We start from the raw sequence: 115343 nt of genomic DNA, 5'->3' as shown, positions 1-115343 counted from the left end.
CAGTCGGCCCCGGCGTCACCGCCGTCGAGCCGGGTGATTTCGTGGTGCTGAATTGGCGTGCGGTATGCGGCCAGTGCCGGGCTTGCAAGCGCGGGCGGCCGCACCTGTGCTTCGACACGTTCAACGCCGAGCAGAAGATGACGCTCACCGACGGCACCGAGCTGACCCCCGCGCTCGGCATCGGGGCGTTCGCCGACAAGACGTTGGTGGCCGCCGGCCAGTGCACCAAGGTCGACTCCGCCGCCGATCCTGCCGTGGCCGGCCTGTTGGGCTGCGGGGTGATGGCCGGCATCGGCGCGGCGATCAACACCGGCGGGGTGACCCGCGACGACACCGTCGCGGTGATCGGCTGCGGCGGTGTGGGAGACGCGGCAATCGCCGGCGCCGCGCTGGTCGGTGCACGAACGATCATCGCGGTGGACACCGACAGCACCAAATTGGATTGGGCGCGCGAGTTCGGTGCCACCCACACCGTGAACGCCCGCGAGGTGGACGTGGTGGAGACGATTCAAGACCTGACCGACGGATTCGGTGTCAATGTAGTGATTGACGCTGTCGGCCGGCCCGAGACGTGGAAGCAGGCTTTCTACGCGCGCGATCTGGCCGGCACGGTCGTGCTGGTGGGGGTGCCGACGCCCGACATGCGTCTGGAGATGCCGCTGGTGGACTTCTTCTCCCGCGGCGGGTCGCTGAAGTCGTCGTGGTACGGCGACTGCCTGCCCGAGCGCGACTTTCCCACCCTGATCGATCTGTTCCTGCAGGGCCGGCTGCCGCTGGACAAGTTTGTCTCCGAACGAATCGGGTTAGAAGACATCGAGGAGGCTTTCGACAAGATGCATGGTGGCAAGGTTCTGCGCTCGGTGGTGGTGCTGTAGTGGTTTCCATCGATCGCGTGGTCACCCACGGCACCTTCGAACTCGACGGCGGCAGCTGGGAAGTCGACAACAACATCTGGCTCGTCGGCGACAACTCCAATGTCATCGTGTTCGACGCCGCGCACGATGCAGCGCCGATCGTGGAGGCGGTCGACGGCCGGCATGTGATCGCGGTGGTGTGCACGCACGGACACAACGACCACGTGACTGTGGCGCCAGAGCTCGGCGAAGCACTCGACGCACCGGTGCTGCTGCATCCAGCCGATGCAGTGCTGTGGCGAATGACGCACCCCGACAAAGCATTTCGGGACATCTCCGATGACGAAACGTTGACCGTGAGCGGAACGGAACTGCGGGCCCTGCACACCCCCGGCCACTCCCCCGGGTCGGTGTGCTGGTACGCCCACGATCTGGGCGTGGTGTTCAGCGGCGACACGCTGTTCTCCGGCGGACCGGGCGCAACCGGGCGTTCCTACTCGAGTTTTCCCACCATCCTGCAGTCGATTTCCGAGCAGCTCGGCACACTACCCGGCGAGACCGTGGTGCACACCGGTCACGGTGACGACACGACGATCGGCGACGAGATCGTCAATTACGAGGAGTGGGTCGCCCGCGGACATTGATGTTTCTCCGCCCAGAACTCGGGTTCGGTCAGTGCCCACGGATCTCGCAGTGCCGCAAGTGTTTTCGGCCTTTCGACCCGGACACCGTCGGCGCTCGGCCGCGAAGGCGCCGGCGGGAGGAAATTGGCGGGGGCGGGACCGAATAGCGGCGACTCGGGGCGACAGCCGTCGGCAGCGCGCCAGCCACCCGATCGACACCGCGAGGCCAGCAGAGCCAGGGTCCCCGCGCGGGATCGGCACCACGAAGGGGACACTGGTGGCACGCGAAACCCACCAGCGGGAAGGAGCCGCGCCCATGGTTCATGAGCTGATAGCCACCGTGCCCGATCTGTCCGGCAAGTTAGCGGTCGTCACCGGCGCCAACAGCGGCCTGGGGTTCGGCCTCACCAAGCGCCTGTCGGCGGCCGGCGCCGAGGTGCTGATGGCCATCCGCAACCAGGCCAAGGGCGAGGCGGCAATCAAGGAGATCCGCGCAGTCGTGCCCGATGCCAAGCTGACCATCAAGTCGCTGGACCTGTCGTCGCTCGGGTCGGTCGCGGCGTTAGGTGAGCACCTCAACGCACTGGGCCGGCCCATCGACATCCTGATCAACAACGCCGGGGTGATGACGCCGCCGGACCGCGACACCACCTCGGACGGGTTCGAATTACAGTTCGGCAGTAATCATCTGGGGCACTTCGCGCTGACCGGACATCTTCTGCCGCTGCTGCGCGCAGCGTCGGGCGCGCGGGTGGTCTCGTTGAGCAGCATCGCCGCTCGCCGCGGTCGCATCCACTTCGACGACCTGCAGTTCGAGAAGTCCTACGCCTCGATGGCCGCATACAGCCAGTCGAAGCTGGCGGTTCTGATGTTCGCCCGCGAGTTGGACAAGCGCAGTCGCGCAGCCGGCTGGGGCATCGTCTCCAACGCGGCACACCCGGGTTTGACCAAAACCAATTTGCAGATCAGCGGCCCCTCCCATGGCCGCGACAAGCCGACGTTGATGGGACGTCTGTATACGACGTCATGGCGCTTTGCGCCGTTCTTGTGGCAGGAGATCGACGAAGGGATACTGCCGGCGTTGTACGCGGCCGCCAATCCGGCGGCCGAAGGTGGCGCGTTCTACGGGCCGCGCGGCCTTTACGAGGCCGCCGGCGGCGGTGTCGCCGAGGCGAAGATCCCCAGCCGCGCAGCCAATGACGATGATTGCCAACGCCTTTGGGAGACCTCCGAGCGTCTCACGGGTGTCAGCTATCCCGCGTAGCAGCGATGCACGCTGTTGCTATTAGCTGATCTAGGCACGGCGTTTTTGCGGGAGCAGCCGATCGTCACGATCGTGCTGGTCAGAGGCGCGCGCCGGAAGCGCGCGTTTCGTCGCGATGCCCAAGTGGGTAACCTCCCCCACAGCATGGGTCGCATCAGCAACTTCTAAGGGGTATCAGCATGAGCGAACACGACGACGAATCGGCGGACAAGGCCACCAAGGACACCACCGATAGGGGCGGCGTGGACACTGCCGAGGCCTCCAACGAGGAAAGAGACCAGGACAGCGAGGCCAAGGGCGAGACCGACAAGGACAGCGACGGCGACGAAGTCGAGACCGACGAAGACGGGAAGCCCAAGCCCGACGACGAGGCAAAAGAGAAGGCCGCGGAGATGCGGTCGGCCTACAAATACCAGCCCACCCTCGTACTGCCAGGCTCCGGCGGGACCATCACCGGCACCGCCGTCAACGAGTGGCTGGACGACGACGGTAACGCCAAGTATGCCGACGACGACGATTCGCCGGCCGCCAAGGCTGAGGCCGAGCGGGACAAATCGAAGTCGGACTCCGACTCAGATTCAGATTCCGACGAAGGACAGCGCCAAGACGACTCCGCGAAATCCGAGAGCGACAAAGCCACAAAGTCCGACAGCGGCGACTCAAAGGATTCCGGTGGCGACGACGGTTCCAAAGAGAAGGACCTGAACGCCACCAGCGACCGGGGTGCCAACGCCGATCAAACGGCCGAGCTGGCGGACAAGTCCGACGACGAGCTGTACGAGGACGCCAAGAAGACCGCCGAAGAAAATATCGAGCGGGACAAGAAATTCAACGAAGAGATCATCAAGACGGCCAAGGAAGAAGGCCAGTTCGACAATCAGAATGACGACGACGACTCGTCGGCGGAAGCCAAGGACGAGCGGGCCTCCGATGAGGATTCCCAGGCTGACCAAGACGCGAAAGACAAGCAGGAGCAGGACGACAAGCAGGACAAAGGCGAAAAGGAACCGGCGAAGACCTGACCCGGTTCAGCCGATTCGGATCCCCGGCGCGGGCAAAGCGCCGGGGATTCCTGGTATCTGCGGAAGGCCGGGAATCTGCGGCAGCTGCGGCAGCGGCGGCGGGCTGGGCGGGGTGACCGTAGGCTGCTGGGGCGCAGGCGGCTGGGTGGCCGGGGGCTGGGTGGTTTGCGGCGGCTGTGTGGGTGCCGGCGGTTGCGTGGTCGGCGGTGGTGGGGGCGGCGCTTCGGTGGTGGGGGCCGGCGGCCGAGTCGACGGCGGTGGGGCCTGGCGCGTCTGCGGAGGTGGCTCGGCTGTCGGCGACGGCGGCGGCGTTGTCTCCGGCGGGGGGCTTTCAGTGCTGGATGGGGGCGGTGCTGACGACGGTGCGGAGGTGACGGGAGCCGTGCTGACCGACGGCTGCGTACCGCCCTGCTTGTGTGAACTCAGCCCGATCGCCACGGCGGTACCCACCAGCAGCAGCGCCACCGTGGTGCTGACGATGATCACCGCCGGCAGCCGGTACCACGGGATCGGTGGTTTCTTGGGCTCGGCGGCCGGTCGACTTTCCTGCTCGAATGCCAACTGCGGGCGAGCCGACGTCAGCCCCGAGCCCTGCCGATCGCCGGCGGCCGGCATCACGCTCGACGCGTCGTCGGCCGCCTCCGACCAGGCCAGCGCCGGTTGCATCAGCGAGACCGGCGCGTCGGAGTTGAGCTCCGCGCCGCCGTCGAGAGCCTCCTGCTGCGTCAACGGTCGTATGGCCGGTGCCGCTGCCGGGGCCGCGGCAACAGCCGCAGCCGGAGTCAGCACCGTCGCGCTGGTGTCTGCAGGACCACGCGCGGCGCGCAGCGCGCCACCGATCGCGGCGGTCAGTTGCGGGCGCGGTGTGGTGACCACCGGGACGCCGAACCGCCCGGACAGCGTCGTGGTCACTGCCGGGATGTTGGCGCCACCGCCGACCGTCGCGATCGCGACCACACTCGACTCGTGAATAGCGTTGCGGCTCAACGTTTGTTCGACCGCACGGACGAATCCGTCGAGCGGCCCGCGGATGGTCTCCTCCAGTTCGTTGCGGGTCAGCCGGACCTCACCGCGCATCCCCGGCGCGTCCTGGGCAAGGGTGGTCACTGTAGTGGCCGACAGGCGCTCCTTGGCGTTGCGGCACTCGCCGCGCAACCGGCTCAGCGAGCCGATCGCCGCGGTGGCGGTCGGATCGAACGAACCGGTGGCAGGCAGTTCAGACATCACGTAGGTCAGCAGCGACTGGTCGATCAGATCACCGGAGAAATCGTCGTGGCGCACCGTCGGGGCAACGGGCTGGTAGTCGCCGGCGGCGTCGACCAGCGTGATGCTGGTACCGCTGCCGCCGAGGTCGCAGATTGCGACGATGCCACGCGCCGGGATGCCGGGATTTGCGCGCACGGCGAATAAGGCTGCGGCGGCGTCGGGGATCAACGTCAGCGGCTTGCCGGAGTGCGACCATTCCGAGACCCGGCTCAACGCGGCTCCCAGCGCGTCCACCGCGGGCGCGCCCCAGTGCGCCGGGTAGGTGACCGCCACATTGTCGGGCAACGGCCGTCCGCCGGTGACCGAGTAGGCCAGCGCACGCAGCCCGTCGGCCACCAGCGCTTCGCTGCGGTGTATCGAACCGTCGGCCGCCACGATCCCGACCCGGTCGCCGACCCGGTCCACGAAGTCGGTGATGACCAGCCCCGGCTGGTCCAGTCTGGGATTCTCTGACGGCACCCCGACTTCGGGTGCACGCTGCCGAAACAGGGTCAGCACGGGTTTCCGGGTGATGGCGTGGTCCGGTGTCACGGCGGCAAAGTTCGTGGCACCGATCGACAGGCCCAACGCAGGCCTAACTCCGTCTGCCATCTAGTCCAATCCCCGTGTCCGGTGGAACGCTTTGCATTCTCACCTAACCGCAACCTTTGCGCTAAGACTTATAGCCAATCTGTGTGTCGGCTATGCGCAGGCTGTACGACCACCGCACCGGTCAGCGGATGGTGCCGGCCCCGGGGATCAGCGGCAGATCGAGCGCGGTCACCCAGCCCGGAGACAGAGTGTTGACCGCGGGCACCGCGTTCAGCGCCCGCAGGCCGGTGGCCAGGCAGCCGGCTGCGGCGGCGTCGCGGCCGGAGCCGTCGGTGAACCGGAAGGCCGTCTCCTGGAAGATGCTCGGGGTGCCTTCGATGTCCACCCGATAGACGTCGTTGTCGTGGCCCGTCGGCCAGTCCGGGGCCGCGTCGAGACCGATGCGGTTGACGTGCTCGAGCTGGATGCGCGTCTCGCCCTGGTACAGCCCGTTGATGGTGAACCGGACGGCCGCGACGTGTCCTGCCTTGATGACGCCCTTGGCGGACTTGCGGTCGGTGGGCGTCACCCACTTGTCCCAGGTGGTGGTCATCTCGTCGAGCATGATTCCGGCGGCGTGGGCGATCATCGGCACGGTCGCTCCCCACGCGAAGATCAGCACGTCGCTGTTCTCCAGCATGGGGCTGTATTCGGGCTCGCGCCCGATGCCCATCTCGCGTTCGTAGTCGCCCTCGTAGTTGGTGTAGTCCAGCAACTCGGACGCGCGGACCTTGCGTACCTCAGAACACAGACCCATCAGCGTCATCGGGAACAGGTCGTTGGCGAACCCGGGGTCGATACCGGTGGTGAAGCAGGACGACTCCCCCAACTCGCACGCCTCGGTGATGGGCGTGATCCAGTTCGGCGGGTTCTGCGGCATCGTCGGCCAGATCCACGGCGTCATCGCCGTCGAGCACACGTCGATGCCCGCCCGCAAGAAGCGGGTGATCAACGAGATGTTGTCCTTGGCGTGCATCGCGGTGGGTCCGTAGTGCACCAGCGCGTCGGGCTGGAGCGCGATCAACGCCTCGACGTCGTCGGTGGCGATGACGCCGACCGGTTCGGCCGATCCGCAGATGTCGCCGACGTCGCGGCCGACCTTGTCCGGGCTGCTCACTCCGACACCCACCAATTCGAACAGCGGGTGCTTGACGATCTCGGGGATCACCATTCGACCGACGAACCCGGTGCCCCACACCACGACCCGCTTAGGAACGCGTAACGCGCCCACTTCCGACATCAGCACCTCCAAGTCAGCCAGCCCCGGGTTCACCATAATTTCTGAGTCAAAAGGGTCTCGTAATCACCCCTCGGTGATGACAACATGAACAACCATGAGCAGTCGTCGTGCAGCTTCGATCGTCTTCGCCGTCGGGACCGCCTTCGCGGTCTCCTGTGGCGTAGCCAGCGCCACCCCCAAACCCGGCGAGTTCCCCCAAGTCCGCTACGAGGTGAGCGGCCCCGGTGTCGCCGAATACATTTCGTGGCAATCCGAGGCGGGCCAGCAGCGCGCGACGAATGTGCCGTTGCCGTGGTCGACCCAGTTCCAGGCGTTCGGCGGCCAGGTCTTCGTGCTCAGCGCGCAGGGCCAGGGCACCATCGCCTGCAAGATCGTGGTCGCGGGCAACGTGGTCAACGACGCGCATTCGACCGGCACGCCCGGTCGGGCCATCTGCTCGCACTGACACCGCGGCTTGAAACAGACGCTGGATCAGTCCGGAGGTCTAGGCTCGCGGGAGTGGCCCCTTCAACGGCGAAGCGGGACAGAGGAGGATCGAATGGACCTCAAGACCAGGCCGGCAGCGGCGGCGAAGCCGGCTTCCAGGAGTTTGGCGCCCCGGGTCAACGGGGCGCGGCCACCGGAGATTCCCCTCTGCGATATCGAGTTGGGGTCACTGGATTTCTGGGCGCGCAATGACGACTATCGCGACGGCGCCTTCGCCACGCTGCGCCGCGAGGCACCGATCTCGTTCTGGCCCGCGGTCGAGATGGAAGGATTCGATGCCGGTGCGGGGCACTGGGCGCTGACCAGGCTGGACGATGTCTTCTTCGCCAGCCGCCACCCGGAGGTGTTCAGCTCGAGTCCGAGTATCACCATCAACGATCAGACCCCGGAGTTGGCGGAGTACTTCGGTTCGATGATCGTGCTGGACGACCCCCGCCATCAGCGGCTGCGTTCAATCGTGAGCCGGGCGTTCACGCCGAAGGTGGTGGCCCGCATCGAGGCGTCGGTGCGCGACCGCGCGCACCGGCTGGTGACCTCCATGATCACCGCCCATCCCGACGGGCGGGCCGACTTGGTCAGCGAACTCGCCGGGCCGCTGCCCCTGCAGATCATCTGCGACATGATGGGCATTCCCGAAGAAGACCATCAACGCGTATTCCACTGGACCAACGTCATTCTGGGCTTCGGCGACCCGGACCTCACCACGGACTACGACGAGTTCATCCGGGTGTCAATGGAAATCGGCAACTACGCGACCCAGCTGGCCGACGATCACCGCCGTGCCAGCGCCGATCACCACGACGATCTGACCACCGCGCTGGTCGAAGCCGAGGTGGGCGGCGAGCGATTGTCGTCGTCGGAGATCGCCATGTTTTTCATCCTGTTGGTGGTCGCCGGTAATGAGACGACCCGTAACGCGATCAGCCACGGCGTGCTGGCGTTGTCCCGCTACCCCGACCAGCGGGAGAAGTGGTGGGCGAATTATGCGGCGTTGGAGCACACCGCGGTCGAGGAAATTGTGCGCTGGGCCTCGCCAGTGGTCTACATGCGCCGCACCCTGACCCAGGATTTCGAGCTCAGCGGTACCAAAATGGCTGCGGGCGACAAGGTTTCGTTGTGGTACTGCTCGGCGAACCGGGACGAGTCGAAATTCGCCGACCCGTGGGCGTTCGACGTCGCACGCAACCCCAATCCGCACGTCGGCTTCGGCGGCGGCGGCGCTCACTTCTGTCTGGGAGCCAATCTGGCGCGTCGCGAAATCCGGGTGGTGTTCGACGAATTGCGCCGCGAGATACCGGACATCGTCGCAGTCGAAGAACCGGCGCGACTGCTGTCCCAGTTCATTCACGGCATCAAATCGCTGCCAGTCGCCTGGACTTAGCCCGCCGAGCGCGGTTGCACCTGTTCGCCGTTGACTGTCAACCCATTTGCCGGTAGGGCTGTGAGGATGACCGACGTCGACGTCTGCGTTGTAGGTGCGGGTTTCGCGGGCTTGACCGCTGCGTTGCGACTCAAGCAGGCGGGCTGTTCGGTGAGATTGCTCGAGGCACGCGATCGGGTCGGGGGCCGCACCTTCACCGTCTCGCGCGACGACGGATCCTGGATCGACAGGGGCGGGGCGTGGGTGGGCCCCACCCAGGACCGGATCCTCGCACTGCTGGATGAGTTCGGCGTCAAGACTTTCAAGCAGTATCACGACGGGGCCGCGATGATGTTCGTCGACGGCAAGCAGTACCGCTACGAGGGCACCATCCCGTGGAGCATGAGCCCATGGGCCGCGCTGAATCTCGGGGCGAGTTTCCTCGAACTCGGCCACATGTGCAAGACGATTCCCTTGGATGCGCCGTGGGAGGCCAAGAAGGCCGCCACGTGGGACCGCATGACGCTCGCTCAGTGGTTGGACCGCAACGTCAAGTCCAAGGCTGCGCACGACCTGCTCGACGCCGCGATCTCGGGCTGCTACACCTCGGCGGCCTCGGAGGTGTCGATGCTGTTCATGCTGTACCAGATGGGCTCGGCCGGCGGCCCCGGTTTCGTGCTCGGCGGCCCCGGCGCCTCCCAGGACTCCCGGGTGGTCGGCGGGATGGGCGCCCTCTATGGGTCGATGTCCGCCGAGCTGGGTGACGCGATCGCGCTGTCTCAACCAGTGCGGTCCATTACCCAGGATCTCGAGGGCGTCACCGTGCGCTCCGACCACGGCAGTATCCGCGCCCGGCATGCAGTCGTTGCGGTCCCGATCGCCATCGCCAGCCAAATCGCTTACGAGCCAATGCTTCCCACCGACCGCTCGTTTCTGCATCAACGGATGCCGAGCGGTGCCGTCGTCAAGGTCTCCATCGTCTACGACGAGCCGTTCTGGCGGGCCGACGGCCTGTGCGGACAGTCCGCAGCGCCGGGCTCGGTGGCGACCATCACCATCGATGCGTGTACCGACTCCGCTACACCTGGAATCCTGTGCGTGATCATCGAAGGGCCGATCGCACGCCGATACGAACGCCTCGACCAGGACGAACGCCGGCAGGCGGTCCTCGACGCACTGGCGGAACGGTTCGGGCCGAAAGCGGCCAGGCCGGTCGACTACGTCGAGCAGAATTGGAGTCGCGAACGGTATTCGGGCGGTGGGATGCTCAGCCACGCTCCGCCCGGTGTGCTGACTGAATTCGGTCACGCGCTGCGCCGACCGTGTGGTCGCATCCACTGGGCCGGCACCGAGAGTTCGGCGGTGATGTGCGGCTGGATCGACGGCGCCGTGCGTTCCGGCGAACGGGCCGCGAACGAAGTCCTGGTCGACCACGCCCTGCCTGGCACCTGATCGCCTCAGTTGCAGTCCAGTTCGTAGACGAACAACACCCGCGGGTACACCGTTAACCATTCCGGTGGCTGCGGAATGCGCGTGACGCTCGTCGCGGTCGTCCCCAGCCACGCCAGCGCCTCCCGGTACTCGTCAAAACCCGCTGGCGCGAAGGGATATCGGTGGTAGCGCGCGAACGCGTGCACGTGTGCGTAGAGGGCGAGCTTGCCGATGGGCCCGTCGGGCATGTCTTCGAATACGATGATGCGCCGGCGCGCCACTCGCCGGCATTGCGTGATCAGTCTGACCGGGTCGTGGCTGTGGTGCAGTACCTCACTGAGGATCACGTTGTCAAATGCTTTGTCCGGGAATGAAATTGACGTGCCATCGAACTCGGCGAACGGGATGTCGACGGAGCGGGAGTCCTTGACGTCGATGCCGGTGGGCACCGCCCCATACATCTCGCGCAGGTACACCGAGAGGTGTCCGCTGCCGCACCCGACGTCGAGCACACTGTCCCCGTGACCAACGTACTCAGCCAGCGCCTCCGCCTGCTCGCGCAGCCGCACGGCGGGTTGCAGGACATGCTGGACTTCAGAAAGTTTGCGACGAAACATCTGGGCCAGAACGTAGCACGCTCAACTCGTGGTTCTCCCAGTCGGTGAACCGTCTCGGACTGAACTAGGGAGTTGCGTCCCGGTGTCGGAGTTGCTGGGACAGCGCGTCGATCTCGCTGCGCAGTTCCTCGATCTGGGCGGCCGTTGCCACCTGGTTCGCGGTGTCGGTTTCTTCGACGCGCTGCACGATCCACGAGGCCAGCGACGCCGTCACCACCCCCACCAGACCGATGCCGCCCATCATCAGCACGACGGCGATGCCGCGTCCGGTGACCGTCACCGGATACAGGTGGCCGTAGCCGACGGTGGTCACCGTGGTGATCGACCAGAACACCGCGTCGCCGAATGAGGCGATGGTGGCGCCCGGCTGACCACGTTCGGCGTCGAGCATGGCCAACGACGCCACATAGACCAGCAGCGTGACACCGGACAGCGTATAGAGCAGGATGCGGCCGCGGATGACGTCGCCGACCGCCCGCTGCAAAGCGCCGACCAACACCAGCAGGCGCAGCACGCGCAGCGGGCGCAGTATCGGTAGCGCAACCACCAGCAGGTCGATCAGGTGCTGGAAGAACCACCGGCGGCGGTCGGTGGCCAGGATCAGGCGCGCGATGTAGTCCACGACGAACAGGCTCCACGCCAGCCATGTCGCCAGCCAGAGGAGTCGGGCCTCCTCACCAGCGGGCCGGGTGAGGACCTGCACCGAGTACATGACCAGAAAGGCCAGGGCGATCAGTGCCAAGGGCCATTCGGTGCGGCGCACCCACAGCTCTTCCTTGCTCGGCTCGGTCATGCGGCACAGCGTATCCCGGCGAATATCAAAGACTTTCGACCAGATCATGGTCCGGGCGAGGCCGCCGGGTCACAGCCTCACCAGAGGTAGACCACGGCGTCCTTGCCCCCGGTGCACCTGATCCACGGGTTCGCGCCGTCGCCGGCGCACTGCATCAGGAAGTTCGCGGCGTTCTTCGGATCGCAGTTCGCGCCCGGGACGGTGAAGCAGTCGACCGCTCCCGGCGCCGATACCGTTCGCTGCCCATTGGTGGCGTTGCCGTAGGTATTCCAGTACGTGCGCAGGACGGTGTTGGCGAAATAGCACGACGTCTGGGGTGAGCCACGCCCCCCGTGTGACCCGAACCCGGTGGTGTTGCTCAGCTGGAAGCCCTGGTCGCAACTCTGGCGACTGGCGCTCTGGTCCGGTCCCGTGACCAGCGGAGGTGTGGCATCGGCCGGGCGCGGCGGGATCGATTCCTGCGGAATAGACGTTGGGGCGCTTTCGCCGGCGTAGGGCGGAATGGTCGGCGGCACCGTCGCTGACGACGGGGCGTGCGGCGGGTCCGGTTGCGCCAGCAGGCCGACAACCATGCCGACTGCGCCGAGAATCAGCACCACCGATGCGCCGACCACCGCGGGAACGACCCAGCGCCGCCGCGGCGGCTGCTGAGGTTCCGGCACCGACACCGGCTGCGGACCCGACGGCGGCACAGTTTGCGGATAGACATACTGACGCGGCGGCGGAGGCACGGGCGACCATGCCGCAGCGCGGGTCGGCATCTCTTCGGTGCGATCGACGGGGTCGACCGCGGTGCGCGCGCCGCTGCGCAACGCCCGTTCGGCAGCGCGACCGAATGCCCCGGCGCTGCCGTAGCGATCGTCAGGTTCTTTGGCCATGCCGCGCGCGATGACCTCGTCCAGCGCCGGCGGGACCCGCGGGTTGGCCAGGCTGGGTCGAGGCGGCGGCGACGACATGTGGGCCGCGACGAGGCCACCCTGGGTCTGCGCTGGAAAAGGTAGCTGGCCGGTCAGCGACTCGTACAACACGCAGGCCAGCGAGTAGATGTCGGCGGCAGGCGTGATCTCGGTGCCGGTGAAACGTTCGGGCGCCATATAGGCCCACGAGCCGACGCGCATATCGGTGGCGGTCAGCCGGGTGTGCTCGCCCACCACTTCGGCGATTCCGAAGTCGACCAGGTACGCGAAATCGGCTGGGGTGACAAGAATGTTCTGCGGCTTGATGTCACGATGGACGAGGCCGTCGGCATGCGCGGCATCGAGGGCCGCGGCGATCTGGTTGATGATCATCACTGCCCGGTTCGCATCCAGCGGGCCGTTGGCCAGCAAGGTCTCCAGGTCTCTGCCGCGAACCAGGCGCATGTCGATGAACAGCGAACCGTCGATCTCGCCGAATCCGTGTATCGGGATGACATGCGGTTCCTGCAATGTCGCCGCGGCATGCGATTCCCGCTCGAAGCGGGTGCGGTACTTGCGGTCGTTGGCGTACTGACTCTTGATGATCTTGAGGGCGACGGTCCTGCCGATCTGGTTGTCGTAGGCCTCGTAGACCTCCCCCATGCCGCCTTTGCCAAGGACACCGGTGATCGTGTATTTGCCGAAGGTAGTCCCGACACGCTGATCCACCGCTGACACCGTCATCGCCCTCCCGTAGGAATTATGCGGCACAACACGTGGATGTCTAGCTGTCGGCCTTGCACTGGGCGGCGGGAAGCTGGGCTAGGTGACTGGTCAGCCAGCTGGCGGCGGCGTCGAGTGCGCGTTTGCCGTCGTCGAACAGGCCGGACTCGGGCTCCGCGGCGATCGCGACGGCGACCTTGCCGGTCGGGGTGTCAAGGACACCCAGTTGACGCGCAAGGTATTTGCCAGCTGGCGACGGACCCCAACCGCCTTTGAACTGAGCACCGGGGAGTTGGCCGATGCCCCAGCGTTGCTGCGGGCTTATGTCGCCCATCAGAGCGAAAATCGGCGCGTTTGCCTTGTTGCAGAATGCGTGGCCGATGAACCGCACCTGATTGGTCAGCGACCAATTCGTCTGTCCAAATATGGTGAATTCCCTTCGCAGCCTTCGTGATTCGACGGTCGTCGGGTCACCGGTCTCCTGCAGGACCTGCTGCACTGCGGCGGCGGCGGTGGCTGGATCGCCCAGTTGCTGCCAAAGCGCTTCGGCTGCGGCGTTGTCGGATTCGATGATCGCGGCCTTCATCTGGTCGGTGACTTTTCCCTGCGCGCGGTAGGCAGCGATCACCAGCGGTACTTTGATCGTCGACCAGGCCGGCCCCTGCTGCCAGTCGCCGTATGTCAATGGCGGTTCTGCACTGCCGACGGCGACCACCGCCAGGCCCATCGCGGCGTTCAGCCGGTGGGTCAGCTGGGTGAAATCGCCGGCCAGGTCGGCCGCGTGCGGGGTGGGTGCGCTGGGCGGCACCGGTGGCACTGAAGGGTCCGAGCGTGGCGGCGACGGTCCGTGCCGGTAGGTGTAGACGGCGGTGAGCGTGACAATCGCGGCCGCCGCAACCAGCGTTGCGGCCACCGTCATCACCCGTCGGGCGCTACCCCGCTTTGGCTTGGAGATAAGAAACTATTCCTTGCGTGACCGCGGTGGCGTATCGGGCCCGACCGTCGGCGGTTTCCATCTGGGCGGCGTCCTCGGCGTTCTTCATGTTGCCGAGTTCGACGAGGACGGCCGGGTATTCCGCGAAGTTCAAGCCGGCCAGGTCCGCACGGCCATACAGACCGTCGGAGCCGATGTAGTTGGCCGGGCGGAAGCCGGCGGCGATCAGGGCGCTGCGCATCGCGTTGGCAAGCTGCATCGACGGTCCCTCTTGAGAAGGTCGCAGCGGCGGGCTGGAGTAGTTGACGTGGAAGCCGTGTCCGGACGCGGGGCCGCCGTCGGCGTGGATGCTGACGATCGCGTCGGGGTGCGCGGCGTTGGCACGCGCGGCGCGGTCGTCGATGCAGGGCCCGGCCGAGTTGTCGTCACTTCGGGACAATTGGGTGTTGACGCCCAAACCGCTCAGATTCGCCGCCACCATGTTGGTGACATCCCAGGTGAACGCATGTTCGGGATATCCGTTGCCCGCCGCGGTGCCCGAGGTGTTGCACGGTTTGGTGCCGCCGCGGCCGTTCGGCACCTGCTGATTGATCGACGCGTCGGCGACACCGTTGTGACCGGGGTCGAGGAACACGCTCATGCCGGCGATCCCGGCGGCCGCGGCGCGTGGACCGGTGACCGTGGCGGCGAGGACAAGCGGTGCTGCGGCGGCGCATTTCAGCACGTCGCGCCTGGATACTCGGCTCACCGCGCGATGGTAACAACCGGGCGCCTGCTCACGCCCCTCACCTGAACCGTCGCAGCTGTGAACCGCGGGGGCTAAGCTCTGAAAAATGCGGATCGTGATGCTCGGTTCCATTGCAACGGTGTCGGCGGTGACGGCGCTCGCCCTACCGGCCACTGCACACGCGGACTCGAAGAACTTCAAATCCCCGTCCGGCAACATCACCTGCATTCTGGACAGCACGCTGGTCCAGTGTGACATCAGCGACTACACATTCACTCCGCCGCCACCCCCCGAGTGCGCCCAACACATCAAGTGGGGCAACCGATTCACGTTGTCGCCGGGCAAACCCGGAGCGGTCACCTGTCACGGTGACACCACAGAAGTGCCGGGTGAACCGACTCTCGACTACGGCAAAACCATCAGCGCCGGGACATTGACGTGCCTCAGCGAGCAGTCGGGGGTGCGCTGCACCGACACCGCCAGCAAGCACTTCTTCCGAGTGTCGCGGGACTCCTTCGAACTCGGGTAGCCCATTCCCATTGGCGCTCAGCAAATTTCAGCTGTCAAGCGCCTCGCGCAGGTGTTGCTCCGGGTCGGTCCGGGAACCACGGGAACGGCCGAGGTCGCTCTCGACGTCCAAAGGATAGCGGCGACGTCCAGCACTATGGGCACGATGAGCTCCGTGCACGGTCTGCGGGGACCGAACCGGTGCGCTTACCGATCCCAGTTGCGCGCTCAGCGCACGGGTGAGCGATGACGTTGCCTTGCATCATCTTCGGGTCCGATTCACGAGCTGTGTTGTGAATCAACCTTATTGGCGGACCCGGAGGATCAAGGGGTGATGAGCGCGCGCGACCCGGCCCGGACTTGATGCAGCTAAATAGGGGCAGCCTAGCGGTCGACCATGGAAAAGGAGCATTATGGTTTGGCTGGGTTGCTGGCAAAATTGATGGAGGGCTTGTTGGAGGGCACGTCGTTCGGGAAATACCAGCTCATCGAGTTGCTGGGCCGTGGCGGCATGGGCGAGGTGTGGCGGGCGTACGACTCCGCCACCGAACGAGTCGTCGCGCTTAAAATCCTGCCCGCCGAGATCTCCAACGACGCGATTTTCCAGCAACGCTTTCGACGCGAAGCGCACTCGACCGCACGGCTGAACAATCCCCATCTGATTCCCATTCACACCTACGGGGAAATCAACGGTCGATTGTTCGTCGACATGCGTTTGATCGAGGGGCGCGACCTGCAGGCCGAACTCAACACCGGGCCCATGGCGCCCGCGCGCGCTGTCGGCATCATCAACCAGGTCGCCAAAGCCCTCAACGCCGCCCACCGCGACGGGTTGCTGCACCGCGATGTCAAGCCGTCCAACATCCTGCTCGACCCCGACGACTTCGCATATCTGATCGACTTCGGAATCGCCCGCGCGGCAGGCGATCTGGCGTTGACCAAGGCGGGAGACTTTGTCGGAACATGGCATTACATGGCCCCGGAGCGCTTCAGCACGTCAACCGTCGACGCCCGTTCGGATGTCTACTCGTTGTCGTGTGTGCTCTATGAATGCCTGACGGCGCAACACCCTTTTCCGGGCACCACCCTGCAGCAACAGGTCACCAGTCACCTCACTGCGCCGCCGCCGCGGCCCACCAGCACCAATCCCGGGTTGCCGGGGGCGTTGGACGTCGTCATCGCCAAAGGCATGGCCAAACACCCCGACGACCGGTACGACACCGCGGTGGAGTTGGCCAAAGCCGCCAACGATGCGCTCGTCGCACCGCCACAAGCGGAACCCACGCTGATGCGGCCGGCTGTCCCGATCCACGACCATTTCGGCGCGCGCCCGGACCCGCGTCCGCCTCGATTCCCGCCACCGCAGCCCCCGCCGCCGCCGCCCCCGCGGATGCCGCCTCCGCGAACCCCGCCACCACAGCAGGATCCTGGCCCGCGGACCCCGCTGCCCCAACATGACCCTGGCCCGCCCACCATGGCGCGACCGGCGCAAACTCCACCTCCCACCCCTGCGCCGGTTGCCGCACGGCCGGCCACCACACCGCCGCAACCGTCGAAGCCGTGGTGGCGGCGCAAGGCCGTCGCAGCGGCGGTCCTGGTCACGGTGGCAGCGATCCTGACCGGGGTTGTCGCCTTCGGTAGTTCGGGTCCCGCCACCGAAGAGTTTCACCAGATCACGCTGCCGTTTCGCGGGCTGAGCGAACCGCAGGGGCTGTCGGTCGACGCGGCCGGCACGGTCTACGTCGCCGATAGCCCGCACAACCGGATTCTGGCGCTGTTCGCGGGCGCGGACGCGCCGCACCCGCTGCCCTTCGAGGGCCTCAACTATCCGACCGGGGTGACCGCCGACCCCGGCGGCTCGGTCTACGTCAACGACGCCCGTAACCGGCGCGTGCTGGTGCTCCGCGCGGGATCACAGAAACAAGAGGAGCTGCATTTCACCGACTTGCAAGACCCGACCGGCCTCTCGGTGGACGGCAGCCGCACCGTCTATGTCACCGACACCGCGCGCAACCGGGTGGTGATGCTGCGCGACGGGTCGATCGTGCAAGAAGAAGTGCCTTTTTCCGGGTTGAACAGTCCGACCGGTTTGGTGGTCAGCAGCGGTGGAACGGTGTACGTCGCTGACGGGGGAAACAATCGGGTGCTGATGTTGGCTCCCGGCAAGGACCAGCAAGAGGTGGGCTTCGAAAACCTGAAGAAACCCGGCGGCGTAACGCTGGACGGTCAGGGCGCGGTCTACGTCAACGACGCCGGGCACAATCGAACCCTCAAATTGCCCCCAGGATCCTCAGAACAAGTCGAGCTGCGCTTTACCGGACTCGACAATCCGTGGGGTTTGGCGGTCGACAGGAACGGCACCGTTTATGTCGGAGGACACAACAGCCAGATCGTGGCACTGAAGCCGAAGTAGTAATACTCACGACAGCGGTCATGCAGCAGTCGCTATTTGGCGATCTTTACCACGCGACTGCGGGCGCAGTCGCACTGCACCCGAACAGTCATGGCGGGCAATTACTTTCAGCGACAGACTTATCCGTTGCAGTGACGGCGAGTTGATACTTGACCGCGACGCCGAGGTAGATCTCAATGAACCGGCACGTGAACTGGCGATTGGTTGGCAGCCACTCGTCCGGGCCGGAGTCGGACTTGCGCCCGTTTTCCGCCGCCGACACCGCGAGCAGGTTTGCGGTGTCGTTGGCAAATTCGAGGCGCCGCGCAGCGGACCACTGCGCCGCGCCGGCATCCCACGCCCGTTTCAACGCGAACACATGGTCAATCTCGATGGCGTCGCGGGCGGGGCCGCCGAACACGAGGGTCGCGCCGGAATACGGGTCCTGGAGGATTCCGGCGGTTACCTTGCAATTCCTGGTCCCGGGTTTGAACACAACGTCGGTCAACTGCGCCCCCAACACCCGATTACGGGTATCGCATCCGGTGTGTTCGGTATCGGCCCACGCCGGCCCGAACACACAACCCTTGCCCGCCTTGCAACTTCGTTCATATCCCGGGACGTTCGCGAGCCGCGGGATGACGACGGCTGAGCTCAACAACTGAGCGATGTGTTGAGAAATGCCCGGGGCGAGGGTAGCGCTGGATGTGGTGGGCGAAGGCGCCGCCACGGGATTCTGCGGCACCGCTCTGGGTTGAGTGACCGGCGACGCGCAGCCGACCACGACGGCCAGCAAGACCCCGATGATCACCAACGCCTCGGCGACCCTCCGCCGCTTCACCCGGTCCCCGCACAATGTGACATATCGCAGTTCTACCGCGGGCCACCGACTACGACTAAATGCCCGGGTCATCCGGTGAACATACGGCAGCGCGCCGCTCGCACCGGCGTCACATGCGTGCGCCGCTCCGCAACGACCTGTGCGGGATTTCTAGATTTCCCGGAACAGTTGTCGCACCCACCGCAACCCGTCCTGAAGCATCCTTGTCATCCTCTCCGACTAAGTCTTTTCGAGGCAAGAGCTGCACAGCCACCGCACCTGCCGTTCACGCCAGCACCTGACGTTCGGCAAAAACCCACCGCACCGGGTCCATACAGCGAAACGGACAGATGCCACTGGCACTCACCTGTTGCCCGTGCGGAGCACCACCCAGCGCGGACACCGCGAAGAAACGGTGGTCATATTGTCGGCCGGTATGGGGGTTCACCATATTGCGCAGCATCGGACCGGCATCGAAACGTTGCAGCAGACTGTGTACCTCCGCGTGCAACAGCCACCCGTCGTCGTCGCTGTAGCGACCCGGGACCAAACCGGGATCGCGCGCAAACGCGGCACCGGCATTAGACATGATCTGTCCGAAGTAGCTCTTGCTCACCTTCCGAAGCTCCTGTAGCGCATCGAATTTCGAAAGAATCACGGCCAGGCGCGGGTTGCCGTCACCGATCAGTCGCATCACCGTACGCAATACTTCACGCGGATCGCCGCCGGTGGCAGCATCCGTGGGGATCAGGTCGCGCAGGTGGTCCCGGACCTCTTCCACCCGCATCGGGTCGAAGAGGAACAGCACCGCGTCGGCCGCGGCGAAGAACTCCCACGGACGTCCACCGACGTTATGGTTCTCCAGATCCTCGCCCGCCACGTCGCGAATGACCAGGAACTCACGAATGCCGTTCCACAATCCGAGGCTGAAGATCAGTGGCTCATGGTGGTTGCTGCCGGTTTCAGCCTTCGGCGTGGGCGGCAGGATGCCTCGCTCCTCGAAAAGCGGCTTCTCGTAGTTCTCCCGATATCGTTCGCGGGTATCGCCGTTGGCGAAATCCAATTCACGTTGGTCACGTTCGAGGTGGCGCTGCAACTGCTTGATCATCACGGCGATGAACACTGTCTTGCCTGTCGAACGTGCACCCGCCATGGCCAGGCAAGTGGCGTTACCGAAACGCCAGTACGGCGGCAAATGGTAATGACACACCGGGCAGATCTCGATCACAGATCCACCGAGCTCATTTTCTGCCTGCTGGCGCGGGCCTTCCGGCGGAGAACCGACCGGAAGTTGATACTCGACGATCTTGCCCATCGACACCGGACGTCCACGAAAGGCGCTTGCCACCTCGTCGTTCGAGGGGTCGCGGGGTTGGGCTTCAGCCCACACCGAGAGATGATCTGGAAGCACGTTGAAGCATCGCGGACATTTGGTCATCGGGTCATCCATGCCCTCGTAACGGCGCGACGATCGCTGCCACTGCCTGATCGATGAGGTGCGGATGAGCGTCGTAGAAGGAGCCGGCGCGGACACCGGGCGGTGGTGGCGGCAGGACGGCGCCCGAGAAGCCCGGATACCGTCGCGCCGACTCCGACAGCACCAACAGACTCACCGGAAACGGCTGCCGCACCGGCTGAATCGCCGCGTCGGTGATCACCACCGTCAACCCAGAACCGGCGATGCGTCCCACGGCAGCGTCGAGGTTCGCGCCGATGCCGTAACCGGACCGGCCGAGCGCCTCCCCCATCCGGGCTGCCAGCTCGCCGATCGAACCGGTGGGTATCTCGGTGAACTTGCCATCGGCCAGACACGCGCGCAACGGTTGCGCTCCCCCGACGACCGCCGCGATGCCGGCTACCAAATCGGTTGCCGCAGCCAAGGTTCCGTCAGCTACCAGGGGCGCGACCGACGCCGAGGCATCTATTACGCAACCGACGGTCAACTGACGCTCCGGCGGCAGCGAATCCATTCCGAGCGCACCGCGGCACGCCACCCGAGCGCGACTGGCCAAAGCCGGCAACGTGGCGTCGGCCGCTTTGAGCCGCGTAGTGACGGCCACCTGATCCGGGCTGGCCGGGGCGATGGTGGCCAACTCGATGGACGCCAGGCCGGACACTTCGCGCGGCGCGAGTTCGGCGTAGTCGGCGTCCAGATCCTGCGGGCTGTCGGGGCCGATGGTGACGTGCAGCACGGTGTCTTCGTCGAACTGCGGCCGCCCGGAGTCGGGGACGGCGGCGATGATGATCTCTTCATCGACGCGCGGCACGATGAGCATCCCGGCGGAATACGACCGTACCGGCGCCTCGGCCCCGTTGTTCAATCGCGCCACCAAACGTACGCCGGTATTGCGCGAGCCGACGACCGCCAGCGTCACCGATAACGGCCGCCGCGGCAGCCGGGCGGACGCGGCACCGTCGAGCAGGTAGGTTGCCATAGACGTGCCTCCTCTCAACTCGTCCAGCGACGTCCAGATCGCTGCTGGCTCTGGTCACCGATATTTCTGTCCTGCAACCACTCTCGTGCAACCCGGTGGTAACCGGAGAAGAATCTCTCGGCCTGATCGGCGCTCAGTCCGCGGACTGTGGGCCAGGCTGCGTCCCGAAGAGCCGCGACGTCGGCGGGTCCGGTGTAAACCCGGCGACGAACCACAGCGTTAACGATGGCATCCGCCCACGACGCGCGACCATCGGAATGGTCGGTGAAGTCGGTCAACAGCGTCGGCGGTTCGAGATCCCTACCGACACAGCGCAGTAAGGCGTGAGCGATGATCCATTCGACACCGATTAGCTGGGACTCGACCAGGTCGGCGAGCAAACCCACGACCTCGTCGGCGCGGGCGGAAAGACTCTGGCGAAGTTCCTGGGCGACAGGTTTGTCGACATCGCATATGGCGTCGCCGCGTGACTGCCCCAGCGTGAACAGAACCGCCACGGTTACCACGACCTCGTCGGCGAGGTCGCCGACATGTCCAAGCCGCAGATTGTCGAGGACAGTCGACGTGCAGTCCCGGAAAACCTGCTCGACGCGTCCGGCAGGCCAGGGGCGCGGTGCGCGGTGCAGCGCGCGCAGTTGTGCGCAGGCCACCGCACAGCGATCCCAATGATCAGGGTCGGACGGCAGCGTTGTGCCGGCGATAGATTCGATCAAATCCGTTGGGAGGGAGTCGTAATAAAGTGCGGTGAGCGCCGTGCCCGGTTGAACACGTTGGGGCCACCGGTAGAAGATATCGGCGAGCTCGCCTGCCAGTCGGGTGTGCACACTGAGTTGGGTCACCAGCTCCCGGCAATCGCCGTCTGCGAGTTCGTCAGCGTCCAAGGCGAGGTAGATCGCGTCCCTGGCTAGTTGCGACACAGCCTGCGTGGTGAGCGGCAAGCCGTGGGGGTTCTGGACCGCGCACAGGACATAGCGCGGCAGCAGCACTCGATCATAAGCCTGCGGGTTGGGCGGGATGACCGGCACTCCAGAGGGGTCGTCGAAGAGCCACCGCCACACCTCGGGGTCGAGGGTGTCCAGCACGTGAGCGGGTTGGCGGGCGACGAGCGGCCGCAGTATCAGCTCGCGTGTTGCAAGGCTGATCGCGGCATCATTGACCAGCGGGTGGACCACGGCTTCGGTCAGCGCGTTGAGCGCGTCAGGACTGATCAGGGCACTGACGTCCGCACCTTGACGCGACAGATCCGCCTCGGTGCGACCGAGCCGGTTGAGCAATTCGATGACCCGCAGTTGCGCGCGCAGCGAATGCACCTCATCGAGCGCTGCGACTAACCTGTCCCGAGCAGCGAGTATCTCCGGCCACAACGGCGCGATGTCTACGACCGGTTCGACGGGCAGGTCGGCGAGTTGACTGCCGAGAACCCAGTCGGGATCGTTCAGGATGTTCTGCAACAGGTGCTGCGCGGCCCCACCCACGCCACTGTCGCGCCGACGCGCCCGAATGAACCTGTCGTAGGCGTCGGCGACCGTCGTCGGGGCGGTAACCGCCACGGCTGCGACTACCGCGGCCCCGATCCACTCGACGTCGTAGGCGTGGCGGGGTGCGTTATCGGCGATCACACAGTCAGCGTCGGTGTGAAACTCGCTCAATTCCTGATCGTGACGGACCGCGACCGCGAGCGGCCACTCCGGCGCCAGGTCGTGATCGCCGAGTTCAGCTGCGATCGAATCCTGTTGCGCTATCAACCTTGTCGCCGATGACTCGTCTCCCAGCACCCCTTCGGCCAGGACCGACCATCCGGTGACGGTCACCGTTCCGGCCCGGGTGCGGTGGGACGATCCCAGCTGTCCGATACTGGGTTCCTCGTCTTCGTCGATGGCGATCCATCCGCCTGCAGGTGCGCCGACCGCGCCATTGCGCGCGACGACGACCAGGTGGATACCCTGTCCGAGATCGGTTCTGGCCAGCGCAGAGTCGTCGTGCGTGGACCAACTGAATCTGCGGGCGGTTCCCGGTGACATGAAGTGGCTCAGTGCGGCGATCCAACGCGGGCCACTGTCGAGCTCGCCCGTCATGAGCATGACGCCCGGGCCGCCTTCTAGGGCGGCATGAACGGCGTCCAGCAATACCCGGAAAACACTCTGCCGGTCGAAGGTCGTGCCGGTGAGGAAACTGACCACCGCTGCGGCGTTCATGTCCTCGTTGGGTTCGACAGCGGCTTCACCGGCCAGGGTGGCAGCCGCGACTTCGGCGGCACCGTATGGCCTCAACCACTGTGTGGAGCCCCAGAGCTGGATGGGTCGAAGGGCCGACGGGGCGGAAGTCTCGCGGTCGAGCAGCACGTGGGCGAAGACGTTGCCAGGCCGTCCTGTTGCGTCCTTGCCCGCATCGACGGTGTGCCAGTACCCGGCGGTACGGGCACTGAGCGGGGCATACACCAAACGCGCTGGCCGAGTCTTGATTTCAGCGGGGGTGGGATAGGTCGGCAATGGCTCGCCGACGTCGAAACTGGTGACGATCCGCGCCGTCAACTCCTGTCGTTCCGCGCGCGTCAGATCGCCTGTTTCGTCCTTGACCTGCCAACCTCCCCCGGTCCCGGAGCCGTCGTCGAACGAGGTGTAGATGAGTTGGGCGTAGCGCGGTGCACACCTGTCGAGGGTGAAGTACTCCGAAACATCCTGCGGCGACGGCGCGCTCATTGTGACGATCCCGGCAGCGGATCGAAGTACTGCAGATGTTGCAGCGATGGGTCAGCCAGCGCGTAGCGTCTGCTGCGATCGGCGACCGACGCGATGAAGAGCCGGAAAAACCCGCGGTGCCAAGCCCAGTCGACCTGCCACCCGGTGCGGTAATCGCCGCGCGGAATGGCCTCGAGCGAACACTGCGGCGTGGGCTCGCCACCGCGGGGTGGCCTGAAGTACACATGCTCACCGTCGGCGGGGCCGAGTGGGAAACGCTCGCGATTGTTGACCATCACAAAAGCCACCGGCGAGTCGACGGCGTGATCGCTGCGCAGCACGAGTTCCCTGACGTGCGGCGGCGCCTCCTCGCGGGATATCAGACCATAGTGCAAGCGATGCAGTCCCGGATACCGCAACACCGTGATTTGACCCCGCACCTGTTCACCGCGTGAGAACGCTACCGGGACAAGGCAAACGGTGCATCCCTTGGGCTCCAGCCGTCGCGGCAGGATGAGCGCCCCGTCACGCCGGTACTGGCTTTTGCTAATGTCGGTCAGCGGTTGGTTGCGGTCGCAGATCTCCTCGGGGCTGAGCGTGGCGCTACCCACGTAGATGAGCACCGCTGCTGCGTGCTCGGGCCAGCCGAAGGTAATGATTTCGGTGTCGAAGCGTTCGATGATCTCGGCGTCGGTGACGGGCGGCAGCGGCCGGGTCCTGACCTTAGTGGTACCGATGCGGGCTTTGCCACCCAACAGCGTGACAGGGGTGAGGTACGCGCGATCCCAGGCCGTGGGCCACGGCACCCCGGCAATGCGGGAACGGTTGTTGTCGGCCGCGACGACAGGATCTTTGATCAGGGCTTCGTCGTCGAAACCCTGCACCTGCAGCGCGGCCTCGGCCATCTCACTGCCCGCTAATCCCGGCGGCGGCGGGGCGCTGACCCGGTACACCCGGACCTGTCCGGCCGACGGGGTCGTCCACGTCAAGTCGAATCGTGAATTGTCCTCGCTGATAACAACTTCCATGTCGTCAACCCTGCCCAGCACCACCGAAACCAAGATCTCCTGCTGGCGCGGTCGCGACAACCGCACCGATGCACCGACAGTGACCTCGGCCAGTGCTCGGTACAGGTAACGCATGCCACGCGTCGCCTGGTTGTCGACGAATCCGGTCAGGTTGGTCTGGTCGGCGCAGATCTGGTTACGCGGGTCGTCCCGTACTGATGTGCTGCCTTCCAGCGGAATGCGGTATACCCGCACCGACCGGGTGCCGGGGTAGGTCGTCCATCGGCCGATCACCCGGCCTTCGTCTTCGGTGACGTTGAAATCGTCTACCGGGCTGACCTCTTGGCCTTCGGCGAGCAGGAAAGGCTGGTTGTGCCGGGCGTCTTCGTTGTCGACGCCGACGTGGCACCACACCTGGTAGTGGCGCACCGCACAGGTCAGGTAGCGGTTGTCGTGCACGTGCAGTGAGGTGGTGACTGCGACCAGATCGCCGGCTTCCGGTTTGAACGGCGCAGCCGCGTCGTCGGCGGAGACAACGCGATAGATGACCATCTTGCCGGCCTCGGGCAGGTACGGCTCATAGCTCAGCCGCAGCCCCTCCTGTGTGCTCTTGAGGGCCAGAGGTCCGGCCTTGACGTCGGTTTCGCCGTACTCGTAGTCACAGAAGTCCCGGTGCGTGAGGTTGCGCAGAATGCCCTCGACGCGTTCGTCGTGTCGCGGGGGCACGGCCCGGGGTTGCCGGGCGGGCTGGGGCGGTACAACGGCCCGTGGGGCGGGTGTCGTCGGCGCGTCCTGTACAGCTTTGGCGGGTTGCGTCGGTGCCGCGTCCGGGCCGGCGAATTCTGCTATCAAGGCGGCGATTTCACGACCGAGGTAGGCCGCTGGACCGGGTAGCTTCTTACCGATCTGTTCAGCGTCGGTGTGTCCGAACTTGACCAGATTTCTGAGCGTGACGTCCTTGATCAGGACCGCACCGTCGGCGCCCTCCGCGATCCGGCGCGCACGCCACTGCATCAGTGCCGCCACGACGGCGGCATTGGGGTCGGCGGGTGTCACTTCGGGTTCCGGCTTGGCCTGAGTGCCCGCCGATGGCGATTCGACTGATCCGCGAGTCGATTCCGAAGTGGGCAGCTCCGTGCTGGGACTCATGAGTTCGTCCGGCAACTGGTCGAAGGCAATGGTCGGGCTCACCCCGAATTTCACCTGCTGCAAGAGGAATTCGATCGTGGGTGACCATGCGGCACACAGCGGCGACGCCACCCGCGTGGACCAGTCGGCGGGATGGGCAGCGATGGTGGCCAATTCGTCGGGCCGCGGTGGATCGAGGCCGGCGGCCGTGAGCCGCTCGGCAAAAATGGTCAGCACCTCGAGGCGCCTGGTTTCCTTTGCGTCAGCCATCTCAGAACTTGAACCCTCTCCCGGGCTCGGGTGGGACGTAACCCTGGCTGGGCTCAGGCACGCCGGTACCCCGCCACGGCGCTGACGGGCCCGGCGGCGCGGGTATCGGTTCGTCCCAGCCGGCGTGCGCGACCGCATTCACCCCGAGTCTGATGTGGTCAACCGGAATGGCATCACTGAATTGTGTTGCCACGCAGACTTTTCCGATCCCCGCGAGGTTCGCGGCGCGTGAGTCCTCTACCACCGCACCCGAACCGTTCGTAATCGCGACGTCGGTGAGCATGGACGAGTCGAACCGGAAGGTGTTCGCCGGTGGCGCCGGCCGGTCGATCTCGGCGAGGAATTCCGCTCGGGGCACAGTCGGTCCACCGGGTTGCTCCACGCGACTGACCAGCGTGTCGATCAGTTGTCCCAGCGATCCGGTCAGATTGTGCAGGGCGCGGCGCCAGGTTACGTCGGCGCCGGTGGAGGTCACTGATCCGGTGAACAGCGCTGTCGACCAGTTGTCCAGCACCGAACCACTTCCCCGACCCGGGTACACCCACAGCGCTGAACTGTCCGCGGTCGCCTTCCGGTCTCCCGGCTGCGGCGGAAGGGCTGACAGAACAAGGTGTTCCCAGGCTCCGCTGAGCCAGCCGAGATTGAACAGGTCGCGACGTAGATAGCCGGCCGTCGTGGCGACATCGCCGTCGGCAGGCGTTGCGTATCCCACCGCGGTGGACAGCGGGAGTCCCCAGGACACCCGCAACGTCTCGCGACTGCGCTGTTGGTCGGGTCCGAGCGGTGCCGCCAGAAAGGTCCCCAACGCGCGACTCCACGCCAAGAATTCGCCGTACCCCTGGGAGAGCCGGTTGAGGTCTCGTAGGGCGGCGCGCATGTTCTCGTCGTCGACCGCCCGTTCGTTGAGCACGGCCCTGCGCTTGTTCAGCAGGTGGAACAGTTCCTGCTGGTTACGGACAAATGCCCGGACACACAGCATCAAGCTGATCAGGTAGGTGGCCAACGCGATTGCCAAGGCATACCACCATTTCAGATGGCCGGTCACCGTCAGGTAGGTGACGAGCGCAGTGACGACCAGCATCAAAATCAAGGTGAACTGGATCCACCGGGCCAGCTTCTTGTTGCTCGCGTCGGGCTCCGGCGGCAATTCGGTTGCATTGTTGAGCTTTTGCAGGAGCGCCTGAACCTCGCTGTAGACAGCGGCAAAGGCATCGGCCAAGCGGCGTCCGACGGCTACGCCGAAACTCCCGGCGTGTTGGCGCTGCCACGATTCCAGGTTGTTACGGGTTTCCCGGGCCTGCAGTCCCTGGTCGGGGGCCCGCTCGAGGTCATTGAGCTTGTGCCGCAGACTCATCAGGCCCAGCAGGTCCGTGGCGTCGATGCTGTCGACCTGAACACTGGCCGAGATGGCGCCGGGGAGGTCGTTGAATCTTTCGGCGGGGCCGGGGACGATTTCGGCTGCCTTGCCGATGATCGCCCTGTTCACGCCGATCTGTACCGGCGGCAGTTCGGCGCTGCGCGCGCCGGCATCGGCCAGCGTCATCGCGGCGCGGCTGTAGTCCTGCCAGACCGCTGACAGGTCGGCGCGCGCGCTGTGTTGCGCTCCGGCGGACTGCCCCGCCAGTACTCCGCTGAGTTGACTTGATGCAGCGGCGATGTCGGACCACTCGGCGCGTTGACCACGCGCGGTGCGGCCATTGACCACGACTTCGTAGGCGGAGTCAACGCCACCGAATACCGTGCGATTCACGGTGGCGGCGATACCGGCGGAAACACTGTTGATCATGGCCGCATACCAGGCTGCGGGCGCATTCTTGATTGCCGCCCACATGAATCCGAAGAACATCTTCAACGCGGCACCCAGCCCGATCTTCTCCGCAGCGGGAGCACGTTCGTAGCTGCGGCGCGGGCCTTTGAGTACGGCCGCATGTTTATGCCAGAACCTGTCGGCCATACTCGTCGCGGCCAGGGCGACGTCGGTCACGTAAATCACCTGCGCGCGTTGGTCGCTGGGTAGCGGCAAGGTCCCGTTGTGCGCCAATAGCTGATGACGCAACACCGATTCGGTCTGCCCGGTATCGATTTTCCGGTAGAAGGATCGTGTCAGACGCACCACCTCGCCGGGCATCACCGGCGCACGGTCCAGCGGCGCATGGTCGAGTTCGCGCCATAGTCCGAGGGCGCCTGCAAGAACGGGTGCGGCGTGACGTCCGATCTCGGCAGGGCTGTCGTCGGCGGGCAGCGGGATATGCCCAACGCCGGGACCGGGTCGGTCTTCCGGCGCGATCAGCAGGTTGTGCCAGCCGTCGACGGCAACCCGCACTCCGGAGGGCACCACTGCACCGGGACGCGCCAGCAGAATCCGCACCCGAACCGTTTGTGCGCCAACGACAGACGAGGCGAGCAGATCGGCAACATAGCGTTCCTGACCCAGCGTCAGCGGGGTTTGCGATCCCACCAGCGGCACGATCACACACACCCGGACCACGGAGATGTTGTGCGCGGTGACAACCTGCTGCAGGCTCACTTCGGTACTGCGGCCACCCTCGACCCAGGTCAACGACTGCGGCGGTGTGTTGTCGCTCGGGTTGGTGATCCAGAAGAACGGATCGATCAGCCCGGCTGCGGAAAGATCGGCAAGGACCGCGAGGACGCCGTCGGCAACGCCGGTCGGCGCGAGCACAACGGTAGCTGCAGGCATCTCAGAAATTACCTCCGGAAGGGATCTCATACACGTTGCCACCCGGTCCCGACGGCGGCTGGGTGGTACCGTAAGCCGGCGTCTCGGGTTTCGTTGCCGCAGCGGCGCATTCGGGGACGATGTCGATGAGTCGCTGGGTGGCGACGAAGACATCTGGCGCCAGGTCCCGGAAGATCGGTGTCGTCGCCGCCTGCTCGCGCACAGTGATCATCGAGAAGGAACCACCTCCCGCGGCACCGGGGCTGCCCGGCTCCAGGCACTGACCGGGCGCCATGTAGTGGTGGCCGGTGAATTCATGGAATTCCCGGAAATAGTCAGCGACGCGTTGCGCACGCTCATCGACGCTGACCTCCGGCCCGGTACCTAGAACCACTGACTCCACCCCGGTGCTGGTGACACCGGTCCGAAGAAACTGAGTCAGGTGTTTCTTGGCGGCCAGCGAATGAATACCGGCTACGGGATCTTCAGGGGACTCGTCATATATCCGCCGAAGGGCGACGTACGGCGCCAACGACGACATCACCGGCGGTTGATGGCATTGCGCGATTGCCAGCAGGAAAGACTCGAGGATGGCTGGCAGCCAGTCATATGGAGCCTTGAAGTCCGACGGCGGCGTCAGCAGCGGGTTAGGGAATTGCAGCCAGCGGCGCTCCTCGGTGCTCCACACCTGCGCCGGTTGGGTATAGGGCTCCCCGGGCACATGGATGAAGCCGATCGCGCGGCCCAGGGTCCACCCAGCGACGCAAGCCTGCCGCTCCGCGGGATGCATCGGCAGCGCCGCGGGCAGCGGCCGGGCACGCCGCATGGTCCAGAACGCCTTGCGCTGCGACGGCGAGGCGGCCAACCACTGCTTGGACGCCTCCTCGACCACCGCGGTGTAGGCCAGCGGGGAGTAGTTCGGGTACGACCCGAATATGTTGACGCGCTTGAGCTTTCCTTCGTCGTTGAGAACACGATCCAGCGCGTCGGAGCTGGACTTGTCGATACGCGGCTGTTCGCGCAGCGCAGCCGCCAAGTTATCGGCGACATGATTTCCCTTGAACGGGATCGCCGAGAACTTGTACTGGTATTCCATTTGAGCGGCACCATGGATTGCCTGCATCGCCTTCTCATTGACACTGGCCAACGGGCGGGCGAGCATGAGTGTTTCTACGAATTTGCCGACGATATCGCGCTGGCGGTCGGCCATCTCCGATTCCGGCGGGTTGTCGGCACCGAGTACGAACTCGCGCAATGACACCGAGCAGAAGCGGTCGAACGACTCGCCGGTGCGTGAGACGAATTTCCTTGCCCGGTCCAGTAATTCGTGCGGTCGGGTGTGAACGTCGTAGCGCGCACGCAGTGCGATCAGCGATTCACCCGTCTCGGGGTCGCGGGGAAACACACTCGAGCGCCAGGCCGCCATGCGTTCGACCGTTGGCTGGTCGTCGGCGGGCGCGCGGGTGCCGCCCACCGTCGTCCAGCTGCCGGTGATGACGTAGAAGACGGCGCGTCGAACGCCGTCGTCGAAACCGCGGCGGCCACCGACATCGGTGCCGACCGATTGTGGCAGATCGCTTTCGTATCGCTGCTTGAACTGCGCGGAGCTGGTCAGCATCACTTCGTTGTCGGCCTCGGAGAACCGGACGGCGACGGCATCGTCGGCCTCCGAGGGCCACGCCGCGTACTCGTCGGTCTGCAGGTAGGCCAGCCCGCGTTCGCGGGCCGGTTCGGCGACCGTGCGGCGCAGCAACGTCTGTGCTTCATCCATTGCGGACAGCAGCTGATCGATCACCTCGGGTGCCAGTGCAGCGGCCGCCCTGCCGATCTGGTCGGCAAGTTGCGCATAGATCTGCGTTTGCACTTGGTGCGCGGTGCCGCTCAGCACGCGCTCCAGTACCTCCGCGGTGTTCGCCACGGTTCCCTTCAAGGCCGCCAGGACGGGTTTGGCGTCTTCCGCGGGTTCACCGAGGCGGGCCCCCGGTGCGTGCCGCAGCAGATCGGCGCCGCTGGGGACGACGACATCTTGAAGGTGCCGGCGGACCCTTTTGACAAGGCCGGTTGCATACGGCAAGCCCTTGTCGCCCAGGGCCGCCACCGTCGCATGCTCCAACCGCGCCACGAACTGTCCCTGCCACCGAAATGCGGCAAGTTCGGCGACGTGCTGCGCGCCGTACAGCAGGTGGTCCCGACCCTCGGCGAGCGCTCGGCGCACCTGGTCGGTCCACTGCGTGGCAGGCACACCGCTGCTCGGGTCGATGTATCGACGCACTGATCCGTTGACGATGGAAGTCGCCTGTTGGCCGGCATCGTGGCGCTGCAACACTGTGCTCATCAGCCAGGCCGCGACAGTGCCTGCTCCAGCCGGGGGTAGCCCCAGCTGTGCGCAAATGTTGGGCCACTGGTTGTCTAATATCGCGTTGACCTGCTCCTCGTCGGAGGCCAAATTGTCGGGTTGTAAATGTCCGCGCAGCAACTGGTCCACGCTGCTGCGCGCCAGACGCTGAGCGGCGTACTCCTTATAGCGATCGCGGCCCATACTGAGGCTGGCGAAACCGAAAGCGCCCCAAGGCAAATTATCCCATTGCTGGTTGCCCCAACCGAGATAGTGCCGGTTGCCGGCTACCCCGGCCCCGTTGGTCAGGTCCCACTCGACGAATTGCTGGGTGGCCTGTCCGGACAGCATCAGTGCGGACAACCCGCGCCCCAACCCGCGATACACGGCATCGGGTGAGCCGTCACCGAATACGGTGCGTTGCGCACCGACATGCCGCCCGACCGGGAAGACCCGGGCGAACGGGATCAGTTCACCTTCGCCGTGCTCGAGTCCCAGCGCGCGCAGCAACGCGACGTCGTGCTCGCGGGCGGAGCCGATCTGACTGGCTACGATCTCACCGAGCATGGCCAGCGCGTTGGCCCGCACGCCGGTGACCGCCGCGTCGGGCAAACTACCGAAAATGTCTGGGGCGACCATGAATACGCCCATCAACCGGGGATCGAGCCCCGACACCATGGTTAGGACCCGACAGATGTCCAGCGCCATCGAGGCGCCGGCACCGCCAGCCATCGACGACACCACGAGCACGATGGGCTGATTGTTGGGATCGAACGCACCCGCACCGGGGACAGAAAGAGCCCGCATCTCGGAATCGGTCGAATTCAGAAACAATTTGTCCCAGGCACGTTGCAGTTCGTCACGAACCCGGCCAACCTGGCTGAGCGTGATGATCCGGCCCAGAGCGCGATACTGGCCGGCCCCGGTGCTCAGCGGCACATGCACCGCCTCGGGGTCGCGAGGTGCCCAGGTGGCGACGGTGTCCAGCGCCTGTTTGCCGACCAACTGCTGCGACAACGCACCGTCGAGAACCCGGTAGCTGTCGCTTTGCGGCCCAGTCCCGACGTAGGTGCCGCCCTGGTCACGCACGGTGCCGATATTGCGCACGGGTGTCGGGGCGGTGGGCACGTCGAGGTGGACGAACTGCCACCCCTGCGGGATACGCCCGATGCCGTATTCGGCGAGGTCGGAGTGCAGTTGATCCATCATGTAGGCCAGCGTGGCGCCACCGGAACCGCCGCATCCGACGACCAGGAACTTGCGCATTCGGTGCTAATCCTCCTACTGTCGCGCAGCCAGATTCTGGGTGCGCCGCCACAGGCGTTGTGGCCGGTTATCTGAACGGGTTGGTCGGGTCACCGCCGGAAGGCGGGGAAGCTGGCGGTGGGGTGCTGCTGGGACCGAACGGATCGGGAGAAGCACTGGGCCCGAACGGATTACTCGGCCCGGGGCCCCGCGACCCTGGGCCGAATGGGCTGCCGCGCCCTGGTTGCGAAGGGCCGGACGGAAACGGATTGCCGCGCGGGGAACCGCTCGGGCCGAAGGGCGCGCCGCCCGGTGTCGAGGAGGGCGGGCCGTACGGTGTCGCACCGCCGGAAGCGAAGGGATTGCTACCCGCCCCCACCGTCGGCGACCCGCTACCCCCGAAGGGATTGTCACCCGACGGCGAAGGGGGTGGCGCGGTGGCCGACTTGGTGCGGGCGACCAGGTCGGTCAGAACTCGCGGCAATGACGAGTTGACCTCGGTGATTAGCCGGTCGATCACTTGGGCACCCGCGTCACCACCGACCAGCAGGACCACGGTCGCCAGGTCCGGCGGACCGGCGGGATCACGTAGCACGAACCATGTGTTGTGCACGGCCAGCGGCAGTTTCGCATCCGGAGTCTTGCCGTGCGTGGCTCCCGATTTCCCGCCGGCGCCGGCACGTCCGGGCGCGGACGCTACGACGAATCCCGCACCGAACGGGGATAATCCGATCCGGGTACGCAAAGTGATGCCACCGAGGTCCAAACGGCGCGCCGGTGTGCCGAGTCCCTGAACTAGACTGACCAGCTCACCGTCGCGGACCGCGAGGGGACCACCGTCCCGCAGCACCGAACCGCCGGACACTCGAACTGGAATCTGCTGGGCGCGTAGCGCTTTGGCAGGAATTCGGGTAATGAGCCACTTCGACAGGTACAGCAGCAGCAGGGGTATTCCAGGGCCCAGTATCAGCGCCAGGACGAATGCCGTGCCGAAATGTGCCACGTTCAGCGGCTTGTGCAAGGACGCGGTGAACGGCACCTCGACGGCGACCGGTTCTCGACTGCCTTCGGCCGGGGCGACCATCACTTTGACGGTGCCGTTTACCACCCCGTTGGCCCTGGCCGGAATCGTGAGCTCGAGGGGTAGCGATTCTTGTTTGTTGTCACCGGGTCTCACGCAGTTGGCCGCGGAGTTCGCCGGCGACTGCAGGGTCACCTTCCCGACCCCGTCCGGGGCGGCGCGCACGGTGGTACCGTCGGCGGCCAGCCACGCGCACCCCGGTCCGGTTACGGCTAGTTTCCCCGCAAAGGTGCCGTCACCTTCCAGCGAACCGAAGTTGATACGGTCACCGATCTTGGGATACCCGACCGGGGGATCGACGGTGATGGACAGGTCGACCCGTTGCGTCGCCAGCTGCGTGCCGGGTTTGACCATCCCGTCAGGCAGGGTCGCATCGGCAGTGGTGACATCCAATTTCAGCTGCAGGCTCGCCGCGCCGGGCGGAACCTGCGAAAGGTCGACCGACACCGGCGAGTTGATCCGGTCCTTCGGAATATTCACCGCGACAGGGTGTTCGGCACCCTTCACATCCACCAGCACCGCAGACATGGTGGCCTTGCCGGGCAGGGTGGCGGGGTCCACGGATGTCTGGTGGCCGTCGACCAGACCGAACGTCAGGGGAACATTCTTGTCCCCGCTGTGCAGGGTCGTCTTGCCTGCGGCGGGCCACGCCGGGTAGAGGTCACCGGAGATGTGGATGCTGGACCGGGTGTTGCCCCCGCCATCACCATTCGGATCGACGAACACCAGCGCCCAGGCACCCTGCCATTGCGGCGCTTGGGAATTCGACATACGGAATGACACCGCCTTGCCGCTCTCGGGTCGGTAGTCGATTTTGACGCCACCGACGTCGACCGTGGCGGGCCCGCCCTTCAGTTCCGTCGGGGCGCCGTTCGGCGACACCAAGTAAGCAACGAGACCCTCGCGGGTCGCCGCGGCCAGCACGCTGACGCTGCGCACCGATCGGTCCAGCACGAACCAATGTTTGGCGTCCTCACAGATCGTCCGTGCGCAGACCCCGGTGTTGATCTCGATAGGCGGTTGCCCCGGGGTGCTGAGCTTGTCGAACACGAACAGCAGGTCGTCAATGTTCTGTACCGGATAGAAATCGCCGGGAACGGGGCTGCGAATCGCCCCGCAGGATGGCACCGTTTCCGTCGGCTGACCGGTCGCGATCGCCTCGAGCAGGTCGAAGTCCGATGCCTGTCCGCCATCGGCCGACAGGCCAATTGCGAGGGTGACGATGCCGGACGAGCGAAGTTGATCGGCCAGGCCGCCGTCGCGGCAGATGCTCTGTTGCGCGGCTCTGATCGTGGCGTCGATCCCGGCCTTGGAATTCAAATTCTCGTTGGGGGCGTAGGGTTTGCTGGCATTGCGCTGGCTGTAATCCAGCTTGCCGTCGGTGAACCAGGCCAACGCCTGGCACTTTTCGCCCTCGCCCGGTTTTGCAGCTTTTTCCAGCGCGGAACGGGCACCGTCGAGCGCCAGCCAGTAGTCGGTGTCCGGCCCCTTATTGCGGTCTTTGAACGCATCGATGCCGGCCTCCACGCCCGGCAGGCTCGCCGCATCCAGCTTGGCCCACCCCAGTGCCGGGTGGTAGTCATCGGAGAATCCGGCGACCGCAATCTCCAGACTGATCCCCGAATCGGCAGAGAACTGAGAGAGCTTGCGCGCCAGATACTTTGCAGCGGTGACACGGTTGTTCTGCGGGTCTGTCGCCGTCAAGCTGCCGGACTCGTCGATCATGAGCAGCAACTGCCCGGACTTCTGCGCCGCCAGGCAGCCCCCGAACCAGTCGGCCCCGGAACCGCCGTCCTTGGCCACGCTCGGTGCGGCGAGCAGTACCGGGAGCAGCACCAGCGCCAGCGCAAGCACGCAGTTGCGAATCCGACTCACAGCTGACCTGCCCAGTAGGCGACGCTCAGCGAGGACACCACGATGCCGATCACCACTAGCGCGGCCACTGCAGCGTAGGCCATCGACAGCCAGTCCGGACGCAGATATACCGGTTCAGCGCGCCGGGCCGTGTCGCGGGCGGCGTAGAACGCCAGCACACCGACAGCGACGGGCCCGGCCAGCAGCCACCCCAGCAACGCAACCTCGCTACCCCGGAACACCGCCGCCAGCACCACACCGAGCACAGCGATCCCAGCCCCGATCGCGAGCAGACCGGCCGGTGGCTTGGCGATGGGCAGCGGCGCTGCACTGCCGGAGGTTGCTGCGCCGAAGGCCCCGTATCCGCCCTGATTCGGCTGACCGCCCGGCCCCGGCCCACCGACATTGGTCGCGGCACCGGAATCGAACGGGTTATACGGTGAGCCCACAGCACACTCCCCCTGGCCTCCCTCGCAAGGTCTGGCGGCCCTCGATCCTGCGCCTATCCTGTCATAGGCGCAATCGCCTCGACAGTGATGCGGCAAATTGTCGTCCGATGGTCTGACAACTCTGGTTCGCAGTGCGTATATCGCACAGAACCGCTGGTCACGCCGGGTCAGCGCGCCTGTTCAGCCAGCCAGGTCAGAATCTCGACGGCTGCGCCGGCACCGCTGGACGCGGTCACCACCGTGCGCGGCGAATGCCAGTTGAGGGCGTGCAACTCGCCGTGCGCCGGGCGGATGGACTTGTCAGCGTAGCTAAGTAAATCGGCGTCCAATGCGCCGTCGCCGGCCGCCAGCACCGGTGCCGTTTCCGGCAGTGCGCCCTCCTCGACCAGGCGTCGGCGTACTTCCGCGACAGCATGCGACTTGCGCAAGCTCTCGGGCACCGCATAGATCTTGCGGCCCTGCCGGGACACCGCCCAGCCGCGGTCCCCGCACCAACCCGCCCAGTCGTCCAGGAAATTGGCCGGCATCGAGGCCTCGTCGACCACGAGGTAGCAGAAGAGATTCTCGGCCACGCGTAAATTGAGCACCCAGTCATCGCTGATGCGTGCCTTCAACGCGGCGACGATGTCCGTCAACGGCGGCCCGCCACCGCTGATCCGGGCGGCCATCTTCTTGCTCCATTCGGCGTCGGCCACCGAGTCAACCAGGATGTTGCCACCGTTGCTCGTCACCGCATAACGAAAAGGGCCGCCCGGCAGTTTTATTCGCTGGTATTGGACAACGGTGCGGGTGGTGGCGGGCAGCACCGTCACCCGAGCGGCCAGTGCCCGCAGCCCGGCCTCCGCCTCGGTAGTCATGAAAGACACCGGCGATCCGTTGTAGATCTCCACACAGGTGCGGTCCTCGCTACCGAAGTGGCGCTGCGAGTAGATCAGGGTGCGGTCCAGGTCGCAGGCGATCAGCGCGGTCATGCGGTGATGTCCTTGATCAAGCCGACGCACGCAAAGGCCAGGTCGGGATCGTGCACGGTCGGCACATTGCGGGCCTGCGCCAGCATCCGGATATGGCGATGGGCAGGATCGTCGTTGTCGCGCAGCACAATTCGCCACGGCACCCGCCGGAGCAGGACGCGCGTCGTCTCGCCGATGCCAGGCTTGACGAAGTTGGTGGTGGCGATGCCGTATTCGCGCTGTATCCGCTCGACTGTCGCCCACCCCGACCAGGTCGGCGCCCGGTCGCTGCCGCGGACCGCTGCCACGCCCTGCCGGACGTCCTCGGCGATGTCCTCGAAGTGCACCGACACTGCGTCGAGGAAGGTCGCGGACTGATCGTCGGCGGCCAGCTCACGATAGAACTTGGCGCCGTGAAACTCCCCCGGGGCCAGCAGGTGGGGGTTGAGCACGGTACGGGAGACCAGACCCGAGACGGTCGAATTCAGGCAGGCCGATGCGATCAGAAAATCGTCACGAGTTCCGTAGGTGCGCACACAGTGCCCGGGGTCGGCCAGCACGGCCAGGTCATCGTTGAACCTGATGCCGGTCACCCGGTGATACTCCGTCAAGGCGGCGCTGAGTTCGCGGGTGATGACACCTTTCCCAGTCCAACCGTCGACGAACACGACCGTCTCCGGAGCATGTTGAGCGGCAAGGTAATCCAATGCCACCGTGTCGATCCCCCGATCCCGGACGATCGAAATTGCATAGTGCGGAACGGCATTGGCGTGCCGGCGCAGCACCCAGCGCCGCATGAGGATTCCGATCGGCGTGCCGGCCCGGGCCAGCGATACGAGGACCACGTCGCGGCCGCGCTCGGCCAGTACCAACTCAGTGACCACGCCGACGGCGACGGCAAGCCGTCTCGCGCTCTCCGCCAAGACGGTGGTGAACAGCTCGCGGTAGTCGTGGTCGGGCTGGTACTCGATGGGCAGGGATTCGGCGTAATGCGCGCGGCCGCTTTGGATCTCCCGCTCCCGTTCGAGGGTGTCCGCCTCCAGCGCAACCTCGGACAGGTCGGTGAGCAGCCAGCTCACCTCTTCGGCGGTGTAGGACCCGAAAGCCGGCCCGCGCAGCGGCTTCACGAGTGCGCACCGCAACGCGCGACGGCCAGTCCGGCCACGTCCGGTCCGTGCACCGCTGCCACCAGCATGTCGTAGCCTGCTGTGGTCAAGACATCGACGATGCCGCCAGATTCGTTGAGGCGCAGCGTGTCGGCGCCAGAGTCCACCATCAGGACCAGCTGGGTTTCACCACCCGATTCCTCGGGAGCCCACCCGTTGTAGAGGAACCGGGGCGCGTCGTCGCCTGGCTCACACGCACTGAATTGGTATCCGCGGCGCAGCGGATAGCCCGGCACATCGCGCACGTAGGCCGGCGACCGCGTACTGGACTGGTAGCGCACGGCAAGCCCCGCACCCGCGAGCCCGTCTGCCACCCGCAGCGGCAGGTACATGAACTCCTCGTGACCCACCACCAACACCGGGCGACCGGCGTCCAACCCGTCAGCCACCTGGGCCACCGCATGCTCTAAGGCACGGTCCAGCCCCGGGCGGTCCGCCCGGGTGAAGCAGTGTCGGCCTCCTTCCGGGATCGAGTCGGGCCAGGCCACCTCGATCCGGCGGGCGGAGCCGGCGCGAGCACCGAACGCGGCATTGAGCGTTGGCGACGGCAACGCATTCACGTCGTCAACCATGCTGTCCGGCAGAGTGACCCGCCCTCTGGCGAGGCTCACGTGATCAATCTGCACACCGAGTTCCGCGGCGGTGCGCTGCACCGCGTGTTCGTGGTGCGGCTCGCGGACATCCACCAGGGAGGCCACCACGTAACGCGATCGGGGTGCTCGACGCTGCAGAGCGCAGATGGCGGCCAACGCCGTGCTACCGGTAGAGATTTCGTCGTCCACGATGACCAAGGTCCGTCGCTGTTCGAGCAGGTCGCCGGTGCTGGGTTGCAGCGTGTGATCCGTGGCGTGGGAGTGCCCCTCCTGGAACCCGGCATAGATCAGCTCCGGCGCCGCGGGTCGCCGGGTCGTGTGGATATAGACGGCGGCGTCGACGCGATCGGCGACGCAATGCCCTAATCCTGTCGCGGTTTCCGCCATTCCGAGCACGTCGAGTTCACCGTCGATGCCATCACGGATGCGGTCGCCGAGCCGGTGCCCCGCCCCGATCACCGAGGCCGGCGACGCAGCGATGTGCTTACCCAGCACGGTCGAGACCAGCAAGTGGGCACGGCGTGGGTTGCGGCGCAGTCCGGGCAACACCAGATCAGTCACCGAGACCGGATCGGTCCCATCGCTGTCCAGGACCGCGAAACCGAACGAGTTTGTTGCCCAATGCGATCGGGTCATCGTCCAGCAAGCACCGTGAGCAGGTCGACGAAGGACACGCCCTGCCGCGTGACACCAAAGACGCGAGCACGGCGTAGCACTTGGTCGGCCCAAATACGGTGCGGCCGTGGCTCATTCATCTTGTTCCGGTATTCCGAGCGGCGCACTCCACTCACCTCGGCCTCGGCAACGTCCAGGGCGTCGCGGTATTCCTCGTGAGTCACCACGGCCAGTGCGTGCACAGCAGGCACATGCGAGGGGTGGATGACGGTCTTGCCGTGCAGGCCGTTGGCTCGGTCGAGGCTCAATTCGCGCAGCAGGGCATCAAAGTCGCGGCTCACCAACTGATCACGGAACCGCACCGCGTCGTGCTCAGCAAACGGCGTCGTCCGCAGCATCGGCCGGAACAATCGCTCGTGATCGGCGAAGTACTCCCATACCGGACCGGTGATCACGTATCCGGTACCGTCCGCACGACCGAAGTAGTTCACGATGTCACTGATCGCGTCCGCGATCACCCGCACGTCATAAATCGTGAGGTCGCGGTCGCGCCTGATCCCGAACAGCCCGCACATGTCGGTCGCACCGATGCGCAGAGCCAACACTGAATCCCGGTGCCCGGCAAGGACCTCGGCTATAGCCGTCAACTCACTGCCGCGGGTTTCGCGGAAAGCCAACTCCGCCGACTCCAGCACCGGCATGCCATACAGGTGTCTGCCGAGGGTTCGGCCGGCGTTGGTGATCTCTTGCAGAAACCGCTCGCCAGTTGCCGCGCAGAACTTCGGGATCACGAATCCGGTCAACACATCCCGTCCGTCGGCCAATGCCTCTGCGATGCGGGAAATGCATTCCACGCTACGGACCCGCACGAAAAGCATTGCCTGCGTCGCATCTGCGGTCACGGCAAGCTCATCAAGGACGCCGACGACGTTGCTCAGTGCACCACTTGCCGCACCCTCGTCGACGGCGTCCTCGAGGTCGAAGACCATCGAGCACACCCCCTCGGCGGCACGCCTGGCGACGGTCGCCGCGAGTTCGGCCCGGTCAGCGGGGATGTACAGGGTGGCTCCCAACCCGACGGCAAGCAGCTCACGGTCGCCGTCGACGGCCAGCACCTCCGGAGGGCGGATGAACAGCCGTTCCTGTTCGGCTGGCGCCAGATGGTGGAAATGTCGAATCGCCGTCGCCGACGACGGGTGCCTCACTTCGCCGCTCCCTGCCGGATCCGGTTGACGATCGTGGTGATGAACTTCGATACGTCCTCCATCCCGCGGTAATAGCCCCAGTAGTCCGGGTGCGGGACACCGAGACCCTCGACCAGCAGGTCGATGCGGGTGGCCTGGGCGTCCAACGCCGTACCCCATTCCTTGGCGGCGCCGCGGTCGACCGCTAACCGTTGGGCGTCCCGCAGCCGGAAACGCACCTCTTTTTCTTTGCTAGCCGGATCCTTGCGCAGCTCGCGGAGCATGACAAGCCGGTCGGCGACGGCATCGATGCGTTCTTCGGCTGCGGACAGCTCGGCGCGCGCCTGGGTTGCCAGGTCCAGCACCGCTTCCGGTTGGCGCTCGCGCTGAACGGCGACGGCGCGCGCCAGCAGTTCGTCGGCGCGTTCGAGATGCTTCTGACTCGCCGGGCCGTTGTCGAGCAGATCCTTCGAACTGTTGGCGTGAAATTCCCGCAGCAGCGCTGACCGGTTGGCGTCGACACTGTCCACCCGGTTGCGCAACGCATCCAGCCGGGTGCGCAACGAGGCGACCGTCTGTTGTGCCCGTTCGTCGAGCTGGGGCGCCGCGTCGAGAGCCTCAGAAACCGCCCGGACGGCGGCCCTGAGTCGGCGGCTGGCACCGGCCAGCGACGCCACGTTGCGCTGCGCACGGACCGACTGCAGGTTGTCGTATGCCGCGGTCAATTCCTCACCCGCGCGGTGCACGGACGGGTAGGCCCGTAATGCAGGCGCGGTCTGCGCCAACCGCTGCGCGACACCATCGGCTTCGGTGGTCGCCGCAGCAGCCTCGGCTTGCGCAGCAACGCCGCGAGCGGCCACCGCGTCCATCGTCGCGCGGTGTCGTTCATGGAACTGATCCAGGCCGTGCCGCGCCGAATCGATAAGTTGCTGCGCCCATTCGGTAGCCCCGGTCAGCTGGTACGGCTTCCGGGAGGCGCCAAGCCCGTCGCTGTCCGATCCGGTTGCGGACAGGTAGGCAGCGGTAGCGTCGTAACACGCCGCGCGGACGGCGTCGAACTGCGGTTCGAGGGAGGGCTGCGGCTCGACCGCCGCGGCGGCCTCAAACAGGGATTCCACCACGTTCCGGCGGTTTTCCAGGTCCAGAAACGATGCTGTCAGAGCCGCTTGCGCCGGACCGAGGTGCGCGTTGTTGCCGGGCTCGCGAGACCGTCTGAACCACCGCCCGCGCACAGTCCGATCTTAGCGGGGCTCAAGAATCCCTACCGATAGCCGTCGCTTTACTCAGCGCTGGTGTACTACGGTTGGCAACGACTGGTGTTTGCAGGTATCTAGTCCGACAAAGTTCTTTGAATCATCTGGAGGGGTGTTCGATGGGTGTCAGTCTGAGCAAAGGCGGCAATGTCTCGTTGACGAAGCAGGCGCCGAATCTGACGGCGGTTGCGGTCGGCTTGGGCTGGGACGTTCGGACCACCACGGGCACCGACTTCGACCTCGATGCCAGCGCCATCGCCACCGGCGAGAACAAGAAGGTGCTTTCCGACCAGCACTTCGTGTTCTTCAACAACCTGCGTTCACCGGAAGGCACCATCGAGCACACCGGCGACAACCTCACCGGTGAGGGCGAAGGCGATGACGAGGTCATCAACGTCGACCTGGCGGCCACCCCGCCGAACATCACCAACATCTTCTTCCCGGTGTCGATCTACGACGCTGACGCTCGCAGCCAGAGCTTCGGGCAGGTCCAGAACGCCTACATCCGCGTCATCGACCGCAACAACGGCAGCGAGCTGGCCCGTTACGACCTCTCCGAAGACGCCTCCACCGAGACGGCCATGGTCTTCGGCGAGCTCTACCGTCACGGCGCCGAGTGGAAGTTCCGCGCCATCGGGCAGGGCTACGCATCCGGCCTCGCCGGCATCGCTCGCGACTACGGCGTCAACGTCTAGGGCGTCCGGCCTGGTAGGGGGGGCTGGTATGGCATTGCGGATCTTCTGGCCGTCATTTCTGGTCACGATCATTTCGCTCATCGTCGCCTGGTTTTACGGCGGTGTTCATGCGTTGATCCTGTGCGCCATCCTGGGCGTCCTTGAGGTGTCGCTGTCGTTCGACAACGCGGTCATCAACGCGACCGTGCTGCGCCGGATGAACGAATTCTGGCAGCGGATCTTCATCACTATCGGAATCCTGATCGCCGTGTTCGGTATGCGGTTGGTCTTTCCACTGCTGGTGGTGTGGATCACCGCTCACATGGGGCCGCGCGAGGCTATCGACCGAGCGCTCAATCCGCCGCCCAACCACGCCGAGACGTTTGCTGACGGCACTCCTAGCTACGAGACCGCACTGCACCACGCGCACCCCCAGATCGCCGCGTTCGGCGGAGCGTTCCTGCTGCTGCTGTTCCTGAATTTCATCTTCAGCGAACGCGAGATCACCTGGTTGTCGTGGCTGGAGCGGCCGCTGGGTAAAGCCGGCAAGCTCGACCAGCTGGCGGTCGCGGTGGCCGCAGGGTCGATCCTGCTGGCGTCACAGTTCGCTGCGGAACCCGACAAACGCGCCACGGTGTTGTTGTCGGGATTGTTGGGCCTGATCACCTACATCGTCATTGACGGTCTCGGGTCCATGTTCGAGGTCGACGAGGACGGGGACGGGGACGGGGACGAATCCGACGAGCCGGCCCGGGTCGGGCCCTCCGACCTCGCCAAGGCGTCGGGCAAAGCGGGTTTCTTCTTGTTCCTCTACCTGGAAGTACTCGATGCGTCGTTCTCGTTCGACGGAGTGATCGGTGCCTTCGCGATTACCGCCGACCCCATCCTGATCGCGCTAGGCCTGGGCTTCATCGGGGCGATGTTCGTTCGTTCGATCACCATTTTCCTGGTGCGCAAGGGAACGCTGTCGGAGTACGTCTACCTCGAACACGGCGCGCACTGGGCGATCGGCGCCCTGGCGGTGATCTTGTTGGTGTCGGTGAACCCCAAGTACGAGCTGCCCGAGGTGGTCACGGGCATGATCGGCGTGGTGCTCATCGGCGCGGCGTTCCTCACCAGCGTGGTCCGCAACCGTCGCGAAGCGGCCGAGGAAACACCGGAACCGCAGCCTGCCGAGATTGAATAGCGGCACGTCCAACGTCACCGAAAGGCCGGCAATGGCAATCGATTACACCAAGCGGCCCCGGTCAACTCCAGCTGCGGCGCCATCGCATCCACCACCTCCGTCGGCCCCCAGCGGAGTCAACCTGTCCAAAATCAAACTGACCAAGGATGCCCCGCGGATCAGTCTGACCAAAGCCGGTGAGCAACAAGGCGTTATGCGGGTCAACCTCAACTGGAACACCGGCGGCTACGCCGGTGCCGTCGACCTCGACCTGGGTTGTCTCTATGAGTTGTCCACCGGACAAAAAGGTGTCGTCCAGGCGCTGGGGAACTCGTACGGGTCGCTGGACCGGGCTCCCTACATCGCCCTGGATGCCGACGACCGCACCGGATCAGCGGCCGGTGGGGAGAATATGCGCATCAATCTCGAACAGCCCGAACGCTTTCGGCGGATCTTGATTTTCGCGATGATCTACGAGGGCGCACCGAACTGGGCGGCAGTCGACGGCGTGGTCACCTTGTACCCGACATCGGGGCCGCAGGTCGAGGTCCGGATGGACTCGCCCAACAACGAGGCGCGCATCTGCGCGATCGCCCAGGTCTACTACGCCCAGGGCGCCTTGCACGTCAACCGCGAGGTGCAATACATCAGCGGCAGCCAGCGGTTTCTCGACCAGGCCTACGGTTGGGGTCTGCAGTGGCAGGCCGGCCGTAAGGACTGAGGCATCGCCCCAACGCCGAGCGCTAGTGGTGCTGTTGCGTCAGCTGCGCCGTGATCACCTGGTTGAGCCGCTGCAATCCGCCGCTGGTCAGTCCGTAGAGCTGAGATTCGATGGTGCGCACCACCGCTGAGTCGCTGAGCACCTTCTCGCTTGATTGGATAAGGATGGTGCCGGCGCCGGTGAAATCGAACTGACGTTCCTCACCCGAGTTGATGCCGAATCGCGCCGCGCCCGCAGCGAGGAAGCTGCCGATCCACCGCTGGTCGTAGTGATGGCTGGGGGACGGGCAATCCGCCCAGCCGACCAACGCTTCGGGGTCGACGCGCGCCGGTGGTTCAACGAACATGACGGGACCGTTGGAGGACGCGAGGAACTTGCCGGTGCCGATCAGGGTGACGAAGCCCGGCACGATCGACTGGTTGAGCGACAAACCCGGTTGGAACGCCAGCAGATTGGCCGCGCGGATGGTCAGGTTGCCGTCGTCGAGGTCATAGGAGTTGATGTCATAGCCGCGGTCGCCGATGATGAGCTTGCCCTGACCCTCGGCGACCGTGTAATCACCGAAATACAGTGGCGCAGAGAACTGTTGCGAGACCATGTGCATCAGCCCACCCTGTAGACCGTGGGTCAGTGCCCGAAACTGCATCTGCCCGTAGTAAGCAATCATGGCGCCCTTACGGATGAACCACGGGTTGAGCAGGTCGATGCAGAACGCGTAGGCGTTGTCCGGAATGTTGTCGTCGTTGGGCAGCGTGTTCGGATTCAGCGATTGGCCAAACGTGCTCACAGCTTCTCCTCCGACGCTTGCACGAAAACGGTTCCCTGCCCATGGCATTTCAGTTGCATCGCTTCACCCGATCCGCGTCCTACCGCGTCCCGCCAACTCATCGCTGTCTTCAACTCGGTCTGCACGTTGCCGTACACGCCGACGAAAGCCTGCGGATCCACCACTATCGGATTGGGGCCTCCCACTTGAAGTTCGAGAACCCCGCCGTGCGCCAGCAGCACCGCGGCGCCGTGTCCGGACAGCTGCGTCGTCCACAAGCCCTGGCCGGTCAGTGCGCCACTGGCCGCGCCACGCAACATGCCCATCATCCCGCCGCCGCCACCACCGCCGGTGCTGGCCACCGAAACCACCGAGGATTGCAGCCCGGCGGTGTTGGCCAGCAACCGCGAGGCCTCGACGCGCAGCACCTGGCCTGGCTGGATCTCGACGATGTGAACTTCAAGGCCGGCGTAGCCGTAATGCGCTTCGCCGCTGCCCTGCGCGATCATGGTGCGCTCGTGTTCGCCCTGCATCATGCGCCCGGCGAGCCGGACGATGCCGCCCATACCGCCCATTTGCCCCGCTCCGGGAACCTGGTGCGGCGCGAAGGCGACGTCGCCGGTGTAGAACAGCATTGCTCCGGTGCGGGCCACGACGCCGCCGGCCTGGCCGACATTGACCTTGACGACCTTCGAGTTGACCTTGGTGAATACCACTGCGGCTCCCTAGCGCTCGGCCGGTTGTATTGAAACGATGCCCTGGCCGTCCCACCGCAGGGAGAAGTTCTCACCGCTGCCCTGGCCCATCGCCGTCCGCCACGACACGTCGGTGATAAACGACTGCTGCATCTGGCCTTTCGCGCACACGAAGGCGTCGGGGTCGACCACCAGGGGGTATTGCGGACTGACCTCCAGGTGAATCAGCGGGCCGCCCGCGGAGAGCAGCGCGACCTGGCCCTGACCGGTGACCACGGTGGTGAACAACCCCTGGCCGGAGGAGGCTCCGCGCAGACCGGTGAACGTCACGTTGGTCTGCAGGTTGCCGGCCAGTGCGAGCAACTGGCGCGACTCCACCTGCAACTGCTCGTTGTTGAGGTTGATGATCGTCACGTTCTGCGCGTTGACCGCCAGGAACACCCGGCCCTGGCCGGTGCATTCCATCAGGCTCAGCGCCTCGCCGGTGACGCGTTGCTTGAGCCCGGCCAGCATGCCCGAGCCGCCCCCGAAGCCGGCGTTCTTGAACGCGATGTTGCCCTCGTAGGCCACCATGGCGCCGGTCAATGCGCGGATGCTGGTGTTGTTCAGATGGGCTTCGATCACTTTTTTGTGCTGCTGATACAACTGCGCCATGTACGCTCCCCAGCCTGTTGACTTGCCAGCGCAAACCTTATCCGATTGGGGTGCTTGGGTCAGCTAGCTCCGAGGTTGCTGATCTACGTGCCTGAATCAGGATTTCCCGCGCTAGTCGGAGTCTGCGCCGCCAGCTGCTCGAGCACCGTGTCGTGCGCATTCTCGCCGAGTACGACGATGACGACGTCGTTGACTTCCGCGTCGGAGGCGGCGATCGTCTCGATAGCTGCTGCGATGGCATCGCGGCCGGGCCAGCCGTAACTTCCCGCGCTGATGAGCGGGAATGCGACGCTTCGCGCGCCGAGTTCGTCGGCGACCTCGAGACAGCGACGGTAGCAGGACACCAATAGGGACCGATCACGCTGCCCCGCTTTGTAATTCGGCCCGACCGTGTGAATAACCCACCGAGCCGGGAGGTCTCCTGCCGTCGTCCAACCCGCGTCGCCGGTGGCGAGCCCGTCGGGAAACCGCTTTACGCAGTCGCGCAGAATTTCAGGACCCCCCGCGCGATGGATGGCACCGTCCACTCCACCGCCACCACGCATGGCGTTGTTCGCGGCGTTGACGATCGCATCGACATTCTGCTCGGTGATATTTCCTCGAACGACACGGATGACTGGCATCACGTGAGTATTCACTCCACGACGCCGTTAAAGTAAATCTCGGCCGCCAATGGCGCAACGCGCGATTACCGCGGCGTTGATGACAGCAAACACCAGATCGTTTGACTCAGATGCCACATCCGCCACATCAGTCCCGCTGTTTACTAGTGCTGCCATGACTCCTGGCTGCGTTTTGTTCGATATTTCGCGTATCCACTCAGCTGCCACGGCTCCGACGAGCATTGACAGCATTGCAATCTGGCAAACGCCTGACGGGTGTCACACCCCTGTCGCATACTGGCTGCGGGGAGGAAGGCAGAATCCGATGGAAACACTTGTGGGCGGGACGTTCGGTAAGTACGAGATTCACCGACTGCTCGGCAAGGGCGGTATGGGTGAGGTGTATGAGGCATTCGACACCGACAAGCGCCGGCCCGTCGCGCTGAAGGTACTCAGCGAACAGTTGGCCGGCGACGCGACGTTCCGGGAGCGATTCCTGCGTGAGTCGCGGGCGGCGGCGATCTTGCAGGAGCCACACGTCATTCCGATTCACGACTGGGGCGAGATCGACCACACGCTGTACATCGACATGCGACTGGTCCAGGGCCAGACCTTGCACGAGATCATCGCCACGCAGGTCCTCACGCCGACACGTGCCATCGAGATCATCAGCCAGGTGGCGGCAGCGCTGGACGCCGCGCATGCCAACGGGCTGATCCATCGCGACGTCAAGCCGCAGAACATCATGGTCACCCCCGACGACTTCGCGTACCTGGTCGACTTCGGCATCGCCGAGACACCCGGAGAGAGTCATCTGACCGTCACGGGCTATCAGGTAGGCAGCTTCGCCTACATGGCGACCGAACGACTGAACAGCGCAGCGCCCGCAACACCAGCGGTGGACGTGTATGCGCTGGCCTGTGTCCTCTACGAGGCATTGACCGGTCGTCAGCCCTTCGTCGGCAACACCGAGCAGGTGATAGCGGCTCACTTGTCGGCGCCGCCGCCGCGGCCCAGTATGGCCAGGTCCACGATTCCGCCGGCCCTCGACGAGGTGATCGCCCGCGGCATGGCCAAACACCCCGACGATCGCTACGGCAGCGCCGGCGCATTTGCGCGCGCGGCCAAGCGCGCCTTGTCGACACCCAGGCCGACAGCGGGTCCCGATCACACGGTTTTCGCATCGCAGTATCAACCCCCACCGCGCATGGATCAGCATTTCAACACGCAATTCAGCTCTGCGCCAACATATTTCGCTGCCCCACCGGGGCAGGATGCGCGCCGGTACCTGGTGCCCACGCTGGCCGCGCTCGCGGCCGCACTGGTGGTGGTCGTCGTCGTCCTCACGGTCGCGGTCGTGGCGAACCGCAACTCGGGTTCGGACTACCCCTCCTCGGCGGTCGCCTATCCAACTTCGACGCAACCCGCTTACGAGACGACGGCTCAGCCGACTGACCAAACTACGACGCCGACGACGACACGCTCGGTGGCGATTCCGACCACGACCGCGGCGCAGGCACCGACGGCCGAGCAGCAATTGCGCCAATACGTCAACCTCGACCGCTCCCTGGTTGCATCGGAAGCCGCCAACAAATGGGTTCCGCAGCTCAGCTCCAAGCGTCCGGGCACCGTCGAGGGTGGCGTCGCCTGGGACAACGCGATGGCGTTACAGGAGCACGAGCGGCTGCGATCGCTCTACAACGCCAAGCTGCTGTGGTCCGGCGACTGGTCGACGTTCTCAGAATCGAACTACTGGGTGACCATCGCGGGGTACAGCTTCAGCGACGCCAGGGGCGCGTTGTCATGGTGCAGCAGCAGGGGATTCGACCGCGATCACTGCATCGCCAAGCTCATCAGCACGACGCACCCGGTGGCGCAGAGCACGGCGTACAACTGAATCGCCAGTCAGAGCCCAGCTGGCTAGGCGCGCTTCACGCTCCGGATGGTGATGTCCGGTGCCGAGCACAACCGGCACGTCAGCGACCGCACTTTCAACCGGATCTTGGAGATTTGTAACGCTTTCTTGCAGAACGGGTATCGGCAACCACACGACAGCGTGATCCACCAATCGGCCGGATGCTCAGCTTCGTTGCAGAACTTCTGGCAGATACACGGAATCTCGGTGTCAAAGTCCAGTGCCGAGAGAATCTCGAGCTCTGGTAAGTGCAGGCACCCCCGAACGGTCATGGATCGAAAGGTTAAAGCTCTAGTTGAGACTTTTCGGTGAGGCGCGCGCAAGGAAGAACAAAATGTCCGGGGATTTCGGTTCGGGCGGCGAAGCGGCCCTACGGACGCGCCGGCAACACCTGCATCCACCCGTCCGTCAACAACTCCAGCAACTGCCCGTCCGGATCCCTGACCATCGCTGATCCCGCGGACACCGTACCGTCGACCACCTCGCCCCCGAAGTCGCCGACGCGATCCAGTACCGCCGCCAGGTTTGACACCGAGAAGGAGATGTGGGTCAACCCGACCTGATCCATGGTCCGCTCGCCGCCACCGGACACCACACGCCCCGAGTAGTCCAGCAGCTCCAGCACCAGCCCGTCCCTGACCAGATAGGTCGCATGCAACCCCACCGGCCGGGGCAGCTGCAGCAGCTGAGCAGTCCCCTCCTCCGGCGCGTCCAACTCCCACCAGTACTCGAATCCGAGCAGGCCCTCGTAGAACCTGCGCGACCGCTCCCTGCTCCGGACGCACAAACCGACATGGTTGAAAATGACCGACTGCGAACCCATTACGACCTCCCGTAGCGGGACAACACGGTGCCACGCGCACTGCCGATCAGGACCGTGGCACGTTCCAGACACCCTCCGACACCAGCTTCGGTCACCCAGGACTGCACGCTCAACACCATCCCTTCCGCCAATGACGCGTTCAGACCGCGTCCCAGGCCGATTGCCGGCGCCTCCGCACCCAAGCCCAGCCCATGGGCCAACAACACCGCCGGCTCACCACGACCCAACCGCTCCCAGGCCCGATACAGATCGGCACCGGTAACCCCGGGCCGGCACGCAGCCACCAGCGCATCCAAACCTGACGAGCACGCCGTCAGCAGCGCGGCAGCCCGAACAGACCTCGACCCACCGACCATCCGCGTGCAGGCCAACCCAGCTTCGTATCCCGCATACAGTGCCCCGGGCGCCAGGACAATCAACTCCCCCTCCCGCACCGGTCGGTCTGTGGCCAGGTGCCGGAAAGGCACCGATCCACTCAAAGGCGTTGCGAAACAAACACTTTCCGAGGGTGCAACGGGCGATCCCAGCGCCGCGATCGACGCGTAGTAGACCCCGAGCAACTCCCGCTCGGTAACGCCTGGCTGCAACGCGGCCTCCAGCGCACCCAGGGCCGACTCCGATATCGCGGATGCCACGTGCAGACAGGTGATCTCCTCAGCCGTCTTCACCCGGCGTGCGGCCTCCATCAGCGGCCCGGCGTCCACTATCTCCCCGAGTTTGGCCAGCCCGGCCAGCAACACGAACGACGGCGAGGTTCCATCGGTACCGATCCGCTTGGCTTTTCGCATCCCGGGTATCGACGCCACCGACGCCATCAGCTTCCTCGGGTTCCAGCTCATCCCGTACAGGTCCTCGCGACCGATTTCCGGCGGGACGCCCTCGTCCCACGACGACAGCAAATGGACACGTCCAGTCGAGCGCACCACCACGGCCAGCGGGGTGAAGGGCAGCACCCCGGCCCGGCCCAGCAGCCGGGCACCGGACACGTAATGCACGTTTCCCGGACCGCTGAGAATCAACGCATCCAGATCGTGAGTTTCCATGCCCGACAGCACTTTCAGCCGCCGCTCGCCACGCAGCCAGCCGAAGTCGATCCGGGCACCGTCCTCCAGGCTCATCGTCCCGACGCGCACCCCTGGATCGCGCGGCACCGGGGTCACGGGGCACACCCGAAGGGCTGGTAGTTGGAACCACTCAGCTTGACCCAGCCCCGATCGGTCACGGCCACGATGTCCGCGGCGCGGAATCCCGCCGCGCCGTCCTCCCAGATCACCGGTTCCAGCACCACGACCATGCCCGGCTGAAGAGCCAAGCCGGCGTCGAATTCGTTGCCCAGGTCGGTTCCGAAAAGGGGCATTTCGGCATTGTCGACGCCCACCCCGTGTGCCAGGTAGAGGTGCGAAAGCCACGGCCGGACACCATTGTTGGCATCGATGGCCGCCTGACAGAGTTGCTGGCCATTCAGTCCCGGTGCCAGGACCTCCAGACACGCATCGACGACGGCGCGCCAGCGGCGAAACTGGGCGAGCTCAGTTGCATTCGGGTGTCGTCCGGTGATCCAGGTGCGTCCGTAGCCCGATGCGTACCCCTCCCACATGATCCCGGCATCCACCCAGATGACGTCGCCGTACCGCAGGAAGCGGTCGGTGGTGACCGTCGGGTATGCGAGGTCACCGTGCAACGTCCATGGGCCCTGTGACCGCCGTGGTGGCATCACCTGAAAGATCGGGTCGATGCCGCCTGCCGAAGCCCCCAACTCGAACACGTGGCGCAGGAACACCGCACTCAAGTCGTTCTGGCGCAGTCCGATCCGCAACGCCTGCAACGCTGCTTCCATCGCCAGTTCGTTGAGCCGCTGCGCCTCCCGGACGCACGCGATTTCGTCCACCGTCTTGACCAATTTGACCGCACCCATCACGCCGGCGGCGGCCACCCATGAAACACCCTGCAATCGGCGGACCATCGCGTGTGACAAGTGGTCGATTCCCACCCGGGCACCAGTCGGGAAATGGTCGGCCACAGCAGCGGCGAATGCATCGATCCCGTCGTCGAGATCGGGAAACAACGGTGGGTGCAGGTGCACACCGAGCGGAACCCCGTCGGCGACGATCGAGTAGAGGTGGGGCATCGGCTCGCCTTTGACCACGATCGCGACCGCGCGGAACAGTGCCGCCCGGTCGCCGTCCATGGCCGGCATCGCGGCACCGGTCGCGTACGTCACCGAGGTGGATGCGAGTAAGACCAGGCCATCCAGCCGCTGCGACGAGAGCTGGGACTGTAGCCGGGCATACCGATCCCGCCGCATCCGTGCGAGATCGGGCCGGTCAGGGATCTGCAATCCGCCGATGGTGGCTCCCGCTGCCCAGTCCTTGATGACGCCCACCCACTTCTCCGCGCGGCCGAACAGCGTAATAACGCAAAGATAGCCCAGTGACAATCGAGCGCCGGAGGCGTGGCACCGCCGACGAACCGCGGAGGCGTCCACTCGTTCGCCCGGGAAGGTATCCGATGGGCGTCCCGCGGCCCGAGGGCCAACCCGCGCTGGACATCAACGAAGTCGACGGCGCCTACCGCCTGGCACATGCCACAAGTTCAAGCCGTTCCTGGCGGAACAGGCGCAAGAATTCTCAACACGCATATCGCCGCTAACGTGATGTGGCGTACTGCAACACCGGCTCGGCGGAATCCACGTGATCGCCGCTGATGATCGAAAGCTGTCGCGGCCGAATCTCATAACGAACTCCGTTGGACGGGTTGGTCACATCGAATCCATCGGAGACCCGCACCGCGTTGCGGAGTTCGATGTTGGCCCCGTCCCGGATCCGTTCACCGCGGTAGTAGTAGCTCTGCGACCCGGTTTGGCAGATCACCGCCAGGGACTGGGCGGTTCGCACCACCGCTGCCGGAGGGTTTCCGACGTCGCATCTTGCCGGGTGGCCGACGAAGCCCAATTCGTCGGCACCATCGACCGGGCCGGACAGCGACAACGACTGCGACGCAGGCGATGTCGATGCACCCGGCACCGCGGTATCGCGTGCAGATCCGGAGCCGAACGCCAAGATGCCGGCCAGCACAGCCGCGACGACCAGCATCGCCGCCGCCAGCCCGCCCACCAGAACCGGTCCCCGGCCAGACTTCTGGACCACCGGCCGTGGCGGTGGCGGGACGGGGTAAGGACTGTTGCCGGTAGCGTCCGGGTTCGGGTATTGCACCCGGAACGGCCGGGTGCGCACCGTGCGACGTGGCACAGCCGGTGCGATGGCCGCAACCGGGGCGGGAACTGGTGCCACGTTGGACCCGGCCGCCAAGCGAACCGCCGTCGCCAACTCACCTGCCGAAGCAAACCGTGCCGCAGGCTGTTTGGCCATTCCGGTGGCGACGATGCCGTCGAAGGACCGGTCGATTCCCCGGCGCATGATGCTGGGTCGGGGCGGCGCCGAGAACATGTGTGCACTGATCAGCTGGTGAATCTCGGGTACCTCGAAAGGCTTTTCGCCAGTGAGGCATTCGTAGAGCACGCACGTCAACGAGTAGACGTCGGTCTGCGCACCCACCCGGTCACCGGTGAACCGTTCCGGCGCCATGTAACCGCACGAGCCGAGCAACGAGCCTGTCGCCGCCGTCATACTGGGGTCACCGCCCGCCTGAGCAATGCCGAAATCGACGAGATAGGCAAAGTTGTCGGCGGTGAGGAGGATGTTTTCCGGCTTGACGTCGCGGTGTACCAGGCCGTCGGCATGCGCCGCATCCAGAGCCGAGGCCACCTGCGTCGTGATCAACGCCGCGTGTGCCGGATCGAGCGCACCGCGCTCGTGCAGCAGGTCTTTGAGGGTGCCTCCGTCGACCAGGCGCATGTCGATGAATAGCACGCCGTCGATCTGACCGAAGTCGTGCACGGGGATGACATGCGGTTCCTGCAGCCGCGCCGCCAATCGGCACTCTCGCCGGAAACGTTCCTGGTACGCCGGGTCCGCCGCCAGTTCCCGGCGCAGCAATTTGACCGCAACCATGCGCCCTCGGGCGGTGTCATAGGCCCGGTACACCTCGCCCATTCCGCCCGCGCCGATCAAGGACCGCAATTCATAGGGTCCGAACCGGGTACCGAGTAGTGAGCCGCTGTGCGGCGACGTCATGCACGTGTCCTTTCCTGGCAGATACCAGGGTTCCCATCCAGGGCCCCCGTTATTCGGCGACGATACGTAGGCTGCGATTCCATGGCGACCGGTCGCACGTCGAGCAGCAGTCGGCTGACCGTCGACGATTGGTTGCAGGCCGGCTACGCGATCATCGCCGACGAAGGCCTCAACGCACTCAAACTCGACCGCCTCTGCGCGCGACTGCACGTCACAAAAGGCAGCTTTTACTGGCACTTCGTCGACATGGCGACCTACCGTCAGACGTTGATCGAATCCTGGGCCCAGCTCAAAGATGAAGACCGTCGCGATATCGAACAGCTGCGCGACATCCCGGCGCGGGACCGCCTGTCCCGGATGATGACGTCGCTGGTACAGCCGAGACAATGGTCACTGGAACGGGCCATGCGCGAATGGGCTCGCTCTGATACGGCCGTCGCCGATGCGGTCCAGAAGGCGGACCGCCGGCTACTCAGCGCAGTGCGCCAAGCATTCCGCGACTGTGGCTTCGACGACGATGAAGCCGAACTGCGCGCTAACACCACCTTCGCCGCCGGCGTGGGACTGCTGCACCTGACCGGTCCGTCGCCCCGGAAATGGTTGCACCATGAGGCCTTTCTCGACTTCATGTTGCGGCAGTGAACATACCAAAAGGTATGGTGTCGCAGTGACCGGCATTTCCGACGACTTCGTGCAACGAATTCAGCAACGCGCCCGAGAGGCCGAAGAACTTCGGCGACTACCAGCTGACACCGTCAAGGAATTGCACGAGTCAGGTCTGCTCGATTTGCTCAAGCCTGCCCGATTCGGCGGTCAGCAGGCTGACTTCCAGGCGATCCTGGATCCAGTCCGCCGGCTCGCCCACGGTTGCACCTCGACCGCCTGGACAGCGGGTTTCTTCACTCTGCACAACTGGATGTTGGCACTGTTCGGCGAGCGGGCGCAGGCGGACGGTTTCGCATCCATTCCATTCCTGGCCTCCTCGCCGCTGGCCCCGACCGGGCGCGGCACACCGACTGCCGGGGGCGTCCGGCTCACCGGTCGCTGGTCGTGGGCCACCGGGGTGATGGAAGGCAACTGGACCATCGTCGGTGCGCTCTGCGGACCCGACGACGGGATTTATCCCGCGTTGGTGCTGGTGCCTGCCGAGGACTATCAGATCGTCGACGTTTGGCAGACCGACGGCATGCGCGCCACCGGCTCCAATGACATCGTGGTCGAGAACGCCTTCGTTCCCGAGCACCGACTCGTCAAGGTCACCGACATCTACGGCGGCACCGCGCCGGGAGCGCTGCTGCACGACACGACCCTCTATCGCTGGCCGATGGTGCCCGCCCTGGCATTCCTCGCGTCGATGCCGGCATTGGGTACTGCCGAGCGAGTGGTCGATCTGTTCACCGACCGGCTCTGCGAAAGGGTCATCGCCTATGAGGGCAGCAAGCAGAAAGACAGGCCCGCGGCGCAGGCGAGGCTGGGTGAAGCTCGGGTTCGGTTGCGCGCGCTACACGGTTTGGTGGCCGACACGATTAACCGGATCGAGACGCTTCTGCAAGCCGGAGAACGGGTTCCGCGTACCGTGCGGGCTGACGCCCGCTTGGCCGCCGCCCACGTCGTGACAGAATCCCGTGCGGTGGTCGGCCACCTACTCGAGGCTTCCGGCGCGAGTGCACATTTTCTGAACAATCCGCTGCAGCGGGCCAAGCGCGACATCGACGTGCTCAGCGGCCATGTGATCTTCGACTACGACGCCAGCCGAGAACTGGCCGGCGCCTTGGCAATCGGGCTTAAGATCTCACCGCTGGCCATGGTCTGAAATCCTCGTCAAGTCGATCACCTCACCGCGGTTGATGCTGACCCAGTCACGACCGTCCAGGTAGGGCCGCAAACTGCGGCCGATCAACTCGGCGTCGACGGCGGACTTGGGACGCTGAATTTCATAGACGTGCGGCAATTCCACCATGCCGGTGACGACGTTCCACAACTTGACCGCCCCGTCCCCTGTCGGCGGATCTACCAACACCGGCCCGAATAGGCACTGGCCGTTGATAAACAGCGTCGGCACCCCGAAGCCTCCCGCGTCGACGACCCGTTGATGCTCGGTGCGTACCTCATCGTGGGTCGTCGAATCCGCTAGTGCCGCATCGAGAATCGTGTCGTCGACACCGATCGAAACCAACAACCTGCGGGCGACATCGGGATCATGCGGCTTGCCACCCAACGTGTGCAGTTCGTGTCCGATTGCGGCATACCAGCGATCGAGCAGGTCCATATCCGAGCGTCTCAACAACGCGCCGATCCGCATCAGCGACCAGCCGTATGACCAATCCCGTTCCCAGGGATGCTTTTTGCCCTCCACCCGGTTGATCTCTTCAAGACTGAAGAACCGCCAGTCGATGGTGATCCCCAGCTGCACACGCACTGCACGGATCCATACCGACGTCTGGAAGGCGAACGGGCACATCGGGTCGAAGTGGAAATCGACGGTGGTCACGGCTGGCGCACCGCCACATTGGCGGTGAACGTGCATGTAGGCGGGGCATCACCGACGATGGAACCGTAATCGGCGACGAGTGTGGTCGTCCCGGCGGTCGACGCGGTGAACGTCCAGACCTCAGTGCCTGGTGCACCCACCCGGTCGGTGCTACCCCGGACGTATTCGTGACCGGTCTGCGTCAGGACCGCGCCGTCGGCGATCTTCGGATCGGGTGTCCAACGATAAGGAGTGCTGTGGTTGGCGCCCAGCGAGACCTTGAGTGTGTCGCCCACCGACAGAGTGACATCCCGAGTAATGGCGTTCTGCTTCAACACTTCGTCCATGGACACGTCGATGGCGTTGGTCGATGCCCTGCCCGGACTCGAACACCCCGATAGCATCACCAGCACGGTCGCCACCGCCAGCAGCCTGACCTTCATCAGTGCACCCTAACCGTTCACCGCCCCAGTCCGGTGCGCGCTGACCGGATCTGGTGCATCTCCGTTGCGGCACGATCATCGGTGCTACGCACTGAGTGCACTTGGATAACCCTGGCGGACAACGTGTTTGGCGAAATAGCCACAGTGCGGCAGCCATTCGCGCGCCACATCGAATACGCGTTTGCGGACGCACCGTAGCCTGGTCGGGTAACTTCAATCCGTGTTTGGCATCATTCGGCCCTGTCGTCATCATCTCGGCGGCGAACTCACCGCGGCTTGGCGCGCCCAACTGTGCGGTCTGTGCCTGGCTCTGCGTGACGACTACGGGCAAGCGGCGCGGATCGCCACCAACTACGACGGCCTGATCGTCTCGCTGCTCGTTGAAGCCCAGTCGGAGGCGGAGCCGATGCGTCGCACCGCTGGGCCCTGCCCGCTGCGCGGTATGAAACGCGCCGACGTCGCGACCGGCGAATGCGTGCGTCTGGCCGCTGTGGTGTCGCTGGCACTGGCCGCGGCGAAGGTCCGTGACCACGTGGATGACCGCGACGGCGTAGTCGGCATGGCGGGGATACGTCCGGCTGCGCGACGCGTCGCCGAACGGTGGGTCCGCCGCGGCACTGATACCGGCCGCCGCTTGGGATTCGACACCGCCGTGCTGGTCCGCGCCATGGACCGGCAGATGGAACTCGAGGCGACCACGGGTCCGGGCAGTCCGTTGCTGACCGTCACCGAGCCGACCGAGACGGCCGTGGCCGCCGCATTCGCCCACACCGCGGTGCTGGCCGGCCGCCCTGCCAATGCGGCACCGCTGCGCGAGGTCGGACAACTCTTCGGACGGGTCGCGCATCTGCTGGACGCGGTCGAGGACTACCACGACGATTTGGCACATGGAAAGTGGAATCCGTTGGCCGCCACCGGGATATCCATGGCCGAGGTCCGCACGCTGTGCGATGATGCGGTGCTGGGCATCGCACTGGCACTGGCCGATGTCGAGTTCACCGACGATCGCCTGCCGCGCCGGCTGTTGACCAAAGAAATACGCCGCTCGGTCTCACGCACCTTCGCCGGTGCCGTCCCGCGGGCCAACTACCCGTATGGCAGCCCGCACGGCGAACAGGACGGCATCAACTTCGGCGGTAACCAGTACGGCATATACGGACCCGGCGGATACCCGCCTCCCGGCCAGCTTCCTCCCGAGCCGAAGAAGAAGCGAGGTTGCTGGGACCGCTGCACCGATGCCTGCTGCTGCGATTGCGATTGCGATTGCGACTGCTGCTGCGACTGCGGAGACTGCTGCGACTGCTCGTAGCCCATAGGCGAGGATGGGCAGGTGTTTGCGCTTGTCGTCATCGTCGCGCTGGTTGCCACCGTCGTCCTGGGTACGCTGCTGGGCCGCCGCTACCGCGTGGGCCCACCGGTTCTGCTCATCTTTCTCGGTGTGCTGCTGGGGCTGATTCCTCGCTTCGGCAATGTGCACATCGATGGCGAACTCGTGCTGCTGCTCTTCCTGCCGGCGATCCTGTACTGGGAGAGCCTGAACACCAGCTTCCGCGAGATCAAGGCCAACATGCGGATCATCGTGATGACCAGCATCGGACTGGTGATCGCCACCGCGTTCGCGGTGTCTTGGACCGCACGGGCGCTGGGCATGGAGTCGCATGCCGCCTCGGTGCTGGGTGCCGTGCTCTCGCCCACCGACGCTGCCGCGGTCGCCGGGCTGGCCAAGAAGCTACCGCGGCGCGCGCTGACCGTGCTGCGGGGCGAGAGCCTGATCAACGACGGCACGGCGCTGGTGCTGTTCGGGGTGACCGTCTCCGTCGCCGTCGGTGGCCACGAGGTTGGCCCGGTCGCGCTGACCGCGCGGTTCATCTACTCCTACCTCGGTGGCATCTCCGCCGGGCTGATCATCGGGTTCCTGGTGACACTATTGCGTCGCCGCATCGACGCACCGCTCGAGGAGGGGGCGCTGAGCCTGCTGACGCCGTTCGCGGCCTTCCTGCTTGCCCAATCGGTCGAATGCAGCGGTGTGGTCGCGGTGCTGGTCTCGGCTCTCGTCATCACCTATGTCAGTCCACGGGTCATCAGGGCCCGGTCGCGACTGCAGTCCTTCGCCTTCTGGGACATCTCGACGTTCCTGATCAACGGATCGCTGTGGGTGTTCGTCGGTGTGCAACTGCCCGGCGCGCTGCGCGGCATCAACGACCACGGCGACGGGCTGCGACGCGCCACAATGCTGGCACTGGCCGTCACCGGCGTGGTCATCGTCACGCGGTTCGCCTGGGTCGAACTCACCACCGTCCTGGGGCGTGCCGTCGACAAGAGCATGCGACGCCGGAGCCGGCATGTTGACTTTCGCCAACGGACCGTCACCAGCTGGGCAGGCTTTCGCGGCGCGGTGTCGCTGGCCGCAGCCCTGGCCGTACCGCTCGAAACCTACACCGGCGCACCGTTTCCCGACCGCAACCTGATCATCTTCGTCGTTTCGGTGGTGATCCTGGTGACGGTTCTGGTCCAGGGCAGCACCCTGCCCGCCGTCGTTCGGTGGGCACGGTTGCCCGAAGACGTTGCCCGCGCCGACGAAGTGCAGCTGGCCCGAACGCGCGGGGCGCAGGCAGCTCTCGAGGCGTTGCCGGAAGTCGCCGCCGAACTCGACGTGGAACCGAAAATTTTGGCGCGTCTGGAAAAGGAATACCAGGAGCACGCCCTGCTCGTGGCGGCCGGCGGTGACGACCCCGGCACCAACGAACTGGCAGAGAAGGTCGACCTGATCCGGGAGGTGCGTCTTCGCGTCCTGGACCGCAAACGTCAAGCCGTCACCAAACTGCGCGACCAACGACAGATTGACGACATCGTGCTGCGCGAGGTGCAGGCCACCATGGACCTGGAAGAGGTCCGACTGCTCGGACCGGCAGACGTCGAGTAGCTAACCGGTGCTACACGGAAGTCGTTTGATGCCGTGGAAAAACGAGGACCGCAGGCGCTCCGGCTCGCCGGTGACGGTGAGACCGGGCACGCCGGCGTACAGCTCTTCGATCATCACCCGCAGTTCCAGACGCGCGAGTTGAGCGCCCAGACAGAAGTGCACTCCCCCGCCACCGAATGCGGCATGACCGGCATCGGTCCGGGTGATGTCGAATTCATCGGGCCGGTCGAACACGTCCTCGTCGCGATTGGCCGACAGGTAGTGCATCAGCACCCAGTCACCGGCGGGGATCTCTTGCCCGCCGATTTCGACATCGCAGGTGACGGTACGGCGGAAGTGCAGGACCGGCGTGGCCCAGCGCAGCAGTTCCTCGACGGCAGGCTTGACCGCCGACGGGTCGCGGGCCAGCAGCGCTTGTTGTTCCGGGTGCTGCGACAACGCCAAAATGCCGTGGCTGAGCGTATTTCGGGTGGTCTCGTTGCCGGCAACGGCCAGCAGTAAGAAAAATTCGTTGAGCTGGTCGCGGTTGAGCTTCTCGCCGTCGACCTCGGCGGCCAGCAACGCCGACAGGATGTCGTCGGTCAGCCCGTGCGTGCGTCGGTGCTTCACCAATTGGTTGCAGTAGGCGAACATTTCAGCGGCGGCCTGACCCAGCGCTTCCGGGGTGGGCGCGTAGTCGGGATCTTCGATGCCCAGGCTGCCGATGGCGTTGCTCCACCGAAACACGTCCAACCTGTCTTCGGCCGGCACACCCAGTACGTCGGCGATCACCTGCAGCGACATCTCCGCGGAAATGTCTGGCACAGCGTCGAATTCACCCTTGTCGGTGATAGTGGCGACGATGTCGCGGGCGACCTTGCGCATGTGCGGTTCCAGGCGTTGCACATTGCGGACGGTGAAACCCTGGTTGATCAGCTTGCGGATCTTGACGTGACGCGGCGGGTCGATCCCCGGCAGCATCGCCGAGGTCGGGGCTGCCTCCACCTCGACCAGCGTGTTGCCTCTGTTGCTGGTGAAGGTGTTGGTGTCGCGGCTGACCAGTCGCACGTCGGCGTGCCGGGTGAGCAGCCACGCCCGGGGCAGGCCGTGCAATTGCACCGGATGGACCGGTGCGGTGGCCCGCAGTCTCTGCAGGGCGTCGAACGGCGCGCCGACGACGAAGGTGTCGGGATCCAGCACCGTTGCGGCGTCCCGGTCGGCGGGGCCGTGTTGATTTTCGACGACCAACGAGCCGAGCTTGGGAACGGTCATGAGGAGGCCTTGATCCCGGCAATGATCACGTCGAGTCCGGCACGGAAGCGCGCGGTGGACGGGCGTTTGGACGGCCGCGTCTCATCCAGACTGACCGAACCCAGCAGATAGGTGTACAGCACCGTATGAGCGGCCGCGGCAACGGGTTTGGCGAGACCGGCCTCGGCCAGCAGCGAGCGGCTCAACCGGTCCAACCGCCGGGCCCGCTCCCCACCCCCGCCGGTCTGCAGAATGTTCGCGATGCCTGGAACCGCCAGTATCACTTCCCTTGCCGCACAATACAGTTCGGCGACCCTTTGATCCCACGGGCCGTCCTGCGGGACCGGGATGTCGGCAAGTACCGATTCTGCCAGCAGGTCCAGAGCGGCCTGTTTCCCCGGCACGTGGTAGTAGACCGACGGCACCGCCGACCCGAGTTCGGCCGCGATTCCCCGCATGGTGACGTGCTGCACGCCGACACGTCGCGCCAGAGTGTGCAGCGAGGCCACCACCTGGTCACGGTCCAGCTCCCCGTACGGACGGCGTACCGCGGAGGTCATTGAATCCTCGTTCGGATTAATTCGAGCACTGTTAGAATCTACCGCGATGAGCACCGGGACCGCAAAGCCGACTGAGTTCCACGAGGGGTGTTGCGCGGTGAGTACCTCGTGAACCGCGTCAAGGCGGGCATTTTCAGCTTCACCGCGGCGGCGCCACCCGGTGACGACGGCAGCTATCTGCGCTGGCACCTGTTGGACCACATGCCCGAGCAGTATCGGTTGCCCGGCATCGTGTACGGACTGCGCTGGATCGCCGACGGTGCCTATCCATCGGCCCGCCTGGCGTCGCACGGCCCGCTGGGCCAGATCGGCAACGCCGTGCACTACCTGGTCGGCGACCCGGTCCAGGACACGTTGGACGACTTCATCGACCTCGGTCGGACGTTGCGGGACATCGGTCGCATGCCCAGCATGCGGCCGCTGCTGCAGATCGGCGGCCTGCCTCTACTGCAGTGCCACGCCGCGCCTCAATCGGCGGTCTCCGCCGAGGTAGTGCCGTTCCGCCCGCACCGCGGCGTGTTGCTGATCGTCGAGGAACCGCGCGGCCCGCGGTTCGATCAGTGGCTGAACTGGTCTGTCGCCGAACATTATCCGGCGCTGCTGGCGGCACCCGGGACCGCGGGTGCCTGGATGTTCGGACCTACATGGAATCCGGCGCCGCGCGGCTGGCGGTCCGAGCCGCAGTACATCACTGTGGTTTACCTCGACAATGACCCGCTGGCTGTCGCGGCTGCTGTGGCACCCCTGGTCGAGGAGCGCTGGCGCTCCGATGCGGTGCAACCGTTATTTGCCGGTCCCCTGCGAAGCATGATCAGCTGGCAGGCCTGGCCCGAAGAAGATTGACCCTCAGGACTGGCCGTGCGCCCGGCGCTAGAGTTGAGCAGTGAACGTGCGCAGCGAGGTGCTGATCAGTGCAGCCGAGCTGGTCAACCTCATCGAAGCCGGCGATCCACTGACCATCCTGGACGTCCGCTGGCAACTCGGCACCCCGGACGGACTTTCGGCCTACCTGGCCGGCCACCTACCCGGTGCTGTTTACGTCTCGCTCGAAGACGATCTCAGCGACCACCAGGTGGCCGGCCGGGGCCGCCATCCGTTGCCGTCGGGATTTCAGCTGCAGGCGGCCGCGCGCCGGTGGGGTATCCACCAAGGCGAGCTCATCGTCGTCTACGACGACTGGAACCGCGCCGGGTCCGCCCGCGCGTGGTGGGTGCTGACCGCGGCGGGACTGCCCAATGTGCGCATCCTGGACGGTGGATTGGCTGCGTGGCGCTCATGCGGGGGCGCAGTAGAGACCGGGCCTGTCAAACCGCCGGCCGGGAATGTGACTGTGCCACATGATGATCTGTACGCCGGCGGCCGACCAACCCTGACGGCCGAGGAAGCAGGTGCGGGCGGCGTGCAATTGTTCGATGCACGCTCTCCCGAACGTTACCGAGGCGACAGCGAGCCCGTCGACCCCGTCGCGGGCCACATTCCCGGCGCGAAGAACCTGCCGTTCGGGACACTGTTGACCCCCGAGGGCAGCTTCCTCGAGACAGAGACTATGAGAAAACACCTGTCCGACAATGGTATTGAACCGGATACGGCTGTCGGAGTGTATTGCGGGTCCGGGGTGACCGCCGCCGTGGTGGTCGCCGGGCTGGCCGCTGCCGGCTATCCGGCGGCGTTATTTCCCGGCTCGTGGTCGGAGTGGAGCTCGGACCCGACGCGTCCCGTGCAACGCTCACCCGGGTTGATCGAGGAGGCACAATGACGTCCGATCGGCGCAGCCAAGCACGGAAAAGCTTGGCAGTCATCGGGTTCGTGCTCGCCCTCACTGCCTGCGCAGCTTCTCCGAAACAATCCGGCGGGACGAGCAGTCCGGGTAGGACGGATCCGCTGGCCGGAATCACGGTGCCCGATGCCTTCACTCCGTTGACAGTTGCCCCGATCAGCCGGCCGACGTTTCCGTTTCCCGGCACCGACGACAAATATCACTTGGCCTTCGACATGCAGGTCACCAACTCCAGTGCCGAACCCTCCGCCCTGACCGCCGTCGACGTCGTCGACGCCCGCGACCCCAAACGCGTGCTGGCGTCGTTCTCCGGCAACCAGCTGGTCGATCCCGCCTGCACCTTCGGCAACTGCAACCGGTTGCGGATCCTGCCCGCCGCACCCGCACCCGACTTCACCATCGCACCCGCGACGTCCAGGTCGTTGCTGCTCGATTTCCGCCTGGACAAGCTGACCGACTTCCCCCGGGCGGTGATGCTGCGGCTGCACGGAACCGGGGTGACCAATCCGGGCGCCTCCAAGGTTCCGGGCCCGATCGACATGCTGGGCGCCCCGTTCGACATCTCGGCCGGCACGCCGCGTGCCATCGCGCCGCCGCTGCGGGGCAACAATTGGGTGGCTTTCAACGGCTGCTGCGATCCCGGCTGGGCGCATCGCGACGCGATATTGCCGCTCAACATGAAACTGAACAACAGCCAGCGCTTCGCGATCGACTGGATGCGGATGAACGACCAGGGCAACTTCTATACCGGTGACCGGACCAGGAACGAGAGCTTCAGCGACTACGGCTCGGGCATCTACGCCGTGGCCGACGGAACCATCGTCTCGACGCTGGACGCTCTCGAGGCCAACGTACCCGGCATCCTGCCCGCGTCCGTGCCCGAACTGGCCGCGAAGCTGACCGTGGACAATGTCGACGGCAACCACATCATCATGGATCTCGGTAGTGGCGTCTATGCCATGTATGCCCACCTGATCCAGGGTTCGCTGATGGTCAAGCCCGGTGACCAGGTCAAGAAGGGTCAGCAGATCGCCAGATTAGGCAATACCGGCAATTCCAATGCGCCGCACCTGCATTTCCAGCTGATGAGCGGCCCGTCGTTGTTCGAGGCCGACGCCCTGCCGTACGTCATCGAAGGTTTCAGCTACCAGGGTCAGCTCGACGCGAATCAGGTGTGGAATGCCGACAACTACCTCAGCGGTTCGTTTTTCGGGCCCGCGATGCTGCCGGCACCTGTCCTGAAAACCAATCAGCTGCCCCTGCTGCTGGGCGTCGTGACGTTCCCCCACACCTAACCTCGAAAGGCCGAGATCATGGACATTTTCGTGGAATGGCACAGTGGCGGAACGGAATTGAGCTGGCGATCGACCACCGATGCCAACGACGGGCAGCGGGTCACGGTGTTTTTGCGCAGGTTCGGCAGACCGGGGGCGCCCGCATTGGTGTGCGTACACGGCTTCCCGACGTCCAGTGTCGACTACTACCCGTTGGCGCGTGCACTGAGCGAAGATTTCGAGATTTTCGCCCTCGACTTTCCCGGCTACGGTGTATCCGACAAGCCACCCGAGCCGTACGTCTACTCGCTCTACGACGACGCACGACTGCTGGTCCACGCGATCACTGAGGTCTGGAAACTGACCGACTACCGCATGATCACCCATGACCGCGGAAGCAGCGTCGGCATGATCGCGGCCGGCCTGTTGGCGGAGAAGTCCGCACTGCCAGTCGATCTCATCATCACCAATGCAAACATCTACCTGCCGTTGTCCAACCTCACCGCGTTCCAACTCGCGCTGCTCGACTCCGCAACGGGACGGGCAGCCGCCGCCGAAACCACCCCGGAGCTACTGGCCGCCGGACTCGGGATCACCACCTTCATGCCGCGCCGCACCACCGGGGATGCCGAGATCTCCGCCCTGGCAAAATGCTTTGCCTACAACGACGGCATCCGTGTCCTGCCGGACACCATCCAGTATCTGCACGAGCGCGCTGCCGATGAAAAGCGTTGGCTCGAGGCTCTTTCCAAGATCCCCGTCAACGCCACTCTGGTGTGGGGCCTGCACGACACGGTAGCCCCGCTGCGGGTCGCGAACCACGTCTGGCAGGCCTACCTGCGGAATATGCCGGGCCAGAGCCGTTACTGGGTGATACCGACCGCCGATCACTACCTGCAATGTGATGCCCCGGCCGAGGTCGCTCACATCCTTCGGCTCACCGCTCAGGGCAAAGACATCAACCTGCATCTGCAGACACTCGGAGACCGACCTGAGGGGGCGGTGTTGGTGGATCAGAAGGCTTAAAGCGACACCGTTGCACCGCGTTCGATCTCGATGACACGGTCCGCCCAGCCGCGACGCTGCATCTCTGCCGTGAAATCCGCCAGCGGAGAAGCGAAGACGGTGTAATCGTCGAAGTGGACCGGAATCATCTTCGGCAGGTCGAGCAGCTCGACAAGTCCGGCGCCTTGTTGCGCATCCATCGTCACGGTGAGCCCGAACGGCAATCGGGAGCCGGCGGGCAGCCGGGTCCCGCCCAGGTGCAGTATGCCGACGTCGATGGCTTCGAACCGAACCGGAATCTCGCCCAGTTCGTCGATGAGCAAGGTATCCCCGGAAACGTAGATGCGTCGGCTCTCTGCTGCGTGGATGGAGCCGAACTCGAGCATGCTGCCCATGACCGGCGGAAGGAGCCGATTGGCCCACACCGGAGCGTGCCGGCCCGGTAGCGCCGTCACCGTGAGCTGGACGTCACCCTTGACGAGGTGGTGCGTCTGCCAGGTCGATAGTGCCGTCGCCCGGTCAAATCCTTTCGTCCGCAACCTGTTCGCCGCGGGCGGCGTGGTCAGGACCGGTAGTTCGCGATTCAGTCGTTTCGATGTCACCCGGTCCCAGTGATCCCCGTGCAGATGTGACAGCAGAACGACATCTACCGCCGGCAGCTGCTCGATGGAGAGAGCGGGCTCCTTGCGGCGCTTGGAGATCAGGCCGTGGCCGAGGTACGCGTGCTGACCCCTGTGCAGGAAATTGGGGTCGGTCAACACCGTGATCTCCCCGGCACGAATCAGCGTCGTGGCGTTTCCGACAAAGGTCACGGTGATGTCCATGATGGCTGCGTGTTCCCGCAGGAATGGAGCTGAAACGCCTACTGCTGAACCAATCAGCTGAACAGCGACTGACCGATGTAGTGCCCCTGGCTGGGCGCGGGAGGTACGGCAAAGATCGCCGACCCGATGTGCCGGATGTACTCGTTCAGCAAATCGTTGGCGCCTAACCGGTTCTGCAGCCGGATGAAGTTCAGCGGATCATTCTGATAGGAGATGAACAGCAGCCCGGCGTTGAGCTGGCCGGTGGCGTCCAGTCCGTCGGTGTAGTTGTAGGAGCGACGGCGGATCATGATGCCGTTGTTGTTTTCCCGTGCGGCCAAGCCGATATGGGACAGCGGGTCGATCGCCGGCTTTCCGTCCGGTCCCGTTGCCGCGAAATCCGGCGTGTCGAATTCGGCGTTGCCGCCCAGCGGTGCACCCTCCTGTTTGCTGCGACCGATGACCTGCTGCTGGTCACCGATTCGGTCGGTGTCCCAGGTTTCCAGCAGCATGCGGATTTTTCGCGCGACCTGGTAGGTACCGCCGTTCATCCAGGCCTGATCGCTGTTGTCGACCCACACGAACCGGCGGTACTGCTCGTCGGTCATCACGTTGCGGGTTCCGTCCTTGAACCCCATCAGATTTCGCGGAGTGGCCTGGCCGGGGCCGGCCGAGGCACGACCGAAACCGAGCACCTGCCACAGCGGTGCGGCGATATTACGACCCAGGCGGGTCAGGTTGCGGGTGGCGTGGTAGCAGACCTGCGGGTCATCGGCGCAAGCCTGCACCGACACGTCGCCACCGCGTAGCCGTGGGTCCAGATAATCACCGTTGAGCGGCGGCAGGTCGGCGAACAACGCCGGCCGCTTGCCGGCAAGTCCGAACCTGTCGCCGAACACCGACGGTCCCAGCCCGACGGTGACGGTCAGACCCGCGGGACTGAGCCCGAAGGCCTCGCCGGTGTCGGCCGGTGGCTGCACTTCGACCGACGGCTGCACTGCGCCAACGGGATTGCCTTGCTGGAACACCGCGGCCGCCGCGGACCACCGGGCCAATAACGCCTGCAGGTCGGGACGTCCGGCGCCGGGGGCCAGCGAGAAGGACATGAATACGCAATAGCGCTGCGGGGGCGTCGCAATACCGCCCTGGTGCGTCTGCCCGTAAAAAGGGTAGCGGCGGCTTAGATCGACCGTGTCGTGATCGTCTCGGTCACCGCGCTCGGCCATCGCGTAACCGGCCGCCCCGCCCCCGACGGCACCGGTCAGTCCGGCGAGCATCGTGCCGCCGAGCACTCGCCGCCGCGAAACCGGTATGCTGCCAGACGGTTTCGGCGGATCGTTGCTGTCGTCGTCGGTCATGTCAGTTCGCCGTGACCACTTTCTGGGCTACCACGGACAGGCTCTGGTGCAACGGCTGGATGACCGCGGTCAACTTCGGTGCGTCACGGGCCTGGAGTTCGTAGACGAAAGTTTGGTAGCCGCCCAACGCTGTCGGGTCGCGATACCCGGCCAGCACGGTCAGTACATCCTGAAACTGTTGGTCGATCTGCTTGACCAGATTGCTGTCGATCTTGTCCAACCCCGGTCGCAGCGCCGCGTAGGCCTGCTGAGCACCCTCCACGTTCGCGGCGAAGTCGACGAGATCGATGTGACTGAAGGCTTCTTCTTCGCCGGTGATCTTATTGTTCTGCACTTCCTCGATCAGGTCCGCCGCCCCATTTGCCAGGTCCTCAGGCCGGTACTGCAGGCTGGTGACAGTGTCCTTCAACTTGCCCACGTTGCCCAGCAATTCGGTGCTGAGCGCCTTAGTGCCGGCGGTGATGGCCCCGGCCTGCCACAGGTCACGTTCGATGGCGTGGAAGCCTTTCCAACCGACTTTCGCATCCACCGGAGTGGACTCGCGCATGTCGATCAGATAGTCGAGGTTGCCGGCGTTGTCGCCGACGGCAAACCCGGGCAGCACAAACCCCTCGACACTGGTCTCAGCACGTTCGTAGAACGGCCGCGCTCTGGCGTAGGCCGTCTTGGCCCCGTCGAGATTCCCGGCCTGGACGGCGCCATTGAGCCCCTGCACGGCGTCGTTCAGCTGCTCGATCTGATTGACGATGTAGGCCGCATAATCTTTGGTGCCCTGGCCCAGGATGGTCGCCACCGTGCCGGTGGCCGGCGCCGGAGCCCGCCCGGTCACTGTCAGGGTCTGGTACTCGATTTCAGCGCCCGGGCAATAGATCTGGTACGAGCCGCCGTCCAGGGTGACGGTGAACGAGACCGAATCCAACCCTGGGGCGAGGTTCTCTTTTTCGCCGACGATGCGTTGATCTTTGAGCAACTCCACTTCGGAGATGCCCGGTGCACTCGTGTTCGACGCCGTGAATGTCACCGGTCCGGCCGGCACCGTGGTGGTGCTCAGCACGCAACGGTCCTTGCCGCTGTCGTTGGTCATCGTCACCGAGACCTGGTGGGTCCCGGACCTGGGCGGGTCGGTGTCGCCGGAACTGCACCCAGTCATGAGCACTGCTGCGGCGGTCGCGATGGCCGCGCTAGACCGGCTGGTGCGCTTCGGCATTGGCGACTCTTCCCTTTCCTTGCGCGTGTTCGGTGCGGTGGCTGCGCAGCGCGGTGGCTATACAACCCAACGCGAAGACCGCCAGCACCAACGGAAGCCAGAGCCGCCACAGTAGACGTTCGGCGTGCAGTTGAGAGTTGGCTTTGAGTTGCGCGGTGACCGACTCGTCGTCAATAGTCGCCCAATCGGTGGGTAGCCCGCCGAGGCTGACTGTCTTCGGCGCTGCAAGTCCGCCGCCGCTGAGGACGGCGGTGCGGTTGCTTGTCGCCTGCGCGCTCAGTACCGAATCATCCTGAGCGCGAACGGTGTACACGGTACTGGTGGCCCATCGGACGTGAAACGGGCCCGGGGTGCGGGATGCGGACACTCCCACTGGAAGGCGGCCGCCGGTCAGACCCGCCAGCTCGGCCAGCGTGGCGGTCGGGGCGCCGTCGGCGGGTGCGGGCAGAGTCGCCTGCCACACCCGGACCGGCACGCCGTCCACTGAATCCGTGCCGGCGGCGACGAGCGCGACGGTACCTGCCGGTCCGCCGTCAGTGGTGATCGAGAGCGAACGACCACTCAGCGTCCCGGCCAGCGACACGGTGCCGGGGCGGCCGCGATGGTCGGTCACCGTGCGCGCGTGCGCGGCGGGTGTGGAATTTCGGGCCGGCACCGCGATCAGCAGCACCGCCGCGACGATGATCAGCACCCCGGCGGTGGCCACCAGCAGCCTGCGACGGACAGTGGCGTTGGCGACGCTGCGGGCGGGCCACAGGAAGATCGTCAGCACCGGTACCGCGTAGAGCAGCCAGCCGAGCACCTCGACGCGCCGCGGATCGGCGGGTATGCCGAACAACCCGGTGATGAACGCGCCACGCACCGAACTGCCCGGGATCCAGGACGACAGGTCGAGTACCTGCTGCTGCCCGATCGCCACCCAGCCGGCCTCGTGGGCGGTCCGCAATGCGCTGAGCACCAGCCCTGCGGCGATGAAGACGAGGAACGTACCGGTGATACGGAAGAAACGGCTCAAGTTGAGAGTCAGGCCGCCGAAGTACAGGCCGACACCGAGTGCGATTGCCACCGCGATCCCTGTCACCCCGCCGATGACAGCCGCCCAGTGGCTGTCGTGCGACGCCTGAACCGTAGCCAGCAGAAAGACCGCCGTCTCGAAGCCCTCCTTCAGGACCGCCAGGAAGGCCATCAGCGCCAGCGCCAGGAAACGGCCCCGGCCGAGAGCGTCTCGGGCCTCACGTTCGAGGTCGCCCTTGAGCCGGCCCGGGTTGCGGTTCATCCAGATGATCATCGAGGTCACGAACACCACCGCGACCGCCCCGATGACGGTTTCCATCATTTCCTGCTGTCGCTGCGGCAGCGCCGCCGACAGCAGATCCAACCCGACCCCGACGCCCACACTGAGCAGAAACGCGAGAGCCACGCCGGCAAGCATCGGCCGGATCGACCGGCCGTTGCGCTTGAGGAAAGCGGCGACGATGCTCACGATGAGCGTCGCCTCCAGGCCCTCGCGCAGGCCGATCAGGAAGGTGCCGATAAACACGCCGTTCACTTAGCACAGCCTAACTAGGTGCTGGGCATCGCTGAAATCACGCGGAGGCCCTTTGCTGGCCGCACCGTCCCCGCCGTCACAAGCGTCACCCCAGTCACGGCTTGAACCCACTCGGGCGTCATGATGTCACCGTGGCACAGCAGTGTGACAAGACGCGTGTGCTGACCCGGCAACGTCGCGCTGGAGTGGGATTGTCGCTCGGAGCCGGGCAATCGTCTGCACACAGCCGGACGGTGACTACTGGGACGCGAGTGACGGCGCGGTCCCCGGTGCGGGAGCCTATCCGGTGATCACCGGCAAACTCGACCATCCCCGCACACTGCTCGTGTGCGCCTTCTGTGCGGCGGCATAGTCGATTTCCCATGTCGGCCACCGCTTGATGACCTCTTCGAGTGCCACCCGCGCCTGCATGCGCGCCAGCGCCGAACCCAAGCAGAAGTGCAGACCGTGACCGAAGCTCAGGTGTCCCCCACTGCGATGGATATCGAACCGCTCACCGTCGGGGAATCTGCGCTCGTCGCGGTTGGCAGAACCGTTGAGCAGCAACATGATCGAGCCCTCAGGGATCAGGGCCCCGTGACACTCAACGTCGCGCGCCACGTAACGTGCCTGCACCGGTGACGGCGCTTCGTAGCGCAATACCTCCTCGATCGCTCCCGGAATCAGCGACGGATCCGCCACGATCTCGCGACGTTGGTCAGGATGTTCGGCCAACAACTGACCGATGAAGCCGATCAGCCGGGTCGTCGTCTCGTTGCCCGCTCCGGCGATCATGCTGGTGTACATCAGCACTTCGGTGCGATCCAGCCGCCGCACCACCCCGTTCTCCTCGATCTCGGCGTTGAGCAACTGGGTCATCACGTCGTCGGAAGGATGCTCCATCCGCCAATCGATGTATTCGGAGAACACCTCATAGCTCTTCTCGAACAAATCGTCGTCGATCGCCCGAAATGTGCCCTCGCGCAGGTTGATCGCCCGCCCACCCCGATCGCGGATATCGGCCTGACTTTCCTCGGGGATGCCCAGCAGGTAGCCGATGGTGCGCATCGGAATCATCGCCCCCAGGTTAGCGATGAAGTCGAAGCGGCCCGAACCGACCAGCGGGTCGAGCGCCCGCACACAGAAGTCTCGGGTGAGCGGTTCGATCGCCTCCATCCGCCGCGGTGTGAAAACCCGTGACAGCAACCGGCGATGCAGATCGTGCAGGGGCGGATCCTCGAACAGAATCACACCGGGCGGTACCTGGATACCGCTCATGATTATGTCCATCGTGGTACCACGGCCCGACCGGTAGGTCTCCCAGTTCGTCAATTCGGGGGCGACATCCTCATACCGGCTCAGCGCATAGAAGTTGAACTTGTCGTTGTAGTACAGCGGAACCTCGTCGCGCATCCGCTTCCAGATCGGATACGGGTTGTCGTCGATGTCGAAATCGAACGGATCGTAATAGATCTCGGTCGTCGTCATGCAGTCCCCGCGGCGAGCGGACGAGCGGCTTCGGGCACTACGACCTCACCGACCCGCTTCAGATATGGCCACGCCACGTCCGGCGGCACCCCGCCGCACAATGGCGACAGGGTCAGCATCTTGCCGGACCGGATTCGCGAAACCGCTTGTTCCACCGTTATTATCACGTGCGACTTACCCGTCTCGCGCAGCTCGTCGACGGTGTCCACATGCGAGAAACCAGCCGACGTCTCGTTGCCGGGATTCCACGCGGCATAGGTGCGCGCATCGTGCAGCAGGTGCTCTCCGAGCTCCGACCACGCCTGGTCCACGTCATCGGCGACGAAGGTAACCGACGGCGTATTGCGATCGGGGAAGAACGCCGGCCCCGGTTCGAAACCGTGCTTGCGACAGGAGTTCTCGTAGGCCTCCCGCATACCCGGGACATTGCCGTTGGCAAGCATGCCCAGCCCGTACCTCCCGGCGCGCCGCGCGGCGGCCAGACTGCCGCCGCCCCACATCATCGCCGGGCCGCCGGGTGTCAGCGGTTGCGGAGTCACCGCAATCCGACGCCCGTCCTGCACGACCGTCTCACCGGCGAGCAGACGGCGCAGCAGACCCAGCTTCTCATCGGCCAGCCGGCCCCGGTCACCCAGTGCCAACCCGAACATCTCGTACTCCTCGGGCCGGTATCCGAGCGCCATGATGTAGGACGCCCGCCCGGCGCTGGAGATGTCGAGGACTGCCATGTCTTCGGCCAGTCGCACCGCGTCGTAGAACGGCAGGATCAGGATCAGGCTCAGCGCCAGCCGCTCGGTGCGCGCCGCTATCGCCGAGGCGAGCAACAACGGAGACGGCAGATACCCGTCCTCAGAACCGTGGTGCTCGCAGACCACAGCGGCCAGGGCGCCGTGACCCTCCGCCCAGGCGCACATCGCTGGGGCGGCGGCATAAAGTGCCGTCGGATTCGCCCCGAACGCCGGAGCCCGCATGTCGAAGCGCAGCGTGTACACGCCATCTCCTAGACAACCTAATATTTGTGCCACGTACGCTACGTCGGCCTGGCGAGCGGGGTCAACAGCTAGTTTGAAACTAACATCTGGTCCGGATATTGTAACGTCCATCGAGCAACCACCTGGGAAAAGAGGAAAGATGACGACGGCGTCAGACTTACTAGGCTACGAGGGCAAAAGGGTATTGGTGGTCGGTGGAGCGACCGGCATGGGCGCAGCCGCCGCACAGATCGCCAAGGACCTCGGCGCGCATGTCACGGTGATGGACTTCGCGTCCGTTGACTACGACGCCGACAAAGTGATCTCGCTGGACCTCAGCGACCAGGACTCGATCGACCGGGCGGTCGACGAACTCGACGGGCCCGTCCACTCACTGTTTTCTGCCGCGGGCGTCGCCGACGGACCGAAGCTGATGCAGGTGAACTTCATCGGGCACCGCCACCTCATCGAGCGGTTGTTCGCCAAGGATCTGCTTCCCCGGGGCTCGGCCATCTGCTTCATCTCGTCGGTCGCCGGGATGGGCTGGGAGAACGACCTGGAGCTGGTGCAGGACTTCCTGGCCACGCCCGACTACAAGTCGGCGCACGACTGGTGTCAGGAGCGCGAACCGCAGGGCATCATCCACTACGGCTTCAGCAAAAAGGCGATCAACGGCTATGTCGCATGGCAGGGCTACCACTTCCAGAAGAAGGGTGTGCGGATCAACGCTGTCTGCCCCGGTCCCACCGACACCCCGCTGGCCCGCGCGAATGCCGACCTGTGGCTGACTTTCGCGCAGGACTACCGCGACGACACCGGCAGCGCGACGCTGACACCCGAGGACATCGGCAAAGCGATGATCATGCTCAACAGCGCCGCGTCGGGTTCTATCAACGGCATCACGCTCAACGTCGACCAGGGCCACGCCATGTCGTCGATCACCGGATCGTTCGCGCCCGGCAAGGCGATCATGGACCTGATCACCGGACGCGTTCAACTGGCCTGATCAGTCGAATGCGTTCCGCGGCAGGGTCATCGGCACGTCCAGCGAGCTGAGCAGGCCCGCTTCAGCGGCGACCACGTAGGGCACGGCGATGACGACGCGCATCGCCGTCGACGTCGTGGACACCACGTCGATCCTTTCCTGGTGAGAAACTGCAGCCGCTGTTCCGTGCCGTCAACCTGACGTTTGTTCAGCATTGCCTGGCTCCCGCGAGCCGAGGGGGCGGGCAAGCGTTCAACTAAACTGCCGCGAGTGACGGCTAACCCGCTGGAGGAATTGGCTCTCGAGCAGTTGCGCCACCGCACCAGCATGAAATGGCGCGCCCACCCGGCCGATGTGTTGCCGTTGTGGGTCGCGGAGATGGACGTCCGGCTGGCGCCGTCGGTGGCCGACGCTATCCGGCGGGCGGTCGACGCCGGCGACACCGGATACCCGCACGGCAAGGCGTACGCCGAGGCGGTGAGCGAGTTCGCCGCGCAGCGCTGGCAGTGGGCCGGGCTGTCGGTGGGCCGTACCCGCGTCGTCCCCGACGTCATGCTCGGCGCTGTCGAGATGCTGCGACTGGTCACCGACCGGGGTGACACCGTCATAGTGAATTCCCCGGTGTACGCCCCGTTCTACGCGTTCATCTCGCACGATGGCCGGCGCGTGGTCGAAGCGCCCCTGGGCCCGCAGGGCCGAATCGACCCGGATGTGCTGGCGGATACTTTTGCGCAGGCGCGTAAGTCGGCAGGGGCGAGGGGGAAAGTCGCTTTTCTGTTGTGCAACCCGCACAACCCGACGGGTGCGGTACACACCGTCGCCGAGCTGAGCGGTGTCGCCGAACTTGCCCGCCAGTTCGATATCCGCGTGGTGTCCGACGAGATTCACGCTCCGTTGGTCTTGGCCGGGGCGCGCTTCACCCCCTATCTGAGTGTGCCCGGAGCGGACAACGCTCTGGCGCTGACGTCTGCGTCCAAAGCCTGGAATCTGGCCGGCATCAAAGCGGGGCTGGCCATCGCCGGGCCGGAATCGGCCGCCGACCTGCGCCGGATGCCCGAGGAGGTGGGCCACGGCGCCAGTCACCTGGGGCTCATCGCGCATACCGCGGCCTTCGGCACCGGCGGCGACTGGCTCGACGCACTCCTGACCGGGTTAGACGAAAACCGTTCGCTGCTCGGCGATCTGGTCGCCGAACACCTGCCCGCAGTGCGGCTGCTGCGCCCGGACGGCACGTATCTGGCCTGGTTGGACTGTCGCGAACTCGGCATCGAAGACGCGCACAGCGCGGGGGTCAAAGTGGTGGCCGACCTGTCCGGGCCGGCACGCTGGTTTCGGGACCGGGCCCGCGTCGCGCTCAGTTCCGGACACGTGTTCGGCACCGGTGGATCCGGTCACGTCCGACTCAACTTCGCTACCTCGAAAGCTATTCTGACCGAAGCGGTTTCGCGGATGGGACGAGCGGTGCGCGAGCGCCGCTGAATTGCAGCCGGTGCGAGTCGTTCGTCGATCACGAGTTCCGGGTGACGGCGAGCACCGCCGCGGCGAACTCGGGACGGCACACCACCAGGTCCGGCAGTCTCGGATCGGACTGGTTGTAAGCCAGCGCCGACCCGTCGATACGCGAGGTGTGCAGACCTGCTGCCCTGGCGACGGCCACCGGCGCTGCGGAGTCCCATTCGAACTGGCCCCCGGCGTGCACGTACACATCGGACAAACCTTGCACGATCGACGCTACTTTTGCTCCGGCAGAACCCATTTCGACCAGGGTGCCGTCCAGGGCATCCCGCACGGCCAGCGCGATGGCAGGCGGACGGGTGCGCGACACCACGATGCGGGGCTTGTCGGGGGTGGCGGGCGGTGGCACGACCTCGGGCGTTGCCAGGGTAAGGCCCTGCGCCGGCAGCGCGACGGCGCCGGCCACCAGCTCACCGGCCTCCCAGAGGGCGACGTGGACCGCCCAGTCGGTGCGCCCGAGTTCGGAGAATTCGCGGGTGCCGTCCAGCGGGTCGACAATCCACACCCGCTGCGACCGCAACCGGACCGGGTCGTCGGCGCCCTCCTCGGAGAGCACTGCGTCGTCGCCGCGCTCACGGCTCAGTGCCGTCATGAGAAAATCGTGAGATCGCTTGTCCCCCGCGGCCTTCCGTTCACCGGCCTCCGCGTCGGCGAACTCCGCACGCACGCCGAGCAGCAATTGGCCTGCGTCGGTGGCCAACTGCGCGGCCAGGTCATGATCGTTCATGCCACCAGCTTTCTCAACAGGGAAATGTTGGCAATGTTAACCGTCTTTACCTGGCTACGCGTGAGCGCACTCAGAGCCCGAACTGGTCTTCGATGACGCCCAGCCAGATCTGCGCCGCGTCGATCGCCACCTTTTCGCTGATGAACGCGTGCTGGGTGCCGGTGTAGATATCGCGGAAAGCACGCTCCAGGCGGCTGCCTTCGCGGATCGAACTGGTGCCCGCGACCAGGTGAGCCCATTCGGCGCACTCGCGGGCCGTGTCGGTGGCGTACACCGCTGCCGCGCGCATATCCGCGCGCAGGCTCGGACTGAGGTCGGCACCGGCGGCAACCGCGGATTCGGCGGCGGTGAAAGAGTCGAGAACCAGCAGACGCGCCGCACGCCAGGCCGAGACGTGGTGTGCCAACCCCTTCTGAAAGGTGGGTCGGCTGGCCAACGACGCCATGTCGCTCATCCGGAATTTCGTCGCAGCCAGATCGGTGACGTCGTCGAGCATGCTCTTGGCAACCCCGAGTGCCCAGGAGGCGTGTCCGGCGGCGGTCACCGGCATCAGCCCCATCCGGGCAGCCGGCGAGGTTCCGCGCTGCGGCACCCGCTCGAACAGCGCGAACGTGCGTCCGGCCGGCACGAACACGTCCTCGACGCTGTAGTCATAGGACCCGGTGCCCTTGAGCCCCTGCACGTGCCAGCCGTCGTTGAACCGGATCTCCGCGCGCGGCATGACAGCCACCTGCATGTCAGGGATGCCGTCGCCGATCCAGCGCATCTCGCCGTTGTCCATCGGGAAGAACCCCGCCGCCACGTACTGTGCATGGCCGGTGCCCGAACCGAAGCTCCAGGCCCCGCTCACCCGGTACCCGCCGTCGACGACGATGCCCTGTCCGTTGGGGAAGAACTGGCCGCCCATCGTGACGTGGTTGTCGTGGGCGGTGAACACTTCGGCGAAGCCGTCGTCGGGAAGATAGGTGGCCGCAGCGAACCGCGACGGCAGATTGGCGATCCCGATCCAGCCGAAAGACCCATCCTGCCAGGCCATTTCGATCCACGTTTCGATCATCTCGGCTAGTGACGGCTCGCTGCCACCGGCCTCGGGCGGACTCAACGCCGTCATCAGCCCGCTGGCCCACAGCTCGTCGACGATCGCGTCGGTCAGGGTGCGGTTCCGTTCGGACGCCGCAGCTTCGGCTTGTACCAACTCGCGCATCCGCTGCGCCTGCGCCAGCACCGATTCACTCTTGATCGCGGTCATTCGTCTGTCCTATCAGCATTACTCGGGGAACCCGAACATCTGCACCACCTCGTGGTCGCGGCCGGCCGTGTAGCCGCCGTCGACCGCAATGGCCTGACCCGTCACGAACGACGCGTCCGGCGACACCAGGAAAGCCGCCATTGCCGCGACCTCCTCGGGCCGGCCCAGCCGCTGCAGAGCGTGCTCGCGGGTGATCGAAGCGCGCGGGCCCTCCATCCCCGGCATACCGAAAACGCTTTCAGCTAGCGGGGTTTCGATGAAGCCCGGGCAGATCGCGTTGGCCCGGATCCCACTGGGCCCGTAGTCGACCGCGATGTTCTTGGTGAGCAGCACCACGCCGGCTTTGGCGGCGTTGTAGGAACTGCCGCCCGCGGTGCCCTCCAGACCCTCGACACTGGCCAGCGTCACGATCGAACCGCGCTCGCCGTCGACCCGGGGTTGTTCGATCATCCTGGCCAATGCCGCTTTGGCCACCAGAAATGTGCCGGTGAGGTTGACCGCGATGACCCGGTCCCACTCGGATCGGGGAAGCAGGTGAACGGGGCCGCCACCCGCGACACCGGCGGAATGCACCATGCCGTCGAGGCGGTCGGGCACGGCGGCGAACACCGAGGCGACCGCGGCCTCGTCACTCACGTCGGCGGCGACGAAGCGAAACCGCGGTCCCAGATCCGGCGGTGCCGCCAGGTCGGCGCCGACGACAGTGCCCCCTTCGTCGAGCAGTCGCCGCGCGGTGGCCAACCCGATGCCCGATGCGGCCCCCGTCACGACGAATGTGCGCGAGCGTGCTCGATCCGGCATCGTCAGCTCTCCAGGTCGTTGGCGCAGCGATTCAGAATCGCCTGAAAGCTCAGCCGCAGCAGCGGGCGACTGACCTTCTCCATCAGCTTGCCGCCGGCATACACCGGGTGGGTGTAGTTGGTCAGCCAGTCCACCTGGGTGCCATCGCCGGAGGGGGTGAAGGTCAAGGTGCCGCCCTCGTGATCGAATCCGGGGACCGAGCGCACGATCAGGTAGGTGTAGCTGTGCGGCCGGTCGTAGGCGGTGATCTCTTCGCGGAACCACATACCGGTCCCCCACACTTCCCGGACCGCGCCCGCACCCTCGGCCAGTGAGTTCTTCGCCCACCCCGACGTGATCACCAGCGGAGCCGCGACCAGGGCCGCCGGGTCGGCCAGCCAGTCGAAGACCTGTTCCACGGGTGCGGCGATTCGGCGTTCCACGCGAATTTCGACCATGGCCACTCATGCTAGACGCCGGCGCTGCCCGGCTATTGCCCGCTGGTGCAACGGCATTTACCCCTGCCGATTCCGGTTACACCCTGCGCCAGGGGGGAACGACATGAACCGTGAGCAGCAAAACCGTCGCCATCACCGGCGCGACCGCAGGCATCGGCCGCGCCACGGCGCTCAAGTTCGACGAGGCGGGTTACCGGGTGGCCGCGTACGGCCGTAACCGGAAGGCGCTCGACGAGCTGCGGGAACAGCTGCGGCCCGAGGCGGTGGTGGACTCCCTCGAGGTGCAGGACCCGGACGCCTGGGCCACCCGGCTCCGCGAACTGGCCGAACACACCGGCGGCACGTTGGATGTGCTGATCAACAATGCCGGCATCCTCAAGGCCGGCCGCTTTGTGGACATATCACTGCCGGATCAGCGCAGCATCATCGACGTCAATGTGGGTGGAACGCTGAACGGCTGCCATTCGGCATATCCATATCTGCGCGCGACGCCCAACGCTCAGGTCATCAACGTGTCGTCTGCGTCCGCCATGTACGGTCAGGCCGAACTCGCGACGTACTCGGCCTCCAAGTTCGCGATCCGCGGACTCACCGAAGCGCTCGATTTGGAATGGGCTGCCGACGACATCCGGGTGTGTGCGGTGTGGCCGCTGTTCGTCGACACCGGAATGGTGGACGGTGTGGACACCGGCAGCACGCGCACGATGGGAATTTCGCTCACCGTTGACGACGTCGCCGACACGATTTTGAAGGTCGCGCAGGGCCGGCCCCGGCTGCCGCATGGGCCGCACTATGCGGTCGGCAGGCAGGCCAAGGCACTGATGACTATCGCCAACGCCGCGCCGACCTGGATGCTGCGTGAGATCAACCGCCGCGCCACCGGCGTTTAACGCGTGAGCTTGTCGAGCGGGTTGGACCGTTCCAGCATGCCGAAGGTTTCCTCGCCGTCCCAGCGATAGCGCACCCCCGCCTGCTGCACCGCGGGGAAGCTGGACGTCTCCTGCTTGAGCGCCTGCATCGAATACATATCGTCGTTGTGGTGGATGTCGTGGGTGGTGAACACCGTTTGCCCGTCGATTGCGACGGTTCCTTCGGCTGTCTCCAGCACCAGTGACACGTCGTCGGGCCCCGGTTCGAGTCGGGTCAGCCAGGGTGCTTGCACCGCGCGTGCCGGTATCAGCGTGCCGGAGCCGCTGAACACAAATCCCTCGTTGTAGCTCGGCTGGCCGTCCGGCCGCGGCGGGTAGGCGATGTAACCGAATGCCTTGCCGCTGGGGAAGACCGCGGACTGCCAGCAGTGCCCCCAGAATCCGGCGAGCTTGCGCACCCCTTGTCTGCGGATCCGCAATCCGCTTCCGGTGAAACGTTTTTCGGTTGCAGCGACCGATACCCGCCCGACAGCGGTGAACAGTTGTTCGTAGCGGGGGCCACCCATCATGTTGCCGATCGAGTCCTGCAGCTGCAGCGCGGCGTCGGTCCGCAGCGCACCCTGCACCCAAGGCGGAACGGCCATGGTGGCCTCGACGTGAAAGCTGATAACGACCGTCGGGCCGTCTCTGCGGCCTCGGACCAGATCGGCGGACGAAGTCTGCACCGCGGGACCGTCGTAGCTCATCGTCCAGGTCTTGAACGGTTCGATGCACTGAAACACCAAGCCGCCGGCGCCGAGCACCGTGGGTCGGCCGGCATTGTCCAGCGCCGGTAGCGACGTGCCATTGGTCCGCAGCCGGTACACGCGCCCGTCGGGGAACGCGACATTGACCTGAATGTCATGGGCGTCCCAGTTGGCGGCGACCGCTTCGATACCGATACGCGGCAAGCCCAGTTCGCCGCGGTCGTCGACCACCCACAAGCTGACCGAGTCACGCATCTCGGGGTCGTCGGGGCGTTGCGCGAAGACGAGTTCGCGGGCCGGGTCGATACCGCCGGTCAGGTCAATGGACATGGGAATCCTTGACATTGGCGGTCCAGTTCCGCGCGGCGCCGACGTATCCGGCGAAAAGTGCTCGCAGCTCGTCGAAGTCGATGCCGAACGCCGCCGGGTCTGCGTGCGACGGCGGTTCGCGTTCGGCGGCCGCTGCCGCCCACCAACTGTGCATGCGCGCTTCGAACTCCTCCCCCACCGGCAACCCCAGCCAACCGTACAACTCGGTGACCACACCGATCGGATCATGTTGCATGGCAACGAAATCGATGTCGTAGAAGCGCTCGTCGGCATCGTCCGCGCGGAATTCCAGGACCCGTTGCATGCCGCGCGACCAGTGTTCGACGTTGAGCCGGCCGATGTACTTGAGGTCGACGTCGTCGCTGAACGACCCGATGATGTCGGCGTAGAGGTCGGCAACCGACAAGATGACGTCGGTGGGGTCGCGGTGTGTCATCACAAACCGTGCGTCGGGAAAAACCGCATTCAAGGCGTCGAGCCACAGCACGTGCGACGGACACTTCAACCGCCAAGGCCGGTGCGGCTCCCCGAATTGCAACAGTTTCATCACCCGACGCTGATAGCGGTACGTGGACGTCAGATCCGCCGAGTCGACCAACCACGATGAATAGGAGGGTATTTCGGCGAACGACTGAAAGATGTGCGACGTGAAATTCAACGCCATCAGCTCGTGGCATTCCATCGGACCGTGGACTGCGGCCGGCACGTGGTAACGGGTGCCGACCATTTCGCCCTTGTTGGGCGGGATGCGTGGGTCGGGTCCCCGCACCGTCGCGGGCGGCGGGCACGGCTGCGACGACTCCCACCGGCGCAGATAGCGCACCTCGGGATCCTGGGCCAGCAACATCGACAACGCCGTCGAGCCGGTACGCGGCAGCCCCAGTCCGATCACTGGCTGCACCAGCGGCACGTCGTCGATTTCGGGGTGCCGCCGATACCAGTCCTCGACCTGCAGACGCTGTGCGAGATAACCGACGATGCGCTGCCGCAAAAACGCCTGTCCCCGGTCGTTCAGCCGAGCTTCGCGGTCGAGTGCGGACAACAGGATAGCCAGACCGTCGCGGAATGATTCTGCACCGAAGTCTTTCAGGCCGGTCTGCGCGCGGGCCTCGCCGAGCACCTGATCGATGGAGGGCACACGGCCGACGATAGAGCCAGAGCGGTGCGGTCGGTAATACCGATTAGGGAATACAGCCATGCCAAGTTTGTATGGCTAGTCGGTCGGTCACACTGGGTGCATGACCTCCACTGCAATAGCTCAGCGTGACTCAGCCCAGAAAACCGCATCCCGGATGGGTGCGGGTTTGGTCGGCATGGGGATCCTGCACTTCGCCGCACCCAAACCGTTCGACGAGATCATCCCGGTCGAACTGCCCGGAACCGCGCGGTTCTACACTCACGCTTCCGGCGTCGCGGAGGTCGGCATCGGGGCCTTGCTGCTTGCGCCGCCAACCCGGAAACTCGGGGCGCTGGCGGCCGTCGCGCTGTTTCTCGGGGTCTTTCCCGGCAATGTCAACATGGTCCGGCTGTGGTGGGACAAGCCGTGGTACATGCGAGCCCTCGCCATTGCCCGTCTGCCGCTGCAGATTCCGATGATCACCGCCGCGCTCAAGGTTTACCGCAACAGTTAGGTTCGCGACCCGACGCGGTGCAGGGTGCCGTCCGGGTCCACATAGGCGAACTCTCGTAATCCGTACGGAGTTTCGCGCACCGGGTGCAGCCGGCCGCCGAGACCGTCCAACGCTTTCCACTGCGCGTGTAAGGCATCGGCGTCACTGACGTACAGGTAGACACCGGCGGCGGTGGTCAGCGGATCGTGTTCGGCCCACTCGGTCAGGTGCAGGGACACCGATCCACGGTCGACGAAGCCGTAGCGGTCGGGGCCGTCGTAGGCGCGGGTGTCGAAACCGAGCCGGCGGTAGCGGTCCAAGGCGGCCGCGAGGTCGCGCACGGGCACGATCGGCGCCACTGAGGTGAATTCGACGTCAGGCACCTCGGCAGTCTGTCACCTGGCTCGGAGCCACCGGATTCGGTAGCCCGCTGTCACCGAACGCATCGGCGCCGCTTACCGTAACTTGCGGGAGCAGCACACAACAGGAGACAGCAGAGTGGCACTGACTACGAAGTTCACCGAGGCGTTCGGCGTCGAGCACCCCATCGCCCAGGGCGGCATGCAGTGGGTCGGGCGCGCGGAATTGGTTGCCGCCGTTGCCAATGCGGGCGCATTGGGTTTCATCACCGCGCTCACCCAGCCGACACCGGCAGATCTGGCCAATGAGATCGCCAAGACCCGCGACCTGACCGACAAGCCGTTCGGGGTGAACCTGACGATCCTGCCGGCGATCAACCCGCCGCCGTACGACGAATACCGCCAGGTGATCGTCGAGGCGGGCATCAAGATCGTCGAGACTGCCGGCTCCAACCCGGCACCGCATCTGCCGATGTTCCACGACAACGGAATCAAGGTGCTGCACAAGTGCACTTCGGTGCGCCATGCGGTCAAAGCGCAGAGCCTGGGCGTCGACGGCATCAGCATCGACGGCTTCGAGTGCGCCGGCCACCCCGGCGAGGATGACATCCCTGGCCTGGTGCTGATCCCGGCGGCGGCTGACAAGATCGAGATCCCGATGATCGCCTCCGGCGGTTTTGCCGATGCCCGCGGCCTGGTCGCCGCCTTGGCGCTGGGTGCCGACGGCATCAATATGGGTTCGCGCTTCATGTGCACCGCCGAATCGTGTATCCACCAGAACGTCAAGGAGGCCATCGTGGCCGGCGACGAGCGCGGCACCGAGTTGATCTTCCGCAGCCTGCGCAACACCGCACGGGTGGCTTCCAACGTGGTGTCCCGCGAAGTCGTCGAAATCCTGAAGGACGGCGGCCAGTTCGAGGACATCAAGGACCTGGTGGCCGGCACCCGGGGCCGCAAGGTGTTCGACGACGGTGATGTCGACGCCGGCATCTGGAGCGTCAGTACAGCCATGGGTCTGATCAACGACATCCCCACCGTCGGCGAACTGGTGACGCGTATCGTCAGCGAAGCAGAGGAACTGATTTCGGGCCGGTTGGCCGGCATGACCTCGGCAGCAGCCCCGGCTTCGGCCTGACATCTCGGCGCCGGCCAGGCGCTCCAAGAATCTTTCAAGAATCCTTTTAGGTCCCGGCGAGAACGTTGCGTCGATAACAACACCGCAACGACTCATCTACCCACGCCATTACGACGGCCACTTCGGGCGGCTTCGTCGAAAAGGGAACCTGAAATGACCGACATCGCGCACCCGCTGCCTCCTGACCTGCGCGAGCGACTCGCCGAATTGGCACCGCTGCTCGACGCACTCACCGCGACCGCGATCAGCGGCGAGGTCCCCGGACCTGAACTGCTGGCCGCCACCGCGGCAGCCAGACCGTTGTTGTCGGCACTGGCGCAGGACCCCAACGACGGCGAACCCTACTCGCGGTCGATTTTGCGCGTCGACGACCGGGTGGAGATCATGCTCGCCCGCTGGCGACCGGGCCACCGGTGCGCCCCCCATGACCACGGCGGCTCCAGCGGCATCGTCATCCCCGTCACCGGGCGGTTCCACGAACGCCGATTCGACTGGGCGGGAACACAACTCGCGGCTACCGAGGAGACCACGCGGCAGCCGGCGGCGGCGATCACGATTTCGCCCGACGTCATCCACGACATGGCGGCCGAGACCGACGGCATCACGCTGCACCTGTACAGCCCACCACCGGCCGGCATGCGAGTGTTCGACATGGAGCACCGCGAGGCGCTCGAACTCGTCGGCGACTACGGCGCCTGGATCCCAGCAGGCGACCATCCCCGCATCCCGTTCGCCGCCATCGCGCCGAAAACTCAGACCAAGCCGGTCATCTGGGTGGGATACACCACCCACTACCGCGGCGGTTCGGCGGAGTTCGCCGTGGCGGCCGCCACCATGGGACGCGAATTGTCCGCCGCACACCCCGAGGCCGAAGTGATCGTCTCCGGTCTGCGCCACAAGACTGAGTTTGAAACCGAACTCGCCTGGCTGGCGCTGTGCGGTCGGGTGCTCAGTCAACTGCACCTGATCGGCCATGCGGGCATGTACGGCCCCATGTTCGGTTCCACGGAGTGGCCTGAGCAGTTCTCACCGCACGAATGGCGGGCCATCACCATTCCGTTCACCCCCGACGGACGGGCTTACTTCCACGCCTGCCGAACCGCGCGCTGGTTCGCCCCGTTCTTCGCCGACGTGTTCGGGGTGTCCGCGTTCGGCAACCACAACTACACCACCGTGTCCGCTCGCAGGGACCGGTTTGCGTGGGCGGGCCGTCAACCGGCGGCTCGCCCGAATCTTTACCTGATCGCGGCTCCGGGCAAGAAGTCGCACGGGTGGTCCGGAAGTATGCGCAAGTATCTGGGTTGCGCCGCCGAACCGATGATGGAAAGTCGGCCCGCCGCAACCCATCCCGAGCGTTCGTACGACCGGGTGGCTGAACTCTACGACCGCGCCTACGCCGACATCCGGGTCCGCGACGCGGAGTGGAAGTGGGTGGCCAATCGGATTGCCGCGGTCCACGACGACCTCGGCCGCCGCGTTCGGGTGCTCGAGATCGGTTGCGGCAACGGCGCTCTGCTGCGCGCCCTGGATGACAACGGCCACATCGACTTCGCCGTCGGCGTGGACAGTTCGGCTGGCATGCTCGCCCGGGCACGCGAGCGCAGCCACGGCCGCGGCAGGCTGCGCTTCGGCAAGGTCGACGGACCCGTGCTGGACGTGCCTGACGATCACGTGGACGTGGTGGTCTCGTTCCTCTCGTTCCGCTACCTGGATTGGGATCCGGTGATGGCCGAGATCCGCCGGGTGCTGGCTCCCGGTGGTCGATTGTGGGTGGTCGATATGGTCGAAAAACCGGCCCGGATGCGCGATCTACCGGTGCTGGCCCGCTCGGCCGCCGCACACGTGCGCACCCGACGCACCCGGCCTCAGTTCGTCACCGATCTGGCCTCCCTGACCACCCACCCGGATTGGCAGAACATGCTGCAACACAACCCAATTCGTGCCGAGCACGAGTACCGGTGGTATTTCGGCAGCCGTTTCCCCGACAGCCGACTGCACACATTGACAGCCACCATGTCCGCGCGGGTGCTGGCCTTCGACTCCGGACCGTTGACGAAGGGGCAGACCGCGCCCCTGTCTTACCCGTGACGCCATGAGCCCGAATTCCTGCCTGGGCATCGTCGATTGGGGTATCGGCGGTGTCGGCCTGCTCAAAGCCCTGGACCGGTCGGTGCCCGGCCTGCCGGTGCTGTACTGGTCGGATGCCGGTGTGCTGCCGTATGGCCGGATGACCGCCGATGAGTTGACCGATCGGCTGTTGACAGTGGTCAGCGCACTGGCCGAGCGAGGCGTGACCGAGGTGGCGCTGGCCTGCAACGCTGCCAGCACGGTGACGCACCGACTGGGCGCCGCCACGGTTCCGGTGCGGGGAATCATCACTCATGGGTTGGCCTCGGTTCCCAACGAGCTGGACCGCGTCGGGGTGGTGGGCGGGCGGCGCACCATCACCGCCGGTCACTACCGCCGCGGACTCGCCCGACCCGGGCGGGTGGTGGTGTCCCGAGTGGCACAGCCGCTGTCCGCGCACATCGAAGCCGGTCACACCGGCTCCCCGCGGTTTCGGGCGGATTTGGCCAAAATCGTGGCGCCGCTTCGTCGAATGGACGCCTTGGTGCTGGCCTGCACGCACTACCCCGCTGCCGCCCGCTGGTTCGCGGACGCGCTACCGCAGACCCGGCTGATCGATCCGGCCGAACACATGGCCGCCGCGATCGCCGCGCGGTATCCGCAGTTGCAGCAGGCGGCGCCGGCCACCCGACTTTTCCTCACCTCGGGCGACCCGGAGGCGATGCGGCGCGGCGCGGCGCGGGCCTGGGGCACCGTCCTGACTGCTGCCACCGTCGGGTACCGAGACCCACCCGCCGTGGCCTGCTGACCCGGCGGATTACCTGGGCCGCGCCACGATCACCGGCGTGTGCACCGAATGCACCACCGCGTGGCTGACCGAGCCGAGCATGAGCTGGGCGATCCAGCCGCGGCCGTGGCTTCCGACCACCACCAGTTGCGCCGAGCGGGACTGATCGATCAGCTCGCGGGCCGCCCGGTCCCGGACCACCCGGCGTCGCACGGTGACATCGGGATAGCGCTCCTGCCACCGGGCCAGCCGCTCGCCCAGGATCTGTCCCGCTTGTGACTCCAGCTCCGCCCAGTCGAACCCGCCGAGGTCGAGAACCTCGCCGTCGCTCCAGGCGTGCACCGCCACCAACTCGACACCACGACGCGACGCCTCGTCGAACGCGATGTCGGTGGCCAGTTCCGAGACCTCCGACCCGTCGATTCCGACCACCACCGGAGCATCGGCGGCAGGCGCGGGCTCCTCGTCGCGGACGATGACGACAGGACACTTGGCGCCGTGCATGACACCGGAACTCACCGAACCCAGCAGGACCCGCCCTACCACGCCCCGCCCGTTGCTGCCGACGACGATCCGCTCGGCCCGCTCGGACAGCTCGACCAGTGTCGGGACCGGCGGCGAGGTCTTCAGTTTGCTCGCGATCTGAATCGTCCGATCCGCGCCCACGGCCTCGTGCGCAAGGTCGACTGCCTGACCGAGTATCCGGCGGCCGTCGTCTTCCTGCCATACCGCCGCCCCGCCCGGCAGCGGTATCTGCGGAAACGTCGGCACGTAGGCATTGAGCATGTGAACCAGGGTCAACGGGACATTGCGAAGCGCCGCGTCACGGGCCGCCCAGACAACGGCAGCGTTCGATGACGGCGACCCGTCAACTCCCACGACCAAGCCCTGCCGCTCGACGGATGCGTTCATCTCATTCCTTCCTCACACTTCTCCAACACCGACATACCCGCTCAGCGGTACACCGCCGCCGCGCGTCTGCAACAGCATGGCAGGGTGACGGTGGTGCCCAACACTTCTGACCTCCGCGACATCGACACCTCCGCCGGTGTGTTGCGCTACTACGACTCGGCCAACGACGGCGCACCCACCCTGCTGTTCCTACACGGCTCGGGCCCCGGCGTGACCGGGTGGCGCAACTTCTGTGGTGTACTGCCCGCCTTCGCGGACCACTTCCGTTGCCTCATCCTGGAATTCCCCGGTTTCGGCGTTACCGACGATCTCGGTGGCCACCCGATGATCACCGCCCAGGGGGTGGTGGCGCCGTTCTTGGATGCGCTGGATATTGAGCGGGTACACATCATCGGCAATTCGATGGGGGGCGGGGTGGGGATCAACTTCGCCATCCGGCACGCCGACCGTATCGACCGTTTGGTGACCATCGGCGGCATCGGCACCAACACCTTCAGTCCCGGTCCCAGCGAGGGAATCCGACTGCTGCAGGAGTTCACCGAAGAACCGACCAGGCAACGACTCGTCGACTGGCTCAAGTCGATGGTGTACGACCAGGCCTTGGTGACCGAGGAACTCGTCGAGGAACGCTGGCAACTGGCCATCGATCCCCAGACCCTGGCCGCAGCGCGCCGCATGTACGGGAAGGCCGCGTATGCGGCGATGATGGCGGCGATGAGCGCCGCCGACCGACCGATGCCGTGGGCGGTGATGCACAAGGTGACCGCACCGACCTTGCTGACCTGGGGACGCGACGACCGGGTGAGCCCGCTCGACATGGCGCTGATCCCGATGCGCACCATTCCCAATGCCGAACTGCACGTATTCCCCAACTGTGGGCACTGGGCGATGATTGAAGCCAAGGCCGCGTTCGAGAGCACAGTGCTGGCGTTCCTGTCCCGCTAGTCATGGGCCCCGGCCGACGACACATCACTCTGCGTGCAGGGCGCAAAACTGCGGGAGCACGACACCGCCGGCGCAGTGTCAACGCCGGGGAAGCCGGTCGCTTCAGCGTTCGGCGCCGCACCGGTGATCAGGGCAACTTTACCGGCCAGTCTCATGTGGTCTTCTGCGTCAGACCGGCATCCACGACGAGCTGGGTGCCGGTGATGTATCGGCCCTGCTCGGAGGCGAGGAAGACCACGGCGTTGGCGATGTCGACCGGCTCGACCCACGGCACCGGCAACAGGTTGCGCGCCATCAGCACCTCGGCGGCGTCGGCTGCCGTCGGATTCTCCAGATCTGGACGCAGGCGACGGAAAGTATCGTCATTCAGCACCATCGGGGTCGCCACGGCGCCGGGATGCACCGTATTGACCCGGATCCTGCGCGCGCCGAGCTCGTTGGCCAGCGTGCGGGCCAGGCCGACCACGGCATGCTTGCTGGCGGTGTAGTGCGCGGTGTTGGCGGTACCCCGAATTCCGTTGGTGGAGCTGATGATGACCACCGATCCCCCGTCCGGGCCGAGGTGCGGCACCGACGCCCGGACCGTGTGCCACACCCCGGTGAGGTTGATGTCGAGTGTGCGTTGCCATACCTGCGGGTCCAGCTCCCATGACGGCGCGCCGGCGGTGTGGATCCCGGCGTTAGCGATCACCACGTCCAGCCGACCCACCTCGCTGACCGCGGCGTCGACGACACCGGTGAGCGCAGCGAGATCGGCGACATCAGCCAGGCCCGTCACGCAACGGCGACCACGTTCCTCGACTTCGCTTGCCGTGACGCGTAATTCGTCGGCGGCCTGCGGGAAGTCGAGCGCGATCACGTCGGCGCCTTCCTCAGCGAACCGGAGGCAGTGCACCCGGCCGGTCCCCCGCGATGCCCCGGTGACCAGGACGGCCCGGCCCGCCAAACCTGTGCTCATGGCGCCTTGAGGAGGTCGAATCCCTTGTAGCCGGCATCTGCGACCTCAGCGCAGATCTGGTTGTAGGTGGCGAACCCACCGACGAACAACATGAAACCTCGGGGCTTTCCGGGCACATTGGCGCCCATGTACCAGGAGTCGGCCTTGACGAACAGGGACGCGTCGGCGCGTCGCTTCAACTCCACGCCCCAACCGTCCACCGCATCCCGGGTGGGTTCCATTGCGGCATAGGCGTGGTCGTCGAGGTAGCCGATGGCGTCGGCGATCCAGTTCACGTGCGCCTCCGCGTGCAACACCATGTTCGCCAGTACGGCGGGAGCCCCGGGGCCCGAAATCACGAACAGGTTGGGGAATCCGTCGATGCCCAGGCCGAGGTAGGTACGGGGTCCGTGTGCCCAGTTATCGCGCAACGACACTCCGTCGCGACCGACGATGTCGATCTTGCCCAGCGCCCCGGTCAGTGCATCGAAACCGGTGGCGAACACGATCGCATCAAGGTCGTAGTGGCCGGCTGAGGTGTTGATGCCGGTGGGGTCGATCGATTCGATCGGGGTGGCGCGCACGCTGATCAGCGATACGTTCGGCTTATTGAAGGTCTGAAAGTAGTTGCTGTCGGTGCAGATTCGCTTGGTCCCGATCGGATGGTCGTTGGGAATCAGCAACTCTGCTGTCGCGGGATCGTCGATCACGGCGCGGATTTTCTCCTCGTAGAATCGGCGCGCCTCGTCGTTGGCCGTCACGTCTGTCATCTGATCCGGGAATGTCTTCGAATACAGCACACCGCCCAGCTGCCAACGCTTTTCAAAGGCAGCACGCCGCTCGTCGGGGCTGAATTCCATCGTCGGCTTCGCCGCGGTGAGGTGCGGCGAGCCGCCACCGCTGAGCCAGGACAGGCGGCGGCGTTCGGCGTAGCCGGCCTTGATCTCGGCGAGTTCTGCTGCGGACAAGGGCGCGTTGCCGGCCGGCACACTGAAGTTCGGGGTGCGCTGCAAGACGTAGAGATGTGCGGCCTGCTCGGCGATGATCGGAATCGTCTGAATGCCAGAGGATCCGGTGCCGATCACCGCGACCCGCTTTCCGGTGAAGTCCACGGGCTCGTGCGGCCAGTGTGCGGTGTGATAGACCTCGCCTGCGAAGGTGTCCAGACCGCTGACGTCGGGGATCATCGCATCCGACAACGGTCCGGTAGCCATCAGACAGAACCGCGCGGTGAATGTTTCCCCGGTGTCGGTGCTGACCGTCCAACGCAACGTCGCCTCGTCGAACACGGCCGAGACGACGCGAGTCTCGAATACGATGTCGCGGCGCAGGTCGAGCTTGTCGGCGACCCAGTTCAGGTAGCGCAGAATTTCGGCCTGGGTGGCGTACTTCTCGGTCCAGTCCCACTCCTGCTGCAGTTCATCGGAGAACGAGTAGCAGTAGTCGACGCTTTCCACATCGCAGCGCGCGCCCGGATAGCGGTTGTAGTACCAGGTACCACCGAGCGCCGGCGCGGCCTCGATCACCCGCACCGACAGCCCCTGGGAACGCAGCTTGTGCAGGGCGTACAGACCGGCGAATCCGGCCCCGACCACTACCGCATCCAGGGTCTGCTCATCGTCCACACCGTTCACCGTAGGACCTCCGCCGGGGTTGCGACGCATCTGGTCCGCTGACCGGGATTGCCGGTGAGTCGCAGCGCCCAGTGGAGTAGACACAGATGCAGCCCCACATACGTTAGGACGACAGCATGAGCGAGCGGGTACTTGACCGAGTAGTAGAGCTAGCCGACCAACTGCGCGAGCAGGCCACCGAGGCAGAGCGGATCGGCCGGCTCACCGACGACACCGTCAAGATGATGAAGTCGGTGGGGTTGATCCGGCTGCTGCAGACCAAGCAGTACCAGGGCTTCGAGGTGCATCCCCGCGAATTCGCCGAGACGACGATGGCAACTGCGGCACTGGATCCGGCGGCCGGCTGGATCGTCGGCGTGGTCGGCGTGCATCCCTACCAGTTGGCCTACGCCGACCCGAAGGTCGCCGCCGAGATCTGGGCCGACGACGTCGACACCTGGATGGCATCCCCCTACGCGCCGCAGGGCGTGGCCAAGCCGGTCGACGGCGGCTACCTGTTCAACGGACACTGGCAATTCAGTTCCGGCACCGACCACTGCGACTGGATCATCCTGGGTGCAATGCTGGCCGACTCCGAGGGCGTACCGCTGATGCCCCCGAAGATGATCCACATGATCCTGCCGCGCAAGGATTATCAGATCGTCGACGACTCGTGGAATGTGGTGGGGCTGCGCGGGACCGGGTCCAAGGACGTCGTCGTCTCCGACGCATTCGTGCCGACGTACCGGACCATGGACGCGACCAAGGTGATGGACGGCACCGCGCAGCGCGAGGCCGGGATGACTGAACCGCTCTACCTGATGCCGTGGTCGACGATGTTCCCCCTGGGCATCTCCGCGGCCACCATCGGGATCGCCGAAGGGGCGCTGGCTGCGCACCTGGACTACCAGCGGGAGCGGGTCGGCGCGACCGGGACTGCAATCAAGGACGATCCCTACGTCATGTACGCCATCGGCGAAGCCGCTGCCGACATCAACGCCGCGCGCCAGGAGCTGCTGGCCAACGCCGACCGCATCTATGACATGGTCGCCGCCGGCAAGGAGGTGTCCTTCGCCGACCGCGCCGCCGGCCGGCGCACCCAGGTGCGCGCGGTGTGGCGGGCGGTGTCGGCCGTCGACGAGATCTTCGCCCGCTCGGGCGGCAACGCCTCGCGAATGGACAAGCCGCTGCAACGCTATTGGCGCGACGTGCACGTCGGCCAGATGCATGCCATCCATGTACCCGGCTCCACCTACCACGCCTCGGCGCTCAGCTCGTTCGGCGTGGAACCGCCGATGGGGCCGCTGCGCGCACTGATCTGATCTGAGGAGTTGTCCGTGAGTGACTTGAAAAGCCTTGGCTACATTACAGTTTCGACCGCCGACATCGAGCGATGGCGTAAGTTCGCGTTCGGCGTGCTGGGGTTCGCCGAGGGGAAGGGCCCCGACCCGGATGCGTTGTACCTGCGGATGGATGAGCGGGCCGCCCGCATCATCGTCGTGCCTGGCGAGACCGACCGGGTGATCACCGTCGGCTGGGAGGTCCGCGACCGTGCCGCGTTGCGGCGGGTCAAGGCCGCGCTGGACGGCGCCGGCGTCCCGGTCAAGGAGTTGTCAGTCGGGGAAGCCGACGCCCGCCGGGTCGAAGAGGTCATCACCTTCGAGGACCCGGCCGGCACCACCCTGGAGGTGTTTCACGGCGCCGTGCTGGACCACAGCCCGGTCGTCACACCGTTCGGGGCGAAGTTCGTGACGGGCGACCAGGGCCTGGGTCATGTGGTCGTACCGGCGCGGGACCCTAACGGGTTGTTCGACTTCTACACCGAGGTGCTGGGATTCCGGTCGCGTGGCGCGTTTCGGATACCGCTGCCCGCCGAGTTCGGACCGATCCGGGTCAGATTCCTGGGCATCAATGCCCGCCACCACAGTTTGGCCATAGCTCCCGCGATGCATCAGCGCGACCCGGGACTGGTCCATGTCATGGTCGAAGTGGACACCCTCGACGCTGTCGGGCAGGCACTAGACCGCGTCAATGCCGACGGCTTCCAGGTGTCGTCCACGCTGGGACGCCACACCAACGACAAGATGGTGTCGTTCTATGTGCGTGCCCCCGGCGACTGGGACATCGAGTTCGGCACCGAGGGTATGCGCGTCGACGAAACCTCCTACACCGCAGAGGAAATCACCGCCGACAGCTATTGGGGGCACCAGTGGATCGACGAGCCGCCCGCGGCGATGCGGATGTAAGTGGCGCGAGGTGGCGCGAGCAGACGCAGAATCGCATCACAGGGCAATGATTTGGACGATTCTGCGTCTGCTCGGCAGGTGAGGGTGACAGCCGACACACTCGTGTGGTATTCCTATTAGGAATATTCCATGTAGGAGGTTGTATGTCGGGCACCGTCGAAACCCCCAGCGCCGTCATCGACCGCATCTCCCTGGTCCTGGACGCCTTCGACGGACCCGGGCGACTCACCTTGGCCCAGATCGTGCGCCGCACCGGTCTGCCCCGATCGTCGGCGCACCGGATGCTCGAGCGACTGGTACAGCTGCGGTGGTTGCGGCGCAGCGGACGGGACTACGAACTCGGAATGCGGCTGGTCGAGTTGGGTTCGCTGGCGGTCCACCAGGATCGGCTGGTCCGCGCCGCCAAACCGCTGCTAGCTGAATTACACTGCGCCACAGGTCTTGTCGTACATCTGGCAGTGCTGGACGGTACCGACGTGGTGTACCTGGACAAGGTCGGCGAGCGCATCGGGAGCGCGCTGCCCACCCGCGTTGGCGGTCGTCAGCCGGCGCACTGCACGGCAGTGGGCAAGGCGATGCTGGCCTACCGCGACGGAGACTCCACCGTGGACCTGCGGGTGCGTAAGACCAGGTACTCCATCTCCACCGGGTCCCAGCTCGCGGTCGAATTGGCGAAGGTGCGCGCTCACGGCGTCGCTTACGAGCGGGAGGAATCGTTACTCGGATTCGGTTGCGTCGCCGCCCCGATCGGTACCGCCGCCGAAGCCGTGGCGGCGGTGTCGGTGTGTGGTCCCATGAACCGCATGATGTTCGACCAGCGGCTGGCCGCCCCGGTCCGCATGATCGCGATGGGCATCTGGCGCAATGTCGAGGACGGCCCGCAACGCGTCGCTCCGACCCTACAGCCGCTGCGACCGCTGCGCCCCGCGCTGCAATACGCGTGATCCTCGATCCGCAGATCGCCGCGCTGCTGGAGACGCTCGACGCGGGATTTCCGCCGGTGCACACCATGTCCGGCGCCCAAGCCAGAGCGGCGATCCGGGCGCGCTTCGTTCCACCAATCGAGCCCGAACACGTAGCCGACGTTCGCGACGACGTCGTCGCCGGCCCCGGCGGTGACATCCCGGTGCGGATCTACCGGCCGCACGCTGACGATCTGCCGGTGCTGGTGTACGCCCACGGCGGCGGGTTCGTGTTCTGCGATCTGGACAGCCACGACGGCCTGTGTCGTGCATTCGCCAATCTGGTTCCAGCCGTTGTTATTTCGGTAGGCTATCGGCTGGCGCCGGAACATCGCTGGCCGGCCGCGGCAGAAGACATGTACGCGGTCACCGCTGCGGCGGCCGCCGGAGCCTTCGGCGCCAAGACCGGCCGTATCGCGGTTGGCGGAGACAGCGCAGGTGGCAACCTGGCCACGGTGACCACGCTGATGGCACGTGATCGCGGCGGACCGGCGCTCGCCGCGCAGCTGCTGATCTATCCGGTGCTGGCGGCCGACTTCGATACCGAGTCCTACCGGCTGTTCGGAAGCGGTTACTACAACCCGAAGCCGGCCATGCAGTGGTATTGGGACCAGTACGCGCCTCGGCCGGCAGATCGCACCCACCCGTACGCCGCGCCGCTGCACGCCGACCTGCGGGGTCTGCCGCCCGCCGTGCTGGTGATCGCCGGACACGATCCGCTGCGCGACGAGGCATCGGCTTATGCGGACGCCCTACAGGCCGCCGGCGTAACCGTGATGCGGACTCAATTCGACGGCGGCATACACGGTTTCATGAGCATGCCTGCTCTGGACATCGCAATTGCTGCTCGGCAGCAGGCCTGCGCGGCGCTGCACGCGGTTGTGGGGTCGTCCCATGCCTGACGGAGAAGTGGTGGTGATCGACCGGGTTGTCACCCGGCGGGGGTGTGCCCGCGAATTCGTGACTGCTTACCTCGCCGACTATGCCCCGGGCGCGCGGAATCGGGGCATGACACTGCGCGACGTCCTGGTGAGCCCGCCGATCTGGTTCGACGACGACGTCAACACCGTCACGATCACCTGGACCTTGCCCCGTGTGCAGGCTTGGTGGGAGATGACCTGGCAGGGGCGATCGGATCCCGCTCTCGCCCATTGGTGGTCGCGGATAGCCGACTTGGTGGAGCAACGGTCGCGGTCTTTCGCCGCGGCCCCGCAGGACATCGACGGTCTCTGTGATGTATAGCGTCACCAGGTTGCTGGACGTAGCCGCGTGTGACCGCGACCGGATCATCGCCGACGTGCGGGCGGTCGCGGCTCGCGCGCCGTACTGGATCGCACAGCCGACGATGCCCGGTTCCCGCAACGGCGGCGATGTTCTCATTCACCTGCGCTTTGCCTCCGAAGACGAATGGCACGCACTAGCAGCAGATTTCACGGCGGCCGTCGGGGATCCCGGGGTGACGCGAATCAACGGGGCCAACTATCCGGGTCACCCGGTCCGCACCAACACACCCGCGGTAAGGTTTACCGCACTTTGCTGCTGCGGGTCACACCCGGCACCGGCGGTGACACCATCGCGCGGTTCGAGGACGAACTCCGGTCCATGCCGCGCTACGTGAACACCATCACCGCATGGCAGCTGAGCAGGGTCGACGAAGCGGTCGGCGAGACGCGGTGGACGCACGTGTTCGAGCAGGCCTTTACCGACGCCGACGGTCTGGTCGGTCCCTATCTGATGCATCCGATCCACTGGGCGGTGGTGGACCGGTGGTTCGACCCGGAATGCCCCGGGGTCATCGTTCGCGATCGGGTGTGCCACAGTTTCTGCACGCTGCCCGCGACTGTGCACTGGGAGCGGTTATCCGACGGGGATATTGGGGCTGGCGGTCGCGGGGGGCTCGAGCGACGGAAGCACTGACAGGCCGTCCAGCGAATGCACCGGCAGGCTGTGTGACCACGGGTAATGCAGGCTGAACGCCACCACACCCGTGCGCTCGGCAGCGGGTAGCTGACACATCGCCAGCACCGTTTCGGCCAGGTACTCGACCGGTTCGGTCGGGAACGTCTCCGGAATCAGTTGCGCGGCACCGGGAGTGCGCACTGCTGTCGAAGGACCCACACAGTTGACCGCGATATTGGCGTCCAGCAACTCGGCCGCCACCCCCTGCGTGAAGCGGTGCAGCGCAGCCTTGCACGCTGCGTAGACGACGTCGCCGGCGGTCTTGTTGTAATCCCGGAAAGGACGCACCGGTGCCACCCCGGTGACCGACCCGATGTTGACGATCCAGCCGGCGCCCTGGTTACGCATCTGCGGGACAGCGGCTTTGGTCAACAAGAACGGTATCCGCAGGTAGTGGTCGACCGTTCGGTCGAAAGTCTGCAGCGACATGTCCTGCACGATCGCGTAGTCGGCGAAACCCGCATTGTTCACCAGGATGTCGATACGGCCGGTGCGGTCGAGCACCGCATTGATGAGTCCGTCGCGCTGCGCGGCATCTTCCAAGTCAGCCGCCACGCCGATCGCCCGACCCCCCGCGGCCTCGATCAGTGCAATCGTCTCACCGATTGTTCCGGGCAGCGCCGAGCCGATCCCGCCACGCACCGACTGCGAGGGCTCCAGCGAGCGCGCCGTCACTACGACGGTGGCGCCCTCGGCGGCGAGTCGCCGGGCGATCGCGCGGCCGATCCCGCGACTGCTGCCCGTCACCAAAGCCGTTCGGTCGCAGAGTAATCCCGTCATCGCAACTCGAAATGCTCTTCGACCGGCGCGCGGTGCTGATGCCAGAGGTCGACCAACCGGTACGGGGTGGCCACCACGACCCGGCCCGAACCGGAACGGTAGTAGGTGTGTGCGTTGGGAGTGTGGCACCAGACCGTGCCGGCCATCGCCTCGTCGATTCCGGCCACATACTCCTCGTACGCCTCGCGGGTCACTTCCATCGTGGTCGCCGCGCGCAGCGCCATCAGTTGCAGGCACTCGACGATGTAGTGCGCCATCACCTCCATCGAGAAATTGGCGCCTGCGCCGTGGCCGGGGCTGTAGTTGGGTGCAGAGTTGATGAACAGATTGGGAAAGCCCGGCACAGTGCCGCCGCGGTAGGCAGCCGGGCTGTCGCCCCACTCGTCGGCCAGCCTGCGCCCGTCCCGCCCGCGGATGTCGATGGTGGACAAGAAGTCGAGGTGGTATCCGGTGGCGTAGATGATGACGTCGAGATCGAGCTGTCTGCCGTCCTGGGTGACGATGCCTGCGGGGTTGACCGCCGCGGGTTCGCGGGCCTCGACGTCGACATGGTCGCGGGTCAGCGCCGCGTAGTAGCCGCCGGGATCGCGGATGATCCGCTTACCGTAGGGCGCGAAGTCAGGCGTGACCTTCTTCGCCAATTCGCTTCCCGCACCGAAGGTCCGGTCGATGTAGTCCAGACATATCTGCAACAGCACGTCGTTGGCCGGTGAGATCGACAGATGCGATCCAGCCCAGTCCGGGTCTCGCAGAATGACCGGGTAGTTATTGTCCGCGGTGCCCCAGAACGACTTCAGCCGGTGCCATTTCGCGTAATGCGGCAGATGGCGCCCGAGGTATCGGCGGTATTCTGGGACGTCGTCGGTCGGTCGCTTACGCGGCGCCACCCAATGCGGTTGTCGCTGGAACAGTGTCAGGTGTGCGACCTGATCGACACAGGCATCGACGATCTGCACGGCGGTGCATCCAGCGCCCACGACGGCGATCCGCTGTCCGGTCAGCTCCGGCGCCGGGTCCCACTGTGCTGAGTGAATGCTGGTGCCCGCAAAGGTTTCTCGGCCCGGTAGGTCCGGCCAGCGGGGGCGGTTGAGGTAACCGGCCGCGGTGACCACCACCCGGGCGTGGCTGACGAAGCGGTTGCCGTGCCGGTCGACGGCGTGGATCTGCCACCGGGAATTGTCCTCATCCCACCACAGCGCTTCGACCTCGGTGCCGAACCGCGTATGGGCACGCAGCCCGTACTTGTCAGCCAGTGCCACCAGATACGCCTGGTACTCGGCGCCCTGCGGGTAGTAGCTGCTCCATTCCGGATTCACCTCGCGCGATAACGAGTAGTACGCCGACGGTGTGTCGACGCCGATGCCTGGGTAGGTGGTCGTCAGCCAGGTGCCACCGACCTCGTCGTTGCGGTCGAAGATCTCGAAGGCGACACCGGCGTCGGTGGCGGTTAGTGCGGTGACGATGCCGGCCAGGCCCGCGCCGACGATCGCCACCGTCGTCGACGACGGAATCGGCACGGTGCGCGGCAACGTCGGCTGGGAAGGCTGAAAACCACCCTGTTCGAGCAGCAGCGGCACGAATTCGTCGTCCACTTCACTGCCCAGCGCCACCGGCAACAGTCGCTGGAACAGCGCCGGGTCCGCGACCGGCGCGGCGGGCCGATCCAGGGCAGCCATCACCGCGGTGACCAATGCCTGCGCGGTGGCCGCATCGGCGACCCCGGCGCGTTCCGGTGGGTCGGGGATGTGTGAGATGCGCGGCCGAATGTGTCGACCACCGACGGGTCGCCGGTGAGCTGAGCCAGCACGGCGACCAGGACGCCCGGGTCAGCCTGCTGCAGGTTGCGCCGGAGTTCTCCGGGATCGAGCGTGGGCATGCCCGTCAGTATCGGAGCCGGCGAGCAGGTCGACGACGAGTCTTTCCTCTGAGCGGGACACGAGCCCGAAATCGGACTCCCTACAGTGGCCAGCATGAGCAACGCTTTGGACATCGCCTCCGACGGACCGATCCGGACCTGGACGATCAACCTGCCCAGCGTGGGTAACGCGATCACCGGCAAGGACGTCATCGCCGCGTTCGAGACTGCGGTCGACCACGCCAACGCCGACACCGAGGTCCGCGCCGTGATTCTGACCGCTGCAGGCAAGATCTTCTCGGCGGGCGGCAACGTCAAGGAGATGGCCGACCAGGCCGGCATGTTCGGGCTGAGTCCCCTTGACCAACGGCATGCCTATATCGACGGAATTCAGCGCATCCCCCGGGCCCTGGCCCGGCTCGAAGTCCCCTTGATCGGTGCGATCAACGGCGCCGCCATTGGCGCCGGCTGTGACCTGGCGACCATGTGCGATATCCGGATCGCTTCTGAGCGTGCATCTTTCGCGGAGAGTTTTGTCCAACTCGGCCTCATCCCCGGCGATGGCGGCAGCTGGTTCCTGCAGCGCGTCGTCGGGTACCAACGGGCCGCCGAGATGACGTTCACCGGGGACCGGATCGACGCTGCGACCGCGCTGGAGTGGGGTCTGGTCACCCGGGTGGTACCGCACGAAGACCTGCTCCCGGCAGCGCGGGAGCTGGCCGAACGGATCGCCAAGAACCCGCCGCACGCATTGCGGATGGCCAAGCGGCTGCTGCAGGAGTCGCGCACCGGGTCGCTCGAGTCGACGCTGGGAATGGCCGCCGCCATGCAGCCGCTGGCGCACCGCGATCCCGAGCACGAGCAGCGCATCGCCAAGTGGCGGACGAGCTGATGGCTACCGCGCCCCCGCGGTTGGTGCCTGCGGCCGGCATCGAGACCGATGAGACGGCGTCGCTGCGGGCCGAGGTGCGCACGTTCATCGCCGAGCAGCTGGCCGCAGGCACATTCGTCCCGTCGGTCGACGCCTGGTTGTCGCGGTGGGACGAGGACTTCACCGCCGCGCTGGCTGAACGCGGGTGGCTGGGCATGACGGTGCCGACCGAGTACGGCGGGCACGGCCGCACCTTCACCGACCGCTTCGTGGTCACCGAGGAGCTGCTGGCCGCCGGCGCCCCGGTCGCGGCGCATTGGATCGCCGATCGTCAGATAGTCCCGTCGCTGCTCAAATACGGCACCGAAGCGCAGAAGCAGCGTTTTCTGCCGCGGATCGTGCGCGGGGAATGTTTTTTCGGCATCGGGATGAGCGAGCCCGATTCCGGTTCCGACCTGGCCAGCGTGCGTACCCGAGCCGAGCGGGTCGAGGGCGGCTGGTCGCTGTCCGGCACGAAGGTGTGGACCTCCGGCGCCCATGTCGCCGAAGCGTTCATCGCGCTGGCCCGTACCGAACCGGTGGACCCGCAGCACCGGCATGCGGGCCTGAGCCAGTTCATCGTGGACCTGCGCAGTCCCGGCATCGAGATCCGCCCGATCATCTCGATGAACGGCGCCCACCATTTCAACGAGGTCATCCTGGACAGTGCGGTGGTGCCCGATGACATGGTGTTCGGTGAGATCGGCGACGGCTGGCGGCAAGTCACGTCCGAGCTGGCCTTCGAACGCAGTGGCCCCGAGCGATTCCTGTCCACCTTCCCGCTGCTGGCGGTCTGCGCGGATCGGATGGCCGCCAACGCGATTCCCCGCGATGCGGGTCTGGGGCGGCTGGTGGCCCGTGTCGCGGGCCTGCATCACATGTCGACCGCGGTGGCCGGCGCCCTCGAGCGCCACGATCCGGCCGACATCCCGGCCGCGGTGGTCAAGGTGCTGGGTACCACGACCGAGGGAGACATCGCGGAGTTCGCCGACGTGCTGGATGCCCCCGACGCGATCTACACGGAGTTGGTCCGGGCGGCGGTCGACCAGCGACCGGGTTTCACGCTGCGCGGGGGCACCAACGAGGTGTTGCGTGGGGTCATCGCCCGCGGATTGGGGTTACGGTGACCGGCCGGACGGTCGTCGACCGGGACCTGGTCGACATGATGGACTCCGTCTTCGCCGACTACCGCGCCAAGCCGGCGCCCGCGACGACGGCCGAACTGGATCGCGCGCTGTGGCAGCAACTCGACGAACTGGGCCTGGTGCGACTCACCGGCGCCGAGCAGGACGGGGGCAGCGGCGCCGGGTGGTACGAAGCGGCCGAATTGCTAAGCGCCGCGGCGTCCCATGGCGTTCGAATCCCGTTGGCGGAGCACGATTTACTGGCGTGCTGGCTGTTGGCGGCACTGGGGGCGCCGGCCGGCGCGGCGGTGCGGACGGTGTGCATGCTCGACAAGCACGGACGCGCCAGCGGTGTGCCGTGGGCGGCCGCGGCGGATCACGTCGTGGTGGTGTGGCGGGCGCAGGGCGGATACCGTGCCGCCGATCTCCCGGTCGACGACCTGCACATCATGCCTGGCAGCAACCTGGTCGGTGAGCCACGGGACGAGGTGACCGTCGACGTCACCGACCTGCCCGGGTTACCGGTGACCCTGGCCCAGATCACCCAGTTGCGGCTGAGATCGGGGTTGGTGCGTGCGATTCAGGTGTGCGCCGCACTCGACCGAATCCTGCAGTTGTGCATCGAGCATGTGACTGCCCGTACCCAGTTCGGTCGCCCCCTGGCCAAATTCCAAGCGGTACAACATCTCGTCGCCGACCTGGCCGCCGAAGCCGCGCTCGCCCGGGCAGCGACCGAAGCCGCGTCGACCGCCGGGGTCGCCAGCGATTGGACGGCGCCCGACCTGGAGTTCCTGGTGGCCGTGGCGCGTTCGTGTGCGGGGCACGCGACCTCGGTGGCGGTGCGCAATGCCCATCAGGTGCACGGCGCCATCGGTACCACCCGTGAGCACCGTTTGCACGAATTCACCCGGGCCGCGCTGGCCTGGCGCTCGGAGTTCGGTTCGCTGCGGTACTGGGACGATCAGGTGACCGACGCGGCCCTGTATGCGAGTGCAGGCGGGCTGTGGGGTCTGATCACCGGGTCCTGATGGTGTTCCACTGACCGGACAAGCCGGGTCTCATCCCTGATTCAGCAGGGTTGACTGGCCCCATGAGCAACGACATCACGCTGCCGGAATTGCAGGAGTTCATCGCCGGCTTCTGGTACCACTACGACGAGGCGCACTACGACGAGCTCACCGCATGCTTCACCGAAGACATCCGCTATGTCAGCAGAAGCGACAGTGGCGCAAGCCCTTTCGAGGAACTGATGTCGCCGGAGCTGCGTGGCCGCGATGCGGTCATGGAGTGGCTGTCCCAACACCGAGAGCAGAGCCCCTACCCGTTGCGGCACCACGCCACCAATGTGCACCGGACCGCCGTCGACCGGGTGCGGTTCTACATCTTCGTCAACCAAGTCGCGAACTTCGTGCCGTTCGCGGTGTCCAGCGGCGTCGCTGAGGTGGGTGTCCGCCGCACGGCCGACGGGTTGCAGTTCACCGACATCGACGTCGTGCTGGACACCACCAACTCGGTGCTGCTCGCCGAGCGGCATGCCGCCACCGGGTCGTGAGCGCCCGCGACACTTTCGCCGGCGGCGTTGCCGTCATCACCGGGGCCGGTGCCGGAATCGGCGCCGGGCTGGCGCGGTACGCGAGCCACCTGGGCATGACGGTGGTGCTCGCCGACATCGATGCCGCGGCGGTGGCGTCGCTGCGCGACGAACTCGGCGACCGCGCCGTCGACGTGGTGTGCGACGTCCGCGACGCGGGTGCTGTTCAGGAGTTGGCCGACCGCACCTACCGGGAGCTGGGTCCGGTCCGGCTACTGGTGAACAACGCCGGGGTCGAGCAATTCGGCTACCTGTGGGACACACCGCTGGCCAACTGGCAGCGCGTCGTCGACGTCAACATCAGCGGAGTCTTCCACGGCGTCAGAGCATTTCTGCCGAAGATGATGGCAACCCGGCAACAGGTGTGGGTATGGAATCTCTCGTCGGTCGGTGCGGTGGTGGCAATCCCGTTGCAAACGCCCTACATCATGAGCAAACACGCGGTCCTGGCAATGACCGAATGTCTGCGTCTGGAGGTGGCAACCGCCGGGCACGACAACCACATTCACGTCCAGGCTGTCCTGCCGGGTGCGGTGACCTCTAACATCTTCGAGTCGGCCGGCGGGGTCGACCTGAACGGCGATGTGGGCATGGCAGAGAAGCAACGGCGAGCCATGCTCGACGTCAAGGCCACGGCCATGGATCCGTGGGCGGCCGCCGCGACGCTGTTCGAGCAGGCGGCCCAGGGACGCTTCTATCTGGTGACCCAACCGTCGGTCGTCGACGCCATGCGCGACCGCGCCGAATCCCTTGCCACACAACGTTGCCCAGAGCTGACATGAGTCTGGATCCGGACGCGGCCGCACGGGTGGCGTCGTTCGGTCCGCTGCCGCCGATGCGGCAGCGCGGCCTGGCCGCGATGCGTGCCGCGATCGAAGCTGCTCCGCTGCCCGACGACATGGCCGAGATGGTCTGCATCGACGACGCTTTCGCCGGTTCCGTTCCGGTCCGGATCTACCGGCCGACAAGCGATTCCGTCGGACCGGCGCTGGTCTACTTCCACGGCGGCGGCATGGTCATGGGTTCCAACCATTCCTTCGAACCGCTCGCCCGCGCGCTGGCATCGACCTCCGGTGCAACGGTCGTGTCCGTCGAATATCGGCTCGCGCCGGAATACCCGCCCCCTGCCCAGTTCGACGACGCCTATGCCGCGGCCGAGTGGGCCGCACGTCAGCCATGGGTCGACGGGCTCGTCGTCGTCGGCGACAGCGCCGGTGGATCACTGGCGGCCGGGGTCGCCCTGGCTGCCCGCGACCGAGGCGGGCCACGGCTCTGCGCTCAGGTGCTGTTGTATCCCGGACTGGATCGCGACATGACCGCTCCGTCCATCACGTCGCTCGCTGACGCACCGATGCTCAGCCGCGACGACATCGACTTCCTGCACGCGGTGGCCGACGGGGACGCCGGCGCACCCGGTGACCCGTACCTGGTTCCGGCCTACGCAGCTGACCTGTCCGGTCTCCCACCGGCCATCGTGGTCACCGCAGGTTGCGATCCGATCCGCGACTGGGGAGAGCGCTATGCGGCCCGGCTGTGCGACGCAGGCGTGCAGACCACCCTGACCCGCTACCCCGGGATGTATCACGGTTTCCTGATGCGGCCCGGGGCGACCGCGCGGGGCCGGTTGGCCATCGCCGAACTCGGAGCCTTGCTGCGCGCCAAACTCGCCAACGGCGTTCCCTTCTAACGTCCCGGTCACCGGACACCCCGGACGCTGCCCGGGCCCGCACCCCACACGATTGAACAAGCAACTGCGACAAGGAGACACGTGATGCATTCCGCACAGCGCCGCGAAGAGCTATCGGATGTGCTGCGTCCCGCCGCACCGCCCCGCGAAGTCGCTGACGTCTACACCGATGATCAACGCGAGCGGTTACTCGACGTGGTCCGCACCGAAGGTCCATGGCGGCTGATCATTTCCCAACATTTCGCCTCCGCCGATGAGTTGATCGCGACGATGAGTGGTCTGTTCCCCGAGGGTTACACGCCGTCCTTGGACCTCTTCTTGACCCCGACGTTCCGCGGCTACCTGGCCAACTATGGCGCGGTGCTCTACCAGCAACTGCACGACTGCTTCTATCACGCCCGGTTCCTGGAGATGGCCAAGAGCTACTGGGGTGCCGAATACGCCAAGCCGCAGTTGATGCTGTTCAACATCAACGGCCCCTGCGCCAATCGCGATCCGGGGCACCTGGATTCGCCGAGCTTCCGCGGCGTGCGGCACGAGAACGCACCTACCTGGCTCACCAGTGTGATGGGCAAGTCCGGCCTGTTCACCGAGTACCTGATCAAGACGGCGCAGGTGATCACGTGGTTTTCCCTCGACAGCACCAGCGGATTCACCTACTGGCCCGACGGTCCGCTCAAGGCACCTCAGCGGGTGTTGCCGCCGATCTACAACCGCGGCGTGGTGGTGCAGAACGAAATGATGGTGCACCGCGGCGAGGCCAACGGCCCGCTGGAACACCAGATTCCGGCCGGGCTGGCGTTCGACACCGTGTTCACCGGCGACCCCGGCGACCGCGATCAGTGGTTGCTCAAGAATGGGCACGAGGTGATTGCCCGCCACCACACCGACGAACTCCGTTTCTTGGTGCACTGGTCGGCCGAGGTCTTCTCCGACCTCGACGAACTGAAGAAGAACATGGAGGGCACCGACGACCTGACCGCAGACAAGGCCGTCGACATCATGGTCGACGACGTCAATGCCAGGGGCATCAAGCTCGACATACCCAGCGAGCCGCTGCACAATCCGGAGTTCATCGCCGCCCTCAATGCCGCTTTCGACATCGGCGGTCCGGCGCAGTATCCAGAGGCGGCGCCCATCAGTGCTTTTCAGTTGGCCTGAGCTTCAGCGCACCACGACCGTGCTGGGTGTGCGCGGCGCACCGAGGTGACGGTGCGACGGCGGTCGGCGGCCGTCCTCGTCGGTGATGCCGTACCGCTCGGCGAGTTCGGCGCCGATGAACGTCTGGCCACTCAGCGCGCCGAGTTCCGGATCGCCGTACAGCGCATCGATCAAATAGCCGGTGAATTCCGGGGTTTCGGCGTGTTCTGCCGTCTTGGCCAGCGCCTTCGGGTTAGCTGCGAAGGCGCCGCGCAGCTTCTCGGTGAGCAAGATGCCCATCCAGATCGAGACCGTCGCGACGCCCGTGCCGCCGAAATCCACTGCCATGTCGGCGACCATCTTGTCCACCCCGGCCTTCTGGGCGCCGTAGGCAGCACCGTGCATGTAGCACACCGAGCCTGGTGACGACGTGAACGCGATCAGCCCGCGGCCCCGTGCGACCAGCAGGGGTGCGGCATACCACGACGCGACGTAACTCGATCGCAGGCCGACATCGAGTACGTCGACAAGCTCAAGAGGCTTCTCCCAGAACGGCTTTGGGTTCACCAAATCATCGGACACCGCCGCGGCGTTGTTGACCAGCAGGTCCAGGCCGCCATGATCGGCACGAACCCGCTCGAACAATGCGGCCACCGCGTCGTCGTCACGGTGATCGAGGCGCACCGCAATCCCACCGGGCGGAGCATCGGTGATGGTGCGACCGGTGGCATACACCCGCCAGTCCTTGGCGGCCAATGCCGCCGCGATACCGCGTCCGGCACCGCGACTGGCCCCGGTGACCACCGCAACATTCATCGAAGCGAATTGTAGGACGGGTGCGGCCGGCTGTTCGGCACCCCCGGCATGGCGCTCAGCCGTCGTCGACGATCGCCAACTCCCCCGCCGCAACGGCCGCCTCGATCGAGTCCCGCAGCGCCGAACAGACCAGGAACAGTCCGCGATGGTGGCCGGCGATCTGCATGGCGGCCCGGCGCTCGAGGCATCGCGCTGATGCGTCGGCGTCCCACTGCACGCTGGTCTGGTTCCAGCTGCTCTTGCGGACCAGTACCTGCGCACCGCAGCTGTGGCAGCCGACCGACGCCATCGGCATGTCGTCGAGGCGGTTGTCGGCGCGGGACGACAGGCTCATGGGACCGAGCCCGCCCTGGCCGCCATATTCGTCTCGATCTGCTTCATCCAGGCCTCGTAGGGCCGGGTGGTGTCCAACTCGAACTCGAAGCGGTCCACCATATCCGGCTGCACCTCGGCGGCGTCGACGTAGAACTGCTGATACCAGCGCCGCAGTTGATAGACCGGTCCGTCCTCTTCGACCAGGAGCGGATTGTCGATGCGCGCCTTGTGCCGCCAGATTTCGACGTCCTGCTCGAAACCCATCTTGACGTAGTCGCCGAGACTGATCGCGGTCTGCATGGCCTGCTCGTCGGGTAGCGACGCCGATTTCTTGACGATGATGCCGTATTGCAGCACAAAGGAATTCGCGTCGATTGGATAGTGACAGTTGATCAGGATGGTCTGCTGGTCGCCGTCCTCGTAGTGGTAGGTGAGGTCGTCGATCATGAACGACGGGCCGAAGTAGGACGCCACCGAGGTGGTGCCGAGCATGCGCGCACCCTCGGTGCCGCCCATGTCCGGCCGGCCGTCGCCGTTCATGTACTGCGTCGCCACGTGCCCTTCGAAGATGTTCTTGAAGTAGGTGGGCAGCGAGCCGTGAATGTAGAAGAAGTGCGCCATGTCGACGACGTTGTCGATGATCTCGCGGCAGTTGCTGTCGACGACGGTGGTGTACCAATGCCAGTCGGTCCACTCGTCGCTGGAGGCGCCTTCGATGCGCGGAATGGTGGCATCCGGTGCCGGCGGGTTGCGTTCGGGGTCGTTCCAGACGAACAACATGCCGTCCTGCTCCAGCGTGGTCCACGTCGCCGTGCGGGCCAGCCGCGGCGCGCGCTTGGCATACGGGACCTGTGTGCACCGACCGTCCCCGCCCCACCGCCAGTCGTGGAACGGGCAGGCGATCTCGTTGCCTTTCACCTCGCCCTTCGACAGGTCACCGCCCATGTGACGGCAGTATCCGTCGAGCACATTGATGTCGCCGTCCCCGCTGCGAAATACCACCAGCTTCTGACCGAAGGCGTTGATCGCATGGGGTGTGCCGTCCCCGAAGTCCCGGACCAGACCCAGGCAGTGCCAGCCGCGGGCGAACCGGGTCGGCGCGGCCTGCGCTTCGATGAGCCGGATTTCATCGGCGTCGGTGTGCGAACTCATAGGACCCATTGAACGCCTCCCGGCCGGCGATGGGGGATCACCTGTTCCACTGATCAGGAGACCTCTTCCGGTACGGTGCCGCACCGGCCTAGCGTCCCAGGGGTGAGCGCACCCAGCACGACCATCCCGGCCGGACTTCCCGTCGACGACACCTGCGTCGACCTGCTGGTGGTCGGGTCCGGCACCGGGCTGGCTGCGGCGCTGGCCGCCCACGAGCTCGGGCTGTCGGTGCTGGTCGTGGAGAAGTCGTCCTACGTCGGCGGATCGACCGCCCGCTCGGGCGGTGCCCTGTGGCTGCCGGGCGGGCCGGTGCTGGACGAGGCCGGCGCCGGGGACTCCGCCGCGCAGGCGGCCACCTACCTGGACGCGGTGGTCGCAGGATCGGCACCCCCGCAGCGATCGGCCGGCTTCCTGGACCAGCTTCCTGCGACGGTCCATATGCTGCGGCGGACCACCCCGCTGCGGCTGTTCTGGGCCCGGGACTACTCCGACTACCACCCGGAGGAACCGGGCGGCAGTGCGGCGGGCCGCACCTGTGAGTGCTATCCGTTCAACACCTCGATGCTCGGTCCCTATCGGGACCGATTGCGACCCGGCGTGTTGGAAGCCGCGTTCGCGATCCCGACGACGGGTGCCGACTACCGCTGGATGAATCTGGTAACCCGGGTGCCGCGCAAGGGAATTCCCACCTTCGGTAAGCGGATCGCGCAGGGCGTGGCCGGGTTGGCGGTGGGCAGGCGGTACGCAGCGGGCGGGCAGGGTCTGATGGCCGGCCTGTTCGCCGGTGTCCTGCGCGCCGGCATCCCGATCTGGACCGACACCCCGCTGGTGCGGCTCGACGGCGAGGCAGACCGGGTCACCGGTGCGGTCGTGGCGCACCGGGGCCGGGAGATCACCATCACCGCCCGCCGCGGGGTGGTCCTGGCCACCGGGGGTTTCGACCACAACATGGACATGCGGTGGAAGTTTCAGTCCGCATCGCTGGGCGCGCATCTGAGTTTGGGCGCCGACAGCAACACCGGCGACGGAATTCGCACAGCGCAGGATCGGGGCGCCGGCATCGACCTGATGGATCAGGCGTGGTGGTTCCCTGCGATCGCGCCGCTGCCCGGCAAGTCGCCCGCTGTGATGTTGGCTGAACGATCACTGCCGGGTTGCCTGATCGTGAACCAGCACGGTCGCCGGTTCACCAACGAGGCAGCCGACTACATGTCCTTCGGGCAGCGACTGCTGGCCCTCGAGCGTTCCGGCAACCCGATTGAGGCAATGTGGATTGTCTTCGACCAGCAGTACCGCAACAGTTATGTCTTTGGCGCCGAGCTGTTTCCGCGGATGAAGGTGCCGCAGGCCTGGTACGACGCCGGCATCGCCGCTCGCGCCGACACCTTAGCCGGACTCGGCGCGCGGATCGGGCTGCCGGTCGCGGAGTTCACCGACACGATGAGCAGGTTCAACGAAAATGCCTGTGCCGGTGCGGATCCGGACTTTGGTCGGGGCCGCAGCGCTTATGACCGTTACTACGGAGACCCAACGATCCGGCCCAACCCGAACCTGCGCCCGTTGCGCAACGGGCCGTTCTACGCGGTGAAGATGGTGCTGAGCGACCTCGGTACCTGCGGTGGCGTCAAAGCCGACGGGCGGGCGCAGGTGCTGCGCGAGGATGGCACCCCGATCCACGGTCTGTACGCGATCGGCAATGCCGCCGCCAATGCGTTCGGCACCACCTACCCGGGCGCAGGCGCCACGATCGCACAGGGCCTGGTCTACGGCTACATCGCCGCCTGCGACGCGTCGAATTAGTCGGCGGCGCGCTTGGCGTCGACCTGCTTTTCAATTTCACGCCAGTATCCCGGGGTGGGCCGCGGTTTACCGAACCCGCCCTTGGCTGCCTGCTCGATGATGGCGTTGGCTTCGTCGATGTCTTTCATGAGTTCCAGGGCGAACTCCCGCTCGGCAGCGTAGTACTTTGCCGCCCACCGCAGTGCCATCACCGAGTAGGCCCAAGCGGGTTCGGCCTCCGCCCCCTCAGCGTCCTCAATCGCCTTGCGATATCGGGCTTCTGCGTACGCCACGTGTTCGTGTAGCAGTTCCTTGAGCCGGGTCGGGTTGCTCAGGTGCCCGAATGTCACCCGCAACAGCATGCTGTGCTTGAGGACCGGCGGGTCCAGGGGCGCATTGTTGGTCCAGTCGGTGATCGCTGCCATCCCGGCCGGGGTGATCCTGTAGAGCCTGCGGCTGCGGGTGCCCTCGTCACGCTCGACGCGCGACGTCACCAGATCGAGGCTCTCCAGCTTCTTCAGCTCGGTGTAGATCTGGCTGTACGACGGGCTCCAGTAGTAGAGGTCGACGCTCCAGTCGATCCACTTCTTCAGGTCGTAGCCGGAGACTTCCTCCTCATAGGACATCATGCCCAGCAACGCCCAGCTGGTGGCGGCAAGTGCCGGCTTGCCCTTGTCGCTGGTCTGCTCCACTGCGCCAGACTAACAACCGGGTGCACCGACTCGCTTGCGATGACCGCTGATTGGGACACGGCGTTGCCGGCGCGGCCGGGTCACTGTTCTATGGTGGCGACATGGTGGATTCGTTTGCGTCGATGACTGATTCGTTGCCGGTGTACGAGTCGCTGGCGATGTCGGTGCGACGCCTGATCGACGCGACGATTCGCACCGAGGTGGGCCACGACATCATCGCCGCCGCCACGGCCAAGATCGACAGCGTGACAAGCGAACTCAGCGCCGAGCTGATGCCCGGTACGTTCGGCGAACGCGACATCAACGATGGGCAGGGCATCGCGTCGGGCAATGTCGTTATCGGAGTGCGCAATCCGTCTGCTCCGCCGCTGGTGGTTCATCACGAAAGCGACGGATCGGTATGGGCGGAGTTTGTGCTCGGCGCCGCGTTCGAGGGCCCGATGGGGCACGTGCACGGCGGGATCTCGGCAATGATTCTCGACCACATTCTCGGTGCCACCGCGCACCGGCCGGGACGGCCCGCGTACACCGGGACGCTGACGCTGCGCTATCACCAGCGCACCCCGTTGAATCAGCCGTTGCGCGCCGACGCGTGGGTCGACCGGAGCGAAGGCGTCAAGACATTCGCCGTCGGGCAGATCAGCGGCGCAGATGGCGTATTGGTCTCAGCGGAAGGGGTTTTCATCCATCCGCGCACCTAGGGTGCGTTGACGCTGCGCGCATGGCTACTCGGCTCTGCGCCCACGGCGGCGAAGTGCGAGAGAGCCCCGCCGCCAGCGCAGCGTCAACATCGGAGGCCACCCCGCTCCCGCCGCTCAGCGTTTGCCGTATTCCAGCACGGCTCCCGCCGCGGCCGGCGCCCCGCGGGCGACCACCACGGGCATCGACGTCGATGCGTTGGTGCGCAGAATGGTGTGCACCACGTCGACGAGGTCGTCGACGGGCATCAACTTGCCCGGCATGCAGCCCCGGGACACCCAGAGCGGATATGCCTGCATGGCCAATTCCCGATCCCAGCCGGCATTCATCCCCGTCTGGGCGTCTCCCTCGCCGCCGGCGCACTCGCCAACGATCAGGTTGGTGAAGCCAACGTCGGGGTGCTCAGCGCGCCACGCCTCGACCAGACGCTCCAGCGCTGCCTTGCTGACGCCATACGCGCCGAGTCCGGGCCACGGCGGTCCGAAAGTGCCGGCATCCGAAGACAGGTAAACCACTTTGCCCGCCACCGATGTCAGGTGCGGAATCGCCGCCGCGGTCGCCAACGCCGCTCCAATCACGTTGGTGTCGAACACTTGCCGCCATGTCGCGGCGTCGGTATCGGCCAGCGGGACCAGCGGGCTGATCGCGGGTGCGTAGACGACGTTGTCGATGCCGCCCAGCGCCTCGGCTGCCGCGCCGATTCCCGACTGCGCCGATGCCTGATCAGTCACATCGCATTCGACAGCGATCGCACCGTGCCCGGCCTCGGCCGCAGCTGTTTCGATCCGCTCACGCCGTCGGGCGAGCAGCGCCACCCGATCCCCACGCTGTGCCAATCCGACACCAATACAGCGCCCCAACCCGCTCGAGGCGCCGATCACCACCGTTTTCGCCATATCGACCTCCGCGACAGAGCATGACATACGCCCGAGGCCGGACGAGAACGGGGTTACCGGTTTCGCAGCATGTCGTTGCCGCGACCGCCGCACCGCCCGCGGACGGGTGGGCCGGTCGGGCCCGTCACCGTTTAGCTCCGCTAACTGACGGGTAGTTCTCCTTCTCAGGAGGAAAGAAATGAGCCAGCCCGAGATCGACCCGGTCGACCACTACCGAACCACCCGCCGGCACGCCGGCGAGTCAATGAAGAACGGTGCCAATGCGCCGGGCATCATCGCGGTTGCCGCTGGTGTGATCGCGCTGGTCGTAGGGTTGGCCGCGTTCGCCACGCACCACACGTCGGTCGGGGTGGCGGCGGTGCTCGTTGCGCTCGCGGTGGGTGCCGCCGGTCTGGTGTGGTTACGCCACACTCACCAGCAGGTTCGTGCCGCGGAGTTGCAATGGCACCACGCGCATTCCGACGACGCCGCCCCACCGCCCGCCAGTTGACCACAGGTCGCGGTGCCATTCCGTCGCACTAGGTTTATCGGCGGAAACGATTTGCGGCCAACGTTTTTCGTGCCAGAGCAGCCGCACCGCGGGTGAGCCGGACAATACGGCCGTATACGGTGGGCTTATGAAATATGTTGACGTCGACGGCGTCGGACGGGTGAGCCGGATCGGTCTGGGTACTTGGCAGTTCGGTTCACGCGAGTGGGGGTACGGCGAAAACTACGCCTCAGGGGCCGCACGCGACATCGTGCAGCGCGCCCGTGCCCTAGGAGTCACCCTGTTCGACACCGCCGAGGTGTACGGCCTGGGCAAGAGCGAACGGATCCTCGGCGAGGCACTCGGCGAGGAACGCGCCGAGGTGGCGGTGGCGAGCAAGGTGTTCCCGGTCGCGCCGTTCCCGGCAGTGATCAAGCAGCGCGAACAGGCCAGCGCGCGACGTCTGCAACTGGACCGCATCCCGCTGTACCAGATCCACCAGTCCAACCCGGTGGTGCCCGACACGGTGATCATGCCCGGCATGCGGGACCTGCTCGATGACGGCAGGATCGGCGCCGCCGGCGTCTCGAACTATTCCCTCGAGCGCTGGAAGAAAGCCGATGCGGCGTTGGGGCGCCCGGTCATCAGCAACCAGGTCAGTTTCTCACTGGCCAACCCGGGCGCGTTGGACGACATGGTCCCGTTCGCGGAGCGGGAGAATCGGATCGTCATCGCCTACAGCCCGCTGTCGCAGGGCCTGCTCGGCGGCAAGTACGGTCCCGACAATCGCCCCGGCGGTGTGCGGAGTTTGAACTACCTGTTCGGCACCGAGAACCTCCGGCGGGTCAAGCCGCTGCTGCAGACGCTGCGCGACGTCGCCGCCGAGGTGGACGCCAAGCCTGCCCAGGTCGCGCTGGCCTGGCTGATCAACCTGCCGGGAGTGGTCGCCATTCCCGGCGCATCCAGCGTCGAACAGCTGGAATTCAATGTCGCCGCCGCCGACATCGAACTGAGCAAGGATTCACACGACGCACTGACGGCCGCGGCCCGCGCGTTCCGACCGGTGTCGGCAGGCCGCTTCCTGACCGACCTGGTTCGCGAAAAGCTGCCGTTCTAACCGGGCACGCGGCGGCGACTCAGCGGAGCTGTGAAGCCGCCGGTGTCGTCGAAGTTCGCCCACTGCCCGTCGTCGTCGACCTGCATCCGCCAACCCGACGCGTATCGGCCGGCGACGGACTCGGCGAACCACCGGTGCGCTGCCTCCGCGGTGTCGAAATTGCTGGTCGCCACGACCTCGCCGCACGGGTTGAGGGCTCTGAACACCGTCATGCGGACCGGATAACCGCTGCGGACAGCTTTCAATCGCCTGTCTAGACGGTGCGGGCCAGCCGTTCAGCGAGCAGTGCGGCGAAGCGCGCCGGATCTTCCAACGCTCCCCCTTCTGCGAGAAGCGCTGTTCCGTACAGTAATTCGGCGGTGTCGGCGACCGCAGCGTCGTCCGGACGGTCGGCGTGCGCCTGGCGTAACCCGGTGATCAGCGGGTGATTCGGGTTCAGCTCCAGAGTCCGCTTACCGACCGGCACCTCCTGCCCGGAGGCCCGGTACAGCCGGGCCAGCGCCGGAGTCATACCGAAGGCGTCGGTGATCAGACAGGCCGGTGACTCGGTCAGCCGAGTGGACAGCCGTACCTCCTTGACGTGCTCGCTCAATGTCTCCTTGAGCCAGGTCAGCAAGTCGGCGAAATCCTTCTCCTGTTCTTCGCGCTCGGCCGACGAGGACTCCTCGTCGGAACCGAGGTCCACCTCGCCTTTGGCCACCGACTGGAGTGCCTTGCCGTCGAACTCGCTGACGGTACCCACCCAGACTTCGTCCACCGGGTCGGTGAGCAACAGCACCTCGTAACCCTTGGCCTTGAACGCCTCGAGATGCGGTGACTTCTCCAACTGCTGGCGGGATTCGCCAGTGGCGTAGAAGATCTGCGTCTGGCCGTCTTTCATCCGTGCCACGTATTCGGCCAGCGTCGTCGGCTCCTCCTCGCTGTGCGTCGAGGCGAAAGAGGAGATGGTCAGCAGGGTCTCCTGATTGTCGAAGTCCGACATCAGGCCCTCTTTGAGCACCCGCCCGAATTGGGTCCAGAAGGTGCGGTAGTCCTCGGGCCGCTCCGACTGAATGTCCTTGATCGTGGCGAGCACCTTCTTGGTGAGCCGCCGGCGGATTGCGTTGATCTGCCGATCCTTCTGCAGAATCTCGCGAGATACGTTGAGCGACAAGTCTTGTGCGTCAACGACACCCTTGATGAACCGCAGGTACTCGGGCATGAGCTCGTCGCAGTCGCCCATGATGAACACCCGTTTGACGTACAGCTGCACACCGGTCTTGACGTCGCGGTTGAACAGGTCGAACGGCGCTTGCGACGGGATGAACAGTAATGCCTGGTACTCGAAGGTTCCTTCGGCTTTCATCGCGATGACTTCCAGCGGGTCGTCCCAGGCGTGCGCGATGTGCTTGTAGAACTCTTTGTATTCCTCGGCTGTGACCTCGTCTTTGGACTTCGCCCACAGCGCCTTCATCGAGTTGAGCGTTTCGGTATCCGTGACCGTCTCTTCGCGGGTCTCGTCGGACCCCTCGTCAGCACCTGCAACGGGGACCTGGATCGTGCGCTCGACCTCCATCCGGATCGGCCAGGCGATGAAGTCCGAATACTGCTTGACCAGACTCTTGAGCTTCCATTCCGAGGTGTAGTCGTGCAGCTCGTCCTCGAGGTCCTCAGGCTTGAGATGCAGGGTCACCGACGTGCCTTGCGGCGCACCCTCGACGGCTTCGATGGTGTAGGTGCCTGCACCGGTGGATTCCCACTTGGTGGCCTCGCTCTCACCGGCCTTACGGGTGAGCAATTCGACCTTGTCGGCCACCATGAACGACGAGTAGAAACCGATGCCGAACTGGCCGATGAGCTCCTCGGAAGACTCGGCGTTCTTGGCTTCTTTGAGCTGTTGGCGAAGTTCGGCGGTCCCCGACTTGGCCAGTGTGCCAATCAGATCCACCACCTCGGCACGGGTCATGCCGATGCCGTTGTCCCGGATGGTGAGAGTCCGGGCATCTTTGTCGATGTCGATCTCGATGTGCAGGTCGGAGGTGTCGACGTCCAGATCCTTGTTACGCAGCGCTTCGAGGCGCACCTTGTCCAGCGCATCAGAAGCATTCGAGATCAACTCCCGTAAAAACGAGTCTTTGTTCGAGTACACCGAGTGGACCATCAAATCCAGCAGTTGCCGGGCCTCGGCCTGGAATTCCAGCTGCTCGACCTGCGCGTTCATAAGTTTCCTTCCGACGTGTCGATCGCGTCCGAATGTATCGAGACGCGATCCGCCGGTCAGCCTCGGGTGGCGGCTAACAGTCGGTGGTCGTCGGTCGCCCGGCGGCAACCAGTTCGTCGACCACCTCCGCAAGGCAGGCAATCCGGGGGCGGCGGCCATGTTCACGGCGATCCGGCTTCCCGGTGGCGCGGCTGATGCAGCACCGCAACTTTCAGATGACCTGGAAGCTGAGTCAGCACGCCTGGTTCTGGGGCGGGTCCGTCAGCTGCAGACTGTGCGGTGCCCCGCAATGCACCG

General features: G+C 65.7%; 104 protein-coding genes and 3 pseudogenes (2 of these 107 cut by a window edge). 46 read left to right on the top strand and 61 right to left on the bottom strand.

The window, feature by feature from the left end:
- The 4 genes from AC5Y6Y_RS01065 to AC5Y6Y_RS01050 all read left to right on the top strand — a co-directional run.
- Positions 1-875 carry the 3' portion of an S-(hydroxymethyl)mycothiol dehydrogenase gene (locus AC5Y6Y_RS01065; RefSeq protein WP_463824574.1) on the top strand. The gene continues 211 nt to the left of window position 1, outside the view, so only the last 875 of its 1086 coding nucleotides appear in the window; the start codon falls outside the window, past its left edge; the stop codon is at positions 873-875.
- Complete coding sequence (locus AC5Y6Y_RS01060; protein WP_463824575.1) at positions 875-1498, top strand: MBL fold metallo-hydrolase; 624 nt, start codon at positions 875-877, stop codon at positions 1496-1498. The genes AC5Y6Y_RS01065 and AC5Y6Y_RS01060 overlap by 1 nt, the downstream gene beginning before the upstream one ends.
- A gap of 295 nt (positions 1499-1793) precedes the next feature.
- Positions 1794-2741 (top strand): SDR family oxidoreductase, encoded by a 948-nt coding sequence (locus tag AC5Y6Y_RS01055; protein ID WP_499929011.1) that lies wholly within the window; start codon positions 1794-1796, stop codon positions 2739-2741.
- Positions 2742-2920: 179 nt separating this feature from the next.
- Positions 2921-3763 carry a hypothetical protein gene (locus AC5Y6Y_RS01050; RefSeq protein ID WP_499929009.1) on the top strand — a complete coding sequence of 281 codons (843 nt, stop codon included), beginning with the start codon at positions 2921-2923 and terminating at the stop codon, positions 3761-3763.
- 6 nt (positions 3764-3769) lie between these two features.
- Here the strand turns inward: AC5Y6Y_RS01050 and AC5Y6Y_RS01045 are convergent, their stop codons facing one another.
- Both AC5Y6Y_RS01045 and AC5Y6Y_RS01040 read right to left on the bottom strand, forming a co-directional pair.
- The gene (locus AC5Y6Y_RS01045) at positions 3770-5620 is read right to left on the bottom strand and encodes an Hsp70 family protein (RefSeq protein ID WP_499929007.1); all 1851 of its coding nucleotides are present in this window, start codon (positions 5618-5620) and stop codon (positions 3770-3772) included.
- 121 nt (positions 5621-5741) lie between these two features.
- Positions 5742-6839 carry an NAD(P)H-dependent amine dehydrogenase family protein gene (locus tag AC5Y6Y_RS01040; protein ID WP_499922897.1) on the bottom strand — a complete coding sequence of 366 codons (1098 nt, stop codon included), beginning with the start codon at positions 6837-6839 and terminating at the stop codon, positions 5742-5744.
- Positions 6840-6933: 94 nt separating this feature from the next.
- Here AC5Y6Y_RS01040 and AC5Y6Y_RS01035 point away from each other — a divergent pair, with 94 nt between their 5' ends.
- From AC5Y6Y_RS01035 to AC5Y6Y_RS01025, 3 genes are all read left to right on the top strand, one after another.
- On the top strand, positions 6934-7284 hold the full coding sequence (locus tag AC5Y6Y_RS01035; RefSeq protein ID WP_499922894.1) for an MmpS family transport accessory protein: 351 nt from the start codon (positions 6934-6936) through the stop codon (positions 7282-7284).
- 93 nt (positions 7285-7377) lie between these two features.
- Positions 7378-8706: a cytochrome P450 gene (locus AC5Y6Y_RS01030; RefSeq protein ID WP_499929005.1), complete on the top strand. Its 1329-nt coding sequence runs from the start codon at positions 7378-7380 to the stop codon at positions 8704-8706.
- A 66-nt stretch (positions 8707-8772) separates the two neighbouring features.
- Positions 8773-10137, top strand: a complete 1365-nt coding sequence (locus AC5Y6Y_RS01025) for a flavin monoamine oxidase family protein (RefSeq protein ID WP_499929003.1) — start codon at positions 8773-8775, stop codon at positions 10135-10137.
- 5 nt (positions 10138-10142) lie between these two features.
- On the opposite strand, the gene AC5Y6Y_RS01020 is transcribed toward AC5Y6Y_RS01025, so the two are convergent.
- The 5 genes from AC5Y6Y_RS01020 to AC5Y6Y_RS01000 all read right to left on the bottom strand — a co-directional run bounded on the left by AC5Y6Y_RS01020 (position 10143) and on the right by AC5Y6Y_RS01000 (position 14827).
- Positions 10143-10733: a class I SAM-dependent methyltransferase gene (locus AC5Y6Y_RS01020; protein WP_499929001.1), complete on the bottom strand. Its 591-nt coding sequence runs from the start codon at positions 10731-10733 to the stop codon at positions 10143-10145.
- Positions 10734-10797: 64 nt separating this feature from the next.
- Positions 10798-11526 (bottom strand): potassium channel family protein, encoded by a 729-nt coding sequence (locus AC5Y6Y_RS01015; RefSeq protein ID WP_499928999.1) that lies wholly within the window; start codon positions 11524-11526, stop codon positions 10798-10800.
- Positions 11527-11603: 77 nt separating this feature from the next.
- Positions 11604-13151: a serine/threonine-protein kinase gene (locus tag AC5Y6Y_RS01010; protein WP_499922886.1), complete on the bottom strand. Its 1548-nt coding sequence runs from the start codon at positions 13149-13151 to the stop codon at positions 11604-11606.
- A 55-nt stretch (positions 13152-13206) separates the two neighbouring features.
- Positions 13207-14064 (bottom strand): hypothetical protein, encoded by an 858-nt coding sequence (locus tag AC5Y6Y_RS01005; protein WP_499928997.1) that lies wholly within the window; start codon positions 14062-14064, stop codon positions 13207-13209.
- 13 nt (positions 14065-14077) lie between these two features.
- Positions 14078-14827 carry an Rv3717 family N-acetylmuramoyl-L-alanine amidase gene (locus AC5Y6Y_RS01000; protein WP_499928995.1) on the bottom strand — a complete coding sequence of 250 codons (750 nt, stop codon included), beginning with the start codon at positions 14825-14827 and terminating at the stop codon, positions 14078-14080.
- 85 nt (positions 14828-14912) lie between these two features.
- On the opposite strand from AC5Y6Y_RS01000, the gene AC5Y6Y_RS00995 reads away from it, so the two are divergent.
- Both AC5Y6Y_RS00995 and AC5Y6Y_RS00990 read left to right on the top strand, forming a co-directional pair.
- Positions 14913-15335 (top strand): DUF6636 domain-containing protein, encoded by a 423-nt coding sequence (locus AC5Y6Y_RS00995; protein ID WP_463824588.1) that lies wholly within the window; start codon positions 14913-14915, stop codon positions 15333-15335.
- Between the two features lie 396 nt (positions 15336-15731).
- Entirely contained in the window at positions 15732-17726 is a 1995-nt protein-coding gene (locus AC5Y6Y_RS00990) for a serine/threonine-protein kinase PknD (protein WP_463824589.1), read from the top strand.
- Between the two features lie 88 nt (positions 17727-17814).
- Here AC5Y6Y_RS00990 and AC5Y6Y_RS00985 read toward each other — a convergent pair whose 3' ends face one another.
- The 14 genes from AC5Y6Y_RS00985 to AC5Y6Y_RS00920 all read right to left on the bottom strand — a co-directional run bounded on the left by AC5Y6Y_RS00985 (position 17815) and on the right by AC5Y6Y_RS00920 (position 41313).
- Positions 17815-18516 (bottom strand): HNH endonuclease family protein, encoded by a 702-nt coding sequence (locus AC5Y6Y_RS00985; RefSeq protein ID WP_499928993.1) that lies wholly within the window; start codon positions 18514-18516, stop codon positions 17815-17817.
- A 295-nt stretch (positions 18517-18811) separates the two neighbouring features.
- Positions 18812-19963: a TRAFAC clade GTPase domain-containing protein gene (locus tag AC5Y6Y_RS00980; RefSeq protein ID WP_499929324.1), complete on the bottom strand. Its 1152-nt coding sequence runs from the start codon at positions 19961-19963 to the stop codon at positions 18812-18814.
- 4 nt (positions 19964-19967) lie between these two features.
- A complete protein-coding gene (locus tag AC5Y6Y_RS00975; protein ID WP_499928991.1) occupies positions 19968-20960 on the bottom strand; it encodes a hypothetical protein in 993 nt (330 codons plus the stop codon).
- 14 nt (positions 20961-20974) lie between these two features.
- Entirely contained in the window at positions 20975-23659 is a 2685-nt protein-coding gene (locus AC5Y6Y_RS00970) for a GAP1-N2 domain-containing protein (protein WP_499928989.1), read from the bottom strand.
- Entirely contained in the window at positions 23656-26043 is a 2388-nt protein-coding gene (locus AC5Y6Y_RS00965; protein WP_499928987.1) for a SaeA-related protein, read from the bottom strand. The genes AC5Y6Y_RS00970 and AC5Y6Y_RS00965 overlap by 4 nt, the downstream gene beginning before the upstream one ends.
- 1 nt (position 26044) lies before the next feature.
- Complete coding sequence (locus tag AC5Y6Y_RS00960) at positions 26045-28744, bottom strand: hypothetical protein (RefSeq protein WP_499928985.1); 2700 nt, start codon at positions 28742-28744, stop codon at positions 26045-26047.
- 1 nt (position 28745) lies between these two features.
- Positions 28746-32324 carry a tubulin-like doman-containing protein gene (locus AC5Y6Y_RS00955; RefSeq protein WP_499928983.1) on the bottom strand — a complete coding sequence of 1193 codons (3579 nt, stop codon included), beginning with the start codon at positions 32322-32324 and terminating at the stop codon, positions 28746-28748.
- A gap of 67 nt (positions 32325-32391) precedes the next feature.
- Entirely contained in the window at positions 32392-35259 is a 2868-nt protein-coding gene (locus tag AC5Y6Y_RS00950; protein WP_499928981.1) for a vWA domain-containing protein, read from the bottom strand.
- Positions 35256-35687: a hypothetical protein gene (locus tag AC5Y6Y_RS00945; RefSeq protein WP_499928980.1), complete on the bottom strand. Its 432-nt coding sequence runs from the start codon at positions 35685-35687 to the stop codon at positions 35256-35258. The genes AC5Y6Y_RS00950 and AC5Y6Y_RS00945 overlap by 4 nt, the downstream gene beginning before the upstream one ends.
- A gap of 167 nt (positions 35688-35854) precedes the next feature.
- Positions 35855-36658, bottom strand: coding sequence for an HAD family hydrolase (locus tag AC5Y6Y_RS00940; protein WP_499928978.1), 804 nt, complete (start codon positions 36656-36658; stop codon positions 35855-35857).
- The gene (locus tag AC5Y6Y_RS00935; RefSeq protein ID WP_499928976.1) at positions 36655-37764 is read right to left on the bottom strand and encodes a cysteine protease StiP family protein; all 1110 of its coding nucleotides are present in this window, start codon (positions 37762-37764) and stop codon (positions 36655-36657) included. The genes AC5Y6Y_RS00940 and AC5Y6Y_RS00935 overlap by 4 nt, the downstream gene beginning before the upstream one ends.
- Entirely contained in the window at positions 37761-39032 is a 1272-nt protein-coding gene (locus AC5Y6Y_RS00930) for a phosphoribosyltransferase family protein (RefSeq protein ID WP_499928974.1), read from the bottom strand. Before AC5Y6Y_RS00930 ends, AC5Y6Y_RS00935 begins: the two co-directional genes overlap by 4 nt.
- Entirely contained in the window at positions 39029-40216 is a 1188-nt protein-coding gene (locus tag AC5Y6Y_RS00925) for an HpcH/HpaI aldolase/citrate lyase family protein (RefSeq protein ID WP_499928972.1), read from the bottom strand. The genes AC5Y6Y_RS00930 and AC5Y6Y_RS00925 overlap by 4 nt, the downstream gene beginning before the upstream one ends.
- A complete protein-coding gene (locus tag AC5Y6Y_RS00920) occupies positions 40213-41313 on the bottom strand; it encodes a hypothetical protein (RefSeq protein WP_499928970.1) in 1101 nt (366 codons plus the stop codon). The genes AC5Y6Y_RS00925 and AC5Y6Y_RS00920 overlap by 4 nt, the downstream gene beginning before the upstream one ends.
- Positions 41314-41567: 254 nt before the next feature.
- Between AC5Y6Y_RS00920 and AC5Y6Y_RS00915 the strand changes: the two genes are divergently transcribed.
- From AC5Y6Y_RS00915 to AC5Y6Y_RS00905, 3 genes are read left to right on the top strand one after another with little or no spacing between them, the layout of a single operon-like run.
- Positions 41568-42143, top strand: a complete 576-nt coding sequence (locus tag AC5Y6Y_RS00915; protein WP_463824595.1) for a TerD family protein — start codon at positions 41568-41570, stop codon at positions 42141-42143.
- A gap of 28 nt (positions 42144-42171) precedes the next feature.
- Positions 42172-43308: a DUF475 domain-containing protein gene (locus AC5Y6Y_RS00910; RefSeq protein WP_499922866.1), complete on the top strand. Its 1137-nt coding sequence runs from the start codon at positions 42172-42174 to the stop codon at positions 43306-43308.
- Positions 43309-43339: 31 nt separating this feature from the next.
- On the top strand, positions 43340-44008 hold the full coding sequence (locus tag AC5Y6Y_RS00905) for a TerD family protein (RefSeq protein WP_499922864.1): 669 nt from the start codon (positions 43340-43342) through the stop codon (positions 44006-44008).
- A gap of 22 nt (positions 44009-44030) precedes the next feature.
- Here the strand turns inward: AC5Y6Y_RS00905 and AC5Y6Y_RS00900 are convergent, their stop codons facing one another.
- From AC5Y6Y_RS00900 to AC5Y6Y_RS00885, 4 genes are all read right to left on the bottom strand, one after another.
- Positions 44031-44795 carry an AIM24 family protein gene (locus AC5Y6Y_RS00900; protein WP_463824598.1) on the bottom strand — a complete coding sequence of 255 codons (765 nt, stop codon included), beginning with the start codon at positions 44793-44795 and terminating at the stop codon, positions 44031-44033.
- A complete protein-coding gene (locus AC5Y6Y_RS00895; RefSeq protein ID WP_463824599.1) occupies positions 44792-45490 on the bottom strand; it encodes an AIM24 family protein in 699 nt (232 codons plus the stop codon). Before AC5Y6Y_RS00895 ends, AC5Y6Y_RS00900 begins: the two co-directional genes overlap by 4 nt.
- Before the next feature lie 9 nt (positions 45491-45499).
- Positions 45500-46123 (bottom strand): AIM24 family protein, encoded by a 624-nt coding sequence (locus AC5Y6Y_RS00890; RefSeq protein WP_463824600.1) that lies wholly within the window; start codon positions 46121-46123, stop codon positions 45500-45502.
- Between the two features lie 83 nt (positions 46124-46206).
- A complete protein-coding gene (locus tag AC5Y6Y_RS00885; RefSeq protein ID WP_499923163.1) occupies positions 46207-46746 on the bottom strand; it encodes an O-acetyl-ADP-ribose deacetylase in 540 nt (179 codons plus the stop codon).
- Positions 46747-47050: 304 nt separating this feature from the next.
- Here AC5Y6Y_RS00885 and AC5Y6Y_RS00880 point away from each other — a divergent pair, with 304 nt between their 5' ends.
- A complete protein-coding gene (locus AC5Y6Y_RS00880) occupies positions 47051-48622 on the top strand; it encodes a serine/threonine-protein kinase (protein WP_499928968.1) in 1572 nt (523 codons plus the stop codon).
- A gap of 23 nt (positions 48623-48645) precedes the next feature.
- On the opposite strand, the gene AC5Y6Y_RS00875 is transcribed toward AC5Y6Y_RS00880, so the two are convergent.
- The 5 genes from AC5Y6Y_RS00875 to AC5Y6Y_RS00855 form a co-directional block, all read right to left on the bottom strand.
- Positions 48646-48912, bottom strand: a complete 267-nt coding sequence (locus tag AC5Y6Y_RS00875) for a hypothetical protein (RefSeq protein ID WP_463824605.1) — start codon at positions 48910-48912, stop codon at positions 48646-48648.
- A gap of 98 nt (positions 48913-49010) precedes the next feature.
- A complete protein-coding gene (locus AC5Y6Y_RS00870; protein WP_499928966.1) occupies positions 49011-49463 on the bottom strand; it encodes a VOC family protein in 453 nt (150 codons plus the stop codon).
- A complete protein-coding gene (locus tag AC5Y6Y_RS00865; RefSeq protein ID WP_463824607.1) occupies positions 49463-50623 on the bottom strand; it encodes a M24 family metallopeptidase in 1161 nt (386 codons plus the stop codon). Before AC5Y6Y_RS00865 ends, AC5Y6Y_RS00870 begins: the two co-directional genes overlap by 1 nt.
- Positions 50620-51846: a M24 family metallopeptidase gene (locus AC5Y6Y_RS00860; RefSeq protein WP_499928964.1), complete on the bottom strand. Its 1227-nt coding sequence runs from the start codon at positions 51844-51846 to the stop codon at positions 50620-50622. Before AC5Y6Y_RS00860 ends, AC5Y6Y_RS00865 begins: the two co-directional genes overlap by 4 nt.
- A gap of 262 nt (positions 51847-52108) precedes the next feature.
- Positions 52109-53596 (bottom strand): serine/threonine-protein kinase, encoded by a 1488-nt coding sequence (locus tag AC5Y6Y_RS00855; RefSeq protein ID WP_499928962.1) that lies wholly within the window; start codon positions 53594-53596, stop codon positions 52109-52111.
- A gap of 81 nt (positions 53597-53677) precedes the next feature.
- On the opposite strand from AC5Y6Y_RS00855, the gene AC5Y6Y_RS00850 reads away from it, so the two are divergent.
- Positions 53678-54238, top strand: coding sequence for a TetR/AcrR family transcriptional regulator (locus AC5Y6Y_RS00850; protein WP_499928960.1), 561 nt, complete (start codon positions 53678-53680; stop codon positions 54236-54238).
- A 25-nt stretch (positions 54239-54263) separates the two neighbouring features.
- Positions 54264-55409, top strand: a complete 1146-nt coding sequence (locus tag AC5Y6Y_RS00845) for an acyl-CoA dehydrogenase family protein (protein ID WP_499928959.1) — start codon at positions 54264-54266, stop codon at positions 55407-55409.
- On the opposite strand, the gene AC5Y6Y_RS00840 is transcribed toward AC5Y6Y_RS00845, so the two are convergent.
- Entirely contained in the window at positions 55389-56087 is a 699-nt protein-coding gene (locus AC5Y6Y_RS00840; protein ID WP_499928957.1) for a mycothiol-dependent nitroreductase Rv2466c family protein, read from the bottom strand. The genes AC5Y6Y_RS00845 and AC5Y6Y_RS00840 overlap by 21 nt on opposite strands.
- Positions 56084-56509 carry a protease inhibitor I42 family protein gene (locus AC5Y6Y_RS00835; protein WP_463824613.1) on the bottom strand — a complete coding sequence of 142 codons (426 nt, stop codon included), beginning with the start codon at positions 56507-56509 and terminating at the stop codon, positions 56084-56086. The genes AC5Y6Y_RS00840 and AC5Y6Y_RS00835 overlap by 4 nt, the downstream gene beginning before the upstream one ends.
- A 220-nt stretch (positions 56510-56729) precedes the next feature.
- Between AC5Y6Y_RS00835 and AC5Y6Y_RS00830 the strand changes: the two genes are divergently transcribed.
- A complete protein-coding gene (locus tag AC5Y6Y_RS00830; protein WP_499928955.1) occupies positions 56730-57818 on the top strand; it encodes a DUF5685 family protein in 1089 nt (362 codons plus the stop codon).
- Positions 57819-57839: 21 nt separating this feature from the next.
- On the top strand, positions 57840-59432 hold the full coding sequence (locus AC5Y6Y_RS00825; RefSeq protein WP_499928953.1) for a Na+/H+ antiporter: 1593 nt from the start codon (positions 57840-57842) through the stop codon (positions 59430-59432).
- On the opposite strand, the gene AC5Y6Y_RS00820 is transcribed toward AC5Y6Y_RS00825, so the two are convergent.
- Both AC5Y6Y_RS00820 and AC5Y6Y_RS00815 read right to left on the bottom strand, forming a co-directional pair.
- The gene (locus AC5Y6Y_RS00820; RefSeq protein WP_463824616.1) at positions 59433-60683 is read right to left on the bottom strand and encodes a cytochrome P450; all 1251 of its coding nucleotides are present in this window, start codon (positions 60681-60683) and stop codon (positions 59433-59435) included.
- Positions 60680-61222 (bottom strand): TetR/AcrR family transcriptional regulator, encoded by a 543-nt coding sequence (locus AC5Y6Y_RS00815; protein ID WP_463824617.1) that lies wholly within the window; start codon positions 61220-61222, stop codon positions 60680-60682. The genes AC5Y6Y_RS00820 and AC5Y6Y_RS00815 overlap by 4 nt, the downstream gene beginning before the upstream one ends.
- A gap of 108 nt (positions 61223-61330) precedes the next feature.
- Here AC5Y6Y_RS00815 and AC5Y6Y_RS00810 point away from each other — a divergent pair, with 108 nt between their 5' ends.
- Genes AC5Y6Y_RS00810 through AC5Y6Y_RS00795 form a run of 4 tightly spaced genes read left to right on the top strand, consistent with a single transcriptional unit; the run spans position 61331 to position 65299 of the window.
- Positions 61331-62065: a hypothetical protein gene (locus tag AC5Y6Y_RS00810; protein ID WP_463824618.1), complete on the top strand. Its 735-nt coding sequence runs from the start codon at positions 61331-61333 to the stop codon at positions 62063-62065.
- A 40-nt stretch (positions 62066-62105) separates the two neighbouring features.
- A complete protein-coding gene (locus AC5Y6Y_RS00805; protein ID WP_463824619.1) occupies positions 62106-62978 on the top strand; it encodes a sulfurtransferase in 873 nt (290 codons plus the stop codon).
- Entirely contained in the window at positions 62975-64294 is a 1320-nt protein-coding gene (locus AC5Y6Y_RS00800; RefSeq protein WP_499922839.1) for a M23 family metallopeptidase, read from the top strand. Before AC5Y6Y_RS00805 ends, AC5Y6Y_RS00800 begins: the two co-directional genes overlap by 4 nt.
- Before the next feature lie 18 nt (positions 64295-64312).
- Positions 64313-65299: an alpha/beta fold hydrolase gene (locus AC5Y6Y_RS00795; RefSeq protein ID WP_499928949.1), complete on the top strand. Its 987-nt coding sequence runs from the start codon at positions 64313-64315 to the stop codon at positions 65297-65299.
- Here the strand turns inward: AC5Y6Y_RS00795 and AC5Y6Y_RS00790 are convergent.
- The 6 genes from AC5Y6Y_RS00790 to AC5Y6Y_RS00765 form a co-directional block, all read right to left on the bottom strand.
- A complete protein-coding gene (locus AC5Y6Y_RS00790; protein ID WP_499928947.1) occupies positions 65296-66102 on the bottom strand; it encodes an MBL fold metallo-hydrolase in 807 nt (268 codons plus the stop codon). The genes AC5Y6Y_RS00795 and AC5Y6Y_RS00790 overlap by 4 nt on opposite strands.
- 53 nt (positions 66103-66155) lie before the next feature.
- On the bottom strand, positions 66156-67439 hold the full coding sequence (efeB, locus tag AC5Y6Y_RS00785) for an iron uptake transporter deferrochelatase/peroxidase subunit (protein WP_499928945.1): 1284 nt from the start codon (positions 67437-67439) through the stop codon (positions 66156-66158).
- 1 nt (position 67440) lies between these two features.
- On the bottom strand, positions 67441-68589 hold the full coding sequence (efeO, locus tag AC5Y6Y_RS00780; protein ID WP_499928943.1) for an iron uptake system protein EfeO: 1149 nt from the start codon (positions 68587-68589) through the stop codon (positions 67441-67443).
- A gap of 31 nt (positions 68590-68620) precedes the next feature.
- Entirely contained in the window at positions 68621-70195 is a 1575-nt protein-coding gene (gene efeU / locus AC5Y6Y_RS00775) for an iron uptake transporter permease EfeU (protein WP_499928941.1), read from the bottom strand.
- 279 nt (positions 70196-70474) lie between these two features.
- Positions 70475-71662, bottom strand: coding sequence for a cytochrome P450 (locus AC5Y6Y_RS00770; protein ID WP_463824626.1), 1188 nt, complete (start codon positions 71660-71662; stop codon positions 70475-70477).
- Entirely contained in the window at positions 71659-72654 is a 996-nt protein-coding gene (locus tag AC5Y6Y_RS00765; RefSeq protein ID WP_463824627.1) for an LLM class flavin-dependent oxidoreductase, read from the bottom strand. The genes AC5Y6Y_RS00770 and AC5Y6Y_RS00765 overlap by 4 nt, the downstream gene beginning before the upstream one ends.
- Before the next feature lie 139 nt (positions 72655-72793).
- Here AC5Y6Y_RS00765 and AC5Y6Y_RS00760 point away from each other — a divergent pair, with 139 nt between their 5' ends.
- Positions 72794-73639 carry an SDR family oxidoreductase gene (locus tag AC5Y6Y_RS00760; RefSeq protein ID WP_499922831.1) on the top strand — a complete coding sequence of 282 codons (846 nt, stop codon included), beginning with the start codon at positions 72794-72796 and terminating at the stop codon, positions 73637-73639.
- Here AC5Y6Y_RS00760 and AC5Y6Y_RS00755 read toward each other — a convergent pair.
- A pseudogene (locus tag AC5Y6Y_RS00755) lies at positions 73640-73750 on the bottom strand (dihydrodipicolinate reductase); the annotation flags it as partial.
- A 138-nt stretch (positions 73751-73888) separates the two neighbouring features.
- Between AC5Y6Y_RS00755 and AC5Y6Y_RS00750 the strand changes: the two are divergent.
- The gene (locus AC5Y6Y_RS00750) at positions 73889-75097 is read left to right on the top strand and encodes a MalY/PatB family protein (RefSeq protein ID WP_499928938.1); all 1209 of its coding nucleotides are present in this window, start codon (positions 73889-73891) and stop codon (positions 75095-75097) included.
- A gap of 28 nt (positions 75098-75125) precedes the next feature.
- On the opposite strand, the gene AC5Y6Y_RS00745 is transcribed toward AC5Y6Y_RS00750, so the two are convergent.
- From AC5Y6Y_RS00745 to AC5Y6Y_RS00730, 4 genes are all read right to left on the bottom strand, one after another.
- Positions 75126-75860 (bottom strand): 3'(2'),5'-bisphosphate nucleotidase CysQ, encoded by a 735-nt coding sequence (locus AC5Y6Y_RS00745; protein WP_499928936.1) that lies wholly within the window; start codon positions 75858-75860, stop codon positions 75126-75128.
- Positions 75861-75930: 70 nt separating this feature from the next.
- The gene (locus tag AC5Y6Y_RS00740; RefSeq protein WP_463824631.1) at positions 75931-77109 is read right to left on the bottom strand and encodes an acyl-CoA dehydrogenase family protein; all 1179 of its coding nucleotides are present in this window, start codon (positions 77107-77109) and stop codon (positions 75931-75933) included.
- Between the two features lie 18 nt (positions 77110-77127).
- Positions 77128-77910 (bottom strand): SDR family NAD(P)-dependent oxidoreductase, encoded by a 783-nt coding sequence (locus tag AC5Y6Y_RS00735; protein ID WP_499928934.1) that lies wholly within the window; start codon positions 77908-77910, stop codon positions 77128-77130.
- A 2-nt stretch (positions 77911-77912) separates the two neighbouring features.
- Positions 77913-78347, bottom strand: a complete 435-nt coding sequence (locus AC5Y6Y_RS00730; RefSeq protein WP_499928932.1) for an SRPBCC family protein — start codon at positions 78345-78347, stop codon at positions 77913-77915.
- Between the two features lie 110 nt (positions 78348-78457).
- On the opposite strand from AC5Y6Y_RS00730, the gene AC5Y6Y_RS00725 reads away from it, so the two are divergent.
- On the top strand, positions 78458-79237 hold the full coding sequence (locus AC5Y6Y_RS00725) for an SDR family oxidoreductase (protein WP_499928930.1): 780 nt from the start codon (positions 78458-78460) through the stop codon (positions 79235-79237).
- Here the strand turns inward: AC5Y6Y_RS00725 and AC5Y6Y_RS00720 are convergent.
- Both AC5Y6Y_RS00720 and AC5Y6Y_RS00715 read right to left on the bottom strand, forming a co-directional pair.
- Positions 79234-80292, bottom strand: coding sequence for a DUF7064 domain-containing protein (locus tag AC5Y6Y_RS00720; RefSeq protein ID WP_499928928.1), 1059 nt, complete (start codon positions 80290-80292; stop codon positions 79234-79236). The genes AC5Y6Y_RS00725 and AC5Y6Y_RS00720 overlap by 4 nt on opposite strands.
- The gene (locus tag AC5Y6Y_RS00715; RefSeq protein WP_499928926.1) at positions 80282-81430 is read right to left on the bottom strand and encodes a sulfotransferase family protein; all 1149 of its coding nucleotides are present in this window, start codon (positions 81428-81430) and stop codon (positions 80282-80284) included. Before AC5Y6Y_RS00715 ends, AC5Y6Y_RS00720 begins: the two co-directional genes overlap by 11 nt.
- A gap of 100 nt (positions 81431-81530) precedes the next feature.
- Between AC5Y6Y_RS00715 and AC5Y6Y_RS00710 the strand changes: the two genes are divergently transcribed.
- A complete protein-coding gene (locus tag AC5Y6Y_RS00710) occupies positions 81531-81923 on the top strand; it encodes a DoxX family protein (protein ID WP_499928923.1) in 393 nt (130 codons plus the stop codon).
- Here the strand turns inward: AC5Y6Y_RS00710 and AC5Y6Y_RS00705 are convergent.
- A complete protein-coding gene (locus AC5Y6Y_RS00705; RefSeq protein ID WP_499922820.1) occupies positions 81920-82285 on the bottom strand; it encodes a bleomycin resistance protein in 366 nt (121 codons plus the stop codon). The genes AC5Y6Y_RS00710 and AC5Y6Y_RS00705 overlap by 4 nt on opposite strands.
- A gap of 115 nt (positions 82286-82400) precedes the next feature.
- Here AC5Y6Y_RS00705 and AC5Y6Y_RS00700 point away from each other — a divergent pair, with 115 nt between their 5' ends.
- The 3 genes from AC5Y6Y_RS00700 (at position 82401) to AC5Y6Y_RS00690 (ending at position 86271) form a co-directional block, all read left to right on the top strand.
- Positions 82401-83396, top strand: a complete 996-nt coding sequence (locus tag AC5Y6Y_RS00700) for an NAD(P)H-dependent flavin oxidoreductase (protein ID WP_499928921.1) — start codon at positions 82401-82403, stop codon at positions 83394-83396.
- Positions 83397-83549: 153 nt separating this feature from the next.
- Entirely contained in the window at positions 83550-85484 is a 1935-nt protein-coding gene (locus AC5Y6Y_RS00695; RefSeq protein ID WP_499928919.1) for a methyltransferase domain-containing protein, read from the top strand.
- Between the two features lie 4 nt (positions 85485-85488).
- Positions 85489-86271 (top strand): glutamate racemase, encoded by a 783-nt coding sequence (locus tag AC5Y6Y_RS00690; RefSeq protein WP_499928917.1) that lies wholly within the window; start codon positions 85489-85491, stop codon positions 86269-86271.
- Positions 86272-86280: 9 nt separating this feature from the next.
- On the opposite strand, the gene AC5Y6Y_RS00685 is transcribed toward AC5Y6Y_RS00690, so the two are convergent.
- On the bottom strand, positions 86281-87162 hold the full coding sequence (locus AC5Y6Y_RS00685; RefSeq protein WP_463824642.1) for a universal stress protein: 882 nt from the start codon (positions 87160-87162) through the stop codon (positions 86281-86283).
- A 93-nt stretch (positions 87163-87255) separates the two neighbouring features.
- Between AC5Y6Y_RS00685 and AC5Y6Y_RS00680 the strand changes: the two genes are divergently transcribed.
- A complete protein-coding gene (locus AC5Y6Y_RS00680) occupies positions 87256-88107 on the top strand; it encodes an alpha/beta fold hydrolase (protein ID WP_463824643.1) in 852 nt (283 codons plus the stop codon).
- A 151-nt stretch (positions 88108-88258) separates the two neighbouring features.
- Here AC5Y6Y_RS00680 and AC5Y6Y_RS00675 read toward each other — a convergent pair whose 3' ends face one another.
- Positions 88259-89065 carry a mycofactocin-coupled SDR family oxidoreductase gene (locus AC5Y6Y_RS00675; RefSeq protein ID WP_463824644.1) on the bottom strand — a complete coding sequence of 269 codons (807 nt, stop codon included), beginning with the start codon at positions 89063-89065 and terminating at the stop codon, positions 88259-88261.
- On the bottom strand, positions 89062-90708 hold the full coding sequence (locus AC5Y6Y_RS00670) for a flavin-containing monooxygenase (RefSeq protein ID WP_499928915.1): 1647 nt from the start codon (positions 90706-90708) through the stop codon (positions 89062-89064). Before AC5Y6Y_RS00670 ends, AC5Y6Y_RS00675 begins: the two co-directional genes overlap by 4 nt.
- A gap of 86 nt (positions 90709-90794) precedes the next feature.
- Here AC5Y6Y_RS00670 and AC5Y6Y_RS00665 point away from each other — a divergent pair, with 86 nt between their 5' ends.
- From AC5Y6Y_RS00665 to AC5Y6Y_RS00640, 6 genes and pseudogenes are all read left to right on the top strand, one after another.
- A complete protein-coding gene (locus tag AC5Y6Y_RS00665) occupies positions 90795-91979 on the top strand; it encodes an acyl-CoA dehydrogenase family protein (RefSeq protein WP_463824646.1) in 1185 nt (394 codons plus the stop codon).
- Between the two features lie 15 nt (positions 91980-91994).
- On the top strand, positions 91995-92903 hold the full coding sequence (bphC, locus tag AC5Y6Y_RS00660; protein WP_463824647.1) for a biphenyl-2,3-diol 1,2-dioxygenase: 909 nt from the start codon (positions 91995-91997) through the stop codon (positions 92901-92903).
- A 143-nt stretch (positions 92904-93046) separates the two neighbouring features.
- Positions 93047-93847: an IclR family transcriptional regulator gene (locus AC5Y6Y_RS00655; RefSeq protein WP_499928913.1), complete on the top strand. Its 801-nt coding sequence runs from the start codon at positions 93047-93049 to the stop codon at positions 93845-93847.
- On the top strand, positions 93844-94767 hold the full coding sequence (gene lipP1, locus AC5Y6Y_RS00650) for a LipP1 family hormone-sensitive lipase (protein ID WP_499928911.1): 924 nt from the start codon (positions 93844-93846) through the stop codon (positions 94765-94767). The genes AC5Y6Y_RS00655 and lipP1 overlap by 4 nt, the downstream gene beginning before the upstream one ends.
- On the top strand, positions 94760-95107 hold the full coding sequence (locus AC5Y6Y_RS00645) for a hypothetical protein (protein WP_499922804.1): 348 nt from the start codon (positions 94760-94762) through the stop codon (positions 95105-95107). Before lipP1 ends, AC5Y6Y_RS00645 begins: the two co-directional genes overlap by 8 nt.
- Positions 95100-95782, top strand: a pseudogene (locus AC5Y6Y_RS00640) (Dabb family protein). Before AC5Y6Y_RS00645 ends, AC5Y6Y_RS00640 begins: the two are co-directional and overlap by 8 nt.
- Here the strand turns inward: AC5Y6Y_RS00640 and AC5Y6Y_RS00635 are convergent.
- Together AC5Y6Y_RS00635 and AC5Y6Y_RS00630 are read right to left on the bottom strand one after the other, a co-directional pair.
- Positions 95723-96604: an SDR family NAD(P)-dependent oxidoreductase gene (locus tag AC5Y6Y_RS00635; RefSeq protein ID WP_499928909.1), complete on the bottom strand. Its 882-nt coding sequence runs from the start codon at positions 96602-96604 to the stop codon at positions 95723-95725. The pseudogene AC5Y6Y_RS00640 and the gene AC5Y6Y_RS00635 overlap by 60 nt on opposite strands.
- Positions 96601-98480, bottom strand: a pseudogene (locus AC5Y6Y_RS00630) (flavin-containing monooxygenase). Before AC5Y6Y_RS00630 ends, AC5Y6Y_RS00635 begins: the two are co-directional and overlap by 4 nt.
- Positions 98481-98574: 94 nt before the next feature.
- Between AC5Y6Y_RS00630 and AC5Y6Y_RS00625 the strand changes: the two are divergent.
- From AC5Y6Y_RS00625 to AC5Y6Y_RS00595, 7 genes are all read left to right on the top strand, one after another.
- Entirely contained in the window at positions 98575-99351 is a 777-nt protein-coding gene (locus tag AC5Y6Y_RS00625) for a crotonase/enoyl-CoA hydratase family protein (protein ID WP_499928908.1), read from the top strand.
- Positions 99351-100496: an acyl-CoA dehydrogenase family protein gene (locus tag AC5Y6Y_RS00620; RefSeq protein WP_463824925.1), complete on the top strand. Its 1146-nt coding sequence runs from the start codon at positions 99351-99353 to the stop codon at positions 100494-100496. Before AC5Y6Y_RS00625 ends, AC5Y6Y_RS00620 begins: the two co-directional genes overlap by 1 nt.
- A 35-nt stretch (positions 100497-100531) precedes the next feature.
- Positions 100532-101521 (top strand): acyl-CoA dehydrogenase family protein, encoded by a 990-nt coding sequence (locus AC5Y6Y_RS00615; RefSeq protein ID WP_499929322.1) that lies wholly within the window; start codon positions 100532-100534, stop codon positions 101519-101521.
- 62 nt (positions 101522-101583) lie between these two features.
- The gene (locus tag AC5Y6Y_RS00610) at positions 101584-102045 is read left to right on the top strand and encodes a nuclear transport factor 2 family protein (protein ID WP_499928906.1); all 462 of its coding nucleotides are present in this window, start codon (positions 101584-101586) and stop codon (positions 102043-102045) included.
- Positions 102042-102866, top strand: coding sequence for an SDR family NAD(P)-dependent oxidoreductase (locus AC5Y6Y_RS00605; RefSeq protein ID WP_463824656.1), 825 nt, complete (start codon positions 102042-102044; stop codon positions 102864-102866). Before AC5Y6Y_RS00610 ends, AC5Y6Y_RS00605 begins: the two co-directional genes overlap by 4 nt.
- Complete coding sequence (locus tag AC5Y6Y_RS00600; protein ID WP_499928903.1) at positions 102863-103771, top strand: alpha/beta hydrolase; 909 nt, start codon at positions 102863-102865, stop codon at positions 103769-103771. The genes AC5Y6Y_RS00605 and AC5Y6Y_RS00600 overlap by 4 nt, the downstream gene beginning before the upstream one ends.
- 84 nt (positions 103772-103855) lie before the next feature.
- Complete coding sequence (locus AC5Y6Y_RS00595) at positions 103856-104932, top strand: hypothetical protein (protein ID WP_499928901.1); 1077 nt, start codon at positions 103856-103858, stop codon at positions 104930-104932.
- 3 nt (positions 104933-104935) lie between these two features.
- Here the strand turns inward: AC5Y6Y_RS00595 and AC5Y6Y_RS00590 are convergent, their stop codons facing one another.
- The 3 genes from AC5Y6Y_RS00590 to AC5Y6Y_RS00580 are packed head-to-tail and all read right to left on the bottom strand — an operon-like array spanning position 104936 to position 107194.
- On the bottom strand, positions 104936-105727 hold the full coding sequence (locus AC5Y6Y_RS00590; RefSeq protein WP_499922790.1) for an SDR family NAD(P)-dependent oxidoreductase: 792 nt from the start codon (positions 105725-105727) through the stop codon (positions 104936-104938).
- Between the two features lie 55 nt (positions 105728-105782).
- On the bottom strand, positions 105783-106061 hold the full coding sequence (locus tag AC5Y6Y_RS00585; RefSeq protein ID WP_463824660.1) for a ferredoxin: 279 nt from the start codon (positions 106059-106061) through the stop codon (positions 105783-105785).
- Complete coding sequence (locus tag AC5Y6Y_RS00580) at positions 106058-107194, bottom strand: 3-ketosteroid-9-alpha-monooxygenase, oxygenase component (protein ID WP_499928899.1); 1137 nt, start codon at positions 107192-107194, stop codon at positions 106058-106060. Before AC5Y6Y_RS00580 ends, AC5Y6Y_RS00585 begins: the two co-directional genes overlap by 4 nt.
- A 102-nt stretch (positions 107195-107296) precedes the next feature.
- On the opposite strand from AC5Y6Y_RS00580, the gene AC5Y6Y_RS00575 reads away from it, so the two are divergent.
- Positions 107297-108994, top strand: a complete 1698-nt coding sequence (locus tag AC5Y6Y_RS00575; protein ID WP_499928897.1) for a 3-ketosteroid-delta-1-dehydrogenase — start codon at positions 107297-107299, stop codon at positions 108992-108994.
- Here the strand turns inward: AC5Y6Y_RS00575 and AC5Y6Y_RS00570 are convergent.
- The gene (locus AC5Y6Y_RS00570) at positions 108991-109602 is read right to left on the bottom strand and encodes a PadR family transcriptional regulator (protein ID WP_463824927.1); all 612 of its coding nucleotides are present in this window, start codon (positions 109600-109602) and stop codon (positions 108991-108993) included. The genes AC5Y6Y_RS00575 and AC5Y6Y_RS00570 overlap by 4 nt on opposite strands.
- A 164-nt stretch (positions 109603-109766) precedes the next feature.
- Here AC5Y6Y_RS00570 and AC5Y6Y_RS00565 point away from each other — a divergent pair, with 164 nt between their 5' ends.
- Positions 109767-110366, top strand: coding sequence for a PaaI family thioesterase (locus AC5Y6Y_RS00565; RefSeq protein ID WP_463824663.1), 600 nt, complete (start codon positions 109767-109769; stop codon positions 110364-110366).
- A 114-nt stretch (positions 110367-110480) separates the two neighbouring features.
- Here AC5Y6Y_RS00565 and AC5Y6Y_RS00560 read toward each other — a convergent pair whose 3' ends face one another.
- Positions 110481-111248 (bottom strand): SDR family oxidoreductase, encoded by a 768-nt coding sequence (locus AC5Y6Y_RS00560; protein WP_463824928.1) that lies wholly within the window; start codon positions 111246-111248, stop codon positions 110481-110483.
- A gap of 190 nt (positions 111249-111438) precedes the next feature.
- Between AC5Y6Y_RS00560 and AC5Y6Y_RS00555 the strand changes: the two genes are divergently transcribed.
- Together AC5Y6Y_RS00555 and AC5Y6Y_RS00550 are read left to right on the top strand one after the other, a co-directional pair.
- Positions 111439-111750: a hypothetical protein gene (locus AC5Y6Y_RS00555; RefSeq protein ID WP_463824664.1), complete on the top strand. Its 312-nt coding sequence runs from the start codon at positions 111439-111441 to the stop codon at positions 111748-111750.
- 127 nt (positions 111751-111877) lie between these two features.
- Positions 111878-112846 (top strand): aldo/keto reductase, encoded by a 969-nt coding sequence (locus tag AC5Y6Y_RS00550; RefSeq protein WP_499928895.1) that lies wholly within the window; start codon positions 111878-111880, stop codon positions 112844-112846.
- Here AC5Y6Y_RS00550 and AC5Y6Y_RS00545 read toward each other — a convergent pair.
- The 3 genes from AC5Y6Y_RS00545 to AC5Y6Y_RS00535 all read right to left on the bottom strand — a co-directional run.
- The gene (locus AC5Y6Y_RS00545) at positions 112843-113058 is read right to left on the bottom strand and encodes a hypothetical protein (protein ID WP_463824666.1); all 216 of its coding nucleotides are present in this window, start codon (positions 113056-113058) and stop codon (positions 112843-112845) included. The genes AC5Y6Y_RS00550 and AC5Y6Y_RS00545 overlap by 4 nt on opposite strands.
- A 41-nt stretch (positions 113059-113099) precedes the next feature.
- Positions 113100-115046 (bottom strand): molecular chaperone HtpG, encoded by a 1947-nt coding sequence (gene htpG / locus AC5Y6Y_RS00540; protein WP_499922784.1) that lies wholly within the window; start codon positions 115044-115046, stop codon positions 113100-113102.
- Positions 115047-115278: 232 nt separating this feature from the next.
- On the bottom strand, positions 115279-115343 hold the final stretch of the coding sequence (locus AC5Y6Y_RS00535) for an anti-sigma factor antagonist (RefSeq protein WP_463824668.1). 385 nt of this gene lie beyond the right edge of the window; only the last 65 of its 450 coding nucleotides appear in the window; the start codon falls outside the window, past its right edge; it ends in the stop codon at positions 115279-115281.

Source organism: Mycobacterium sp. NGS24 (genome assembly GCF_059813065.1).
Note: the sequence above shows the minus strand (reverse complement) of the source record. Positions and strands in the feature narration are given on the sequence as shown.

Coding starts and splice junctions, on each gene's coding strand:
- AC5Y6Y_RS01055 (WP_499929011.1), top strand. CDS start 1,794: ATGGTTCATGAGCTGATAGCCACCGTGCCCGATCTGTCCGGCAAGTTA.
- AC5Y6Y_RS01050 (WP_499929009.1), top strand. CDS start 2,921: ATGAGCGAACACGACGACGAATCGGCGGACAAGGCCACCAAGGACACC.
- AC5Y6Y_RS01045 (WP_499929007.1), bottom strand. CDS start 5,620: ATGGCAGACGGAGTTAGGCCTGCGTTGGGCCTGTCGATCGGTGCCACG.
- AC5Y6Y_RS01040 (WP_499922897.1), bottom strand. CDS start 6,839: ATGTCGGAAGTGGGCGCGTTACGCGTTCCTAAGCGGGTCGTGGTGTGG.
- AC5Y6Y_RS01035 (WP_499922894.1), top strand. CDS start 6,934: ATGAGCAGTCGTCGTGCAGCTTCGATCGTCTTCGCCGTCGGGACCGCC.
- AC5Y6Y_RS01030 (WP_499929005.1), top strand. CDS start 7,378: ATGGACCTCAAGACCAGGCCGGCAGCGGCGGCGAAGCCGGCTTCCAGG.
- AC5Y6Y_RS01025 (WP_499929003.1), top strand. CDS start 8,773: ATGACCGACGTCGACGTCTGCGTTGTAGGTGCGGGTTTCGCGGGCTTG.
- AC5Y6Y_RS01020 (WP_499929001.1), bottom strand. CDS start 10,733: ATGTTTCGTCGCAAACTTTCTGAAGTCCAGCATGTCCTGCAACCCGCC.
- AC5Y6Y_RS01015 (WP_499928999.1), bottom strand. CDS start 11,526: ATGACCGAGCCGAGCAAGGAAGAGCTGTGGGTGCGCCGCACCGAATGG.
- AC5Y6Y_RS01005 (WP_499928997.1), bottom strand. CDS start 14,064: ATGACGGTGGCCGCAACGCTGGTTGCGGCGGCCGCGATTGTCACGCTC.
- AC5Y6Y_RS00995 (WP_463824588.1), top strand. CDS start 14,913: ATGCGGATCGTGATGCTCGGTTCCATTGCAACGGTGTCGGCGGTGACG.
- AC5Y6Y_RS00980 (WP_499929324.1), bottom strand. CDS start 19,963: ATGACCAAATGTCCGCGATGCTTCAACGTGCTTCCAGATCATCTCTCG.
- AC5Y6Y_RS00975 (WP_499928991.1), bottom strand. CDS start 20,960: ATGGCAACCTACCTGCTCGACGGTGCCGCGTCCGCCCGGCTGCCGCGG.
- AC5Y6Y_RS00970 (WP_499928989.1), bottom strand. CDS start 23,659: ATGAGCGCGCCGTCGCCGCAGGATGTTTCGGAGTACTTCACCCTCGAC.
- AC5Y6Y_RS00965 (WP_499928987.1), bottom strand. CDS start 26,043: ATGGCTGACGCAAAGGAAACCAGGCGCCTCGAGGTGCTGACCATTTTT.
- AC5Y6Y_RS00960 (WP_499928985.1), bottom strand. CDS start 28,744: ATGCCTGCAGCTACCGTTGTGCTCGCGCCGACCGGCGTTGCCGACGGC.
- AC5Y6Y_RS00955 (WP_499928983.1), bottom strand. CDS start 32,324: ATGCGCAAGTTCCTGGTCGTCGGATGCGGCGGTTCCGGTGGCGCCACG.
- AC5Y6Y_RS00940 (WP_499928978.1), bottom strand. CDS start 36,658: ATGACCGCGCTGATCGCCTGCGACCTGGACCGCACCCTGATCTACTCG.
- AC5Y6Y_RS00930 (WP_499928974.1), bottom strand. CDS start 39,032: ATGACCCGATCGCATTGGGCAACAAACTCGTTCGGTTTCGCGGTCCTG.
- AC5Y6Y_RS00915 (WP_463824595.1), top strand. CDS start 41,568: ATGGGTGTCAGTCTGAGCAAAGGCGGCAATGTCTCGTTGACGAAGCAG.
- AC5Y6Y_RS00910 (WP_499922866.1), top strand. CDS start 42,172: ATGGCATTGCGGATCTTCTGGCCGTCATTTCTGGTCACGATCATTTCG.
- AC5Y6Y_RS00905 (WP_499922864.1), top strand. CDS start 43,340: ATGGCAATCGATTACACCAAGCGGCCCCGGTCAACTCCAGCTGCGGCG.
- AC5Y6Y_RS00890 (WP_463824600.1), bottom strand. CDS start 46,123: ATGGCGCAGTTGTATCAGCAGCACAAAAAAGTGATCGAAGCCCATCTG.
- AC5Y6Y_RS00885 (WP_499923163.1), bottom strand. CDS start 46,746: ATGCCAGTCATCCGTGTCGTTCGAGGAAATATCACCGAGCAGAATGTC.
- AC5Y6Y_RS00880 (WP_499928968.1), top strand. CDS start 47,051: ATGGAAACACTTGTGGGCGGGACGTTCGGTAAGTACGAGATTCACCGA.
- AC5Y6Y_RS00875 (WP_463824605.1), bottom strand. CDS start 48,912: ATGACCGTTCGGGGGTGCCTGCACTTACCAGAGCTCGAGATTCTCTCG.
- AC5Y6Y_RS00870 (WP_499928966.1), bottom strand. CDS start 49,463: ATGGGTTCGCAGTCGGTCATTTTCAACCATGTCGGTTTGTGCGTCCGG.
- AC5Y6Y_RS00855 (WP_499928962.1), bottom strand. CDS start 53,596: ATGACGTCGCCGCACAGCGGCTCACTACTCGGTACCCGGTTCGGACCC.
- AC5Y6Y_RS00850 (WP_499928960.1), top strand. CDS start 53,678: ATGGCGACCGGTCGCACGTCGAGCAGCAGTCGGCTGACCGTCGACGAT.
- AC5Y6Y_RS00835 (WP_463824613.1), bottom strand. CDS start 56,509: ATGAAGGTCAGGCTGCTGGCGGTGGCGACCGTGCTGGTGATGCTATCG.
- AC5Y6Y_RS00820 (WP_463824616.1), bottom strand. CDS start 60,683: ATGACCGTTCCCAAGCTCGGCTCGTTGGTCGTCGAAAATCAACACGGC.
- AC5Y6Y_RS00815 (WP_463824617.1), bottom strand. CDS start 61,222: ATGACCTCCGCGGTACGCCGTCCGTACGGGGAGCTGGACCGTGACCAG.
- AC5Y6Y_RS00800 (WP_499922839.1), top strand. CDS start 62,975: ATGACGTCCGATCGGCGCAGCCAAGCACGGAAAAGCTTGGCAGTCATC.
- AC5Y6Y_RS00795 (WP_499928949.1), top strand. CDS start 64,313: ATGGACATTTTCGTGGAATGGCACAGTGGCGGAACGGAATTGAGCTGG.
- AC5Y6Y_RS00790 (WP_499928947.1), bottom strand. CDS start 66,102: ATGGACATCACCGTGACCTTTGTCGGAAACGCCACGACGCTGATTCGT.
- efeB (WP_499928945.1), bottom strand. CDS start 67,439: ATGACCGACGACGACAGCAACGATCCGCCGAAACCGTCTGGCAGCATA.
- efeO (WP_499928943.1), bottom strand. CDS start 68,589: ATGACTGGGTGCAGTTCCGGCGACACCGACCCGCCCAGGTCCGGGACC.
- AC5Y6Y_RS00770 (WP_463824626.1), bottom strand. CDS start 71,662: ATGACGACGACCGAGATCTATTACGATCCGTTCGATTTCGACATCGAC.
- AC5Y6Y_RS00760 (WP_499922831.1), top strand. CDS start 72,794: ATGACGACGGCGTCAGACTTACTAGGCTACGAGGGCAAAAGGGTATTG.
- AC5Y6Y_RS00745 (WP_499928936.1), bottom strand. CDS start 75,860: ATGAACGATCATGACCTGGCCGCGCAGTTGGCCACCGACGCAGGCCAA.
- AC5Y6Y_RS00740 (WP_463824631.1), bottom strand. CDS start 77,109: ATGACCGCGATCAAGAGTGAATCGGTGCTGGCGCAGGCGCAGCGGATG.
- AC5Y6Y_RS00735 (WP_499928934.1), bottom strand. CDS start 77,910: ATGCCGGATCGAGCACGCTCGCGCACATTCGTCGTGACGGGGGCCGCA.
- AC5Y6Y_RS00730 (WP_499928932.1), bottom strand. CDS start 78,347: ATGGTCGAAATTCGCGTGGAACGCCGAATCGCCGCACCCGTGGAACAG.
- AC5Y6Y_RS00720 (WP_499928928.1), bottom strand. CDS start 80,292: ATGTCCATTGACCTGACCGGCGGTATCGACCCGGCCCGCGAACTCGTC.
- AC5Y6Y_RS00710 (WP_499928923.1), top strand. CDS start 81,531: ATGACCTCCACTGCAATAGCTCAGCGTGACTCAGCCCAGAAAACCGCA.
- AC5Y6Y_RS00695 (WP_499928919.1), top strand. CDS start 83,550: ATGACCGACATCGCGCACCCGCTGCCTCCTGACCTGCGCGAGCGACTC.
- AC5Y6Y_RS00690 (WP_499928917.1), top strand. CDS start 85,489: ATGAGCCCGAATTCCTGCCTGGGCATCGTCGATTGGGGTATCGGCGGT.
- AC5Y6Y_RS00685 (WP_463824642.1), bottom strand. CDS start 87,162: ATGAACGCATCCGTCGAGCGGCAGGGCTTGGTCGTGGGAGTTGACGGG.
- AC5Y6Y_RS00675 (WP_463824644.1), bottom strand. CDS start 89,065: ATGAGCACAGGTTTGGCGGGCCGGGCCGTCCTGGTCACCGGGGCATCG.
- AC5Y6Y_RS00670 (WP_499928915.1), bottom strand. CDS start 90,708: ATGCGTCGCAACCCCGGCGGAGGTCCTACGGTGAACGGTGTGGACGAT.
- AC5Y6Y_RS00665 (WP_463824646.1), top strand. CDS start 90,795: ATGAGCGAGCGGGTACTTGACCGAGTAGTAGAGCTAGCCGACCAACTG.
- AC5Y6Y_RS00655 (WP_499928913.1), top strand. CDS start 93,047: ATGTCGGGCACCGTCGAAACCCCCAGCGCCGTCATCGACCGCATCTCC.
- AC5Y6Y_RS00645 (WP_499922804.1), top strand. CDS start 94,760: ATGCCTGACGGAGAAGTGGTGGTGATCGACCGGGTTGTCACCCGGCGG.
- AC5Y6Y_RS00635 (WP_499928909.1), bottom strand. CDS start 96,604: ATGACGGGATTACTCTGCGACCGAACGGCTTTGGTGACGGGCAGCAGT.
- AC5Y6Y_RS00625 (WP_499928908.1), top strand. CDS start 98,575: ATGAGCAACGCTTTGGACATCGCCTCCGACGGACCGATCCGGACCTGG.
- AC5Y6Y_RS00620 (WP_463824925.1), top strand. CDS start 99,351: ATGGCTACCGCGCCCCCGCGGTTGGTGCCTGCGGCCGGCATCGAGACC.
- AC5Y6Y_RS00615 (WP_499929322.1), top strand. CDS start 100,532: ATGATGGACTCCGTCTTCGCCGACTACCGCGCCAAGCCGGCGCCCGCG.
- AC5Y6Y_RS00610 (WP_499928906.1), top strand. CDS start 101,584: ATGAGCAACGACATCACGCTGCCGGAATTGCAGGAGTTCATCGCCGGC.
- AC5Y6Y_RS00600 (WP_499928903.1), top strand. CDS start 102,863: ATGAGTCTGGATCCGGACGCGGCCGCACGGGTGGCGTCGTTCGGTCCG.
- AC5Y6Y_RS00595 (WP_499928901.1), top strand. CDS start 103,856: ATGCATTCCGCACAGCGCCGCGAAGAGCTATCGGATGTGCTGCGTCCC.
- AC5Y6Y_RS00590 (WP_499922790.1), bottom strand. CDS start 105,727: ATGAATGTTGCGGTGGTCACCGGGGCCAGTCGCGGTGCCGGACGCGGT.
- AC5Y6Y_RS00585 (WP_463824660.1), bottom strand. CDS start 106,061: ATGAGCCTGTCGTCCCGCGCCGACAACCGCCTCGACGACATGCCGATG.
- AC5Y6Y_RS00580 (WP_499928899.1), bottom strand. CDS start 107,194: ATGAGTTCGCACACCGACGCCGATGAAATCCGGCTCATCGAAGCGCAG.
- AC5Y6Y_RS00570 (WP_463824927.1), bottom strand. CDS start 109,602: ATGATGTCCTATGAGGAGGAAGTCTCCGGCTACGACCTGAAGAAGTGG.
- AC5Y6Y_RS00565 (WP_463824663.1), top strand. CDS start 109,767: ATGGTGGATTCGTTTGCGTCGATGACTGATTCGTTGCCGGTGTACGAG.
- AC5Y6Y_RS00555 (WP_463824664.1), top strand. CDS start 111,439: ATGAGCCAGCCCGAGATCGACCCGGTCGACCACTACCGAACCACCCGC.
- AC5Y6Y_RS00550 (WP_499928895.1), top strand. CDS start 111,878: ATGAAATATGTTGACGTCGACGGCGTCGGACGGGTGAGCCGGATCGGT.
- AC5Y6Y_RS00545 (WP_463824666.1), bottom strand. CDS start 113,058: ATGACGGTGTTCAGAGCCCTCAACCCGTGCGGCGAGGTCGTGGCGACC.
- htpG (WP_499922784.1), bottom strand. CDS start 115,046: ATGAACGCGCAGGTCGAGCAGCTGGAATTCCAGGCCGAGGCCCGGCAA.